We start from the raw sequence: 115,343 nt of genomic DNA, 5'->3' as shown, positions 1-115,343 counted from the left end.
TACAATTTGAATCAATAAAAATACTACTAAATAGTGTAACAAAAGAAAGTAGATTAGAAAGAGCAATTGAACACTTATACCTTTCCTATCATGAAATATTAGCTTGCTATCATGATGTAAAACAGGGTTATGCACAACACCGGTTTTTATATTCATATAAAGCTGATTCAAGGAAGGCGAATGAAACTTTTAAAAATATAAAGGATAACCTATCATTAACAATAGAAAGTACGGATAGAATTGTTGATATAGTATCAACAGAAGTGGAAAAATTAGATAAAAAATAAATTGAAACATATATTTTTCTTCAGCATTTGGGCTAGTTGTGGAGATTATAAGTCTAATATCTCTCTAAAAGTACGGGATTTGGCTGTTTTATTTCATTATTCTTAACTTTGTTAAAGCGATTTCATGACGTTACCTCTTGTCAAATATATTACGATAAGTGGTAAATCTACTGGCGATTGCTGGTGAAAAATATGACAGAAGTGGTTACATTCTTATGGTGGTAATCAGAAGTCAAAATTGGAAGAAAATATGCTTGCGATAATTTTCTATTACATTTGTATTATCGTGATTGGGTAAATAGATATTTATGGGAATTTTTTGTCAAAATTAGTTAGTATTATGGTAACATTGTATTAGGATATATAAGCATAATTAGTTTACTTTCTATTAATAAGAATTAATTTATTAAGGATAAATTAAAATACAAAGGTGATAAACCATGAGTAATGTTCAACAACAAAAGGCGAACATGTTGAGAAAAGAGGGTAAATTAAGAGAGGCATTGGATGTTTATCAAGATTTATGGAAAAACACTTCTAGAGATAAATATATAGCGGCAGGATATTTACATTGTTTGAGGAAGTTAAATATGCACGAAGTTGCTCTTTCATTAGTAAAAGAATATAAAAAAGATTACATGGAATTTGATTGGTTTCGAAACGAACTGATATGGACGTATATTAGTAACTTGAAAAATGAAAGTGAATCTTCTTCCTTAGGAAGTGTTTTGCAAGTAGCAAATAAAATAATGGATTTAAATCCAGATGATTTACCAAAAACTACTACTGTTCTTTTTGTTTTAAAAAAGGCCAAACAGTATAAAAAATGGGAAATTGCCTCTAGTTGGGTTGATAGAATTGATCCTGAGACCCTGGATAGAAAACCAATTTCTCTTGTCCAAGGTTCAACACCTTGGAGTAACTACTTAATTTGGCATCACCATAAAGTGAGATGCTTGATTCATCAAAAAAAATATCAAGAAGCAATAGATATGGTAAGATTTATTGTAAATGAAGCAAACCAAGTTAAAAAATTCTTTAAATGTCTTGAAGCCCATGCATATGAACAAATGGGTAATTTTGATGAGGCTATAAAAATCTTATCAGACCTTAACAAACATAGGAATGTTGATTGGTGGATTGTTCATCAATTAGCTAGAGTATTAAAGTATAAGGGTGATGAAGAAATAGCCCTAAAGAAAATGTATCATGCTGCTACACTTTCTCATAAACTTGAAAGTATTGTTACATTAATATATGATATTGCTCTTTTATGCAAAGAATTAAATAGAATGGAAGAATCATATTTTCATCTGCTCCTATTTAAACAAATACGTGAAAAAAGGGAATGGGTCGTAAAAGATGATATAGAACAACTGATAAAGGAAACCGGAATTTTATTGAATATTACAAACGCGATGACATTTAAAGAAGTCACACTTAAATGTCGTGAATATTGGAATGCCGAGGGTATACACATTAAACAAATAAAAAAAGGAAGTTTGAAAAGGAAAACTAGAACAGCATTAGTGGGAAGCCTTATAAAAGTAAAAGAAGATAAACCCTTCTGCTTTATTAAGACCTCTGAAGATACATTTTTTTGTAATAAGTCTAATATCAAGGGTGAAGTAAAAGAGGGGATGAAAGTACAGTTCGATGCCATTCCTTCCTTTGATAAAAAGAAACAGCAAGAGTCATGGAAAGCTATAAATATTGTACTAATATGATTATGTTTTTTGTTGCTGTTAATAAATAGACAATCACCATCTTTATTATTGAATATATTCATTCTATATATAATAGGATGTACTGTGGGGGAATCGGGTTGGCAAAAAAGAAATATTACGCTGTTAAAGTTGGTAGAGATACTGGAATTTATGAAACATGGGATGAATGTAAAAAGCAAGTAGAAGGATTTACTGGGGCAACATATAAAGGTTTTTCCACATTGGTAGAAGCAGAACATTTTCTACTAGATGTCTCGTCTAAAATTGATAAGCTGAAAGGAAATACTAATTTAGAAATAAATGAATTTATTAATCAACTTGATGATACAACTATAGTAGCTTTTGTAGACGGTAGCTATGATACCGAATCGAAGGTTTATGGTTATGGTGTTGTATTAGTTGATAAGGAAGGGATTAAAGAAGAAATAATAGGATCCGATAATAATAAGGATTACATAGATACTCGGAATGTAGCTGGAGAAATTGAAGGTGTTCAAAATGCTATAACACATGCAGTTGGTTACGGGTATAAAAAAATTGCTCTATTTTATGATTATGAAGGCATTGAGAAATGGGCAGTAGGTGATTGGAAAGCTAACTCTACAATTGCGAAGGATTATGTTATTTTTATTAATGATATGAAAAGATGTATAGATCTTGAATTTCATAAAGTTAAAGCTCATTCGGGGATAGTATATAATGAAAAAGCTGATGAGTTAGCAAAAAAATCTTTATTAAAAAAGGGTATAAAGAATAATTCAAATGGATGTGTAACAATTACAGGAATTGAAATAGAGGAGTTTACAACTATATTTGAAATTCTTTCTAGCAGTAATCAAGATATAAATACTTTTGAAGCTGGAAAAACAAATAAAAGTACAAACTTTATTTTGTCATTATCTAGCGACAAGATAGTAGTTACCTGTTATAAAAATGGGACGACTACGATACAAGGCAAGCAATCTAGTTTACTAGAAGAATTAATGAGACTTGTGGTAGAACTTCTCCCGAATAATGGAGAGGTTATTGAACTCCTAAATGATTATCATGAAATCAATATTCCTCAGGAGGAGATTACCCTTAAGTTTCATCATTACCTACCTAATTTTAATAAAATTAAGACGAATGATCAGAAACTAATAAATACACTAAATCAAGCCGTTTTTAATACAATGTTAAAGGGAGTTAGACCAGATTATACTGATTTAGCAGCTCCTTCTCTTAGAGCTATTGAATATTATTTGTATGAAATATTGATTAGTGTGGGTATAATAAAAGAAGATGATGATTCACATGGTTTTAGTTGTTTCGAACCTGTCCCAGGATTACCTGATGACCGTCAACTTCAAGTTGGGCATCAAAAACACTTTACTACTCAACAAACATTTTATATTAATGAACTTTATAACTTTTACCGAAATCATAGAAATACCTTGAACCACTGGGATAAGAGTGGAACTACAAGGGTTCTAAAAACCATGGAAGAAGCACGGGAGTTAATAATTAGTAATCTTGTATTACTTGATAAGTACTATACTGTATTTTAGGAGGTGTATTAATGAAGAATGTCGTGATTGAATTATTGAATGACTCTTCTTATTTTGCTCTTCTAACCACCTTAAGTTCAGATAGTCCTATTAACACAATCAAAAATTTTGAAAATGAAAATGGCTTTGAATGTTCTGGACGAGTACTTGTTGATAGCATTTTACATTCCGGAAATAATTCAGATCGTTTTATTGAGCTATTTTGTGAAAATGGGAAAATCAACTATAGTTCTTTTAGTTTTGTTCAAATAGAAAGAAAAAATGAGTTAAGGGTAAAAGCAAATGATACATTAAGGAAATACCCACAAATAATTAACAATTCTATTTTAAATAACAGCCAGAAAAAACTATTACTTCATGGTATATCTATTTAAGTCAAGAAAGAAACATTTTGCAAAGTTATTGTTTAATAGAGTTCCTTCAAAAAAACCACCTTTCTGGTGGTTTTTTTGTTAAGTGAAATTTGCCTAATTTGATTTTCGTTTATTTGTTTTTAAATAATTGGCTTTGTTAAATAGTATTGTTGTTTTTTTAGGCAAAAAATATGGGAACGTCTGATTTGGACGTTCCCGTTCTTATTCCGTTAAAGCACCCGTTAATGAAATAAGGTAATTGTTTACGGCCATAAGAATGTACCACTTCTGCCATCTTTTTTACCAAGTGACTGCCACAAGGCTTACCACCTGGTGCCACCACATTTATCAAAGGGGTTATATTAAAATTATGAATTAATTGAAAAAATGGGGTCTGAAAGGGAGAGTGAAAGTCAAAAGAAAAATGATAAGAGTTCTGAATAAGAATAAGCACTTGAAGGTAAAATGCTGTTTCTGTTGAATAATACATATATGATTATATTTAAAATAAAAATGAACAACCAACCTTATGAAATTTCCTATTAAGTTGAAGAAACAAGGGATGAATTTGTCCAATTTTGGCAAACAACAGAGAAGGGTAAGGAAAAATTAAGTAAAGGTCTTATATAGGCGAATTATGATTTTACCTGAAGCATAGATTGTTTTTTAGGAGAAGAAGTAGAACCACTGGATATAGTAAGGGTTAATGAATGGGGTATACTGCAATTAGCTTCGATGGATTAAATAAATATCAAAAGTATATATTCGTGTTTTTTAAAGGGAGTGGAGAGAAGTTGGAGTGGACACTAGGGATAATAAATATAGTATGTATATTTATTTTAGGACTTTTTATTAAAAAGTATCTGCCAGCTTATATGGATCAAAAGGGAAAAAATTTAGCTACCAAGGAAGATATACAGGAGATTACTAGAAGAACAGAAGAGGTAAAAATCCTGTTTCAGAAGGAGATGGAGATTTTCTCGAATGATTTAGTATTTACAAATGACTATACTTTTAATCGGTATAGCATACTTTACGCTAAAATTTATGGAATAGTTATACAGTCGGAATACGTTAGGTTTTTTTATAAGAAGCATGAAATTCAGAATTTGAGTTTTGAAGAATATCCTTTTATCGAAATCAAACACGAACAGGTTAAACAACAAATAGATGTTTTTACAGGTTCAAAAATATCGGAAAAAATAAATCCCATAGAAGATGAAATGACTTCATTCAATAAGAAAGAGATATGTGACTACATTATTAAATACAGTGAGTATGCTTCTCCAAGGTTATTAAAATTAGCAATAGCTTATAGATATGCGTGGAGTAATTATGAAGGAACTAGAAAACTTGAGGATAAAGATATTTTGAAAGCCTTCAATGATGCGGAATTTAATCTAATAACGGAAATCGTAAAAACTATAATCATAGAGTACAATGAAATGAGAAAAATAGTGAAACTTAGTTACAGTGATTATGAATTAAATAACGGAGAATTAGAGCATCTCGATTTTAAATAAGTTGAGTAAATCGGAATGGCGGTTGAAAAATCACTGGTCCTGCTTTTTTTGTATGCCTCATATAATAGAATAATAGGAAATTTAAGTGTGAATAAATAATATAAAATTTCTGTAATACAACATAAGATGACCATCCGGAATTAATTTAAAATTGTGCTAACGGGTGCTTTAACACAATAAGGAATAAAATTAAAGAGCCTAAAACATGCAAGATTTTATGCACCTCTTGTAAATTTAGGTTCTTTTTCAAATCATAAAACATACAGCCATAAACGGCAGTTTTTGATAGCCGAATACATGTGGGTATAATTAATGAGTATTCTCTTGTATGTGTGTGGCTTCTATGAAGAATGATTTAATGCCAGGAAAGGTTTCTAACTTTTTTTGTTCCCCAAAATACAGTTGTTTTAAGATGGTTTCCAACTTTATTTTTAAATTAATAATAAATGATATGTCTTTATTTCAATAAAATCAACTATTTAAGTTTCCAACTTTTTTTCCCCTTTACATGGATCCAATACGGATTCAGTCTTTTTATTTTTATAGATATACCTTCTATCCCTTACCCAGTGGGGATCAATCACTTTTTTCACACTTTTCTCCAAAACACTTTACTTTTTTAGGAGTTAAACATTTGCAAAAGTTGAAACCAAAAACAAAGTGCAAAAGCAAATTGATTTTTGGTTTCTTAAATCAATACCTTATAGATATTATGATTAATCGTAGATTACACCCTTTCCCTGTTCACGTAACGTTTTTAAAGATGTAAGCATATGATTTATCTCTTCATCGGAATGTCTTTCCCATGAACCCAATTCAGCTACTATTCTCAAAGGAGATTTAGACCTATAAGAACGTGTTGGGTTTCCCGGAAATCTTTTGTCTGTTAAGTTCGGATCATTTTCAAAATCACCTAATGGTTCTACAATATAAATTCTTTCTTTTGATTTAGATGTTGCTAATTCAGCACCCCATTTAGCAGCATCTAATGTTGCAGTAAAATAAATATAGTTAGATTTTTTATTTTGGTAATTTGATAAGTGTTGTGGTTCTAATGAATCTCCAATTTTTAGTTCCGCTTTAGTACCGTGAAAAAAAGGACCATTATCTAAGACATCTTTTTTGTCATTCATACTGATACCTCTCATCTTTTTTGGATTTTTTAATACAGTAGAGTAAGGAACTGCATAATGAGTATTCTAAAGGCTGGATCCAATACGGATTCAGTCTTTATTTTATTTACTTAATTTTTACTTTGATCCTACACAAAGTCAACTAAATATTTCCAATTACTATATTGACAAAGCTTATTTAATAAAGAGAAGTTCATTCTTTCACCTTATTTTGGTGAATTTCCAACAATTAACACTGTGTTTGGTTGAATTTTTGTTATTTCCCAAATCGTTGATTGTTACAGTGTTTGTAATCGCATTCGGGACTATAGGAGCATTACTAATATCGTAGTTTTTGTGGCTGTTTTGTAATTAAACATACATACTGACGTAATAGTTTTTCTCTATACTAACATACTAGTATATCAGCGAAGGGGGAAGATTTAGACGATAGAATAAACTATCAAAAAATAATAGACAATATAGAAAGTAAGGGAGAAATCAGATGATAAAACGCACTACTTTAATTTTTTTAACAGCAATGATTTACATGTCTTCTTTTGTAATTCCTGCTAATGCGGAGAACGGTGGAACGGAGGGGACCAAACCTTGGATGAACACAATGCTCTCTGCTGAGGAGCGCACCGAGTTGCTTCTCGATGCGATGACAATGGAACAGAAGATTCAGCAAATCGCTATTTCGCGCTTCAATGAGAACGACAAAGGTGAGACGGTCGTTATCAAAAGAGGTGGTACTAGCAAGTATATGAATGGTGAATTCGCGCCCCAAGGTACCCTGCCTGGATGTGAGTGGCAGGATACTGGCCGTCAGATCCGTGGGATTGAAGAGCTAGGTATCCCCACAATCCGTATGACTAACGGTGGTACGGGCGTAAAGGGCGGATCATGTGGTAATGACCCGCTAGCGACTGGCCTGCCATCTACCCTAGCTATGGCAGCGACCTTTAATCGCGAGTTGAACTATGAGGCTGGTCGAATCCTTGGCGAAGAGACTCGTGCCTTCGCGCATCACGTACTACTCGGACCTGGGATGAACCTTGTGCGTCACCCGTACAATGGTCGGAACTATGAGTATTTCAGTGAGGATCCGTACCTAACGGGTACCCTGGCAACTGAGCAGGTCAAGGGCATCCAGGACCAAGGTGTTCAGGCCCAACTCAAACACCTGGCTGGTAACGAGCAGGAGACCGAGCGTTGGACGATGGGAGTTCAGGTTCCATCACAGGCAATGAATGAATTGTACATGCTACCATTTGAGATGACTGTTAAGGATGCTGATCCGGCATCAGTGATGTGCTCATTCCCGGATGTCAACGGCACATATGCCTGTGATAGTTCTGAGTTGCTCCAAGATGCACTACGCGATAAATGGGGCTTTGATGGTTATGTAATGAGTGACCGTCGCGCTATTCATGACACTGTTTCTGCTATTAAGGCGGGCACAAATGTCGAGCTCGACTGGGCACCACAGTACTATACTGAAGAGAAAATCCAAGCTGCACTTGATTCTGGTGAAGTAACAGTGGATGATATCGACAATCTTCTTCGTCCGCGATATATCAAGATGATCGAGTACGGTCACATGGATGAGGCTTACGATAAGTTTTTACCTGAGATCGTTGATCCAATGATCAATGGCGCTAGCGCACGTAAGATGGCTGAGGAAGGGTCCGTACTGTTGAAGAACGATAACAGCTTCCTACCACTGAACGGTGAGCCGAAGACAATCGCGCTAATCGGCGTCGAGTGGTTTGCTGGTGAGGCTAAAATGTCACCGCGTTCTGTACGCGACAACAACGATAACGTTAATGCCCCTTACACGGTTACACCAAAAGAAGGACTAGAGAACGTAATCGAGGAACTAGGCTATGACACTGAAGTAACATACAATGATGGTCGTGACCCGAAGGCTGCTGCTAAGCTAGCCGCTGAGTCTGATGTCGTACTACTCATGGTTGGCGACAACCCACATGAGACTGCGGACCGCGATACCCTTGGCCTCCCGGCCATCGATCTTAACAAGAACCCAGATAAAGAGGACTGGGTGGAGCAAGAGCCGATGATTGATGCGGTTATGGAAGCCAACGCAGAGAACACTGTTGTAGTCCTAAAGACTTCCGGTACGGTGCTCATGCCGTGGTTAAATAAGGTACCTGCAGTACTTGCGGCTTGGTTCCCAGGTATGGAAGACGGTAATGCCGTTGCAAACTTGCTTTACGGTAAAGTTAATCCTTCCGGTAAGTTGCCTATGACGTTCGGTGCGACTGAGCATGAAGCTGCCTTTGCGACAGAAGAGCAATACCCTGGAACGCGTCAAGATACTGGGAAAGTAGGTGGGCCTGGTCCGTACGGTGATGGTTCTGACCAGTTGATCGCAAAGTATACTGAAGGACTTGAGATGGGCTACCGTTGGTATGAAGCCAACGACGTGAAGCCACTCTTCCCATTCGGGTATGGCTTGTCTTACACGACTTTCGAGTATGGCGATCTTAAAGTCAAAAACGTCAGTGGTGAAGGCAAAGGCAACAACGGTTTGTTGTCCGGTATTGACGTGTCCTTCACTGTAACGAATACAGGCGACGTTGCCGGTAAAGAAGCGGCACAAGTCTATCTGACACTTCCGGACGAGGCAGGTCAACCAACGAAACGTCTTGTCAACTTCGAGAAGGTTGATCTTAAGCCAGGTGAAAGTCAACGTGTGACTGTACGAATAAACCATGCCGACTCCAACCACCCATTCTCCTATTTCATTCCGGAAGAACCGGACAACTTGGCGAACTGGGCTGACGGCGAGTGGGCTACCGCTGATGGAAAATACCGCGTACATGTCGGTGGTTCATCGGCAGACACTCCGTTGGAAAAGGACATTCCTTTGAACTTCAAACTCAGCAAGGATGACAGTAAGGGCAAGGAGAACGAAAACCACGGAAACGACTGGAATAACGGAAATAACGGAAACAACGGAATCCACGAAAACAACGGAATCCACGGAAACAAAGGGAACCACGAAAACAAAGGAAACAAAGGGAACCACGAAAACAAAGGAAACAAAGGGAACTTCGAAAACAAAGGAAACAAAGGGAACTTCGAAAACGAAGGAAACAAAGGGAACTTCGAAAACAAAGGAAACAAAGGGAACCACGAAAACAAAGGAAACCACGAAAACAAAGGAAACAAAGGAAACTACGAAAACAAAGGAAACAAGGGAGACAACGGAAACAAAGAAAACAAAGGAGACAACGGAAACAACGGAAAATGGGAACAATGGAAACAACTCCCGTCAATAGTCCTCTGGCTATGGGGGTGGCTGATGACCCGATAGGGGGCGTCAGCTATAAGGTAGTGAGCCCGCAGGCTCGGCGAATCAAGCCGTGGCAAGCGGGCTCACTGCTTATCTCGTCGCCTCCATGTGCGACGAGAGGGAAGTAAAGAGTGCTGAAAGGAAGTGAGAAGTCTGATGAAGGAATCTGTTCAAAACAACCGGCGAAGTCCGGCACATCCGTGGTGGGTGGCCCTTGGTCTTGTGGTCCTTTTGACTGCATGCACCTTCGAGGAATCCAACAGGCAAGTCGAGAGAGATGACGCCATAGAACCAGCCACGTCTGAGCAAGGCGACTGGCAGCTCCCAGGCTTGGTGGATCGCTCAGGCGCGCCGATTGAGGTGCCGACGCCGGGTCCAGCCACGGGCAGAACCCTAGACGTCACGGACTTCGGGGCAGATCCGGCTCCGGACTCACAAGACGACGCAGCAGCCATCAGGAAGGCCCTGAACGCAGCCGAACCTGGTGACGAGGTCGTGCTGCCGGCCGGCACGTACGACCTGCGCTCCACCGACCCGGATGACAAGACGGCGAACATCGTGTTGCGCAGCGGTGTGGACCTACGCGGTGATGGCCAGGAGCGCACCGTGTTGCTGACCTCGCTCGACGGTAAGGATGACAGTCGTGTGATCCGCGGCTCTGGAGTTTACGATGTCATCATTGCTGACTTCACCATCAGCTCCCGTCATGAAGGTCCACTAGGCAACGACCCCAACGACGGCGACGCGGGTGGTGGACCGATGTACGGGATTTACCTTGGAGCCCATGAAGGGAAGGGAAGCTCCCGGATCCTTGTGGAGAACCTAGGCATACGCAGGTTCGAGCGCCACGGGATCTCCGTCAAGGCCAGCCGTGAAGTGACCCTATCTGGAAACCACATAAGTGAGGCAACTGCCGTCGGACCCGGCGGGCAGGGTTACGGCATCGCTATCGAGGGCTCAGTTGACCAACACGACCCTAATGCAGCAAACGATTCCCGGCATAACGTCGTAATCGGCAATACCATCGATGGCAGGCATTTGCGGCATGCCATTCTGTTGCAGTTCGCTACACACAACAATCTTGTGACGGAGAACACCATTATCGGTAGCCATCTCGACGCCATCGACCTGCACGGCGAGGGTGAATACCTGAACGAGATTAGGAATAACACGGTCATCGGGGGAAAACGAGCGGGTATCGCGCTAGGTAATTCCGGAGGGTCCAAGAACAAACACGACGCATCGGGGCGTGGAAACTGGGTGCACACCAACAACCTGTTTGGAAATCGTCAAGGAGTCCTCGTAATCCTGGGAACTCCTGACACCCTCATCGAGGACAACAAGATTACCGCCGGCAAGGATTCCAAGGTTGGTATTGAAATTCGAAATGCGCCGGGCACGAAGCTGAGCGGTAATCACATCACTGGAGGAACTGACGGGTTCTGGGCCATCAGGCTCAGTGAGGACCGCGGTGCTGACGGACGGGGTAAAGGAGTCCCCGCAGGCATCAGGATCGAGTATAACGTAATTCGTCAGACCGCCAACGGCATCAGGATTGATGCCGGTAAGGACCTAAGGATGGTTGAAAATGTCGTCGATGGAGCCGAGCTGAGAGTGGCCGAAGGGATCGAGGTAAGCAAGTAGGTCCAGCGGGCCAGTTCAAGATTGTAATCACAAAAGGCGAAGGTTTTGGAGATAAAGAAGGGGAAAATCCTCTTCTTTATTTTCAAAAATTTATCAGAATAGCATTATTTATCTCGTGCAAGACCTTTTTCAAATGCTGCAAGATGATTCAATGAGGCATTACGAAGTTGGGAAAAGACGGTTCGAACATCAATAGGAATTGTAAGTGATAGAAACCGATCATACATAGAAATATTGTCTATTTCCCCCTGAACACCAGCAGCATATGCTGCTTTAATACTTTCCGGAGTTGTAACGAATGACTGTGATATATCTTCAGGTAACGGTACATGATATCGTTCAAAAAGTGGTAATAAAGCATTTATATGTCTCTTTTCAGCTTCTTTGATTTGAGTAAATGTCCTTGTATATCCGAAATTTCCTAGTATATCATCGTATCTTGCTTGAGCTAGGTATTCATCTTGAAGGGCATATGTCAGCATTTGGGGTAAAGTTAATTGGGAGACACTTAATGCTCCTTTAGCCCCGTAATTGTTAATTTGCCGATTGATGTGTGTTCCCTTAGGATGATTAAAAAAAGACAAAAACCATACAGCATGATTTTGTTCGTCTGCAGCTGCACGTCGAAACCTTTCTTTAATACTTGGATCCTGCGCTTTATCTGATATCTCTAAATAAGAATCAACAGTTTCTTGTTCATCTTTAAAGGCAAACTCTATTCCAGCGTTAAAGTTATTAGGACATTTCTCAATGAGTTGATAAGATGGATTTTTTCCTGTTAAATTTGTATAAATTCTACTAAATTCTTCGAGATGACGTACTTCATCCTTTCGTATCTCCAAAATTCTGTCCCTTTCATCGTTTGATGGTGCCATCTTGGCTAATTTCTTATAACAAGCAATAGCACTATACTCTCCATTAATCGCTTTTTGAATATCATTTACAAGCTGAGTGTCATTTGGCATACGATAATAATCATAATCATGTGGACCAAATTGATTTAAATACATGTTTGTCCTCCTTTTATTAACCATCTACTTATCATATGTTTTATGTCTAGGTAGCCGTGCCAGTTCCATTCTTGTTATTTGATTAATTGCAGTTACATCTAAAAAGGGACTTTAACTGCTTTTCATTGTGTACTTAACAAAAAATTTTTTATGTATGTAACGTTATTCATTTATTTGTTGACAATATACCCATAAGGGTATAATATATGATAATCCCATTCAAAACAGGAGGAATAAGAACATGGAATATATCAATTACATCGTATTTGCACTCATTGTTATTTTTATCGTACAACGCTTTGTTCCTACAAAAGGAATTAAAAACATTACCACAGTTGAATTGAAAAATGAATTAAAGGACAAAAACAAGCAATTTATCGATGTTCGTACTCCTGGTGAGTTCAAAGGCTATCATATAAAGGGATTTAAAAACATGCCACTTCATCAGCTTGCACAAAAAGCGAATGAAATTTCAAAGAACAAAGAAGTAGTTGTGATTTGCCAAAGTGGTATGAGAAGTCAAAAAGCTAGCAAGCAATTAAAGAAATTAGGTTTTAAGCATATAACAAATGTTAAAGGTGGCGTAAGCTCCTGGAGATAAGGATCTCTATAACAGATTTTTAATAAATGGGAGGAAAATAAAATGAAACAACTAACAGCAAAAGAAGTTGAAACATTACTAAACGAAGGTAAAACATTAAATATAATTGATGTTCGTGAAGTGGATGAAGTTGCGGCAGGAAAAATTCCTGGGGCTGTGAATATCCCACTAGGATTAATTGAATTCCGTATGCATGAACTTGATAAGTCTAAAGAATATGTGATGGTTTGCCGTTCTGGTGGTAGAAGTGGAAGAGCATCACAATTTCTTGAAGGCCAAGGATTTAAAGTAATTAACATGGTAGGCGGCATGCTTGCATGGGAAGGCGACTTAGGATAATTTTTTTGTAAAATTTTATACCTGTATAGGTATAAAGGCGGTGGAGCGGGTGCTTTCTTACTAGTGCCATGGGTATAAAATGTATCTACAGTGTTTCCTTAATTTATTGTGTTAAGGGGGTTGCTACTCTATTGATTTTGTGTTTTCTTTTGATACTATTTATAGTATGGGAATTATATAAGGTATTTTCCTGTAGTCGGTATACACTGCGATGATGAGTTGAATGTTAATCTTACGGATATTGAGATCATAGATGTAAGAGACTACAATATATCATACAAAGATGCAATCGAGAAATCGATAAATATTCCTGTAGCTTATTTGGAAAGGTATTGTTATGAGATACCTGATAAAAAGGTTCATGTCGTGGCTTCAACAAGACTTGAGAAAAACGTCGCTATCCGTATTTTAAGACGTAAAGGATTTCAAGTGACAGGATATACAATGAGTGATTCTCGTAAACTTCTCGGAAATTTAGCAGTAAAGTAGGAGAAACCATCAACCCTACGATGAAAGGGGGCCATTTACATGGAATACGATGAGAAGGTAAAAAATCGCGTAAAACGCATCGAAGGGCAATTACGTGGTATATTACGGATGATGGAAGAAAATAAAGATTGTAAAGACGTTATTACTCAACTTTCCGCAGCCCGTACTGCTATTGATCGAACTATTGGAGTAGTGGTAAGCTCCAACCTCGTTGCATGTGTACGTAACGCTGATGAGAAAGGGGAAAGCACAGAAGAACTTGTAAAAGAAGCAGTTGAATTACTTGTGAAAAGTAGATAAAGGCCTATGAAGGTCTTTTTATTAATAAGAAAATATATATCTTCAATTCGAACTGGGCGTTATAGACAACTTTTAATGAAAAACTTGTCTATAACGCCTTTTCTTTTAGAAAAAAGTTTGGAATGGAATTTGTGGAAGTTTCCTACATATAAAGAGAGAAAGTATCACTTTTTTTAAAACAAACCATTTTGCTAAGGAGTTTGAATATGACGAATTTAGAAGAAATAAAAACAGAAATTCAATATTTTGTAAATGAAAATACAAGGAAAGCAGATTCAGAGAAAGTATCTGCAGTAATTTTGAATAGAGAAGTAGTTGAGAAGGTAAGAAGTTTTCATAAAAGTTTTCCGGAATATAACGTAACTCCCCTACATAGCTTAGATGCGTTATCTAAACAATTTGGGGTTCGTCATATTTGGGTTAAAGATGAATCCTATCGATTTGGACTTAATGCTTTTAAAGTATTAGGTGGATCCTATGCTGTGGGTAAATATCTAGCAAAAAGATTAAACGTCGATATTTCAGAACTATCTTTTGAAACATTAAGAAGTGATGAAATAAAAGAGAAATTGGGGGATATTATTTTTGTAACTGCAACGGATGGAAATCATGGAAGAGGAATCGCTTGGGCTGCAAACCAGCTTGGACAAAAATCGATCGTTTATATGCCGAAGGGTTCTTCGGAAATAAGATTAAACAATATTCGCAATGAAGGGTCAGAAGCTTCTATCACAGATTTAAATTATGATGATACGGTTAGGTTGGCAAGTCAGAAGGCTAAAGAAAATGGCTGGATTTTGGTACAGGATACGGCCTGGGATGGATATGAAGAGATTCCTGCTTGGATCATGCAGGGTTATCTCACAATCATAGATGAAGCAATAGAGCAGATTACTGAAACTGTTAATGATCGACCAACACATGTATTTTTACAAGCGGGAGTTGGTTCTTTTGCGGGGAGTGTGCTCGGATATTTAGTAGAGAAATTTGGTGATGAACTTCCTACTACAGTAATAATTGAACCAGATAAAGCTGATTGCTTTTACCAATCTATGAAAGTTGGCGATGGGAAGCCTCACGCAGTGACGGGGAGTTTGAATACGATTATGGCAGGTTTAGCATGTGGGGAACCAAGTAAAGCGTCTTGGGGAATTTTAAAAGATTATGCCGGGGTTTTTGTTTCTTGCCCAGACTACATGGCCGCACGAGGGATGCGAATTCTTGCAAACCCACTAGGTTGTGACCCCCATGTTGTCTCAGGTGAATCTGGCGCGGCAGTTGGTATAGGATTAGTTAGTCTATTATCTGAAAATAGAATGCTAAATGATATGAGAAATGCATTTAAAATAGATCAAAATTCGAAAATTCTTGTTATCAGCACAGAAGGTGACACGGATCCAGATCATTATCGAAAAGTTGTATGGGATGGGGCCTATCCATTAGTTTAACAACTATTTGCGCGCAGTATGGTAAAAATGTTTTTTATCGTTTTCGTCATTGGAAATGAAAGTATCTTGAATCCAAGATATATTTATTGCGTTATTATCAATTGAGTGGTAAAGTGACGGTGATGAAAGGGAGTGACACACAGCGTTATGCAAAAAAATACTCGCGGTTCATTAATCTGGTTGAGGCTGACTAGATTTACACACCAAAGTAATTTGTTATCAAATGATTTTTTAAAGAAGTTTGATTTAACGACTGCTCAATTTGATGTGTTAATGCAAATTTCAACATACGAGCCATTAACGCAAAGTGAGCTTGCCGAGAAAGTTACGGTGACGCAGGGTGGTATTTCGCGGATGCTGACTCGCCTTGAAAAAGAAGGGCTCATTGAACGAAAGCAAGATTGGAAGACGAAAACAATTTCGTTAACGAAAAAAGGCCGTAAAAAACTAGATCATGCGTTTGAAGCACAGCTTGAATTTCAGTCCTCTTTCTTTGATGAATGTTTAACAAAAGAAGAACAAAAAATCTTGTATACGCTAATGTCGCGCGTACAAAAAAATAGCGAAAAAAAGAAACTGCAGACGAGATAATTTTTTTACCATATCACTTGACTAGTAAAATGATAAGAGGAGAGAGTACCTATGTATACAATTCCAGGGCATCATCATATTTCAATGATTACAAAGGATGCAAAACAAAATAACCATTTTTATCGTGAGGTTCTCGGACTACGACGTGTGAAAATGACAGTAAATCAGGATGATCCATCGATGTATCACTTATTTTATGGAGATAAAACTGGAAGTCCTGGTACCGAGCTATCATTTTTTGAAATTCCTCCAGTGGGGAGGACGCATCGAGGCACAAATGCCATCACTCGAATTGGTCTGCTTGTGCCTACTGAAAGCAGCTTAACTTATTGGAAAGCACGTTTTCAAGAATATGGTGTAAAACACAGTGAAATCACAACATACGCCAATAAGCCAGCCTTACATTTTGAAGATGAAGAAGGTTTGCGTATGGTGTTACTGGTATCAAACGGTGAAAAAGTTGAACACTGGGATACATGGGAAAAGTCAAATGTTCCCGAAGAACACCAAATTCAGGGCATGGGTTCAGTGGAAATCACAGTACGCAGACTTGATAAATTAGCAAGAACCCTCACAGAGATGTTTGGTTATACGCAAATCTCACGTATGGAAGAGGAAGCCATTTTCCAATCCGTCCAAGGGGAAGTATTTGGAGAAATCGTTGTGAAATTTTTAGATGGCCCTACTGAACGACCTGGACGCGGCAGTATTCATCATTTAGCGATTCGTGTTAAAGATGAAACGGAGCTTGCCTACTGGGATGAACAGGTTCGAGCACGTGGCTTCCATACATCTGGCATTGTGGATCGCTTCTACTTTAAGAGCTTATACTTTCGTGAATCAAACGGTATTTTATTTGAAATTGCAACAGACGGACCTGGTTTCACAATTGACGGTGATATTGAAACACTAGGTGAAGCATTAGATCTTCCACCATTTTTAGAAGATCAACGTGTTGAAATCGAAGAAAATCTAAAACCAATTGAGGAGCCTATTGATTTCAGGTGACCTGTATCATAAGGGAGAAAATGCAGGTGTAACTTCTCATGTAAAGTAAGCCGAATATAAAAAAACATATAAAGAGATAGTAAATATTTTTAAAAAGAATAATGATTGTCCATTAATGAAACTCTCACTGTTTAAGCAGTGAGAGTTTCATTGAATTATATATCTTGAATTCAAGATGTTTTTTTCTTGACTAAAAATAATACGAAGGTTATTATTGGTTACATAAAGTACCTTTGGTTACTAATAGTGACTTGTTATAAAAAGATACACAAAATAAATATTTTTCAGATAGGAGTGAATTATATGGTTGAGGTTACCTTGAATCTTGAGTATAAAGGCAAAAAATATCTAACAAACGTCATTGTTAAGAAAGGGACACCTCAAAGTCAAATATTCCGTATCGCGGAAGAGCAAATTAAGAAGCAATGGCAAAATTAAAGTAAAAGTCGAATCTCCAAATAGGAAAGGAGAAAGTATCCTTTGAATGAGAAAAAAGAGGTTGGAGAAAAAGCTTTGGATTATATAAAAGATGGAATGGTAGTTGGTCTAGGGACTGGAACGACAGTGTTCTATACCATCACTAAACTTGGAGAACTCGTTCGGAATGGACTTTCGATTAAGGGAATTCCTACATCAAAAGAAACTGAAAAACTAGCTAAGGAAGTCGGAATCCCACTTGTTTCATTTAGCGAGGTTGAACAAATTGATGTGGCCATCGATGGCGCTGATGAGGTAGATCCAGAATTAAACCTCATCAAGGGGGGCGGAGGTGCCCTGTTACGGGAGAAAATCATCGCACATGCAGCTAACACTTTTATTGTAGTTGCTGACCCAGATAAAAACGTTGCAAAATTAGGATCTTTTCCATTACCTGTTGAAGTGCTGCCATTTGGCATTGAAATGACAAAGAAAAAGATACAAGAACTTGGGCTTATCCCCCATTTAAGACAAGTTCAGGGAGATCCATTTCGAACGGATAATGGTAATTATATTCTTGACTGTCGTTTACCAGATAAGATGAATCTTAAAGAATTAGAAAGAGCTCTTAACCTAATACCTGGCGTTATGGAAAATGGGTTATTTCTCGGAATGACTGATAAATACATTACGTTGGACAGAGAGAAAGATAACTCTGTTTTAGTTAGACATAGAAATAAAGGGTAGTGATTTACAACAACCTTCAATTATATTTACAAGGAGGATTTAAATTGGAATCAATGACTTTTGTATTATTCGGATCAACAGGTGATCTAGCCAAAAGAAAGATTTTCCCTGCATTGTACAACCTGTTTATTGATAAAAAATTACCACAACCAATATCGATAATTGGACTTGGAAGAGCTGATCTCTCTCATAGGGACTTTCAAGAAAAAGTGAAAGACTCTATCTTTTCTTTTTCACGACGTCTTGAACATGCTCCTGATGAAATGGGTGATTTTCTAGATTTATTTCGCTATAAGGCCCTTGATGTTACCAATAAAGAAGGGTATAAACCATTACTTGAGATGGTGAAGCAGCGAGAAGCAGAACTACATATCAATGAAAATCGAGTATTTTACCTTTCTGTGGCTCCTGAGTTCTTTGATGTTATTGCTTTAAACATCAAAGAAAGTGGTCTTGGGAATACCACGGGCTGGAAACGATTGATGATTGAAAAACCATTCGGACATGATCTGCAGTCAGCTCGTGAATTAAACGCTAAGCTCAGTGGTGCGTTTGAAGAAGAAGAAATTTACCGGATAGATCATTATCTAGGGAAATCAATGGTTCAAAATCTTGAAGCTCTTGAATTTGCAAATCCAATCTTACAATCTATATGGAACAAAGATTACATTGCAAATGTTCAAATAACAGCGAGTGAAACAGTGGGTGTTGAGACAAGAGCAGGCTATTACGACCAGGCAGGGGCCATCCGTGATATGGTTCAAAATCATATGCTTCAACTGTTAATGATGACTGCTATGTCCTTACCTAAGGAGATTAATGCAACGGAAATTCGGAATGAAAAGCGTAAGGTCATGGAAGCGGTTCGTCCACTGAATAAAGAAGAAGTTCGCTTTAATATTATTCGTGGGCAATACGGTGCAGGGGAGAGTAATGGTAATCAAGTTGCAGGCTATACAGAAGAACCTGGAGTAAATCCTTCTTCTAAAACAGATACATTTATTTCAGCTCGTATTTGGATCGATAATCCATTCTGGAAAGGTGTACCTTTTTATATACGAACTGGAAAAAGAATGAAGGAAAAATCAACACGAATCGTAATTGAATTTGAAAATATACTGAATTCACCTTATGAAAATACGAATCAAGAAATTGAGCCAAATTTATTAATTATTGAAATAGGTCCAGATGAAAATATCTCACTCCAATTGAATAGTAAAAATTCAACAAACAATAGCATAATTGAGCCTGTTCGAATTAACCTTTCGCGTGAAGTTACAGGAATAGGAGCGCCGGAAGCATACGAAAGAATCATTCATGATGCTTTCATTGGTGATTCAACATTCTTTGCACATTGGAAAGAAGTCGAGTTGTCATGGGAGTGGGTTCAGCCTATTCTTGAAGCATTTGAAGAAGACCTTGTTCCGCTACATGAATATCAGTCAGGTTCGAATGGTCCAAAGGCGTCCGATTCATTGTTAGAAGAGCAGGGATTTAAATGGTGGTTAGATGCAAGAACCCAAAGTCAAGAAGCTAAAGAATTAGTAGGAATGAAATAAGATATTCTGGGTCTTTTACAAAAATCCAGAACAAAAACTATAAGTCTATAACACTATTATTGGAGGAATACAACATGAAAGTCGGTTTAATAGGATTAGGAAAAATGGGTTTTAACTTAGGACAAAATCTTATCGATAATAATCACGAAGTAGTAGCATACGATGTGAACCCAAGTGCTGTTGATGAAATGAAGAAATACGGTGCTTCCGGGGTATCAAGCTATAAAGAACTAGTTGAGTCTTTAGAGAAGCCAAGAATTATCTGGATAATGGTCCCCCATTCTGTGGTAGATTCCGTCATTGATGAAGTTGCACCATTTCTAGATAAAGATGATATTGTGATCGAAGCTGGAAATTCTCACTATAAGGAATCTATCCAACGTTACAATGATTTAAAGAAAATTGGCGTACGATTCATGGATGCTGGTACTTCAGGTGGAATGGAAGGGGCACGAAATGGTGCTTGCTATATGATTGGCGGCGATCCAGAGGCATGGGAACAGGCTGAACCTATTTTTAAAGATACAGCCGTGGAGAATGGTTTCTTGTATGCAGGGAAAGCAGGAAGTGGGCACTTCTTAAAGATGGTTCATAATGGGATCGAGTATGCCATGATGGCCGCGATTGGAGAGGGCTTTGAAGTACTTGAAAAAAGCGAGTTTGATTATGATTATGAAAAAGTAGCTAGAGTGTGGAATAATGGGTCCGTTATTCGTTCTTGGCTAATGGAGTTAACAGAGAATGCATTTTCTAAGGATGCCAATTTGGATGAGATTCAAGGAATTATGCACTCCTCAGGTGAGGGAAAATGGACGGTTGAAACGGCGTTAGATCTACAAACAGCTACTCCAGTTATTGCGATGTCACTATTGATGCGTTACCGCTCATTAGAAAATGATACCTTCACAGGGAAAGTTGTAGCAGCATTACGAAATGAATTTGGTGGACATGCTGTCGTAAAAAAATAATAAAAATGAAATTCTTTATAAATACTGCTAACCTAGATGATATTAAAAAAGCGTATAAGATTTTCGTTTTATTAGGCGTTACAACAGTACAACTAGAATAAAGGGATTCCATTTATGGTAGTCCCTTTCTACATAAATTTAAGAAAGAATAGGAGAAATATATATGTCGATTACTTTTGATTATTCTAACGCACTATCATTCATGCAAGAGCATGAGGTTGACTATTTAAGTGAATTTGTAAAGGTAGCTCATGAAATGCTCCACGAGAAAAGAGGGCCAGGTTCTGATTATCTTGGATGGGTTGAATTGCCACATAACTACGACAAAGAAGAATTTGCTAGAATCAAAGCAGCTGCCGAGAGAATTCGTAACAATTCGGACGCTTTGGTCGTAATCGGAATTGGCGGTTCATACCTTGGTGCAAGAGCTGCAATCGAAGCCCTATCACATACATTTCATAACCAAATGAATGACAAAACGCAAGTTTATTATGTTGGACAAAATATCAGTGCCACATATGTTTCTCACTTATTTGACGTGCTGAAGGACAAAGATATTTCAGTAAACGTTATTTCAAAATCAGGAACAACAACAGAGCCTGCACTTGCATTTCGTATCTTCCGAGAGTATATGGAGAAAAAGTATGGAAAAGAAGAGGCGAAAAAACGTATTTACGCTACAACAGATCGCGCAAAAGGTGCATTAAAAACACTTGCAGATGAAGAAGGATATGAAACCTTTGTCATCCCTGATGATGTCGGCGGCCGATACTCCGTATTAACAGCGGTAGGATTATTGCCGATTGCTACAGCAGGGCTAGATATTGATAAAATGATGGCTGGTGCTGCAGCTGCAGCTGATAAATATAGTAATCCTAACTTAGCAGAAAACCAAAGCTATCAGTATGCAGCAGTTCGAAACGCACTTTATCGAAAAGGGAAGTCCATAGAACTATTGGTTAACTTTGAACCATCTTTACATTATGTATCTGAATGGTGGAAACAATTATTTGGGGAAAGTGAAGGAAAAGACCAAAAAGGACTCTATCCAGCTTCTGTTGACTTCTCTACTGACCTGCATTCGATGGGACAATATGTACAAGAAGGTCGAAGGGATCTTATTGAAACAGTTGTGACTGTAAAAGAACCTAAGCTCGATATTACAATCGGTGAGGAAGCATCTAATCTAGATGGCTTAAATTATCTAGCTGGAAAGACAATGGACTATGTGAATAAGAATGCAGCACAGGGTACGGTGTTGGCACATGTAGACGGCGGAGTTCCTAACCTATCTGTAGAGCTTGACAGACTAGACGAATTTACGTTTGGAGAAATGGTTTACTTCTTTGAAAAGGCTTGTGGTGTTAGCGGCTTACTAATGGGAGTAAATCCATTTGATCAACCTGGAGTAGAAGCATATAAAAAGAATATGTTTGCGTTATTAGGTAAACCTGGCTATGAAAAAGAAAGAGCTGAATTGTTAGAGCGTATTTCTAAGTAGGGTGACTATATAAAAGAGGATGCTATATGCGTGTATTGCATCCTCTTTTTATGTCAAAAAAATACTGCTTGTTCAAGCAAGCAGTAAGAGTTTAGAAATCATCATAACCAGTTATTAGCCCAATCCTCAACAGTTTTTAATGCCTTTCCCAATTCATGTCCCTTTTTGGTTAGTGAATATTCCGTTCGTACGGGACGATCTGTAATCACGTTTCGAAGGACCAATCCGCAATCTTCGAGTTCTTTTATCCGTTCGTTAAGCATTCTTTTACTTAAATCAGGAATCGAGGCATGTATTTCACTAAACCGTTTAGGTTCTTCCATTAAAGTGTGAACAATCAATCCCATCCATTTTTTTCCGATCATATGATATAATTCTTCAACCTTTGAGCATTCTCTCTCCATGACTATACACCTCCTATTTTAGTAATCATCTATATACACAAAAAGTAACAAGGTAATGTAATGTTTAATTAAATTATATCCTAAACAGACCATTATAAAAAGGGAATATTATGAATGAATTATGACAAAATTAAGGAATAGTAGTAACAATACTATAGAAAAATAATAAGTTGCTATTTATTTATACTAATTATTACTTGTTGACTAAAAGTAACCTTTGATGTACTATTGGTTACATAAAGTAACCTAAGGTTTCACCTAATAAATACGATAGAGGAGATAGAGAATGATGCAAATATTAGACGCAAAAGTGATTGATACCAAGTCAGGAATGGAAACATATTTAGATATTCAAAAAAATGTCCATGTTGCCGATCTACGCATTTCAACAGAATACAGTCCTTTTTTCGATATTAAGATAGGAATTGAATATTATCGTTTGATAGAACAGAACTATTATGATAGCCAGGTCAACTACTTTTGGATAAGAATACATCCCGAGATGAATACTATTGCTTTATTAGAACCTGAAATACAAAACATTTTTAGTATTAAAGATGTAAATGAAAGAGTGGCAACAAAAAAATTAATTGGGGAATGGTTAATTAACACAAATGCTTTTAAGTCTTCAATAAAAAATCTTATTAAAGAAAAGAATACTGAAAATGTGGTAACAGAAAAAGACATTCGAGAAACATTACGCACCATCGAATTATTAGAAAAGACACTCGAGCTGAAAACAGAGGATATATTAAAGGCTGAAGTCAAAAAAGCTAGTTAAGTTATTGACACATGATTTTTAATGTATTACTATTATCTTGAATTCAAGATATTTTAAATTGAGATTCTTTTGAGGAGGTGCAAATATGGCCCGAAAATGCACAAACCAACCATTTTTAATTTTGATGCAAACATCTAGAGCAATCCAAGATAGAATCAGAGACGATATGATGAAAAATAACTTGAGCATAACTGAATTTTCAGTTCTAGAAGTGCTTTTTCATAAAGGTAAACAAACCATTCATCAAATTGGTAAGAGCGTATTGATTACAAGCGGTTCAATGACATATGTAATCGATAAATTAGAACAAAAAGGATTACTAAAGCGAAGTGCTTGTCCAGATGATCGACGAGCGATACATGTATCGTTAACGACTGCTGGAAGTGAATTGATGAATAAAATTATGCCTGAACATGAGGATTGTGTTGATAGTATTTTTGATTCACTAAATTCTCAGGAGGTAGATACTCTGATAGATTTATTAAAAAGAGTAAAAGAAAAGGTAGAAAATTAAGGTCAATTTAGTATTGACATTTTTCAGAAGTAATATCTTGAAATAAAGATACTTAAATTAAAGATAAATTGTGAAGGTTGAATGGTTTTATTTAAATAAAAACCAAAAATAGGAGTGAAATAAAAATGAGTAAAAAGACAATGGGAATTCATCACATAACTGCAATAGTAGGTCATCCACAAGAAAATGTAGATTTCTATGCTGGTGTTTTAGGATTACGATTAGTTAAAAAGACTGTGAATTTTGATGATCCGGGAACGTATCATTTATATTTTGGGAATGAAGGTGGAAAACCAGGGACAATCATTACATTCTTCCCTTGGGCAGATGCCTATCAAGGAAGAATTGGAGATGGCCAAGTAGGTGTTACTTCTTATGTTGTTCCTAAAGGAGCATTGGATTTTTGGAAATCAAGATTAGAAAAATTTAATATTTCTTTCACTAAAATAAACCGTTTTGGAGAAGAATATTTGGAATTCGCTGATCCACATGGACTTCACCTAGAAATTGTCGAAAGAGAAGAAGGAGAAATCAATAATTGGACATTCGGAGAAGTAACCCCCGAAGTGGCAATAAAAGGTTTTGGTGGAGCGACATTATTTTCATCCCATCCAGATAAAACAGTAGAATTACTAGAAAAAGTGATGGGTCTTGAATATGTAGATAGGGAAGGGGATTTTGTCCGATATCGTTCTTCTGCTGATATTGGAAATATCATAGACCTAAAGGTGGTTCCAACTGGAAGAGGACAAATGGGGGTTGGAACAGTTCACCACATTGCATGGAGAGCGATTGACGACAAAGATCAATTGGATTGGCAAAAATACATTGCAGAAAATGGATATGGTGTAACCCCTGTGCAAGATAGAAATTATTTTAATGCGATTTACTTTAGAGAACACGGTGAAATTTTGTTTGAAATTGCAACAGATCCTCCTGGATTCGCACATGACGAATCACACGAAACAATGGGAGAACAATTAATGTTACCTGCACAGTATGAACAATATAGAGAGCAACTCGAACATCGTTTAATTCCTATTCAGGTGAAACAATTAGATTAATAAGCAAATTATGAATGAATGGAGAGAATGAGATGCAAAAAACATCTGGTATCCATCATATAACAGCAATGGTTAACGATGCCCAAAGGAATATTGATTTTTATGCAGGTGTACTTGGACTTAGACTTGTTAAAAAAACCATAAATTTTGATCGACCAGAGGTGTATCATCTGTACTTTGGAAATGAAACTGGGGATCCAGGAACCGTTATTACCTTTTTTCCATGGCTCAAACAGCTAAAAGGTCGAATTGGAATGGGGCAAGTCGGGGTAACGAGCTATTCTATACCACTCGGTTCTTTAGAGTTTTGGAAGAATCGCTTGAGTAAGTTCAGTATTGATTTCACATCATCCATTCGCTTTGGAGAAAGATATGTAACATTTAAAGATCCAGACGGTCTTAAATTGGAACTAATAGAAAGAAGTGAAGGTCTCAACAATACTTGGAGTTTCGGTGGAATAAAAGCCGAGAATGCAATAAAAGGTTTTGTTGGAGCAACTTTAATTTCCGCACAACCCAATAAAACGGCTGATGTCCTTGAGAATGTATTAGGTCTAACATGTATTGGTGATGAAGAGGGTATTCTACGATACAGGTCCGATGGCTTACATGGAAATGTCATTGATATTAAGTTAACCCCTTCAGTTAGAGGTCTTATGGGAGCAGGAACTGTTCACCATATCGCATGGAGAGCAAAGGATGAAGAGGATCTTCTCAGATGGAGAAATCTCCTTCAAGAAAAAGGCTATTATCCAACAGAAGTACGGGATCGACAATATTTCAAAGCTGTTTATTTTCACGAAGAGGGCGGCATTCTTTTTGAAATAGCAACAGACCCACCTGGGTTTTCGGTAGATGAGTCAAATGTTGAACTAGGTGAAAAACTTATGCTTCCTACATGGCTTGAGTCAAAACGAGAAGAATTAGAAGCAATCTTACCAGCTGTTAAGGTTCGCGTATTGGAAGGAGACAAATAATGAAACACATATTTAACAAGGGTAAAAATCCTGAAAAACCTACATTGTTATTACTACACGGTACGGGAGGTAACGAATTAGATTTGTTACCTCTTGCAGGAAGAATAGATGATGAGGCATCCGTATTAAGTGTTCGTGGAAATGTCCTGGAAAATGGCATGCCTCGATTCTTCAGAAGGTTAGCAGAGGGTGTTTTTGATATAGAAGACCTTATTTTCAGAACAAAAGAATTGAATGAGTTTCTTGATGAAGCTGCGGTGAAATATGAATTTGATCGAAATAACATCTTAGCAATTGGATATTCAAATGGAGCAAATATTGCAGCTAGTCTTTTGTTCCACTATCAGGATGCATTAAAAGGAGCGATTCTTCATCACCCAATGGTTCCTCGTAAAGGGATTGATCTTCCTGATTTAACAGGGAAGTCCGTATTTATTGCTGCTGGAACAAATGATCCAATCTGTTCTCCGATGGAATCGGCTGAGTTGCAGTCTTTATTAGAAAAGGCAAATGCAAATGTAGAAATTCATTGGGAAGATAGAGGCCATCAGTTGACAGCGACAGAAGTTGAAGCTGCTGCACAATGGTATAAAAATTTATAACTATTTAGATTAATGGAAGTAAGCTGTTATCAATAAGTCGTTTGCTATTCAACGAGAATGCAAATGAGATAAAAAGAGCCGCTTAAATGTAGAAGCACCTGTTAACCTAGTATAATAGGTGGAAATTGACAATTTCAGGTTTTTACTATATATTTATCTTGAATTCAAGATATCTAGAGGTGAGATAAATGATTCAAAGGTATCCTGCGGGATCTCGGTACTCTGTTAAAAATGATTGGTTAGAGAGCAATCTTAGTTTTTCATTTGGTGAGTACTATGATGAGGAAAATATCCATTTTGGTCCACTTCGTGTGTTTAATGATGACACCGTACAAGCCGGAAAAGGATTTGGTATTCATCCGCACAGGGAAGCGGAAATTGTTTCGATTGTATTGCGTGGTCAGCTAAAGCATGAGGATAGTCTAGGGAATAGTGGGATCTTACAATTTGGAAATGTACAGCGTATGAGTGCTGGAACTGGTCTACTCCATTCTGAAATGAATCCTTCTCCTGATGAGGAAGCAAGCTTTTTACAGCTATGGTTTAAATCTTCCCAAAAGCAATTACCTCCTTCCTATGAGGATATTTCTTATAATGTTGATTCAATGAGGAATAAGTTGTTACCTATCGTTTCCGCAGCTCCAACCAATGGAGCAGCGAAAATTCATAGTGATGTTACATTATACTTATCTAAATTAGATGCGGGAGAAGAGATCTTCTATCAACAAGAACAAGGAAGAAAGATGTATGTTTTTGTGATTGATGGGGAGCTTGTTTTAAACAATGACGTTGTTGTTGGACAAAGAGATAGTGCACGTATAACTGAACTAACTGAACTTACGTTAAAATCAACAAAAGAAACCTTCTTTTTATTGATAGATTTGGGTGGTGCCTAATATGTTATTGATTCGTCATTCGATTGGAAGCCGACTCTTTTATCAAACAGATGAATATGAGATTCATCCAGAGCAAGACAAGTGGGTCATATCTCTTAAAATATCCGATGAAGGTGCCAAAGAGGTCATTAAATTTAAAGAGGAATTGAATCTGTTTGATGTCGAGGAGAACCAAAAGACTTGGTATTATTCATCAGATGGTAATGTTGAATATAATCAGGAAAAGTGCACAATTACGATTACTGCAGATCATAAAACAATCTATCCAGTTTAATAAAAGGTATATCACGTGATCGAAAAACGATAAACGATATACCGCAACTGGGCTCAACGGTATATCACGTGATCAAAAAACGATAAACGATATACCGCAACTGAGCTAAACGGTATACCAGGTGATCGAAAAACGATAAACGATATACCGCAACTGAGCTCAACGGTATATCAGGTGATCGAAAAACGATAAATGATATACCGCAACTGGGCTTAACGGTATATCACGTGATTGAAAAACGATAAATGATATATCGCAAACGAGATAAACGGTATACCACGTGGCTGAAAAACGATAAATGATATATCGCAAACGAGCTAAACGGTATAACACGTGGCTGAAAACGATAAATGATATACCGCAAGCGAGCCTAACGGTATATCACGTGATCGAAAAACGATAAACGATATACCGCAACTGGGCTCAACGGTATATCACGTGATCAAAAAACGATAAACGATATACCGCAACTGGGCTTAACGGTATATCACGTGATTGAAAAACGATAAATGATATATCGCAAACGAGCTAAACGGTATACCACGTGGCTGAAAACGATAAATGATATACCGCAAGCGAGCCTAACGGTATATCACGTGATCGAAAAACGATAAACGATATACCACAACTGAGCTAAACGGTATACATCAAGCTATAAAACGATAAATATCATCACTTGAAAGGGTGCTTTGTAATGGCAAAAATAGGTATCATATTAGGTAGTCTTCGAAAAGAATCTTTTTCAAAAAAAATCGCAAATAATGTAGCTTCATTGTTCCCAGAAGGATATGAAGCTGAAATTGTAGAGATTGGAAATCTAGCTTTGTATAATCAGGATTTCGATGATGAGAACAATGCACCAGCAGAGTATACTACATTTCGTAACAAAATGAAGGAAATTGATGCTGTCTTGTTTATAACTCCAGAATATAACCGCTCAGTACCAGCTGTCTTAAAGAACGCTTTAGATGTGGGGTCTCGTCCATATGGAGCAAGCGTATGGGATGGAAAACCGGCAGCAATTATTAGCCAATCTCCAGGGAATTTAAGTGCTTTTGGTGCAAACCATCATTTACGCCAATCCCTTGTATTTTTAAATATGCCTATAGTTCAACAACCTGAGGCATATATTGGGAATGTTATTGGTTTATTGGATGATGAAGGTAAAATCAAGGATGAAGGAACAGTTGAATTTTTACAATCCTTTGTGAATGCATTTGTTGATTTAATAAGAAGATATCAAAACTAATATTTAAAAAAGATAACTCAACTCAACCTGAGGGTTTTCCGGTACTTCTCTGGAGCCTTCGGGTTTTTTTGTGTGTCCAGTAAATCTTAAATAAATCAATTTTTTTTGATTTATGTATTGCGTTTAATCAGGAATTAAAATATGATTCAAATATCAAAAAAATTTGATGAAAGGAGGATATCGATGGAAGCAGTAAAACCAACTTTCCAACTATTTGAAAAAAAGTTTAAAGCTCTCGCTGATCAAAAGAGGCTAGAAATCATGTATGAGCTTTGTCAACGGGGTCAAACGTGTGTGTGTGATTTAACAGAATCCTTTGGTATTTCACAATCAAAACTTTCGTACCATCTAAAAATTTTATTAGAGGCAGATTTAATTGTTAAACAAACAAAGGGAACGTGGAGTTATTACGATATAAATGAGAAAGAAGTAAACAACCTACTCTCTGAAGAACTTTGTTGTATATTTAGAAAAACAGGAATTAAAGCAGCAAATAATAGTTGTTGTTGCTAATTTTTAACTCTTAAATCAAATATTTTTGATTTAGTGTGAATAATACACTTATCAAATATCTTAGTAATATTAACCGTTTATTGGAGGTTCAACTGTTGTCAACAACATTGGTATTAGCACTCATTATTTTTATTGCAACATTAATTTTAGTTATTTGGCAGCCTAAAGGTTTAAATATTGGTTGGTCTGCATGTGGTGGAGCAATCATTGCTCTGTTAGTAGGGGTTGTCGGATTTAGTGATGTTATGGAAGTAATAGACATTACTTGGAACGCAACATTATCATTTGTTGCCATTATCCTCATTTCACTACTATTAGATCAGATTGGTTTGTTTGAATGGGCTGCACTACATATGGCGAGGATTGCACAGGGAAATGGAATTAGAATGTTCGTCTATGTCAGTATTTTAGGTGCTATAGTTGCCGCTCTATTCGCTAATGACGGAGCTGCATTGATATTAACACCCATTGTCCTTGCTATGGTTCGAAATTTGAACTTCAAAGAAAAAATGGTGTTTCCGTTTATTATGGCAAGTGGCTTTATTGCCGATACCACTTCACTACCATTTATCGTAAGTAACCTAGTGAATATCGTATCTGCTGATTTCTTTGGAATAGGATTTCTTGAATATGCTACGAGAATGATTATTCCTAACATTTTTTCACTAGTCGCAACAATTGCAGTTCTACTTATTTACTTCAGAAAAAGTATACCTAAAACATACGATCTATCTAAATTAAGGAAGCCGGATGAAGCCATTAAAGACCAAAAATTGTTCCGCCTCTCATGGTTTGTTCTTGCGGTGTTACTAATTGGTTACTTTACTAGCGAATTCATAAATGTTCCTGTTTCCATCGTAGCGGGAATGATTGCCATCCTTTTTATTCTCATGGCTATAAGAAGTGAAGCTGTTGATACGAAGGCGGCAATTAAAGGAGCCCCTTGGAATATTGTGTTTTTTTCGATTGGCATGTATGTAGTTGTTTATGGATTAGGAAATGCAGGACTTACTTCTGTCTTGGCAGGTATGATTCAAAATGTGGCAGAGGAAGGATTGTTTGTGGCTACTGTTTCAATGGGCTTTATCGCAGCAATATTATCTGCGGTTATGAATAATATGCCAACAGTTATGGTTGATGCCTTAGCCATTGCAGAAACGAACACGTCAGGATTAATCCGAGAAGGTCTCGTTTATGCAAATGTGATTGGATCGGATTTAGGTCCTAAAATCACTCCAATTGGTTCACTTGCCACTTTAGTATGGCTTCACGTTTTATCCCAAAAAGGGGTGAAAATATCGTGGGGAACGTATTTTAAAACAGGGATTGTCTTAACGATACCTATTCTATTTATAACGTTAATTGGACTCTATATTTCACTACTATTTTTCTAAAGGAGAATGAGTTATGGCAAAAAAAACGATCTACTTTCTATGCACAGGGAATTCTTGTCGAAGCCAAATGGCAGAGGGTTGGGCAAAAAAATACCTAAATCATGTTGAATGGGAAGTAAAAAGTGCGGGAATTGAAGCACATGGACTCAACCCGAATGCAGTTAAAGCAATGCGGGAAGTTGGAATTGATATATCAAACCAAAAGTCGGATATCATCGATCCTGAAATACTAAATAATGCAGAATTAGCTGTTACCCTTTGTGGGGATGCCAATGATAAATGCCCTGTTACACCGCCTAAAGTCAAACGAGAACACTGGGGATTTGATGATCCAGCAAAAGCAGAAGGAACGGTAGAAGAAAAATGGGCTGTTTTCCAGCAGGTCCGTGATGAAATTGGTGAAAGAATCAAACGCTTTGCTGAAACTGGAGAATAGTCTAAATTCGATAGGTATAATATGGTCTTACAAACTATAAAATTCAGGGGGAGTTTGCATTGGATTTAAAAGTTGGAGATATCATTCGATTTGAACGGACATTTACAAAGGAAGATGTGGATCTGTTTACAAAAGTATCTATGGATGAAGGGGACCACCATACTAATCCTGATGAACTGGGGAGAGTTGTCGTTCAAGGGTTGTTAACTGCGACTTTGCCAACAAAAGTCGGTGGGGATTACAATGTATTGGCACGTACAATGAATTTTGAGTTTTTTAGACCGGTCTTTACTGGGGATACCATTCGTTGTGAAGTAACAATCGAAAAATTGGAATGGAAGGATAATAATAGAATATCTATTATGGCAACTTTTCTTTGCATGAATCAAAAAGAGAAACAAGTATTGAGCGGGAACTTTGCGGGAGTGATAGTAGCTTAACTTATACTTGATACGATTCCATAAATAATAAAGGAGCTATCTTTCAAAATGACGGTAAAAATGAAAAAATGCAATCTTGAAGATTTACAAACACTCCAACAAATAAGTATTGTAACTTTTAATGAAACATTTAAGGAGCAGAATACACCCGAAAATATGGAAGCCTATTTGGAAAGGGCATTTAATAGAAAACAATTAGAAAAAGAATTATCCAATCCAAAGTCGCAGTTCTTTTTTGTCTATGTTTATAATGAAATCGCTGGATACTTGAAAGTCAATATCGATGATTCTCAGTCAGAAGAAATGGGGAATGAATCCCTTGAAATTGAGAGGATATACATAAAGAACAAATTTCAAAAACATGGGCTTGGTAAAGTTTTGTTAAATAAAGCCAAGGAAATTGCGGCAGAATGTAATAAAAGGAAAATTTGGCTAGGTGTCTGGGAAAAAAATAAAAATGCTATTGCCTTTTATAAGAAAATGGGGTTTGTTCAAACGGGAGCCCATTCCTTTAATATGGGGGACGAAGAACAAACGGATTTCATCATGATGAAAGGACTCTAATTAACAATCCGAAAGAAATAAATAAACATAGAAATAGTTAAAAATCAGGTTGGACCCGTTTAGGGGCCAATCTTTTTTAATTGGCAATAGAAAACCAGGGAGTTTTATCCTTGTCCTTGGGTTGCTTCCTCAAATTTAATTTGATATATTGTCATTATTATAGGGCTTATTAAAGATATTTAAAAAGTCTCGGCATACACTTATTAAACATCTTTAAAAAGTTTGTTAGAAAGAGGGAATTCATGATGGATACCAGTCCGAAAACAATAAAGAAGGCCATTCTCTATGGTATTCGTAAAACTCTTTTAGAACTAGGAAGTGCAACAAAGGTTGAACTAAGGGATAAGTTAGACATTAGTTTTCCAACAATAAGTAAGTTTCTAGCGCAGATGGAGAAGGATGGCGAAATTACTTCGGTGGGTTTGGATGAATCTAGTGGTGGGAGAAGGGCCAAAAGATATTCATACAACCCAGAGCATATGCTCGGACTCGCCATTTTCTTAGAGAAAACAGAGACCATTTATACAATTTTTAATTGTGTCGGAGAAGTGAGAGAACAAGGAAAAGCTCCCAGTGTACTAGTGGACAATGGGTTGGATTTATTAATTACATACATTAGTTCCATCATAACGGAGAATCCAAAAATCAGTTCTTTGGCTATTGGTGTTCCTGGTTCCGTTGATAATGGTCGGATTTTTTATATACCAGATTATGAGCATCTTCAAAACTTTGATCTAAAAGAATACTTGGAAAACCGTTTCTCTATACCAGTTGTAGTAGAGAACGATATGAATGCGGCAGTGCTTGGTTACCAACATAGCATGGGAAATAAGGAAAATAAATCACTAGTCTATTTATATAGCGGTCATAATGGTCCTGGTGCTGGAATTATGATAAATGGAGATGTGGTACGGGGAAGTACCTTTTTCTCAGGAGAGGTTTCATTCGTCCCACAGTATGATGATCGGAATTTTGGGCAGGCGCTAAAAATGAAAAATGGGTCAAAGAAGTCACTTATAAATGATAACCAGATTGATGCATTTAGTAGATTAATAGCATCCTTTGTAGCGATCATCAATCCACATACCATTATTTTTTGTATAGATGAAATCGAAAAAGACATCATAGATAAAATGGCAAAGGGTAGTTCAAAATATATCCCTTCAGAACATCTTCCAAAGCTGACAATTAGCGATTGGAAACAGGATTATTTGTCTGGATTACAAGGTCTTGGAATTGACCTTATGATGAATGAATTACATATTCGTAAAGGCGAGGTTTAAAAATGACATTACTCCTTTTAATTATTATTTATTTAGCTTTTATCAGCCTAGGTTTGCCAGATTCATTGTTAGGCGCAGCATGGCCAGTCATGCAACTGGATTTGGGTGCTCCACTAGAAACAGCTGGATTCCTTTTTATGACGATTGCGGGTGGTACCATTATCTCCAGTTTGATTAGCGGAAAGGTTTTAAAAAGGTATGGAACTGGAAAAGTCACATTTGTCAGCGTCTTAATGACTGCTTGTGCTTTGCTAGGCTTCCATTTTGCTCCTTCAATTGGTTGGTTAGTTGTATGTGCGATCCCACTAGGATTAGGGGCAGGAGCGGTTGATGCAGGATTAAACGATTATGTGGCTACCCATTATAAGGCGCATCATATGAGTTGGTTACATTGTTTTTGGGGAGTTGGAGCTACTTTAGGTCCTATCATTATGGCTCAGTTTATTGCAGAGGGAAACTTTTGGAGAAATGGATATTTCGTTATTTCTAGCATTCAGTTTGCGTTAGTGATCATCCTGCTATTTACTTTGCCTTTATGGAGCAAAGTAAACAATAACAGGAATATTGCTTTTAACGAAGATCTGGAACCTACGAAAGATGCATCTAGTGATGTCGTGCTTAATGATGTAAAACCTTTGCGAATTAAAGGAGTGAAGCTGGCACTTGCCTCTTTCTTATTCTATTGTGGGGTTGAAGCAACAGTAGGGCTTTGGGGAAGTAGTTTCTTGGTAAATGTAAAAGAATTAAGTCCAGCAATAGCTGCAAAATGGGTTTCTTTATATTACGTTGGAATCACAGTTGGAAGATTAATCACAGGCTTTGTTACCTTTAAAATGACAAACCGTACCCTGATTCGAGCGGGACAAATCATTGCTTTAACAGGTGCGATTATCTTATTCTTACCATTACCAACTATTTTCTCGCTTGTCGGTTTTATTGTTATTGGACTAGGATTAGCACCAATATTTCCATGTATGTTGCATGAAACGCCAGCGCGATTTGGGAAAAAACATTCTCAGACAATCATGGGTTATCAAATGGCGGTCGCTTATACGGGCACTACCTTCATGCCACCACTTCTAGGGTTCATTGCATCTCACTCAACAATTGGTATCTTACCAATTTGTGTCGTTCTTTATGTTGCTGCAATGCTACTAAGTTCGGAAAAATTAAATGGCATACTAAAGCAACAGGCTCTACGAAAGTCGCTTCGGGTTCCGTTGTAACAAAAGACGTTCCTGATAATGTGGTGGTGGTGGGTGGGAACCCGGCGAAAATAATAAAAATGATTGAAGAATGAAAGTAGATCGGACCTTAATCAGGTCCGGTTTTTCAGGTGATTTCCGAAAAGATAAAATAAAACCACTCTTGACATAAATGTTTTAAAAATAGTAAAATATATTACACAAATTAATGCTTGCCTCTGTTTCTATAAATTAATTGATTGCTTTAGCATAGAGTTAATAATTTTTTATTGATTATATGAAAAAGTGAATCTAACAAAATAGCAAATTAGAGCAAGTTGAACGGTTCAAATAGAATAAAGACGGTAGACTGTAAAAAAACCAATAGGTTCGTTTAAAGTAAACCGACAATTTTCAGCGCTTAATGGTCGTGGTGCCATTGAACATTGAAATTTGTCGGTTTTTTTATGTTTCTTAAAAAGTCGAAAGGGGGAGAGGCGAGATGCATTCATTAAATCTTTTTACACTTCAGTCGGGATTTTTTATTTTACTAGCACTCTCGTTGCTAAGTGCATTTATTTTTTTACATCCAAAGGTTCCTTTGAATTATGTTCGGACCCACATTGCCATCATCGCACTGCCTCCAATAATGGCGATAACTTTGCTTTTATTTGAAAGTGGGAGCGTGATTGTTGGACCTTGGCACATGGATTCCCTGTCTTGGTTATTGGCAGCATTTGTCCTAACAGTTGGCCTGATTGTCCAACGTTTTTCCGTTCGATATTTACTAGGGGATCGTTCATATCGTAAATATTTTGCATTATTAACACTTACTACAGTTGCTAACTCAATCGCATGGTGTAGTGATGATCTTCGTTTATTACTTATTTTCTGGGGTGTCACCCTTCTGGGATTGACGCTTCTAATTGGATTAAGAAAAGAGTGGCAAGTGGCTAAAAATGCTGCAAGAATGTCTAGTCAGCAATTTGCCATTAGCTGGTTAATCTTAGTCGTTGCAGGTGTTTGGGTTGCTCAAACTACGGGTTACTGGCAATTGTCACTCGCTTTAGATGCTGACAGCATTAATCAACTCGATGCATGGGAGAAAACCTGTATTGACCTACTTCTCATAATTGCTGTCGTGATTCCTGCTGCACAATGGCCATTCCAGCGTTGGTTGATCGATTCAGTTGTTGCTCCAACGCCAATTTCGGCTGTCATGCATGCAGGTATTGTGAATGGCGGGGGAATGATTTTATCACGCTTTTCCCCTCTTTTTAATGGCGATCCGGCACAGATTGTGCTCCTAATCTTAGCTAGTTTTTCCGTATTGATCGGAACCGGGATGATGTTGGTTCAGGTTGATTACAAACGACAGCTTGTAGGTTCTACGATTGCCCAGATGGCTTTTATGCTTATCCAGTGTGCACTAGGGGCTTATTGGGCAGCCATTATTCACGCTGTCTTACATGGGTTATTTAAAGCTACTCTTTTCTTGCAGGCTGGTAGTGCAGTTGATCAAAATCGGTCGATTTCCCGTTCGGCCCAACAACCTTCCATTGTATGGAGCGTTACCGGAGGCGCATTAGGTTTGTTCGTTGGGACCAGTTTTTGGTTGACCTCTCAAGGGGAGACGTATCAGCTTATAAGTTCAGTCATTATTGGGTGGTCCGTGTTCTACGCTTGGAAGCAGCTTATTGCCACAGGGTACGGACGAATCGGGCATGTCGTTGGATTTTCTCTGCTTCTAATATTTGGTGCAGTGTTTGTCCTCATCCACTCAGCTTTTGTTCAACTGTTGGATGAAATGGTTCCATCCGGGGGACAGCCGCCAATGTTTGTGGCCATTTTACTTCTTGTGCTCTTGTTAGCTGGAAGTGTGATAGGTGCATGGGCGGTTCGTCACCGATCATCAAAAGTATATGCCTTTATTTATCTTTGGCTTGTAAAATGGAGCGAACCTCGGAGTGAATCGATTGATAGTCATCCGAAATATTTAACTAAGCTACATGTTAAGGGGAGAATGCATGATGAATACCACATTAGCTAAAAATCTTTACTTGGAAAAAGAACTCGATGCCTTTCATCTTGATCTGGTTGATGTAGTGGAAGCGGCTAGTAAAGTGATTTCACCGCTTGGCCCAATTCAAACGTTTGCAGCTCGCAGTCCTTGGGCAGGATTAGAACAACAATCATTTGAACAAGTTGCTCGCCGACTTGAAAATGTGTGTGATGTAAATATTTATCCAAGTGACACTATGTTTCAAACGGCATGGAATCAAGGCGAGATTAACGTTGTTTTTTTAGAACAAGGGCTTAAAAGATGGCTAGATACACAGTCTTTAGAACTGTCGCGTGAGGTAGCTGAACAATACTGCAAAGCCGTACTCTTAGATCATGCATCTTCTTATAAACTGGAGGATGCCGAATTAAAGAGGTTAGTAAAGAAAGTAAGTCAATTGAAACTTCAAATTAGAAAAAATCAGGCTGTCCGTACTTATAGTCAATACTTGGAACAATTAGGTGATGGGATGGTTGGTAAAGAACTTAACCACCATATCATTAAGTGGTGTAAATTGTATGTAGACGATTCACTGGGTGGTTGGTCTATGCCGAATCGAGAGGAAGGCTTTTATCATGCGTGGCGAAAACTCGTTACATTGGATCCGGCACTTAAGACTAACGTTCGCAAGCAGTTAGATGAATTGCCTAATGATGCAGATTTAGCATTAGCGGAAGTTTTGAATAAACTAGAAATCCCTTATTTAGATATACAAGAGTATCTAGAAGCCCATCTACTTGCATTGCCTGGCTGGGCTGGTATGATGCTTTGGCGTTCTCAGCAATCCGAAATGGATGCGAAACTGTTAATCGACTATTTAGCCGTCCGAATTTCTATGGAGTGGGTCATCATCCAACCCTTATTGCCATTAAAAGAGCAAAAGATTGAGAATAGAGCACGATTGGAATCATTGATTTCAACTTGTGTTCGGTATAGCAATCTATCTGTTCAAGAGTGGAACAGGATGCCTTTACCAGAACTGAAAGCACGCATAACACTAGGGCATCACTTTGATCAAATGACCCGTCAGCGACTTTGGCTGGAAGCATGGGAAAAAACCTATGAGCATCAATTAATGAACATGGTGAAAATAAAATCAAAGCATTCCGATAGTCACGAAGATCAGATACAGGCACAATTCGCTTTTTGTATTGATGTGCGATCTGAACCTTTTCGTCGTAAACTAGAAGAAATTGGTCCTTTTCAGACATTTGGCACAGCCGGTTTTTTTGGATTACCGATTGAAACTCAGAAGCTTTGTAGTACCCATAGTCATCAATCCTTGCCGGTTATGAATAAGCCACAATTTAAAGTAGTAGAAACTTTGCCTAAGTTAGAATTAGAACAATATGAACAACGTATGCATGCGGGTCATTCCCTTGAGTCTACATTTAAGACGATGAAACACAACTTGTTTTCAAGCCTTGTGTTACCTGAAATAAGCGGACCATGGCTTGGTTTGCAAACGGTGGTCCGAAGTTTTATCCCTAGGAGCACGGATTCGGTGATTCGCAAAGTACGTAAAAAATGGCTACGTAAGCCTTCAGCTAAACTCTCACTAGACCATGTGCACGATTCTGAGTCAGAGCTACAAGTTGGATTTTCAGAAGAAGAGAAAGTACATTATGTTGAACAATCTTTAAGGACGATGGGGTTAACCGAGAATTTCGCTCCTTTAGTCGCCATTTGCGGTCATGGAAGCCGTAGCATGAATAATCCATATGCATCATCGCTAGATTGCGGAGCATGTGGAGGAGCGTCAGGTGAATTTAACGCGAGGGTGCTTGCGACTTTATGTAATCTTCCAAGTGTAAGAAAAAGCCTTGCAACGAGAGGGATTATCATTCCGAATGATACCGTTTTTGCAGCTTGTGAACATATTACATCAACTGATGAACTTCATTGGGTTTATGTTCCTGAACTCTCAGATGCAGCAAAAGAATCGCTTGAACAGATTAAAAGCGTACTTCCAAGGGTTAGTCATGAGGCGAATGCTGAGCGAATGAAGCAATTGCCAAATATCACCTCAAAGTATAAAAATCCAAGTGCAGAGGCAAGGCGTTTTGCAGATGATTGGAGTGAGGTTCGCCCTGAGTGGGGACTTGCACGTAATGCGGCGTTTATTATTGGGGAACGTGAGCTTACGAAGGAGTGTAATTTGGGTGGAGAGGTTTTTCTTCATAACTATTCTTGGAACAAAGATCAAAATGGTGAGTTGCTTGCAAGCATTATTACAGGTCCGGCAACTGTCAGTCAGTGGATTAACTTGCAATACTATGCGTCCACAGTAGCTCCACATTATTATGGTAGCGGGAATAAAGCGACCCAAACAGTCACTTCTGGAATTGGTGTCATGCAGGGAAACGGAAGTGACCTACTAACTGGTCTTCCTTGGCAGTCAGTGATGAGTTCAGATAATGAGAATTATCACAGGCCATTACGATTATTAGTTGTCATTCAAGCTCCGCAGGAACATGTGGAAAGGCTGCTTAAGGACAATTCGAATTTTCGTCAAAAGGTTCGTAACGGATGGGTTCGTCTTGCATCCATTGATCCAGAAGGTCAATGGAAGAGTTGGTCATAACTAAATCATTAGTAGATGAATTTCACTATGAAAGAAGGAACGTATCATGATGGAGAAGTCAAAAGGAGCAATTGAAGCAGAAATTAGCAAAGAATTAACACAATGGGAAAAAAGTTATCTCGGACGCGGTTCAGTTTCGGTTAAATCAGATATTTTAAGGGATATGATTATTGTTGTCTTGCGTGGTATTTTAACTCCTGCTGAATATTCCCTCTGTGAGGATCAACGAGGTCTCCTAGCCGTCAAACAAAACCGAAATAGCTTGGTAGAGTCTGGTGTTGAAGAATTAAAAAACATCATTTATACAATCACTGGACAGGAAGTCATTAGTTTTTACACAGATATTAGTACACATACTGGAGAACGGGTTATTGTCTTTAAACTTTCAACTGACTTGGAAAGCCAATTAAATTAATGGGGTGAATGCAATGAATTCAGACGAAAGAACGAAAGTGTTATTTTTAACTGAAGCAGAATACCAGCCAGAATGTTTATCCAACTATGTGAACAATATCAACCCAAAGGATATCATCATCTTGAATAGCAATGGTCGGGAAGTGTTACATCCTTTCGGCGAGATCATCAGGGATATCATCATTACTATTTACCAAGAAAAAATTAAAGAAGTTTATATTGTTGGGGACAAGGGGATTGATACATCGCGCTTGGACCAATGTACCTGTCCCTCTGTCCCTCAGGATAAACTTGAAACACTTGAGTATCTTTTCAAGAATTGTAAGCCAGAATTCCTTGGTATGAATTTGCAAGAGTGGCTAAAAGGGAACAAGTCAGCAACCGATTATGTGCAAAAAAATGCCGATACAATCCGGAACCATCCACTCGTGCCAGATGATGTAATTGTTCGTGGATTATTTATTAACACGGGAACTGAAGAAATGATTGAAGAGATGGTGTTTTAAAGGAAGAAAGAGGCACGCACCTGGAATAAATTAGGATATTACGAACCAGAAAGGGCAAGAAAGAGGTAGCTAACTGGAATAAATTAGGAAAAATTAAACCGGCGCAGGAAATAAAAGAAACAAAAGAAGCAAGGGGTAACACCACCCCTTGCTTCCTTTTTTATCTTAAATCACTCGTGCTGAAACAATTCCAGTAATTTGCTTGATTTTTTCTAGTAAACTAGGAACGATATCTCCATTTACTTTATTGTCAATGTCGATCATTGTATATGCATATTCTCCGCGGCTTCTGTTTACCATGTCAGCAATGTTCAATTCATAGTTTGAGATAGCTGATGTGATTTGACCAACCATATGAGGCACATTTTTATGGAAAGCCGTTACACGTGTTTTGCCTGTGTATGGGAGAGATGCGTTTGGAAAGTTTACTGAGTTTTTAATATTACCTGTCTCCAAGAATTCCTTAGTCTGACGAGCTGCCATAATTGCACAATTTTCCTCAGACTCATTTGTTGAAGCGCCAAGATGTGGTGTGCAAATGGTATTCTTCATTTTTAAAACATTTTCATTAGGGAAATCTGTCATATACTTTCCAACGATTCCATCTTCAAGCGCAACTGCCATATCGATTTCGTTCACAAGTTCTCCTCGTGAGAAGTTGATAATGTGAACACCTGGCTTCATGATGCTGAATGTTTCTTTATTAAACATTCCTTTTGTATCGTTCGTTAATGGAACGTGTACGGTAATATAGTCAGACTCTGCAAACAGCTGTTCAAGTGACATTGCGCGCTGAACATTACGTGATAAGTTCCAGGCGGTATCAACAGAGATAAATGGATCGAATCCGATTACGTCCATATCTAGATCAAGCGCATCGTTTGCAACTAACGCACCGATTGCACCTAAACCAATCACACCTAAAGTTTTCCCTTTGATTTCTTTTCCGACAAATTGTTTTTTTCCTTTTTCAACGAGTGCCGGTATCTGGTCGCCTTTGTCTTCTAATGTTTTTGTCCAAGAGATGCCCGCAAAGACATTACGGGATGTAGCCATTAAAGCCGTTAAAACCATTTCTTTTACAGCGTTTGCGTTGGCACCCGGTGTATTAAATACAACAATCCCTTTCTCCGTGCATTTTTGGATGGGAATATTGTTTACACCAACACCTGCGCGTGCAATTGCTTTTACATTATCGCCAAGCTCGAGGTCATGCATATTGAAACTTCGAACAACAATCGCATCAGGGTTTTCACTTTGATCATCGATTGTAAATGAACCTTTCTCGAATACCTTTAGTCCGCTTTCTGCAATATTATTTAACGTTTTAATCGTTTTTACCTGGTTTTTAAGAAGTGTGCTCATCTCGTCTACCTCTTTCCTGAACATAGATTTTAAGTATAGAAAACTATTAATATACAAATTAATGAGGTCTGGATCTGTTTACGGATGGTAAAAATTACAACTTCCCATGGATAACAGAAAGAGGCAAGGGGGCTTTCCCTTACCTCTGCCCAGGCGAACGGCTCCGATACTATATGCTCCCTCGCGGTTTTCCGCGTGCGCCAGTCACATATATCCTTTTTGATTTGTTAGTATGATACCAAGTTTTTTGATATATTTCAAGTTTTAATTAATTTAAATTTTGAGACGATGAACCTGTCCAATTTACCCACAAAAAAATCTCCTCAAGAAAAATTCCTAAGGAGATTTTGCTTACTTCGCTTCTTCTGCTGCTTTTCTTTGTTGGAATTCGTCTTTGATTTCTTCAAGCAGTTGTGGTTCTATAATCAGGCGTAATGCGGTGAGGCCAAGTGCTTTCGCGCCAGTGATTAATGCGTGATCGCCTCGTTCAGATGCTGCAGCCTCTCTAAATGGCACGGTATGAGGGACAAGGTTATCTGCTCCAATTTTAATATATGGATGAATGGTCGGCACGACTTGGCTGATGTTGCCGGCATCTGTGGAACCAATTCCTTCTCTTTCGTCCGCTACGTATTCTCCCAACTCTTCAATGACTTCTTTGAATACGACGTTGAACGCATCGTTTAACAACAAATTATCGACTTCATTCTGAAAGGCAATGACATTGAGCTTTGCACCTGTTGCTAGAGCTGCGCCTTCAGCAATTGCTTTTACTCGCTGGGTAACTTCGTTTAGCCCCGATCTTGTAGCCGCTCGGATAAAGAATCGAGCCTTCGCATAATCAGGAACGATGTTTGGCGCGTCACCGCCATGTGTGATGATGCCGTGAATGCGGACATCGTCTGTGACATGCTGGCGAAGAGCATTGATACCGTTGAATAGCTGAATGACTGCATCCAAGGCATTAATTCCTTTATGAGGAGCGGCAGCCGCGTGAGCTGATTTTCCGATGAATTCAAAATCAAGCGGGTCAACAGCTAGGGAAGGAGAGGTAAGACTCGTTTTTCCTTGAGGGTGGATCATCATAGCTGCATCGATTCCCTCAACCAATCCGTGTTTAACAAAGCTTCCTTTTGCACTTCCGTTTGGACCACCTTCTTCAGCAGGCGTTCCAAAAACAACTGCCTCGCCGCCAGTCTCCGTAAGTATCTTGCTTAATCCAACCGCCGCAGCGACACTCAATGTTCCAATGATATTATGTCCGCAAGCATGACCTAAACCAGGAAGAGCGTCATATTCAGCTAAAAAGGCAATGGATGGACCCGGCTTTTCTGATTTGAAACGGGCAACAAAGGCGGTTTCGTGACCGGCTACACCTTTTTCAACAGAAAATCCTTCGTCTTCAAGAATCTTCGTTAATTGTTCAGAGGCGAAAAATTCCTCATTGCCAATCTCTGGGTTTGCATGGATATTGTGACTTGTTTCAATATAGCGTTCTTTATTCGTATCAATATTTGCAGTGATTGCTTCTGTTAAATGAGTGATTACCTGGGTCATGAGTATTTCCTCCTTTATTATGTAAAAGAGGGAAACTAAGTTTCCCTCTAGGTTTGGTAGTTACCAGCCAATATTCTCAAGTGGAACAAAGGTTGGGATTAGTGTACCGCCATGTTCTTTGTTAATAAAATCAGCTGTATCTTCCTCTTGGAAAAGTTCAGCAATTCGATTTAAGGTCTTGTCGTCTTTATCTTCCTTGTTTACCGCAATAATGTTGAGATAGTCAATCGCTGTTTCACTTTCATGGAAAATAGAGTCTTCAATTGGATTTAACCCAGCATCTCTTGCAAATCCGTTATTGATAATACCTGCATCTACATCAGGTAGAGCTCTTGGAATTTGGGCAGGAGCTGTTGGAATTAATTCAATATTTTTAGGGTTTTCAACAACTGCTTCTTCGATTGAACCTAGACCATCATAATTATCAACTAGTTTAAGTAACCCAGCTTCTTGTAGTAATAAAAGGGCTCTTCCTTGGTTAGATACATCATTTGGTAAAGCGATTTTCGCACCGTCTTTGATCTCTTTTACATCCTTCAATTTTTCAGAGTAAATAGCCATTGGGGCAAGATAAGTTGTTGCAATTGGCACAAGGTCTAGATTATGTTCTTCAATAAATTGGTCAAAGTAAGCAACCGTCTGGAATGAGTTCGCGTCTATTTCGTTATCAGCAAGTGCTGTGTTTGGTAGAACATAGTCACTAAATGAGACAAGCTCAATTTCGATACCTTCTTTAGCGGCTTTTTCAGCTACATAATCCCATGTACGTGTGTCAGTACCTGTGATGCCAATTTTAACTTTTTTTGTTTCTGATTCTTTATCGCTAGCGCTGTTGTTAGAGCATGCAGCCGTAAAGATGACTAATGTAAGTAAAAGAATGGATAAGAATAATTTTTTCATGATACGTTTCCTCCTAGATTATCTTCTTCGTATTTTTTTCGATAAGACGTTGCCGAATGATTGTAGACCTTGAACCATCACAATCAGAATGACAACGGTAATGATCATTGTAGTAGTATCAAAGCGTTGGTACCCGTAGGTAATCGCAAGGTCCCCGATTCCTCCACCACCGACAGTACCTGCCATGGCAGATGCACCAATCAGCCCGATTGTCGCAATTGTAAAGTTTACGACTAATGAACTGAGCGCTTCGGGAAGTAAGAATCGAAAAATCGTTTGGAAGGGAGTTGCTCCCATCGCATTAGCTGCTTCAAGCACACCTTCGTCCACTTCAAGTAATGAGCTTTCTACTAATCTGGCAATATATGGTCCGGCATAAAATACGAGCGGAACAATTGCAGCAGCTGTTCCAATTGATGTTCCAACGATCAACCGGGTAACCGGAATGATTGCTACCAGTAAAATAATGAATGGAATGGAACGGAAAATATTAATGATTGCATTTACAACGGTAAAAACCGGCTGATTCTCAAGTATCTGACCTTTGCGGGTTACAAATAGTAGAATGCCGAGTGGCAACCCGAGAATAATTGAAAAGATAAAGGAGAAGGCCACCATTTGTATCGTTTCAATGAGCGCTTCGATGATTTGTTCCGTATTAACTAGCATGGGATGTCACTTCCTTGAAGCTTATTTGTTGTGATTGCATATACGTTAAAGCGCGTTTTACCTCTGCGTCAGGCCCCTGAATTTCCACAATCAAGTTACCGAATGGGATACCTTGAAGCTCTGTGATGCTACCGAACAGCACGTTGATATCGATATCCAACTTCTTTGCGAGTTGTGATAAAAACGGCTTTCCTGTTGATTGACCGACAAAGCTTATTCGGAAGATGTTCAGTGATCCCTGGTTGTTATTAATCATGCTTAAAATGGACTCAGGAATTTGATCGTGCATGACAGTGCTGACAAAGTTTTGGGCGGTTTGTGTCTTAGGTGCGGAAAAGACATCAAAGACAGTTCCTTCTTCAATCACTTGTCCTGCTTCCATGACAGCTACACGATCACAAATTTCACGAATCACAGACATTTCATGAGTAATCATTAAGATCGTAATGTTGTATTCTTGATTGATTTTTTTCAACAATTGCAGGATGGAGCTTGTTGTCTGCGGATCGAGCGCAGAGGTAGCTTCATCGCAAAGAAGAATCGAAGGCTGTGTTGCTAATGCTCTAGCAATTCCAACTCGTTGCTTTTGCCCTCCAGAAAGTTGGTCGGGATAAACATCAGCCTTATCACCTAAGCCGACGAAATCAAGCAGTTCTATAACACGTTTTTTAATTTGTTCCTTTGGTGTTTTGCTTAAAATAAGTGGCATTGCGACATTCGCGTATACTGTTTTTGAATTTAAAAGGTTAAAGTGTTGGAATACCATCCCAATATTTTTCTTTACTTCGCGAATTTGCTTTTCGGAAAGAGTTGTTAGGTCGTGACCGTCAACAATGACCTTTCCTGAGGTAGGACGTTCAAGGAAATTCACACAGCGAATTAATGAACTTTTGCCGGCACCGCTGAATCCGACCACCCCGTAGATTTCTCCTTTGTTAATTTTTAAATTGACGTTATTTAAAGCGTGCACTTTCTTTCCGCCGCTGTCATATACCTTAATCAGATCTTGAAACTCTATCATTTTTGATCTCCTTTCGTTTGTCCCTTAAAAAAGTTTCCTCAACATTTCCGAATAGCAAATTATTATTCTTAAAATCAGAAAATATTATTTTATGAAAATATAAAAAGCCCTCTTCAGACAGAAGAGGGCAGAAAGTCAATTCCAGTATCCTCTTCTTATCTCTCAAGTAACTTGCTGGAATTGGCACGGTACGAATTGTCCGCTGCCGAGGCTTCAAAGGGCCAGTCCCTCCACCTCTCTTGATAAGAAGTATTTTTAATATAAATCACACTATACATCCGTAGAATATAATTGTCAATATATTTGATATCTTTTTGTTATTTTTTAATATGAAAAAATATATACTGGAATAATTTTGATATTTTTAGATGAGGCAATTTAGTTAAATCAGATAATCCTATATACCAAAAGAACCATTTCTAATTACCGCGAATGGGGACATTCGAACCCGTACACTCTTGTCCATTCTTCAAATATTATCCTAAGCGACGGTTTGAGCGCGTATCAGATGGTTAGATGTGATTAGCTTTTCGTGGTAGCGTTTACACTAACTAATTGAATCATATGCATATGACTTTCCGGGAATCCCTTGTTTATGATTTTAAAGATGTTACGATAGGTACTATGTTTTAAAATTTACCACAAGGGAGACATTTGATGTTACATGAAAAAACGATTGCTTTTATAGGGGCAGGATCCATGGCAGAAGCAATGATTTCAGGAATTGTCGCAGCTGGAAAAGTCCCAACTAAACAGATTTTTGTAACCAACAGAACAAATACGGAAAGACTACAACAGTTAGAAGCTATTTATAACATTAATGGGATAGCAAGCCAAGATCTAGCCCTAAAAAATATCGATATTATTGTCCTCGCAATGAAACCTAAAGATGCAGAAACTGCATTACAGTCCATCAAAGATTCACTTCAACCAAACCAACTTGTTTTATCCGTGTTAGCGGGTATTACTACAACCTATATGGAGCAATATCTACCAGTGGGGCAACAGGTGATCCGGGTAATGCCGAATACATCTAGCATGATTGGAGAGTCTACAACGGCTATATCAGCCGGTTCTTATACGACAAATGAAAATATGATTCTAGCAGAAGAATTACTCAAATCCATTGGTGAAGTGTATGAAATTCCCGAAGAGCAAATGGATGTTTTTACAGGAGTAGCAGGCAGTGGGCCAGCCTATATTTATTACCTTATGGAACATATGGAAGCAACCGCAAAAAAGTTAGGCTTACAAGAAAACCTATCAAGGGATATTATTGCGCAAATGATTGTTGGCGCAGCCAAAATGGTCCAGCAACAGGGTGAAACGCCATCAACATTACGGGAAAATGTAACTTCACCGAACGGAACGACTGCCGCTGGTTTAGCAGCATTAGAAAAGAATGGCGGTGGCAAGGCGATTTCACAAGCTATTAAACATGCAGCAAAGCGTTCACATGAGATAAGTTCGCAGCTTGAGGGCAAGACTGCCAAAAAGGTTCAGGCTGTTTAACATTATAATTTTACCGGCGATAAACGCTTCGTCCGGCAATCAAAACAAAAAAAGATAAGGATTGATCGGATGTCCATAGAAAAGAGAGTCGTTATCAAAATAGGAAGTAGCTCATTAACAAGCCGTCATGGAGAAATTAGTAAGAGAAAGCTAGAAAAAATAGCGAATGAAATAGCTCAGCTAAAAGATGCAGGGCATGAGGTTGTCCTTGTTTCATCAGGGGCAGTTGCTGCGGGGTATCGAAAACTCGGCTGTCTTAAGCGCCCTGATTCATTGCCGGAAAAACAGGCAGCAGCTTCGATTGGTCAGGGGCTATTAATCGAAACCTATTCCCATCTTTTTTTATCACATGGATATGTGGCATCACAGATTTTGATTTTAAGAAGCGATTTTTTAGATGAGTCACGTTACCAAAACGTTCATAACACCTTAAATGTTTTATTAGAAAGAGGAATAATTCCAATCGTCAATGAAAATGACACGCTTTCAACTGAGCGTTTGAACTTTGGCGATAATGACACGTTGGCGGCTAAGGTTGCTGGATTAGTAGATGCCGACCAGCTAGTGATTTTATCTGACATAGATGGTTTGTATGATAAAAACCCGACAACAAATGAGGATGCAAAACTAATTGAGCGCGTACCTGAAATTACCGCTGACATCGAAAATGCTGCAGGTGGGTCCGGGAGTTCGGTTGGTACAGGAGGCATGAAGTCAAAAATTGAAGCCGTTAAGATTGCAATGGCATCGGGCATTTCTACCTTTTTAGGAAATGCAAACAAGGAGAATATCATTATGGATGCAGTAGGAGAAACAGCAACCGGTACGTATTTTACTTGTAAAGGGTCCGTGAGCACACTTAATCAAAAGAAAAAGTGGATTGCTTTTCACTCAGGTGCTAAAGGTGAAATTATTCTAAATCCTTATGCGACAGATCGAATGGTGAAAAAGAGAAAAAGCTTGCGTCTTAAAGAAATTAAACAGGTCGATGGTAGGTTTGATAAAGGTGCTGTTGTCCGTGTAATGGATCCCGATGATGAAGAAATAGCACGTGGGGTTGTGAAGGTTTCTTCTGCTGATTTGAGAAGGATGCTGGAGGCCCAAAAAGATCAATCAACTGATTATACTGTCATCATGGAGATGGGAGATTTTGTTTGTCATATTGACGCCCCAATAACGGTCGGGGTATAAAAGGAGGAATTTCGTGACGTTAGTTAAAGAAAATGTCGATATTGTATCACAAGCACGTTTAGCAAAAAAAGCTTCAAAAAAAGTAGGTATTTTATCAACAGAGGATAAAAATAGAGCTTTATATATTTTAGCCGAACATTTGGAAGCGGGATATGAGTCCATTTTAGAAGCGAATAAAGTGGACCTTCAAAAAGGCAAAGAAGCTGGTTACACACCAGCTTTTATGGACCGACTAACTTTAACGAAGGAACGTATCTTTGATTTTGCGGAGGGGCTTCGTCAGGTTGCTGGTCTAGAGGATCCCACAGACCAAGTCATCTCAGACTGGACTTTGGAAAATGGCTTACAAGTGAAAAAGGTAACTGTGCCATTGGGTGTCATTGGGATGATTTATGAGGCACGTCCGAATGTAACGGTTGATGCTACTGGACTTGCGTTGAAATCAGGGAATGCCATTATTTTAAAAGGTGGCTCATCTGCCATTTACACAAATAAAGCCATTGTTGACGTTATTCAAAATGCGCTTGAACACACGAAAATACCAAAAGAAGCTGTTCAATTTATTGCAAGTTCAGACAGAGAAGCGACTCAGCCATTATTTACGATGAAAAAATACATTGACGTGCTTATTCCCCGTGGCGGCGCTTCTTTAATTCAAACGGTTGTGAAACAAGCAACAGTCCCTGTACTTGAAACAGGCGTTGGGAACTGTCATGTGTATTTCGATTCCGAAGCGGACGTAAATAAGGCATTACCAATTCTTGTGAACGCAAAAACGGATCGACCAGCGGTTTGTAATGCTGCAGAAACAGTCCTTATACAGAAGGATTGGTTGCTAGAGCATAAGGATGCGCTTGTGAAGACATTACAGGAACATTCAATCACGGTACATGGGGATGAACAGACACTTTCGGTTATCCCAAATGCAGTCCTTGCAGGGGAAGAAGATTGGGCAAATGAATACTTAAGCCTACACATCGCAATGAAGATAGTAGATCATGTACATGAAGCAATTGAGCATATTGAACAGTACGGAACTAAACACTCGGAAGCGATCATCACAGAAAATCAAGAAACCGCAGATTTGTTCATGAAGCTTGTCGATGCATCATCCCTCTACCATAACGCTTCTACAAGGTTTACAGACGGTGGCGCCCTTGGATTTGGCACGGAGATTGGCATTTCTACTCAAAAACTTCATGCGCGCGGACCCATGGGGTTACAAGCCCTAACAACAGTAAAATTCTTAATGACCGGAAATGGCCAAATACGATAACAAAAAACACGGCAGAACTGTAAGAGGTCTGCCGTGCTTTTTTTGGGACGAAGGGACAGGTCCGTTGTCCCAGCGTGGATCTTGATCTGTCCCTTAAAGATTAAAATATCTATCTAATGAGTAGGCGATCCACTTGCAATGTGGATGGTTACGGATATTTTCCAGGAGTCCTTTAATAATAGCAGGGTTAAACGTTTGTTTTTGAATCTGTTCTTGTAAAAGCAGTAATGATTCCTTCTCAATGGAACCCTCCAATTCTTTTACCTTCTCGTCTACCATTGAAACCATTTGTTCCTTTGTTACATCCCCCTGTAGTTGAAAGGTCGACAAGTCCATATGCTCTTTTTGTAAGAACGGAAGGGTCATTCCTTTTGCCAAGAGATCTGTTTTTTCCACAAGGGACCTACAAAGGGCTTCCACATCTAGTGGAAAACCTTGATGCAAAAAAAGCTCAGAATACATTCGCATAAAGCCTTTAATGCAAAAGAGTAAATCATATTTCGTATGCTCTACTTTTTCGCCATAGACGCGGTCAATCATCAAAAGAATCGTGGAATTAATAAGCTTGTCATAGTTGTGCATTTTTAGAATAAGCTGTTCGTTTAGAGACTGCGTGTATTCCTTCATTAGGATATTGGCAAAGTCCGTATGCTGTCCGAATGATTGAAAGCTCACATAATAAAAATCAAAAAGAAGATTTTCTTCATTTTTTTTATTTCTGACTAGATGGTCAATGTCAGCGAGAATTTCTTCCATAAATTGATCGATTAAGGCAATAATTAATTCATCCTTGGATTTAAAAGAAAGATAAAATGCACCTTTTGAAATTCCGCATTGATCCGTTATTTGTTGAACGGAAGTTGCTTCAAAACCTTGCTTTGCGAACAGTTCTAGCGCTTTTTCCATGATTAGTTGCTTTTTTACCATTATTTGTTTCGCTCCCACTGTATTTCATTGACAAATGACTGAATGGTCATTATTATAAATAAATGGGTTAAACAAGTCAATCTAGGGTAGGTGTAAGTGTGAGAGGTATAGCCAATTTTGTACTAAAAAACAAACTAGCGGTATGGTTATTAACAATTATTATAACGGTATCTGGAATCTACTCAGGTACACAAATGAAGACAGAAACGATTCCAGATATATCAATTCCGTTCCTAATGGTCATGGATGTGTATCCTGGAGCAACTCCTGAACAGGTAATGGAAGATGTTTCGATGCCGATTGAAAAAGCGGTCGAAGGACTAGATGGAGTAAAATCTGTCTATTCGAATTCCTATTCAAACATGGCCAATATTCAAGTTGAATATGACTATGGTGAGGATATGGAAGAGGCTAAACGTGCCTTGCAGTCTGCGTTAGACGCAGTAAGTTTACCTGAAAGTGCACAAGAGCCTGTTATTACAGCGATTAGCATGAACATGATGCCAGTCGTGGCACTTAGCGTAAGTAGTACAACTGAAGATATTGTGGAATTAACATCAACAGTAGAAGATGTTTTGCTTCCGAAAATTGAAAAACTTGATGGGGTTGGTTCCGCAACAATCACAGGTCAGCATATTGAGGAAGTACAACTTACCTATAATAAAGAGAAAATGGCTAAGTTCGACTTAACAGAAGATACAGCTAAGCAAATGATTCAAGCTAGTGATATGGCTGTATCATTAGGTTTGTTTGAGTTTGAAGAAGGTGAACAAGCTGTTGCGATTGACGGAAAGTTCATGACAGCCGATGAATTAAAGGAAATGGTAATTCCTGTTACACCGTCTGAAGATAATCCTGTACCATTTGTGAAGCTTGGTGATATCGCAACAATCGAAGAGGTTGGTCGCGTTCAATCTGTTTCTCGTACGAATGGAAAAGACGCGATTGCGATCCAAATTGTCAAAGAGCAACAAGCAAACACAGTGGATGTTGTAAATGAAGTCAAAGACCTAATTAAAGATGAGCAGGAAAGAATTGAAGGTCTTACTATAGATGTATCACTCGACCAAGGTGAGCCAATTGAACAATCTGTTTCAACGATGGTCGAAAAGGCACTCTTTGGTGGCTTGATTGCGGTATTAATCATTTTACTTTTCTTACGTAATTTTAGATCAACGATTATTTCGATTGTATCGATCCCAGTCTCCATTTTTATGGCATTATTGCTGTTAAAATGGATGGATATTACATTAAACTTAATGACGTTAGGAGCGGTTACCGTTGCGATCGGACGGGTAATTGATGACTCCATTGTAGTTGTTGAAAACATTTATCGACGACTCCATTTAAAAGAAGAGAAATTAAATGGACGCGCATTAATTCGCGAAGCAACAATTGAAATGTTCAAACCAATCCTTTCCTCAACATTAGTTACGGTTGCTGTATTTGCACCACTAGTGTTTGTAGGTGGAATGGTTGGAGAATTGTTCATGCCATTCGCATTAACAATGACCTTTGCTTTAGGTGCTTCCTTACTAGTGGCCATCACCATTGTTCCTGCTTTATCACATACCTTGTTTAAAAAGCAGCTTTATATGGAAAAAACAGAAGCGAAACATAAGGAAGCAGGTAAGCTTGCGAACGGGTACAAAGGCATTTTAAATTGGTCACTGAACCATAAAATTATTGTGTCTGTGATTTCGATCTTACTATTATTCGGAAGTTTAGCATTAACACCTTTAATCGGTTTTAGTTTTATGGGTAGTGAAGAAGAAAAGGTTATGTATTTAACCTACACACCAGGAACTGGTGAGTTAAAGGATGAAACGCTTGAAAATGTGGCGGCCGTTGAAGATGAGTTATTAAAACGCGAAGATATTGATATTCTTCAAGTTTCTGTAACGGAAAGTGGAGATCCGACGGCTGCGATGATGGGAGGCGGCGGTGATGGTGCACTTATGTACCTCATCTTTGACCCGGAAATGAAGAACTTCCCTGAAGTCCGTGAAGAAATTGAAGAGTATGTGTTCAATATTGGCCAATCCGGTGAGTGGAAGAGCCAAAACTTCTCTTCCATGTCCATGAATTCAAATGAAGTTAGCTATACATTATATAGTGAAGATTTAAATAAACTTTATGATGCAGTTGATATGGTTGAAGGTGTCATGAAGGAAGCAGACGGCTTGGAGGATGTTTCTTCAAGTGCGGAGGATGCGTACGTAGAGTACACGTTCCATGTTGAGCAAGATAATTTATTACAATATGGCCTAACAACAGGTCAGATTATCATGATGTTAAATCCAGATCGTTCACAAGAGGTACTAACAACTGTTGAAAAAGATGGAAATACGATAGAGGTTGTTGTTCAGCAGGAAAAAGTCGCTGCACCTAAATCAATTGATGACCTTCTTGCAACACAAGTTCCAACGGCAACAGGCACTGCATTACCGCTTTCTGAGTTGGTAGAGGTTAAGGAAGGAACAACCTTAAATACACTTTCACGGAGTAAAGGCGAGTACTATGCTTCTGTTTCAGGAAACATTATCGGCGACGACATTTCAAAGGCAACATCGAAGGTTGGAAAAGAAATTGATGAACTTGACCTTCCTAAAGGTGTAACACTTGGAGTTGCGGGTGTACAAGCGGACATGGTTGAAACATTTACTCAGCTAGGTCTTGCAATGCTTGCAGCGATTGCGATTGTGTACTTTATTCTTGTTGTGACATTTGGTGAGGGAGTTGCCCCATTTGCGATTCTGTTCTCCCTTCCATTTGCGATTATTGGTTCGTTTGTTGGATTATTGATTGCAGGTGAAACCATTTCCGTTTCGGTCATGATGGGTCTCTTAATGTTGATAGGTATCGTCGTAACGAACGCAATCGTTCTAGTCGACCGTATTATCCATATGGAACGTGATGGTATGACGATGCGTGAAGCAGTTCTTGAAGCTGGCTCAACTCGTTTACGTCCTATTCTAATGACAGCAATTGCGACAATCGGTGCGTTAATTCCGTTATTATTTGGCGAAGGCGGCGGTGGCTTAATCTCGAAAGGGCTTGGAATTACCGTTATCGGTGGTCTAGCAAGTTCAACTTTATTAACACTACTAGTCGTTCCAATTGTCTATGAAATTTTATCCAAGATGTTTAAGAAAGACCGCAAAAACATTCAAGAAAACTAATTGTTTACGCCCTACAAGGTTATATCTATCTTGTAGGGTTTTTTTATTTTTTTATAAAAAGAAGTGTTGACCTTAACGTAACGTAAAGGTGTAAAGTAAACATATCAGGGGGTGATGAGATGGAATACACGGTTCAAAAGTTAGCGAAACTAGCGGGAGTAAGCACAAGGACACTTCGATATTATGATGAAATTGAGATTCTTAAGCCGGCAAGAATCAATTCATCAGGATATCGAATCTATGGGCCAGATGAAGTCAATCGTCTGCAGCAAATTCTTTTTTACCGTGAGCTCGGAGTCAATCTAACTGATATTAAGCAAATCATGACAAACCCTGCTTTCGATGAATCCAAAGCACTAGAAGAACATCGAGAGCAGCTCCTTGATAAACGAAAACAAATTGATCAATTAATTGCCAATGTCGAGAAAACCATTGCGCAAAAAGAAGGGAGAATAACGATGTCCGATCAAGAAAAATTTGAAGGTTTTAAAAAGAAAGCCGTTGAAGAGAATGAGAAACAATACGGAAAAGAAATCCGAGAAAAATATGGCGAAGAAACGGTTAAACAATCAAATGAGAAGTTTATGAACATGTCCAAAGCCGATCATGATAAGGCGACCCAACTTTCAGAGGAATTAATGAAGACATTAAGGGAAGCGATGAAGACGGGCGACCCAGCTGGAGAACTTGCCCAGAAAGCCGCAGAAATGCATAAGCAATGGCTCATGTTTTACTGGCCAAGTTATAGTGAAGAAGCGCATGCGGGGTTAGCGCAAATGTATGTGGATGACGAGAGATTCACGGCATATTACGATAAAGAACAGCCAGGAACGGCAACATTCCTAAGAGACGCCATTCATGTGTATACGGGACAAAAGAGTGAATAAGGTTTTTAAGGTAATGATGGGGTGGGATCATAATGGTCTTGCCCTTTTTTAGTGGAGGGATTTGGTTAGGATTAAAGTCGAAGCCTCACATCCAATCTCCATTATCCTCAAACTAAATCCCAATATCCGGAATACATCCCGCCTAAGCAACATAGGGTGTAGTGAATACAGAAGACTTCTAGTCTACTAGAAAGCTTTCAACTAGGGGGGATTGGGTGGCATATGTAATTACGTCTCCATGTGGGGCGGAGAAAGCAGCAGAGTGTGTCGAGGTGTGTCCTGTCGAATGTATAGAGCCTGGGGATGATCAGTATTATATCAATCCCGACATTTGCATTGACTGTGGGGCTTGTGTTTCGGTTTGCCCAGTGGATGCTATTTATCATGAGGACGAAGTACCGGATGATGAACTTGGATTTGCTGACCTCGCAAGAAAGTTTTTTGAAATCTAACTAACCCACATACATAAAGAACACCTAAACTATTTAGTAACTACACCTGTGGTTACTTTTATTTTTTGTCGAAAACGTGGCAATCCAAAATGTTCAATCATTGGAAAAAGTAATTACTACCACAATTTTACTTGAATATATTAAAATGGAATGTAAGGGATTACTTTATATAAAACACGGGCTCGGAACATAGGGCAGGTCCCTCGTTCCAAAAGGGGAGGAAGAAATGGAGAAAGTAAAGCAAATTCCAGGTGCACTTATGGATTGGATTATTAAAACTCTAAACAGTGGCGTGAATCCTGAAGCAATTGTAGATGCAATGATTCGGAAAGGCTATGACCCTAAACTCTCTTATACAACTCTGTTTCGAATTGTCGGAAATAAACCGATTGACACACCAGGTGTACAAGCTCCATACGAATATGAACAGCCCGAAATCGCCAAGAAGGGGAGTATTTTACGCACAAAAGACCGAGAAATAAAGGTCTTATCAAAGGTAGAGAAACCATTTATTTTGCATTTAGATCATTTCTTAAGCGATGAGGAATGTGAACAGTTGATAGAATTGTCAAGAAGCCGCCTTAAGCCGTCAACTGTTATTGACCCGAAGACTGGTGAAGAAAAAGCAGCAACTGGTCGAACAAGTAAAGGAATGTCTTTTTATTTACGAGAAAATGAATTTATTAAAGATATAGAAACGAGAATCTCAGAATTAACGGAGTTCCCTGTTGAAAATGGGGAAGGGCTCCAGGTATTGAATTATGGCATCGGTGAGGAATATAAAAGTCATTTTGATTATTTTCCACCGGGTAAGGTAGACCCCGAAAAAGGAGGTCAACGGGTGGGTACATTCCTTATTTATTTAAGTGATGTACTTGCTGGAGGAGAAACGGTTTTTCCAAAAGCGGGCGTTTCGATTGTTCCGAAGAGAGGCTCTGCTGTGTATTTTCAGTATGGAAACAGTAGAGGTGAGGTAGATCGTCTGTCGTTGCATTCGAGTATGCCTGTATCTGAGGGAGAAAAATGGGTCGCAACGAAATGGATTCGCCAAGGGAATATTTATACGTCTGCCCGTTAGGCAAACGATTAGAATTGTCAAAGTAATCATGATATAGTAATATTAACGATTTTTGTAAGTTGAAAATATAGAATGATAGTAAATAAGTATGTCATCGTGTAGAAAGGTGTGTGAGCTTTGGATAAAGTACAGACTTTTAAAGACGTCATGGGAAATTATCCGACGGGTGTAACAGTTGTGACAACGACTGACGAAAATGGAGTTCCACTTGGGCTTACGGTAAACTCATTTGCCTCTGTTTCATTGGATCCATTATTGATTTTATGGTCAATTGATAAAAGAGTATCCACTTATGATATTTTCACAAAAACAGATAAATTTGCAGTACATGTACTAGCAGGTGACCAAGGGGATATTTGCGCCCTTTTCGCAAGCAAGGGAACAGATCGATTTGCGAACTGTGAATGGGAGATGTCTAATAACAATCTTCCAATCTTGAAAGGGTCATCAGGAGTTTTACACTGTAAAACGTTCAAAACGGTTGAAGCGGGCGACCATACGATTCTAATTGGTGAAGTGGTTGAGATTGAAAACTATAGCAAGCCACCACTACTTTATCACAACCGTAAATTCGGGAATATTCCTGACGAATTTTATAAGTAATATGAATGGATACCTTTCTTCTTACGGAAAGGTATCTTTATGTCCGATTATTTTTAAACGAAACGAGTGCTTTATGTGAAACTCATGTCGACATTTATGGATAGTTTGCGATTGCCAAATAAGGCAGCGATGAAGCGGTTGAATAAGCTGGAAATGAGACATACGATTCTTTTCCTGTTGTTATTATTGTTTATCATCGCACTTCCAATTGAAATCAATTTGCTTTTGGATGACTCTTATAAGGAAAGTGACATTCCACAAAATATATATATCATCCAGGTCCTTTTATTTTATCCATTTTTAATGCTGTTTTTAGGAATCGCGGGGATTTCGGTATTAGCAGGATTAGGAGTAGGAATCAGCAAGCTTACACATCGCCAGTTGAAATTTCAATTTCTATGGAAAATGTGCGCGTTTGTGTTAACAAAGCCAATTATCCTATTTGTGGTAGCTAACATTCTGATTGGCACCCATTGGATTGTCAATACAATTGTATTTATTTTGCTATTTTACACGATACTAAGGATGATTTTTCATTATCCAAAACGTGTAAAAAAACATAACTAAGGGAACCGGTGCGCGCTGGTTCCTTTTCGTTTATGTGAAACTTTTTAAAAGAATCAACGTAATACATAATATAGAGGTTTATTATAATGAAGTGGGTGGAAAAATGGATTTATTTATCGGGATTGGAATTGCCGCTGCCGGTTATTTCATAGGAGACGGCTTGAAAAATTTTAAAAATCCTGAAGCTAAGGGTGTTATGGATAAACTTGATGAAGAGGATTTATATGAGTTAATAAAGGAAAAGGATATCCATTATCATATTGGGGTTTCCAAAGAGGATGCTAAGGCATTAATAAAGGAGCACCCAGAGATTCCCCATATCGTATTAAACGGGAATGTTTATTATCCAAAAAATAAACTAAAGCAGTGGTTGTCAAACTTAGGTGACTAGGGTGTGTGTCTTCTCCATAAATAAATTACTACTTCCGTGAAACACTATCAATATGTAGATCTGTAAGGAGGATTTTAATGGAGAAGGACATGCAATATGGAAGTGACTACAAATATATTCCTGCAACTTCTATTGCTAGTGGAATGGGGCTGCAGGTACTGCCAGATCTTTATTGTCATACCATCCAAATTGTGAATTTTTCGCTGGTCGGCGAGTCGGGAACATCGGATTTTGTAATTGTTGACGCGGGCATGCCAGGTTCTGCAGATGAAATAATTGCAGTATGTGAGGAACGATTTGGTACGGATAGTCGTCCGAAGGCGATTCTGTTAACACATGGCCATTTCGATCACGTGGGGGCAATCGTTGAATTAGTTGAACACTGGGATGTACCTGTTTACGCGCATGAACTTGAAATGCCATTCTTAACAGGGCAACAAAGCTATCCTGAACCAGACCCGACGGTAGAAGGTGGAATGGTTGCAAAGATGTCGCCGATGTTTCCGAATGAGCCCATACAGCTAGGGGATCATGTGGAAAAATTACCTGCAGATGGAACAGTACCACATTTGTCCGATTTCCGTTGGATCCATACACCGGGACATGCACCTGGGCATGTATCCTTTTTCCGTGAAAAAGATCGTGCCCTTATTGTTGGAGATGCATTTGTGACTGTGAAACAGGAGTTTTTGTACAAGGTGATTACGCAAAATCAGGAAATTAGTGGTCCACCAAGGTACTTAACAACAGATTGGCAAGCTGCAAAAAGGTCCGTTGAAACCTTGGCGGCGCTTAAACCGAGTGTTGCCATCACGGGACATGGTTTACCAATGACAGGTGCTTTCTTGGAAGAATCCTTAGGTAGATTAGTAAGGGACTTTGATCAGATAGCGATTCCGGACTATGGAAGGTATGTTGATAAAAACATTCATTAGTGTATGGAACCTGGCTGAAGAAAAAGCCAGGTTTCTTGCTCTCTAATAAAAAACTCAGAATGGAAATAAATACGATAGAAAGACAATAAAATTTCAAAGAGCGGATATGAAAAACATAGAAGCATATGAAAGCGCCATATAGCTAATTGTTTTATAAACATTCTGAAATATAGTATATTGGAGTGTAGAATGAAACGGTGAGAGAGGAGAAATATGGTAAATATAACATCGGTATTATTAGGATTGGTTATGGTCTTAAACATTGTATTTGCCGTGGTTGTCATCTTTCGCGAAAGAAGAGATGCGAGTTCGACCTGGGCGTGGTTATTAGTCCTTTTTTTCATTCCTGTAGCTGGCTTTCTTTTATATTTAATTCTGGGAAGAAATTTAACCCGTGACCATCTATTTCAATGGGATGATTTAAAAAAGAGCGGGATAGAAGATGTACTTGAGAAGCAAAAAGAATTATTACGAACCCAAAAGTTCCTATTTAACAACCCGATTACACAAGATAATCAAGACCTTATTTATATGAACCTTGTCAATGCGAATGCCTTGTTTACGAAAAATAATGCAGTAGAAGTATTTACTGATGGGCAAGAGAAATATCGCCGTTTATTCGAAGATATTGAAGCTGCAAAAGAATCGATTCATTTGCAATATTATATTATTAAAAATGATAATCTAGGCCGAAAATTAATGGAGCATTTAACGAGGAAGGTAAAAGAAGGTGTAACAGTCCGTGTCCTTTATGATGAGCTAGGTTCTAGGACATTGACAAAAAGGTTTTTTAAAGAATTTCGTGAAGCTGGCGGGCTGGTCGAGGTATTTTTTCCTTCGAAACTACGTTTTATCAATTTGCGGATGAACTTCCGAAATCATCGAAAATTGGTCATTATTGATGGAAAGGTAGGATATGTCGGTGGATTTAATGTAGGGGATGAGTACCTTGGGTTAAATACGAGGTTTGGATATTGGCGAGATACTCATTTGCGCATAAGGGGAACCGCTGTTGATACGATGCAGGTTCGCTTCATTTTGGACTGGAACCAAGCATCTCGTGATTTTGATATCATGTATGATCCAGAGTTATTTCCAATTGAGAATGTCAGACTTGGTAATGTTGGGATTCAGATTGTGACAAGTGGTCCTGATACGGACTTTGAGCAGATTAAAAATGCTTATATCAAAATGCTCTACTCAGCTAAAAAGTCGATTTATATGCAGACACCTTATTTTATACCTGATAAAAGCTTATTGGATGCGATACGTGTAGCTTGTCTTTCAGGGGTAGAAGTGAATATCATGATTCCGGATAAACCTGACCACCCATTCGTTTACTGGGCAACCCTATCACATATTGGGGAACTGCTACCTGTTGGAGCAAATGTTTATATTTATAGTAATGGCTTTATTCATTCAAAAACACTTGTGGTCGATGAGGAGATTTCTTCGGTCGGTACAGCGAATATCGATGTGAGGAGCTTCCGACTTAATTTTGAAGTGAATGCCTTTTTATATGATGAGAATATATCAAAAGAGTTAACAGCCATTTTTAAAGAGGATATCAAACGTTCTAAGCTATTAACATTTGAAGAATACGAAAAAAGAGGCGGGAACATCAAGTTCAAAGAATCGATTTCAAGACTGTTATCCCCGATTTTATAGTTGACAGCCGGATATTTTACAGGCATTAAGGGAAATATAACACGATTAAAATTTAAAAAATCCCAATTGCAATATAAGATGAACCTGGTTATAATAACTAGTTAATAATAACCTTACGTAAAGACGATGAAGAGAAAAAGTAGGATTTAGCTATTTTACACAGAGAGCTTCGGTAGCTGAAAAGAAGCAAAAATACGAATCTGAACAATGGCCTCTGAGTTTCGTGCTGAAAGTGACAACTGTTATGAGTAGGTTCCGACGAGATTTGGTACTCGTTATCAATACCACAGTATACAGGCTAAGTATTGACCTGCGTACTTGCAGAGACTGTTTGTGTGAGCAAGCAGTGAATTAAGGTGGTACCACGTGAATTCAACCACGTCCTTATCGTATTTGATAATGACGTGGTTTTTTTATACCTAAAAACGGGTTTGCCCGTAAAATTACAGACAAAATGGAGGAATTATTGTGACGAAAAATCATCTAGTAGTACAATCTGATTTTGGTTTAAGTGATGGTGCAGTAAGTGCAATGTATGGGGTAGCAATCTCAGTGGACCCAACACTTCGAATTTTTGACCTAACTCACGACATTCCAAAATTTAATATATGGGAAGGGTCTTACCGATTATATCAGACAATTTCCTACTGGCCAGAAGGCACTGTTTTTGTTTCGGTTGTTGACCCGGGTGTCGGTTCCGACAGGCGCAGTATTGTGGTAAAGACCGAAACAAATCAATACATTGTAACACCGGACAATGGTACGGTTACGCATATTCTGAAAAAACTAGGTATTAAAGAGGTGAGGATTATAGATGAAAGCATTAATCGTTTACCGTTTTCAGGAGAGTCCTATACATTCCATGGAAGAGATGTCTATGCCTATACGGGAGCAAGGCTTGCATCCGGTGTGATTACTTACGAAGAGGTTGGACCCCTTGTTCCCGTTGAGTCATTAGTCCAATTACCCATTTCTGAAGCGATCATTGATAATGAGACGGTGTTTGGAAATATTGATATTTTAGATGTTCGTTTCGGTAATCTTTGGACTAATATCGACCGAACACTTTTTAATCAGCTCGGAAATGAGTATGGTGATGGCATCGAAGTGACGATTGATTATGATGGAAGTAATGTATATAAGAGTACGATGAGATATGGACGTTCCTTTGCTGATTGTGGGATTGGCGAACCAATTTTGTATATAAACTCATTAGATAAAATTGCGATTGCCCTTAATCAGGAGTCCATAGCTGAAAAATATAAGATTGGAACAGGAATAGAATGGAAAATAAAAATACGGAAAATCCGATGAAATAAAAAACACCGTTCAAATTCCGGACGGTGTTTTCACTTCTTAGGTTAATGGTTTATTTTGTTTTAAAAGATTTGAAGCGGGAAGTGTAATGATTTTACCTCCGATTTGCACATGGATGGAATCATTAAATATTGCTTTTACGATTCCCTTTAACTGTACAGTTGAATTAACCGTGATCTCTTTTTTTGGTTCATTATTGGCAGTCATGGCAATTCTCCTCTCAGGATTTTAGTTATAGAGGCTCAAATAAAAAACATTATATACTGATTTTATGAAAATTATACGTGTGGAAAAATCATTTATTTTATTATTTTACATTGATTCTTCTATCTTGTGCAAGTTTCAAGAACTAGTTATTTTCCCTGGTTTGGAGCACCACGGTAAACGGCTTCACGAAGCTCCGCTGCATATTTGTCAAAATAGGGTAGCCCCATGTTGGCTGCAATCATTAATTCTTTTTCGACATCATATGGAAGGCGAACAATTTCGATTGAGAATGGTGCAACTTCTTTTGATTGGTACACACCATGTAAAATGGCAAAGGTTGCTTGTGTTGTATCAAGTGGGTTGCCGACACTTCCGACATTTAAAAGGGTCTGCTCTGTATCCATTGGTTCAATTAAGGCAGCGTGAATATCTCCGAATCCGATGATGTCAGGTGTTCTGTCTTCTAAAGGTGAAATCCATTCAGAGTGTTCAAACATGGCTCTTTTTTCATCATCAGAATGAATCATGGGGACAACACGGTGGTGGACACTTTTTGCTGAGGCGTGGTATAGCCGAATGTATTTACCACTCATATAAAAATCATAATGAAAGGGAAGTGTTCCTATGTATGAAAGGCGTTCATTTCCAAGTTGATTTCGATGCCACGTGATACCCTCATCAGGATGTTCATTCTGAATAAAGTCATCCCAATTCCCCAAAAGCACAACCTCACATACCTCTTGTATCCGGTCAACCACTAAAGCTGAATTTGGTCCTTTTCCAACAAGGTCGCCAAGACAAAGAATCGTCTCGATCCCACGTGCTTTAATATGTTCTAGTACAGTTTCAAGTGCAGTCATATTTCCGTGAATATCGGAAATGAGCGCAATACTCATCAAAAGGACCCCCTAGTTATAGTGTATAATAATAATAAAATAGATTGAAAATTTTGTCAGTACATTTTTTATCAATTAATAGTATTAATTAATCTTTCCATAAATATGTTCTATGTTGTGTTTAGAATGAAGGAGGGGGGGCGCTTTTATGGTCCAAAAGGTGATTATATTTTTTATCATTTGCTCGATAAGTTTGTTAACTTCTTGTGAGTCAAAGGAAGTGAAGGAAGTGGGGGGAGTAGCCCAAGGGAACCACAATATAGAGCCGAAGGGAAATACCATTCCTGAGGCTAGATTTCCTGCAGATACTTCATGGAAAAATGAATACCTTCTTGAAATAAAGGGGGAATCTCCATTTCTAGAAAAAAAGACTGTAGCGTCTATGCAAAAATGGCGGGACGAGATCATTGAATTCTCAAAAACTCAGGATCATCTATTTATCAATGGTCCCAATAAAAAACAGGTAGCCTTAACCTTTGATGATGGACCCGATAGTACGGTGACTTCAGCGGTGATTGGAGTTTTGGACCAATATGGGGTAAAGGGGAATTTTTTCTTTTTGGGAAGCGAAGCAGAGAAGCATCCAGAGGTTGTAAAAGAAGCCTATGAAAAAGGCCATCTCGTGCTAAGTCATAGCCACAATCATATCCAACTAGATCAGTTGGGAGAAGCAGAAATACAGAACGAAATGGAGCGGGCGGGAAATGTGATTGAATCAATCATTGGCAAAGAGCCTGCATTTATAAGGACACCTTATGGGGCAACGAATGAATTAGTTGCTGGCGTGGCAAAAGAAAATAAGTATTCCTTTATTCTTTGGTCGATTGATTCACTCGATTGGGCACAAAAAAGTCCAGATGTGATTTATTCAAATGTTGAAGCTAACATACGTAATGGCGATATCATCCTCATGCATACGGATTCCGACGAATACGATACATACGAAGCATTGCCAGGTATCATTGAAGTATTGCAGGAGCGGGGCTATGAAATCGTGGATTTAGAAACGATGTTAGGAATTCCAGCATATCAGTGATAATAGGAATAAACAGCAAAAGCGCCCGAGTTTCGAGCGCTTTTTTCATTACCTAATAGTTGCTTTTCCGCTATTTACTTCAATAGTTACTTCATGGGTACCCGCACCGTGTTTTCCTTCAATATTTCCTTTATCTCGTGTTGAATCAACTAAAGCGAAATCATTGGAAATGTAACCACTATTTGATTCACCTTTTAGTGTAAAGTCGGCATCATCAGGGAGGTCGATATCAAGTAGACCTGATTTTACGCTTGCATCAATTGAATCTGTGAGCTTTGCAATTGTTGTTTTTAACCGACCTGAGGAGACGTCTGCTTCTAGTTTTCCTGTATAATCGTCCACTGTCACATTACCAGAGTGAACCTCAATTTCTCCGTTTTTGGTAGTAAGCTTCTCGATTCTAGAGTTTCCAGATGCTACATTATGTGTAAAGGTTTTAGCTGAAAGGTTTTGCAATCTCATATTTCCGGAATGGACATCTGCAGAAAGCTCGTTAAACTCCATTGAAGCGCCATCAAACTCTAAATGCCCCGAACCAACTTTAAGTGCTAGATCTTGGTCATAATCTTCTGGGATATACACCGTTAGTTTCGATTTATTAAAGAAGGGGAACCATCCAAGGTTGAAAAATCCACGTTCATAAGTGACCTCTATTGTGTCGCCACTTTTAGACACATGTGCTTTGCCTTTTCCGTTCAATTCAACTTCCACGTCATCACGGTTTTCAGGAATGACAGTGGTGCTAATCGATGTTATATCAATATCAATCTCATCAATTTTGTCGGTAACGACAACGGAGTCTCCAGATTTCCCGCCAAAAGGAAGTCCAGGAATGCGGTATAGATTTGTGATTAATAGATAAGCCCCAATAAGAACGAAAAATATAATTAATATTTTCTTCATTTTTTTAACCTGCCTTTATTTTTTATTCTATCCCTATCATAAATGGTGAGTGGTGTTCATGTAACGCACTACCGATATATTTCCAAATAAGACCTGAGGCTTATGAAAGAAAAAAGCAGATTGCATTCAACACAATCTGCTTAAACTTGATGATTTATGAATCTATTTTTACCCAGTCCTGCGACCATTTCTGGATTTCATCCATTAAAGGTTTAAGGGCCATCCCTTTTTCCGTTAAGGAGTATTCGATACGTACAGGGGTTTCCGGGTATACATGACGTTTAACAATACCTTGACTTTCTAGGTCTTTAAGTCTTTCTGAAAGAACTCTTCCACTGATTCCAATTGAAGATTCAATCGTGCAAAAACGTTGTGGACCGGAGAGAAGTTGGAAGATGACAAGTCCTGTCCACCTTTGCCCAATTAAACTCATAGCTTTTTCGAATTTAGGACAAATTACATTTGTATCCATATTTCCATCACCCCTATGAATATATTATAGCTCATTGTAACAAATAATAAACTTACTTGACATAATTAAATTATAAAAATATAATTACTTACATAAAGTAAGTGACTAATTAAATTTAGGAGGCACGTGAAAATGAAATATCAACGCCCACCATATACATTTGTTGGCCTTGTAGAACTAAAGGTAACTGATCTACAACGTTCATTAACATTTTATCAAAATATCATTGGATTTAAAGTATTAAAACAGTCCGAAAGAAAGGTATTATTAACAGCGGATGGCAAGACGCCATTGTTATCCATTGAACAGCTTGAAAACATTACTCCAAAAGAGCCGCGCCGAACAGGGCTTTACCATTTTGCATTGCTTTTACCAACACGTGAGGACTTAGGAAAAGTATTATATCACTTGGTCCAAAATAATGTACGAATTGGCGCATCTGACCACGCGGTAAGTGAAGCTCTCTATTTAGATGATCCAGATGGAAATGGCATTGAAATTTACAGAGACCGTCCTGATACAGAATGGGATTGGATTAATGGCGAAGTGAAAATGGTAACAGAACCAATGGACGGCCAAGGTGTACTTGCTGCGGCAAATGGTGAAAAATGGACTGGACTTCCAGAAGAAACCGTAATGGGACATATTCACATGCATGTATCTGAGTTGGCAAAAACCGAGGAATACTATACAAAAGGACTTGGTTTTGATGTTGTTTGCCGTTATGGTGGCATGGCATTATTCATCTCAACAGGTGGCTACCATCACCACATTGGACTTAACACATGGAATGGCGTAGGAGCACCTGCACCATCTGAAAATAGTGCTGGCATTAAGTTGTTCACGCTTGTATTACCAAACGAAGATGCCTTACAAACAACCGTCGGAAACTTAAAGCAAATCGGCGCATATGTTCAAGAAGAGGATGGAGTCGTGGTTACAAAGGATCCTTCTGACAATAAAATTAGACTTGTTGTTGCATAGGTAATATTGAATTTGGCAGCTATCTTTGGTAGCTGCTTTTTTATACGGTAAATGATATACCGTGGCAAACAAGATTACCGGTATATCGCCTAACCTTAAAAAGATAAATGATATACCGCAAACAGGATAATCGGTATATCGCTCTACCGTAAAACGATAAGTGGTATACCGCAAAAGGGATTACCGGTATATCACCTAACCGTAAAACGATAAATGGTATACCGCAAAAGGGATAATCGGTATATCGCTCAATCGTAAAACGATAAATGATATACCGCAAACACGATTATCGGTATATCGCTCAGCCGCAAAACGATAACTGGTATACCGCAAAAGGGATTATCGGTATATCGCCTAACCGCAAAACGATAAATGGTATACCGCAAACGGGATAATCGGTATATCGCTCAGCCAAAAAACAATACATGATATACCGCAAATCAAATCGGCAGTTTACGAGATAGCTAGATTTTGCTGGTATAACTATGATATAATTGGAAATGTATGGTAGGCCTTTCTCGATTTGAGGGAGGTCTACATTTTTATATTCAAAAATGGGAAGGGGAAATAAAAATGAAGGTTACATTGAATTTTTGCAAGGTGTTTGATCCTAGCAAGGAGGATATCTACTATGAGCCATAAAAATTACTTTAAGGAGCAGCTCCAATTTATCGATACAAATTTTCAGGAATTAAAAAGTCTTTATTTATCCTCCACACCGCTTAAAGAAAGGAATGAGAGCTTTTTAAGTTCATATATTCATGAACTCAAGAGGTATTTGAATCATGAAGGGGCTGGACCAATACCTAAGGTTTTTATCGGTACAAAGGTGACTGTCATGTTTGATGGTGATGACGATACCGAGGATTATTATATATGTATGCCAAAGCAATCTGACCCCGATGTAGGATGTATTTCCTTTTTATCACCAGTTGGAAGACAATTGTTGCTGCGAAAAGTGGATGATAACGTATTACTGAATACACCAGCAGGCAGTCTTCCAGTTACAATAAAGAGCATAACATTTGCCGAAAATTTAATTTTACAGCGATAATTATTAAAGCGCTTACAATCCGCTTCTGTTTTTATGTCGAAAAAAGGAAGTGGATTTTTACTTGTTAATTCTGGAACGATTCGATACAATAGCCAATATAAATATATAATTAAGTGATGATAGGAATCAGTAGCAGCTTATCTCCCTGTAGCAGAGAGCCGGTGGTTGGTGAAAACCGGAACAAAGATAAATGCGAATTACCTCCTTGAGCTTTCTTTGTGAACACGAATCGGAAATTAGCAAAGAACGGACGAACCGTTATTCGAATGAAGCGGAAGATAGATATCTTCAAACAAGGGTGGTACCGCGTGCAACCACGTCCCTTTTTTTAGGGGCGTGGTTTTTTATGTGGTTTTTGGGTTGAGGAAGTGACTCAAGGACAAAAGCAGGTTGAGCGCAGGCTGAATTGTCTCTGACGGGTTATCTCGGAGACAAAAGTGATTTGGACAAAGGTAGTAGTGTCTTTGAGAGGCGGCCTCGCGGACAAAGCGGGTTGGGCACAGATTGAAATGTCTCTGATAGGTTATCTCGGAGACAAAAATGAGTTGAGCGAGGTAAGAAGTGTCTTTGAGAGGTGGTCTCGCGGACAAAAGCGGGCAAAGCTTAGGCTGAAATGTCTACAATCAGTTGTCTCAAAGAACAAAGTCCATCTTGACCGATATTTCCTAAATCGAAAATCCTTATAAGAAAGCCATTTTTAAAAATCACAAACTAGGAGGAAAACCAAATGGAGAATTTTATCGAACAATTAACAGATGAACAAAAAATAGAACTAGAAAGACAGTTTGCCATTTATTCAAATGGGGTACAGGAAATAGTCCCTGCACATGAACTAAAACAAAAAATCGCCAAATCGATTGTGACCAACCAACCGCTAAAAGTAAAACTAGGTCTTGATCCATCTGCGCCAGATGTACACTTAGGACATACCGTGGTGTTAAACAAATTAAAACAATTCCAAGAAAACGGACATGTCGTCCAGCTTCTAATCGGTGACTTTACAGGAAAAATTGGAGACCCAACTGGTAAATCCGTTGCTCGTAAACAGCTCACAGATGAAGAAGTGAAGCATAATGCAAAAACATACTTTGAGCAGTTTGGAAAAGTCTTAGACATGGAGAAAGTTGAGCTTCACTATAATTCCAAATGGCTATCTACCTTGAACTTCGAGGATATTATAAATTTAGCAGCAAGTATAACAGTTGCTCGTTTGCTTGAAAGAAATGATTTCTCTGAACGTTTAGCGACAGGCAAGCCCATTTCGCTTCATGAATTTTTCTACCCATTAATGCAGGGCTATGATTCTGTTGCACTCGAAAGTGATATTGAATTAGGTGGAAATGACCAGCACTTCAACGTGTTAATGGGAAGACATTTACAAGAACATTTTGGTAAAGAAAAACAAGTTGTTATTCTTCTTCCATTATTAGAGGGACTTGATGGCGTTGAAAAAATGTCTAAGTCAAAAGGGAACTACATTGGCGTAGATGAGGCACCAAATGATATGTACGGAAAAACGATGTCCATCCAGGATGAAATGATGGCAAAATACTTTGATTTAGTAACGGACTTATCTCTTGAAGAAAAGAATGAAATCAAAGTGAACATCGAAAATAGTACGCTTCACCCACGTGATGCAAAAATGTTTCTTGGTAGAACGATTGTAAGAATGTATCATGGTGAAGAAGCGGCCCAGCAGGCTGAAAATCATTTTAAAACAGTCTTTCAAAAAGGAGTAATTCCAGAAGACATTCCAGAAGTTACTTGGTCAGGAGAAAATACAATTTCCATTATTGATTTACTTGTTCAGTTGGATTTACAAAAATCCAAAGGGGAAGCAAGAAAAATGATTCAAAACGGTGGCGTCAAACTAAATGGCGAAAAAGTGGAAGATATTCATTTAGATGTGGAAATAATAGACGACATGATCGTTCAAGTCGGAAAGCGCAAATTTGTAAAAATTAAGAAGTAATAAATAATGGGGCGACATTTTATAATGTCTGCCCCACTTTTTTATTTTCCAATAAACATTTGTGACCAGTAGTTGCCACTTGCTTGGTGGCCAACTCCTATATGTGTGAAGTTTGGATTCAAGATGTTTTTACGATGTCCTTCACTATTCATCCAAGCGTTTACAACAGCCTCAGGAGATGCTTGTCCTTTGGCAATATTTTCACCAGCCGTCTTGTACGAAACCCCAAAGTCCCTCATCATATCAAACGGAGATCCGTAAGTAGGACTCGTATGGGAAAAATAATTTTTTTGCTGCATGTCATTTGCTTTGGTCTTTGCGACTTTGCTTAATGCTGTATCCGTCTGAAGGGCAGGTAAACCGTTTTTCTTACGCTGTGCATTTGTAAGGTCAATTACCTGTCTTTCAAAATTACTAACTCCGCCCGTAGCAGGTGCTGGTGCAGGAGTAGCAGGCTGCTGAGTGGCAGGCTGACGATTTTGTTCAACAGGTGGTGTTTGCCCTGTTGGATAATTTGGTGCCGGTGCTACGTTATTCGGTGCTGGTACCGCATTATTTGGACCACCTGTAAATTGATTGTACCCATTCGGAACTACGTTCGTTCCGTTTGGCGTTACTACGATTTTTTTGTTAATGAAACGAAAATATTTTTGTTCGCCTTGTGTGTTCTGAACACTTGTAGTATGTGGATACTTATCGCTTGACGTTGTCGTGCGATAAGGATGGTCTTGTTTTATGAGATAGCCGTTATTCACATTTTCTACATTTGCTGAACGGTTCGTATCAGTATCATCTGCCGCATTGTTGTTATTACACGCGGATAATAAAAGCATCGCAGACCCCAGAATCGCTATACCTGTTTTTGTAAATCTTTGCAATCTAAATTCCTCCTTTGCATGATTCGATTTACTTTTATATTTTGCTACTTCCTTTAAGAAAGTATGGATGGTAATTAAAGAGAGAGGCAGAAAAACCGTTATGACAAATGAAAAATGCTAAAATTACCATAGAAAAAGGCAGCTCCGTATTGGATCTGCCTTTCAAAGAATCTTTAGCATCCCTCAGCTTTATTGATATGAAGCGGAGGAGGAACAAGCCACCCTTTTTCTTTGTTTAAACGTAACATTCTTAGACCAAACTGAGCTTTCTTCATATGGAATTGCCCATACATTGCAGCAATATCCTCACGAATGGACTGTCCCATGATGGTACTACATGCAACTAATCCTGCAGCAATATCGACAGAAACCTTAGCTGCAATTTCAGGGTCTAGAAAACGAGCGCCAGGAGGGATGTTCTCAAGACATGCATTAGGTCGCTCTGGAGGTGCAGGAGGTAGTCCTACTCCATTTTCCTTTAACAACGTTTCAACTTCTTCAATCTCTAGTTTGATTCCATTTTCAATAATGTCTTCCAAAAGTTTCTTTAAATCATCGTCACCGGTATGACTTAGTAACGTTTGGTAGGCAGAAACCATCCCTTTCGCTGCTAATAAGTGAGACCATACGGCAAAGACTTCACCATAATGCATCGGTTCTTCTTTCGGATTTCCACTTAATATTCCCATAATAAACCTCCTTAAGGGTTGCTTTTTTATACATATCACCTTCTTTTTGAGATGACATTTCTAGAATCTCCGCAAGATATCGTTTTATGTTAAGAATAAAATGACAGATTTGTTAGACCAAAATCGTATACTAAATAGGAGAGAAAATATAGGTAGAGGTGAATAATATGAAAGTTATTGATATTTCGCAGCCGTTAAGTCATGCAACACAAGAATGGCCGAATGACACGCCGTTTGAATACAAACTATCTTGGTCCATTAAGGAAGCTTCAACAGTTAATGTAGGAAAAATCACAACAAGCACCCATATTGGTACACATATTGATGCACCTTTCCACTTTGATAACGATGGAAAAAAAGTGCATGAACTAGAACTTGATCTATATGTGGGGAAAGCACGAGTAATTGAGGTAACGGGAATAAAGGAGATTGGAATAGAGGACATTAACAGATTTGATTTAAAGGGTGTAAGACGATTATTAATCCGCACCAATTCTTGGGAAAATCGAAGCCAATTCCCGACAACGATTACAAGCATAAAACCAGAGATTGCTGCATTTCTAGCTGAAAATGGAATTCAATTAATTGGGGTAGACACGCCATCTGTTGATCAGGTGGATAGCAAAGATTTACAAGCCCATCATCAACTACAAAAGCATGGCATATATATTCTTGAGGGGATTGTTTTAGATGATGTGGAATCAGGTGATTACGAATTAATTGCCCTCCCACTTCAATCGAAGGGGCGGATGGGAGTCCAGTACGTGCCGTACTAAGAAGCATATAGGGGAAACACAGTAAAATCCATTGTTTCGAAACAATGGATTTTTTTAACCTTTAGGAAAGGAGGGATATGTAATTAAGAAGCAAATGGTATGAGATCATTCTGATTTACAAGTTCTACCTTAAAGAGAAATTCCATTTGTTTAATTTCATACATTCCATTTTCATAAACATATAGAACTTCGTACAAATCGTTATTATAAACAACCTTATCGCCTTGTTTCATGGAATACCTCCTAATCAATTGCTTATCCATAGTGTAATATAATGAAATCCCATCATCTATACGCCTTTAGTAATATTGTAGTAGATAAAAATGCTGATTTTTTGTCATAAATACCTTAAAACTGGTATAGACAACTAAACCCCCTGGTGTTAAAATGAGTTGCGGTAAGTATTCTGCCTATTTTTTGGTTACACTAACGTGTAAGCGTTGCCTGTAGTTGCATTCATGATTTTATTTTTGAAGTTAGAGGACCAAAGAATAGAAGGAAACTACAAAATAGAGGAGGAATTATCATCATGATGAAGTATCTTCAAAAACTTGGTCGTTCATTGATGTTACCAGTTGCTGTATTACCAGCAGCGGCGATTTTGATGGGTATCGGGTATTGGATTGACCCATCGGGCTGGGGCGGCGGAAGCCCAATTGCAGCTTTCTTAATAAAAGCTGGAGGAGCCATTATTGACAATATGTCAATTCTATTTGCGGTTGGTGTCGCTTTAGGAATGTCGAAAGATAAAGATGGATCTGCGGCATTAGCTGGTTTGGTTGGATACCTAACTGTTACAACTTTACTTGCAACAAACACAGTAGCAATGCTTCAAGGGGTGGACCCAACTGAAGTAAATGCAGCATTTGGAAAAATTGAAAACCAATTTATAGGTATTATCTCTGGTATCATCGCTTCGGTCATGTATAATCGCTTCAGCGAGGTACAATTACCAGATGCATTGGCTTTCTTTAGTGGAAAAAGACTTGTTCCAATTATGACATCTGTAGCAATGCTGGTTGCATCTTTAGTCCTATTATTTGTATGGCCAGTTATCTATTCAGGATTAGTTGCATTTGGTAAGGGTATTATTGATTTAGGTGCAGTTGGTGCTGGTTTATATGGATTCTTTAATAGACTATTAATTCCAACTGGTCTTCACCACGCGTTAAACTCTGTATTCTGGTTTGATGTAGCGGGTATTAATGATATCAATAATTTCTTAAGTGGTTCAGGTGAAAAAGGTGTTACTGGTAGATACCAAGCTGGTTTCTTCCCAGTGATGATGTTTGGTTTACCAGCAGCAGCACTTGCCATGTATCACACAGCTAAAACAGCAAGAAAGAAACAAGCTGCATCTTTATTAATGGCAGCGGCTTTCGCAGCATTTTTCACAGGAGTTACAGAGCCACTTGAATTTGCGTTCATGTTCTTAGCTCCAGCATTATATGTTGTACACGCTGCATTAACTGGTATTTCATTATTTATTGCAGCAACATTCCATTGGACTGCAGGATTTGCGTTTAGTGCTGGTTTTGTTGACTTTTTCTTAAGTCTACGAAATCCTATCGCAAATCAACCTTGGATGTTATTAGTACAAGGACTTGTAATCGGGGTCATTTATTATGTTCTATTCCGTTTCTTAATCGTTAAGTTTAATCTTAAAACACCTGGTCGTGAAGATGATGAAGTTGTCGAAACAACTACTCAAGCAGACGGAAAGACAAAATTCGCAGCTATGGCGTCTCAAATTTATGAGGGCTTAGGCGGAGACGAGAACGTAACATCAGTTGATAACTGTGTAACTCGTTTACGTTTAGAAGTAAAAGATATGGATAAAGTCGATCAGCAAAAAATTAAAGCAACTGGAGTTCCAGGAATCAACGTTGTTGGTAAAAATAGCATTCAAGTTATTGTAGGAACAAACGTACAATTCGTTGCAGACGAAGTCCATAAAATTCGTAAAGAAAAATAAAAATAAGGGACTGTTCCACATAGGGACGGTCCTTCCTTCTTTAAAAGGAACACAATAATTTTATGATAAGATGGGAAAAGTATAGAAAAATAACAAATAATATAGTGGTATAGACAACTAGTCAAGACTAACGATATACTTAAGTAAGAAACGTAAAAGGAGTCCTTAACATGTATATATCAAATCTAACTATATATTCTGAAGATGGTATCCTTGAAAAAGGATTTATTGAAATTGATGGAGAAAAGATTAAGAGGGTTGGCCCGATGGCCGAATTCCAACCAAGTGATAAAGATGAAGTCATGACTTTTGATGATTCATATTCACTCATTCCAGGCATGATTGATTTACATATACATGGGGCTGGTGGTGCCGATGTGATGGATGCAACCCCTGATACATTAGAAACCATGACAAATATGTTGCCAAAGGAAGGTACAACAAGCTTTCTTGCGACAACAATGACGAAGACAAAAGCCGATATTGAAGCTGCAATTGCAAATATTGCTGATTTTATGCCAAAACAACATTCAGGACATGCTGAAGTATTAGGTGCGCATTTAGAGGGGCCATTTTTATCTCCGAAAAGAGCGGGAGCACAGCATCCGGATAATATCATTAACCCAGATGTAGAGCTGTTCAAAAAATGGCAATCCTTATCAGGTAACAATATTCGACTTGTGACATTAGCACCAGAGGAACCAGGAGGACTTGAGTTAACATCACATTTGAAAAACACAGGAGTTGTTGCCTCTATTGGTCACTCAGATGCGGTGTATGATGAAGTTGAAGCAGCGATAGAAGCTGGAGTTACCCATGCTACACATTTATTTAATGGCATGCGAGGTATTCATCATCGGGAGCCAGGTGTAGCAGGTGCTGTACTTTTACATGATGAGGTAAAATGCGAAATGATTGTCGATGGTATTCATATCGCACCAAAAATGGTGAAGTTTGCATATAAGAATAAAGGGAGTGAAGGCTCCATTCTTGTAACCGATGCAATGCGAGCAAAATGTCTAGGTGCAGGAACGTATGACTTAGGCGGTCAAGAAGTAATTGTGAATGAGGAAAGAGCTGTATTAAAAGATGGAACCTTGGCGGGAAGTATTTTAAAATTAAATGATGCAGTTCGAAACATGATGAAATTCGCTGATTGCTCTCTTGAGGACATAACCGTCATGACAGCTGTTAACCCAGCAAAGCAAATCAATGTGTTTGACCGAAAAGGAAGCATCAAAGCTGGTAAAGATGCAGATATCGTCATAGTGAATGAACAATTAGAGGTAATCATGACATTTTGTCGTGGAAAACTTGCGTATTCAAATAGGGAGGGATAATAATGAAGGTTGTAGCTGTAAAGAATTTTGAAGAAATGAGCCAATTGGCAGCAGCCATGATTTCACATCAAGTAAAAGAAAAACCAAACTCGGTACTAGGTCTTGCGACTGGTGGTACTGTAGTGGGAACATATAAGGAGTTAATTAAGGACCACGAGCAAAATAAGACGTCCTATGAAAACATTCATACCGTTAATCTGGATGAATATTTAGGGATCGATAGGAACCATGAAAATAGTTATTATCATTTCATGATGGAAAACCTTTTTTCACATATCAATATTAATCAAGAGAATACCCATATTCCAAACGGGTTGGCAACTAATTATGAAGAGGAAAGCCAAAAATATGAACAGACTATTTCAGATTTAGGTGGAGTCGACCTTCAGTTACTTGGTATTGGCGTAAATGGACATATTGGCTTTAACGAGCCTGGTACACCTTTCGATTCTGCAACTCATGTAGTCGAACTCGAAGAATCAACGAGACAAGCAAATAAGCGTTTTTTCAATAGCATCGAAGAAGTTCCAACACATGCTGTTACAATGGGCATTGCAACCATTATGAAAAGTAAAAAAATCCTATTGCTTGTATCAGGAAAAACAAAGGCTGAAATCCTTGAAAAAGTAATTAATGAAGGCATCACTGAAACGATTCCGGCTACTGTTTTAAAGAATCATCCTGACGTTACGATTATTGCAGATGAAGAGGCACTTTCATTAGTGGATGATGCAAAAAAGAGGGAATTTGACCGTGATAAAGAAGAGTTCACCCGTACCTATTTACTTTCAAATTGAACAGCGAATTCGCGAGAAAATTGAAAAAAAAGAGCTGAATCCAGGTGAGATGATCCCTTCTGAAAGAGAATTTGCCGAAAAGTTTCAAATCAGTCGAATGACCGTTAGACAGGCCATCAATAATCTCGTCAATGAAGGTTATTTACAACGTGTACGAGGAAAAGGGACCTTTGTGACTGTCAAAAAATTCGAAAAGAATACCCAGAGATTAACAAGCTTCTCAGAGGACATGCGCTCAAGAGGACTCGAACCAGGTACAGAGGTTCTTAGCTTTAGCAGTATAGAAGCAGACTCTTTAATCGCCTCCCAACTTAAGGTAGACAAAGGAGCCGAGGTTTACCAAATTGAACGATTGCGACTTGCGGACCAGCAGCCGATCGCCTTTGAAGTTTTTTATATGTCACAAGAACTTGTGCCAGGTTTAACCAGGGAAGTAGCTGAACATTCCATATTTAAATATGTTGAGGAAAAGGGACTACATATTACGTCTGGAGTTCAGGAACTGGAAGCAACAACTGCCCACAAACGCGAGGCTTCTGCGTTAGGGATCAAGGTAGGAGCGCCAGTCCTGTATATCCAACAAATTTCATACCTTGAGGACCAGCAACCCCTTGAGTTTGTTAAATCCTATTACCGAGCTGACAGATATAAATATAAAGTAGAAATGATTCGAACATAATAGGAGGTTTCATCATGAAACGACTTTTAGATTGTACAGCCTCAGATTTCAGAAAAATGAACGGACAAGATCTCAAACAATCCATTAAGGCCTCAGAGGGAAGGGTTATTTTATCAGAAGTAATTGGTTCCTTTCAGCCTATCTATCCGGCCGTTACAAATGCGGAAATGGCGTCAGCATTTGGTGCCGATCTCTTGATTTTTAATTATTTTGATATCTTTTCACCTTTTGTTGAAGGCTTTGAAGCCGGGGAAGGTGAATCCATCGTTGAAAAGCTTAAGGAGCTTACCGGCAGACCAATCGGCTTAAATTTAGAGCCTGTGGACCCGAACGCACAGCAGCTTGAAAAATTAAGTCAACTTCCCAAAGGACGTTTGGCGACAGAGGAATCCTTACGTGAAGCGAAGAAACTAGGCTTTGACTTTGTTTGTTTAACTGGAAACCCGAAAACGGGTGTTACAAATAATGAAATTGTCGTCGCGATTAAGAAGGCGCGTGAAGTATTCGGTAGTGAAGGTCTTATTATTGCGGGAAAAATGCATGGTGCAGGGGTTGCCAATGAGTCTGGAAGTGGAATCATTTCCGATACAGCATTAGAAAGCTTTGTGGATGCAGGAGCAGATGTGATTTTAATGCCTGCACCTGGAACCGTTCCAGGAATCACGCTTGAAACAACGGAAAAAAATGTCCGTCTTGTTCATTCCAAAGGGGCATTGGTGATGCTAACAATTGGTACAAGCCAAGAAGGTGCCGATGAAGCAACCATTCGTCAAATTGCGTTAACAAGTAAAATGGCAGGTGCGGACATCTATCATATTGGGGATGCTGGTTTTCATGGCATCGCAATCCCTGAAAACATTATGACGTATTCAATCGCGATTCGTGGAAAACGCCATACTTATGTACGAATGGCAGCATCCGTCAATCGATAAAAGGAGATGAGGTACTTGACCTCATCTCCTTTTTTTACGTCGCCTCAAGAGCTTCAATAAAATAAAGCCTATCACAGCCCCTATTGTATTCAAAATAATATCATCCACATCAAAGCTTCCTAGTTTGCTAAAAAGCTGAAGAACTTCAAGAGAAAAAATGCCTAGGATAAAAGCAATAAGAAATAGCAAGAAATTTGAAAGCTTCGGGAAAAGAATCGGAAGCACAATCCCAAATGGTACAAAAACGCCAATATTTCCTGCGATATTAATGATCCAGATGTGAAAAGGAAAATGATCATAATACGTAAAATAATTTTTAATCGTTGAAAAAGGCGATAGGTTATACCGGAATTCTCCGCCCTTTGTCCGAAAATATGCAAAAAACATCCAATAGATAAGAAATAGTGTATAAGTGATAAACACCGTACCAGCAAAAAAACGTTTTAAAGCCTGCCCCAATTTGTAGATTCCCCAATCCCTATAACATTTTTCTAGTCTACTCTACCGCAAATAGGAGGCATTGTCACATGAGATTTTTCGTTTCCTCCATATTTCGATTATAATAGGAAAATAACGTGTGTGAAAAGGGATGTTGAAAAATGGATACAATTACTTGGCTACAAATTGGATTAGGGGTTATTTTTGTTATTTTAATTTACGACTCTTTTAGACCTGTAAAAAACCTAGAACACTTATCGGAAGCGGATTTTAAAGAGAAAGTGAAAAAACCAAAAGAGATTACGCTTATCGATGTGCGTAACCCTTATGAATACCAAACAAGCCATATTAAAGGGGCCGTTAATTTTCCTTTATCTAAAATTAAACGAAACAAGGTAGAAATTCCCACAGATAAGGACATTATTATATATTGTCAAACAGGGATACGAAGCAAGCAGGCTGCAAAAGTGTTAAGAAGAAGGCATAAAGATTTACCATTATCCCATTTGAAGGGCGGCCTCTATAGTCTAAAAGCACAGGCTACGCCTGGACAAAAGTAAAAGTAAAATAAACAAACCGTACAGAAAAAACCATCACGTTTGACTGTACGGTTTATTATACATATAATAGAAGAATAGAAGTCTGATAGAAGAGTGAGTTCAAAGGAGGATGAAAAGGACCGAGAAGTTCGAGGCGGCGCAGTTTTGAGTAGCGGAACGTATGTAGTGAATACGTGAGCAACGAAAAAACAAGCCAACGAGCTTCCACAGGATGTGGTGACTTCGACGTTCGACACAGGACGTGTCGGTAGTTAGTCGAAGTTCCTCTACCGATGTGTCATTTTCACCGGACATTTGAACATCCTTTAGAAGGGGTGATGTCGTTGGGAAGTTATACCGTATTGGAGAACTAGCAAAAGAAGCAAATGTATCAAAGCGTACAATTGATTATTACACACAGCTTGGTATTCTAACTCCTGAACGATCTGACTCGAACTATCGGTTCTATAGTGATGAGGCTGTGGAAACTCTTCATCTCGTGGCACAGTATAAGGAGTTAAACATCCCTTTACTTGAAATCAAGGAAAAGGTAGAGCTTATCCACACAAGTCGTGTGGAGCAAGAGAAGGTCTTGAAGTACACACAGACTCTTTCGAAGCGAATGGAGTATTTAGAAACAGAACTAAAAGAAATGAAGCCCATGCTCGATTCTCTTTCAGAAGAGCAACAAAAATCTGTGTTGAGTAAGATGTCCACACAAAGCGCGACACTTGCAAAATTACTCATGGTTCTGTTCACTTGAATGTAAACTATGAAACTTACAGAATGAAAATTCATTCTTAAAGAATAAAAAATCATTGTCATAAATACTTTGTATAAACAACATTAATGTAATATGAAAAACTTACCTATTTAGGAGGTGTAATCCTTACTCGCCTCTCGCGTGTAAGGAAACTATTTGGAGATATTTAATTTGGTCATGGTTGCAATTTTGATTGCGTTAACTGCCTTTTTTGTGGCGTCGGAGTTTGCGATTGTAAAGATTAGAAGTACTCGGATCGACCAACTCGTACAAGAAGGGAACAGGAGCGCAATTGCTGCTAAGACTGTCATCTCAAACCTGGATGAATACCTGTCTGCATGTCAGTTAGGTATTACAGTAACAGCTTTAGGACTCGGTTTTCTTGGAGAAACAACCGTTGAGGCTATACTTCATCCAATATTCGGTATGTTAAACATACCAACTTCATTTTCAAGTGTATTATCAATTGCTTTAGCGTTCCTGATCATTACGTTTCTACATGTAGTAGTCGGGGAGCTTGCACCAAAAACAATCGCAATTCAAAAGGCAGAAAGAATTACCCTATTCTTTGCTAGACCATTAATCTTTTTTTATAGATTGATGTATCCATTCATTTGGGTATTAAACGGTTCTGCTCGCTTGTTAACTGGATTATTCGGTTATAAGCGAATATCAGAACACGACATTGCCCATACAGAAGAAGAATTGCGCCTGATTTTATCTGAAAGCTATAAAAATGGTGAAATTAACCAGTCTGAATATAAATATGTAAATAATATCTTTGAATTTGATGATCGCGTAGCAAAGGAAGTCATGGTACCTCGGACCGAAATTATTGCCCTTGATAAGGAAAAATCAGTCCAGGAGATTTTAGAGATTATGACGAGTGAGAAGTATACTCGTTACCCAGTCGTTGATGGTGATAAGGACCATATTATCGGTCTGGTTAACTTAAAGGAACTCCTTACTGATGTGGTTACAGGCAAGGGTGCAAATGGAAAGACAATTGAGGATTATACGAGACCCATTATCCATGTGATTGAATCAATTCCTATCCAGGAATTATTGGCAAAAATGCAAAGAGAACGCGTCCACATGGCGATCTTAATTGATGAATATGGTGGAACCTCTGGATTGGTGACGGTTGAGGATATTATTGAAGAAATCGTTGGGGAAATCCGCGATGAATTCGATACGGATGAAAAACCGGCCATCCAAAAAATTAACGATACGACTACCATCTTAGATGGTAAGGTCTTGATCGGCGAAGTCAACGACTTGTTTGGGTTGAAAATAGATGATACGGATGTGGATACGATTAGTGGCTGGATTTTAACAGAACAAATTGACATCCACCCTGGTGACAAAGTACCATATGGAGACTATGAATTTAGAATCATCGAGATGGACGGTCACCATATCAAATCACTTGAAATCAAAAAAATCATCCAACAAGAACATATCTACACCATTGGCCAAAGCGCCAGTGCCCTAGAATAATCATGCAAAAGCCTTGACGGTTCCGCCGTTAAGGCTTTTTTGGTGATTGGAAAATTAGGAACGCGCAATTCTTGCTGTTTTAAGCGCAATTATTTAAAATAAGACGCAATTATCTCAAGTAACGCGCAATTATGGATTGTTAAAACGCAATTCACTGATTTAAAGTATAGCCATCCTACCATTTCTACTTGGAAATTTAGATACAAGCCTAGACAGACACTTTTCTAAACATATGTAATAAATTATAGAAATGTTATGTAATTGTTATATAATATAAACGCGTTAATGTTAAAATAAAGGGTATATTGATTTTTTAGGAGGAAGCTTATGAAAGTCAAACTAGGCTTGCTATACGGAGGGAAATCAGCTGAGCATAAGGTTTCCTTGCAAACCGCATTAGCTGTAATCAAAGCGTTAGATCACTCAAAATATGATATTCATCCCATTTATATAACGGAAGAAGGCGAATGGATTCGCGGAGGCCAATTAACTGGTCCTGTCGATGACGTAAAGAAATTAGTTCTAAAAGAAGCCGGAACTCCAATTTCACCTGTTTCTTTAAATGCTGAGCTTTTCCCAGCGCAGAAATCAAATCAAGATGAAACCATTGATGTGGTGTTTCCATTATTACATGGACCAAACGGTGAGGATGGAACCGTTCAAGGACTGCTTGAGCTAGTAAACATTCCGTATGTTGGTAACGGTGTACTTGCTTCGTCTGCAGGTATGGATAAAGTTATTATGAAAAACATCTTTGGCCAAGCCGGGCTGCTTCAAGCAAAATATGTTTCCTATATTCGAAGTGAATGGAAGCAAAAGCCGGAAGAAGCTTATGCGAAGGTTGAAGAAGAAATAGGATATCCGTGCTTTGTAAAGCCTGCAAACCTTGGTTCAAGCGTCGGCATTAGCAAAGCGACAAACCGTGAAAGTCTTGAAAAAGCGTTCGAGGAAGCATTTGTGTTTGACCGAAAAATCATCATTGAAGAGGCGATTATAGGTCGTGAAATCGAAATAGGCGTCCTTGGAAATGACGATCCAAGCTGTTCGGTTGTTGGTGAAATCGTACCGAAGAAGGATTTTTATGACTACAAAGCGAAATATGAAGATGGCGATACAGCACTTATTATTCCAGCCGATATTACAGATGAGGAATATGAAGCCGTTAAAACAGAAGCGATTAAGGCATTCAAAGCCCTCGATTGCTCAGGATTAGTAAGAGCAGATTTCTTCTTAACGAAAGAAGGAAAAGTCATCATTAATGAGGTTAACACAATGCCTGGATTTACACCATTTAGTATGTTCCCTTTACTATGGCAAGAGGCTGGAGTTAGCTATCCAGAGCTTATTGAAAAATTAGTAGAACTTGCAATCGAGCGTCACACTGAAAAACAGACGATCAAATACACGATTTAAACAACTAGAAACACTATTCTTCCTTCTGAATAGTGTTTCTTTCTGAAAAGGGGAGATCCTCGTGATAAAAAAGACTTTAGCCCAAATTGAACAGATGGCAAAAGGTGAAAAGCTTGACCCACAACACCAGAATGTCGTGATAGAAGGTGTATCCATTGATACAAGAACCATCGCACCAGGTAATCTATACATACCCATCATCGGTGAAACTTTTAATGGTCATCAATTTGTGAATGCAGCCATTGAAAATGGGGCAGCAGCTGTGCTATGGGGGAGTGATCAGCCAAATCCGCCACAGCAAATCCCGGTTATCTTTGTAGAGGACACGTTAGTAGCTCTTCAAACGCTCGCAAAAAGCTACCGTGATGAGCTTACAATGCAAGTCGTTGGGATTACAGGGAGTAATGGGAAAACAACTACAAAAGACATGGTTACAGCGGTATTATCAACTTCCATGCGTGTTCAAAAAACAGAAGGTAATCTTAACAACCAAATTGGTTTACCTTTAACGATTTTACGACTTAAAGAAGATACAGAGGTTGCGGTGCTTGAAATGGGGATGAGTGCTTTCGGTGAAATTGAATTCCTTACCCGGTTAGCACGTCCTGATGTGGCAGTGATTACGAATATTGGCGAATCACATATGATGGAACTAGGATCCCGTGAAGGAATCGCCAAGGCTAAGCTTGAAATCGTTGAAGGATTATCAAAAAAAGGCTTGCTCATTTACCATGGGGACGAACCTCTTTTAAAAGAGCGAGTTAAATCAATGGATATTGTGACAAGAACCTTTGGTGAGTCGCAGCAAAATGATCTATATCCACTTGAAATCAAGCAGGAAAACGAGGGAACCTATTTTTCAATTAATGAACAGGAGAAGAAGGAGTTTTACGTGCCAGTCCTCGGAAAGCATAATGTGAACAATGCGATGGCAGCGATTGCTGTGGCACGTCATTTCGGTCTATCCTGGGATAAAATCGAAAGTGGACTAAAACAAATCAAAATTACGAATATGAGACTTGAATTAATTGAAGGTATTAACGGAACGAAATTAATCAATGATGCCTATAATGCAAGCCCGTTATCGATGAAGGCAGCGATTAGCTTAGTCCATGATTTACAAACAACAGGTAAAAAAATCGTTGTGTTAGGTGATATGCTAGAGCTAGGAGACAACGAAATTGAATACCACGAAGAAGTGGGTCGATTCATTCAACGTGACAAGGTTGACTATGTATTTACTTATGGCAGGTTAGGTGAGCATATTGCTAGTGGTGCAAAGGAGCAGTTTCCACAAGACCGAGTATTTGCGTATCAAGATAAAGGCCAACTCATTGAAGCCTTGCGTAAACAATTATCAGAAGGGGACATTGTTTTGGTCAAAGGTTCAAGGGGGATGAAGCTTGAAGAAGTCATCCTTGCCTTCAAGAAGTAAAAAAAGCTCGGTGCTAGTTACCGAGCTTTTTTCTAGTTAATAAATGGAAGTATAATTAAAATAGTAAGTAAGATTCCTAAGGAGTATGAGAATAGTTCTTTCATAAAGTCAGATTTTTCATTGAATAGCTTGTCCATTTTAAAACCTCCTTAAATGCTTCTTACTTAATTAGTACGTTTGAAAACAGAAAATGTTACAAAAATATTACAATTATTTCAAAAATATTTTAATTTGTATTGAAAGGTGGTCTTATTTCATGATTGGATGTTTGTTCATACATGGTTTTACAGGGGCTCCATATGAAATTGAGCCCCTTGCAAAGTATATCCGCGATTCAACCGATTGGGTCGTCCGTACGCCAACCTTACCCGGACATGGCGAGACCTTAGATTTAAAAGGAACCCATTACTCCGAATGGGTTGAACATGCTGAAAATGAGCTTATCGATCTTCTTCGAACATGTGACAAAGTTTTTATCATTGGCTTTTCTATGGGGGGACTTATAGCTGGGTATTTAGCAACACGCTATCCAATTCAAAAGCTCGTTTTACTAAGTGCGGCAGCTTACTATATCAATCCAAAGCAGCTAGTCGCAGATATTAAAATCATGCTTCGCGATGGATTGAACAAAACTCTTCATAAAAATGAACTTTATTTGCGCTATAAAAAGAAAATTGTGGATACACCTTTATCTGCAACCATTGAATTTCGAAAGCTAGTACGAAAAATAAGGCCAGAACTTCACCATATCAAAGTTCCGACTTTAATTGTCCAAGGAGAATGCGATGGGATTGTGCCGGTAAAAAGTGCGAATTACCTCCATCAAGTCATCTCATCAACTGAAAAAAGGCTCCTTTTTTTGCCATGTGCAAAGCACCATGTTTGTTATGGTGAGGACCAGGAAAGACTATTTGAAGAGGTGGATACTTTCTTACATGAATCAACAAAAGAATATATATACTAATCATTGGAAGTTTCACTTTATTGCATTTCTAATGGGGTAGTGGTAAGATTACAACTACAGTGTTAAAAAGGGCATTGCTCGTATACCCATTAGTGGAGCCCTTTTATTAACTTTTTGGACGTGAACCCTAAGGGCATTACTTCCGTTACAATCACGGAGAATGTCCTTTTTTTAAGCAGAATTCGATTCTGGTCTATTATAAATACTAGGCAGATGCCTACCTACAGTTGCATATATCATCATGTGTAGGTTTTGCGATCATAATACAATCTTCATTTGTATCCAGCTTAAACGAGGCGAAAGCCCAGTGTCTATACAGATTTCCCGTCTAAAAGTCAATTTTGTCATTGTACAAATAGATTAGCAAAAGGAGTATGAAAAAATTGGCAGCATTTAACGAACTAGGGATTAGTCAGGATTTAATGAAATCGATTAGTAAAATGGGGTTTGAAGAAGCAACTCCCATTCAATCACAAACGATTCCATTAGCATTAGAAGGGCATGATGTAATTGGTCAAGCTCAAACAGGAACAGGAAAAACAGCCGCATTTGGTATTCCTCTTATTGAAAATGTCGATGTGAAAGACGACAATATTCAAGGAATTGTCATTGCACCAACTCGTGAGCTTGCAATCCAAGTTTCAGAAGAACTTCACAAAATCGGTCACTTTAACCGCGTCCGTATTTTACCAATCTACGGTGGACAGGATATCACTCGCCAAATCCGTTCACTAAAAAAACACCCACATATCATTGTTGGTACGCCAGGTCGTGTAATTGACCACATTAACCGCAAAACTCTTAAGCTTCAAAATGTTAAAACAGTGGTACTTGATGAAGCGGATGAAATGTTAAACATGGGCTTTATTGAAGATATTGAGGCAATCTTAAAAGGCGTTCCCGACGAACGACAAACATTGCTTTTCTCTGCAACAATGCCTGGTCCGATCCAACGCATTGCTGAGCGTTTCATGAAAGAACCGAAAGTTGTAAAAGTAAAAACAAAAGAAATGACTGTACCAAATATTCAACAGTACTACTTAGAAGTACAAGAAAAGAAAAAGTTTGATGTGTTAACTCGTCTTTTAGATATTCAATCACCAGAATTGGCGATTATCTTTGGTCGTACTAAGCGTCGTGTTGATGAACTTTCAGAAGCATTAACTTTAAGAGGCTATGCTGCAGAAGGAATTCATGGTGACCTAAGTCAGGCAAAACGAATATCTGTCTTACGTAAATTTAAAGAAGGATCTATCGAAGTATTAGTAGCGACAGACGTAGCAGCACGTGGTCTGGACATTTCCGGTGTTACACATGTGTACAACTTTGATATTCCTCAGGACCCAGAAAGCTATGTTCACCGTATTGGACGTACAGGTCGTGCAGGTAAAACAGGTATGGCTATGACTTTCGTTACACCACGTGAAATTGGTCAACTTAAAAATGTTGAAAATACAACAAAACGTAAAATGGACAAAATGAAGCCACCAACATTAGATGAGGCTTTAGAAGGTCAGCAAAAAATCACGATGGAAAAAATCGTGTCTATGATTGAGTCTAATAATTTATCGTATTATACTCGTATCGCTGAAGAGCTTTTAGAGGAGCATGATTCAGTTTCTGTTGTTGCAGCTGCGATTAAGTTAATGACAAAAGAGCCAGACGCAACACCAGTTAGACTCACTGAAGAAGCACCTGTTCGTGTGAAACGAGACAATCGAGATAACAACAACCGTGGTGGACGTGACCGCGGACGATATAAAGGTGGAAATCGTGATCGTGGACGTGGAAATGGTGGACGTCAAGGCTCAGGCGGAAACCGTTATTCTTCAAGTGGCGGTAATAACCGACGCGGCAACTTCCGTAAAAACGATAATTAATAGCAAAAACAGTGCACATTTGGTATGTGCGCTGTTTTTTTATGTGTAATTATTCGACAATATCATTTATACTGAAAAGGTTGATATGAAAAATATTCCAACGGGAGAAAGGTTGGTTGGATGATGAGAGATATCCCCAAAAATCGGATAAGTGAACGTGCCTTAACTGTATGGAAAACATCTGCAATTATTACTTCTGTGATTGGTTGGATTGCAACAATTGCGGTTTTAGTCCTTACCATTATTTTCGATTGGACGTTTTGGATTTTTGCAATCTTACTGATTCTATCATTTCTCGAATCAATTTTAACCATTTTTATCTTACCAAAGCTCAAATGGAAGCGATGGAGATATGAGGTACACGAACATGAAATTGACCTTCAACGTGGAGTGTTAATTGTCAAAAGAACGATTATCCCGATGAACCGTGTCCAACACGTAGATACACAACAGGGGCCATTGCTTCGCAAACATCATTTGGCAACCGTTACGATTTCAACTGCTGCAACCGTTCATGAAATACCTGCGCTTGATTTAGAAGAAGCGGACCAATTACGTGATTCCATCTCAAGATTAGCGAGGGTGGACGAAGATGATATTTGAACCACGCCGAATGCACCCGGTTGCGGGCTTTTTAACCTTTTTAAAGCAACTAAAAGAATTGATTCTTCCGCTGATTTTTCTTTTTTTTGTCGGACCTGGGGATGATTTTGAAAAGTATTATTTATTAGGTGCGTGTGTTGTCATTTTTTTAATGTTAGTATTCGGAATTTTTCACTGGTATCGGTACACGTACAGGGTTGAAAATGGGGAATTGCGAATTGAATATGGTGTGTTTATCCGTAAAAAACGGTTTATCCCAATAGAGCGAATTCAAACAATCGATGTTTCTGCAGGTATCATTCAACGGATGTTTGGATTGGTGAAACTACAGGTGGAAACAGCGGGTGGTGGTATGCAGGCTGAAGCCGTTTTAACCGCCATTAAAGAAGATGAGGCTAATCAATTACGTGAAATCTTGTCTCGCTCAAAAAATCATCAGGAAGAAGAAATCGAAACGCAGCATACGAGGGTTACCTATCAAATTACACCAAAAGAGTTACTTGTTCTAGCATCCACGTCAGGTGGAATAGGAATTGTGATTTCAGGTGTCCTGGCATTCCTGAGCCAGTTTGCTGAATACTTACCATTTGAAAAATTATATAATACGATCGAAAAATATGTGAGTCTATCCATATTAATTTATATCATTGTCTTAATTGCATTGTTCTTGTTTATCGCATGGTTTGTCGGCATTTTAATCATGACATTGCGCTATGCCAATTTTACAGCTGTAAAACGGGAAGATGAACTGTTCATTACAAGAGGATTGATTGAAAAAAAGCAGACGACTATTCCGTTAACTCGAATTCAAGCTATACGCATTGGTGAGAATTTAATTAGACAGCCATTTGGATATGCAACGGTCTATATTGAAAGCGCGGGTGGCTCGCTTGATAAGGGAGAAGACTTTTCAACAGTGCTTTTTCCTTTAGTCAAAAAGTCAGCCATTAATGATTTATTACAGCATTTTGTCCCGGATTATCAGATGCAAGAAGTTGAAAACTTTGTACCACCGAAGGCAAAGTGGAGATATATGTTTAGGGGAATGCTCTTTTTTATCCTATTCGTTCCAGCAATTGTTACTCTGTCCTATGTCTTCAGTGCATGGGGATACCTAGGTCTACTCCTTTTACCAATAGGGGCAATCTTAGGCTATAGTCGCTATAAAGTAGCGGGCTGGAGTATCGTTGATGATCAGTTAACCCTCCAATTTCGCTTTTTTAGTAAAATTACTGTTCTTCATCATAAAAAGCGAATTCAGTCGATGGACAAGAAACAATCGTTTTTACAAAGGAAAAAAGAACTTGGTTCAGTTCGAACCTTTATTAAATCGGCAGTGACAGGCAAGGGATTTGAGGTTAAGGATTTGAATGAACCAGATTGTTGGGCTATTTGGGATTGGTACACAAAACGCAACAAAATCATAAAAGAAGATATAACGGTAGAATAAAAAGAGGAGCTAAAGTCACTTTAGCTCCTTGTTACTATTAAAGGAAAATCCCAAGAATCACTAAGATAATAATAATCAGCCATAATAAATGTTTTATGGAAAATTGTTTAGGAATCCTCATGCGTGGTCGATATGAGGTATCACCTGCCATAATAATCTGGGGCTGGCCGGAGGTTTTCGGTAAAACAAGTGGTGCAACGATTGCCCCAGCTATAAAACCAAAGATATGGGCGATAATATTCACATTTGAATTAATAAAAGTCATGACGAGACCAATCACTAAAATGGTGATGATTAGCTGTGAGTTCATTTGATTGATTAAGTCTTTGCGGAACACAACCATATATAAGTAAATTCCAAACAACCCGAAAATGGCACCCGATGAACCGACATGGGCAAATTCCAATGGCTCAATGTAGAATGTTGCTAGATTGGCGAGAACCCCAGTTAAAAGATAGGCAATGACAAATTTGACTTTACCCAACATATTTTCTAATGCAGGGCCAAACAAGACCAGTGAGAACGAATTGAATAACATATGTCCAAACCCACTATGTACAAAAATCGGCGTAACAAGTCTCCAGTACTCTCCTTCGGAAATCAAGAAGTTAAACCCAATCATATGCTGCAAAAGTGTCGTCCCAAATGGAAGGGACAAAAAGATGAGTAGCCAAAGAAGGATATGAATCGCGATTATTATTGATATAATAGGATATAATCGTAAAAATTGACGAAAGCTTTCAGTCCGTATAAACATTTTAATTCTCCTTTTAGTAGTTCTTTTTATCGTACTATATTCTGTAAAGAGTTTGTACCATCTTATGATTGAAAGTTTTTATATAGAAGAGAGGATTTTATGAAATGATCATTGGTACAGGTATCGATATTGTCGAGCTTGAACGTATTAAAAAGATTTTACATAGACAAAAAAAGTTTGTAGATCGTATTTTAACCGATGGGGAAAAAGAAAAATTTTTTCGTTTATCTGAGTCCCGTCAAATTGAGTTTCTTGCTGGACGTTTCGCGGTCAAGGAGGCCTATTCAAAGGCAGTTGGGACGGGGATTGGTGAGAATGTAAGCTTCTTAGACATCGAGGTTTTATCAGATGCGAATGGTAAGCCAGTCCTTACGAAGCCATTGAACCATAAGGCTCATTTATCCATTACTCACAGTAAAGAGTATGCGGTTGCACAAGTAATTTTAGAAAGCTTGTCAAGCTAGTCTGCATATTACACAACTTTGTCTCATATATTTTTATTGCGGTAGATGAGACAAGGTATACGAGTATGGTGAACAGTGTGATTTTTTCTTAGGTTTACACGTAATAGTACGTAAACTAGAAATGGAGTTTAGAAAAACTCACTTAAAAATTTTGGGGGTCCTAATAAGCACGGAAATGATTCCTTACTGTTCATCTAGTAGTAGACTTTGTCTCAACCAATAGTCGATAAGAGGCAAAGGGGTTGAAGAAGAAATGAAGAAAAAAGTATTTTTGTTGTTATTAGGGCTACTCATTGCCCTTGTACTCGCGGCATGTGGGGAAAAATCACAGGAAGATGTGGTTAGCGCACTAGATGAAAAGGTGCAAAAGATGACTGGTTATAAAGCAGATGCAAAGATGACGCTTCAAACTGGCAATAATCCACAGGTGTACGAAGTGGAAATTTGGCACAAGGATCCAACTTTCTATCGTGTAAACTTAAAAAATGCAGAAAAAGATCAAAGTCAAATGATTTTACGTAATGAAGAGGGTGTGTTCGTATTAACACCTGCTCTTAATAAGAGCTTCCGCTTCCAAAGTGAATGGCCAGAAAACAGCAGCCAGGCCTATTTATTTGAGTCTTTGGTGCATGATGTGAAGGAAGATCCTGAGGCGAAATTCACGGCTACAAAGGATCATTATGTTTTCGAAACAAAAACAAACTATAAAAATAATAATATGCTACCAAAGCAAGAAATTACCTTCAGCAAGAAGGACTTAAAACCTGTATCTGTTAAGGTGATGGATCCGGATCGTAAAGTCCTACTACTTGTAGAATTTACAAAAGTAGAATTTGATGCAAGCTTTGATAAATCAGCATTTGATGTAGATAAGAATATGTCTTCTGCTACTTTAGATGAAATTCCAGTTATGGGCGAAGTTAATAAACAGCCACTTGAAGTTCTTTATCCATCAGAGGACGCACTTGCTGGTGTGGAATTAAAAGAAGAAAAGAAAATGGAAACTGAAAATGGTACACGAGTAATCATGACATTCGGTGGAGAGAAAACCTTCACATTGATACAAGAAAGAGCACGTGTTGCAGAAGTTGCTACTACGATTTCGTTAAGTGGTGAACCTGTTGACCTTGGATTCACAGTGGGTACACTTTCAGATAAATCTATTTCCTGGACATACAACGGTGCCGAATTCATGATTGCCTCTGATGATTTAACTCAAGAAGAGTTAATCTCCGTCGCACGTACAGTACAAAGCAAGTCAGTAAAATAAATATTTGATCACAGGTCCGAATGATCGGGCCTGTTTTTAATTTTAAAATCTCGACAAGCTGATGGTACAGTTGGGAAGGTGCTAATTTTTAAATAATAATTTTTAGACCCCTTTGACCACCCAAAGGGGTCTTTGTCATGCTTTCGAAATTTCTCTTTCATATTTTACTTATTCCATCATATGTTAAGATGGGTATATCAAAAGGGTATAACAAAAAACACCATTGACATGGACAAAATGAGGTTTAAAATCGAACTTATATATCGTAATAGCAATTAATCTAAGAAGGTGTTTACTCATGGATTCTACCCATTTTTATCGCGATACCTGGGTTGAAGTTGATTTAGACTGCATTTTTGAAAATGTAAAAAACATGAAAAGTTTTTTATCAGAACAAGTGGACATTATGGCAGTCGTTAAGGCAAATGCATATGGTCACGGAGATGCTGAGGTTGCAAAAACGGCACTTGAAGCGGGTGCAACCTATCTTGCGGTAGCTTTTATCGACGAAGGTATCTCCTTACGTCATAGAGGAATTGATGCACCCATACTTGTTCTCGGAGCATCACGTCCAACTGACGCCATGATTGCTGCACAACATAATATAGCACTCACTATCTATAGTCAAGAATGTCTAGAACATATAATTGAAAACTATCATGGCAGTACTCCACTTAACCTGCACTTGAAACTTGATACAGGAATGGGGCGTCTTGGAGTAAGAAAAAAAGACGAACTAGAAACAATCTTAGCGACAATTGAGCAACATCCTCAAGTTCAACTTGAAGGCGTTTTTACTCATTTCGCAACAGCAGACGAAATAGATACCTCCTATTTTGACCAGCAGTATCAGAATTTCCTTAAAATGCTTGATTGGATTCCAAACAAACCGAAAATGATCCATTGCGGAAACAGTGCAACTGGTTATCGTTTTCCAGAAAGGGTATTTAATACAGTAAGGCTTGGCATAGGAATGTATGGATTGACACCATCTCTAGAAATAAAAGACCAGCTTCCATATGAGCTTCAACAAGCTATCTCTTTTCACAGTAAGCTTGTCCATGTAAAACAACTTGCAAAAGGGGAAAAAGTTAGTTACGGTGCTACATTCACAGCTGATGAAGATATGTGGGTTGGAACCGTTCCAGTCGGCTATGCGGATGGGTGGATCCGAAAGCTACAAAATACGCATGTCTTAGTTGACGGTGAACTCTGTCAAATCATCGGTCGCGTCTGTATGGACCAATTTATGGTCCGTCTTCCAAAGAAACTTCCGGTTGGGACAAAAGTAACCTTAATCGGAAGACAAAATGACAAGTTCATTAGTGTTGACGATGTAGCAAATGCCCTAGAAACAATTAACTACGAGGTCACTTGTTCTATAAGTTTTCGGGTTCCGCGTATTTTTTTAAGAAATAAGAGAATAATTGAAGTGAGAAATCCGTTATTAAGACATTACTAGTAGAAAAAAGTAATACATTAGTTGTAGAAATGGGGTACATTCTTTTTTTATGCGTGTAGTCGAATGTAGATAATGGAAACGTTGTAAAAGATGTGCATAAAAACCAATTCTAAATGTCGATAATAAATAAGAATTGTTGGATTAAGCTTTGCATCTAATCGTAATAATGGTATTATTAAGATTGGAGTAGAATAATGGTGGCAAGTTGGTGGAGGTGTATGTTTGTGTCTGAATCCAGCGCAACAACAGAAATTCTAGTACGATTACCACAAAACTTAATTAGTGAGTTGGATGGCCTAGTGAAACAAGAGAACGGTAACCGAAATGAACTGATTTATCAGGCTACAAAAATGTATTTACGTGAGAGAAAGAAACGCCAGATTACAGAATCAATGAGACGCGGTTACATGGAAATGGCGAAAATTAATCTTACTATTGCATCGGAGGCTTTTTTGGCTGAATCTGAGGCTGACCACACCGTAGAACGCTTAGTTAGCGGGGGGTAATCATTTGATTGTAAAACGTGGCGACGTTTATTTTGCAGACCTCTCCCCAGTTGTTGGCTCAGAGCAAGGAGGCGTTCGTCCTGTTCTTGTCATCCAAAACGATATCGGGAATCGGTTTAGTCCCACAGTCATTGTCGCAGCGATAACTGCCCAAATTCAAAAAGCAAAGCTTCCAACACATGTTGAAATTGATGCGGAGCGCTATGGATTTGAGCGCGATTCAGTTATTCTGTTAGAACAAATTCGTACAATCGATAAGCAGCGTCTAACCGATAAGATTACACATCTCGATGAAGAGATGATGGACAGAGTGGATGATGCCTTACAAATTAGTTTAGGACTCATCGATTTTTAATTCATTTTTTTATATGATACGTTTATGAGAAGTTACCCCGTGGTAGCTTCTTTTATTTTGCTTTATGCTATATTACAAAAATATTTTACTTATGTAACAAATCTTAGAATGTGGAGGGAATCACATCATTTTTATCGAAATACATAATAGGGGATGATCCCAAACAACCTTTCATGACAAATAAAAAAGAGAGCGGTGGAAAAAAATGAGAAAGCAATCTACAAGTCCGAAACGTGAGGAAGTAGAAAAGCTGATACAGAACTTCCAAAAAACAGGCTCAAAACAATCAGAAAGGGAAATCGTTGAAAAATACGAAAAAGTGATCCATTCTATAGCCTGGAAATATTCAAAGGGCCAATCGTTTCACGAGGACATCGTTCAAGTAGGCAGAATGGGACTTTTAGGTGCGATAAGAAGGTATGACCAAACAATCGGAAAAAGCTTTCACAGTTTCGCGATCCCAACCATTGTTGGTGAAATCAAACACTATTTACGCGATAAAACCTGGAGTGTTCATTTGCCAAGAAGGGCAAAAGAACTCGGAATTAAGATTATAAAGGCTGAAGAGGAGCTTACAAAGCACTTACAAAGGAAGCCAGAAATACATGAAATCGCAAATCATCTACATGTTGATGAAAAGGAAGTTCTGGAAGCATTAGAGTTAAGACAAGCCTATCGTACACAGCCAATCGATACGCCAACTGATCCGGATTCAGAAGGAAAAACCATTTTAGAAACAGTAGGTAAAAAGGATAAAGGCTACGAACAGGTGTTGAAAAAATTAGATGTAAAGAAAGCCCTCCGTGTTCTGTCCACACGAGAAAAAAGGATTCTATATTATACGTATATAAAAGAGAAAAGTCAGCGAGATATAGGAAAAATCGTGGGTGTTTCCCAAATGCATGTTTCTCGCATTCAGCGAAGTGCCATTAAAAAGCTTCGTCAAGCCGTACTTGGATGAGGTAATTTTGGTAAAATAGAGGTAGAAGTGAAAGTAGGAGGAAACAGTTTTGAGTCAGACATTGCAAACAAATGACATGATGGTAAAAACCATCGCCAAAGAGATTGGAATCACAACTAAGCAAGTGCATAGTGTAATCAACCTCTTAGATGAAGGGAATACTGTACCTTTTATCGCGCGTTACCGAAAAGAACTAACTGGGTCTTTAGACGAAGTACAAATTAAAGATGTTCAAGAAAAATGGACCTATTTGCAAAACCTCGAATCTCGAAAAGAAGAAGTGATTCGCCTCATTTCTGAACAAGGGAAGCTTACCGATGAACTTCAATCGGAAATCTTGAAGTCCACAAAGCTTCAACAGGTCGAGGACTTATACAGACCCTATAAACAAAAGCGCCGTACAAAAGCGACTGTCGCAAAAGAAAAAGGACTTGAGCCATTAGCAGAATGGTTATATACCTTCCCGATGAATGTGGATGTTGAACAATATGCAACCCAATTCATTTCAGAGGAAAAAGAAGTCCTAAGCACTGAAGATGCGATTAGTGGTGCGAAGGATATTATTGCAGAATGGATTTCCGATGACGCCGCTTTTCGTCAATGGATTCGCAATGAAACCTTCAAACAAGGAACCATTGAAACAGCGGTGAAAGACCAAGAAAAAGACGAAAAAAATGTTTATGAAATGTACTATGAGTACAAGGAGCCGATTCACAAGGTCGTTCCACACCGTGTCCTAGCGATGAACCGTGGAGAAAAAGAGGAAATCTTACGTGTAACAATTGAACCGCCTCTCGACCGAATTGTAACCTTTTTAAATCGAAAGATCGTAAAAACGGAAAATTCTCCGGCGACTCAATATATTGTTGAAACAATCGAGGATAGTTACAAACGTCTTATTCAGCCGTCGATTGAAAGGGAAATTCGAAAAGAGCTAACAGAGAAAGCGGAAGATCGAGCGATTCATATTTTTTCAGAAAACCTTCGAAATTTACTTTTACAACCACCACTTAAAGGGAAGATTGTTCTTGGAGTGGACCCTGCCTACCGTACGGGATGTAAGCTTGCGGTAGTCGATGAAACCGGAAAGGTTCTTAATATAGGTGTAATTTATCCGCATCCACCAGTGAATAAAAGGGATGAAGCTATTAAGAAAATAAAATCCGTTTTACAAGACTTTAAGGTAGAAATGGTGGCTATCGGTAATGGTACGGCTTCAAGAGAAACGGAAAGCTTTGTTGCGGATGTTCTAAAAGAAGTGAATCAAGAAATCTTTTATATCATCGTAAATGAAGCGGGAGCGAGTGTGTATTCTGCATCTGAGATTGCACGTGAAGAATTCCCTGATTTACATGTTGAAGAAAGAAGCGCTGTATCGATTGCAAGAAGACTTCAGGACCCATTAGCTGAACTTGTGAAAATCGATCCGAAGTCAGTAGGCGTCGGGCAATACCAACATGACGTCTCCCAGAAAAAGCTAAATGAACAGCTAACATTTGTTGTTGAAACAGTTGTTAACAAGGTTGGTGTAAATGTTAATACAGCATCTCCATCCTTGCTTCAATATGTAGCAGGTCTCTCAAAAGCGGTTGCTAACAATATCGTTAAAAAGCGTGAGGAGCAAGGTAAATTTAAGAATAGAAGTGAATTAAAGGGTATTCCACGTCTAGGTGCAAAAACCTATGAGCAATGTATTGGATTCCTCCGTATTATCGATGGAAACGAGCCATTAGATCGCACAGGGATACACCCAGAGAACTATAAAGAGGTTAAAAAACTACTTGGGAAATTCGGTCTAACAAGCAATGACTTAGGAACGGAAAAATTAAAAGAAGCCATTTCGTCCATTGTCCCAGAAGAAATAGCTGCAGAATTAGGAATCGGTGAAATTACCATTCACGACATTACTGAAGCTTTAGTCAGCCCAGAACGCGACCCTCGTGATGAGTTGTCAAAGCCATTACTAAAAAAAGACATCCTTAAGCTTGAAGACCTTGCAAAAGGAATGGAGCTCGAAGGTACTGTCCGTAATGTTGTAGATTTTGGAGCTTTTGTAGATATCGGGGTTAAGCAGGATGGCTTAGTTCATATCTCTAAACTAAGTAAAAACTTCGTAAAACACCCACTTGACGTTGTTTCAGTTGGCGACGTTGTAACCGTCTGGATTGACGATGTCGATGTGAAAAAGGGCAGAGTCGCATTAACAATGCTGCCGCCACAAAGCTAAGAACGAAAACACTGCTTTTAAGAGCAGTGTTTTTTTCTATAAAAATACCAGCATTGATTCAACACTTTAATTTGGTATCGATTTTTTTCGTAAAAGGCACGTTTTATTTGATTCTGAAACCAAGTAGGCATAGCCTAGACCTCCTCGTAAATAACTTTTATCCTCAATAATACAAAAAGAATGATACTATAGTGATACAGTTGCCAAATTAAACGTTTGAGTATATATAGTGTATGCACACACAGTACGTCCTGTTCGAAAAGGATGGAGAGGAAGAAGAAAATGGAACAGTTTGAGTTGCAAAAAATTGTGGAAGAAATTTCCCTTGAGTTCTTTGGAAAACCATTCCTTCATAAAGCCATATTCAACAATCGTTTGCAAACAACTGGCGGAAGGTATTTATTGAAATCCCACAATATCGAATTAAATCCTAAATACTATCAAGAGCGCGGAATCGATGAGTTGGTGGGAATCATTAAACACGAACTTTGTCATTACCATTTACATCTTGAAGGCAAGGGATACCAGCACCGCGATCGTGACTTTCGAAATCTCTTAAAAGCAGTCGATGCACCAAGATTTTGTAAACCATTAGAATCCGTAAAAAAAAGAAAAACTTCAAAACAATATTTGTATACCTGTAACAGCTGTGGGTTAGGATATGTAAGAAAACGAAGAATCGATACAAGTCGATATGTTTGTGGAAAATGTGCAGGGAAATTAATTGAAGCAAAAAAATATTGACTCGTGTTTATTCCTGTGATAAATTATATAAGTCGCCGCAAAAACGGACAGGCAAACAATATAGATAAATAATAGATGCTCTTGACAACAAGCAGGTCTGTTTTTATAATAAATAATGTCGCTACATTATTCCGCAGTAGCTCAGTGGTAGAGCTATCGGCTGTTAACCGATCGGTCGTAGGTTCGAATCCTACCTGCGGAGCCAATGGAGAAGTACTCAAGTGGCTGAAGAGGCGCCCCTGCTAAGGGTGTAGGTCGCGTAAGCGGCGCGAGGGTTCAAATCCCTCCTTCTCCGCCAGTTTAAAATGGCCCGTTGGTCAAGCGGTTAAGACACCGCCCTTTCACGGCGGTAACACGGGTTCGAATCCCGTACGGGTCATACAATCATGGGATGTAGGATTCAAAATTCCTACCTCCCATTTCTATCTCTATAAATGGAGGATTAGCTCAGCTGGGAGAGCACCTGCCTTACAAGCAGGGGGTCGGCGGTTCGATCCCGTCATCCTCCACCATGAAAACTGTATAAACTTGCAACTGCTTTATTATATAAGATTTCAAAGGATAGCTGGGGATGTCGACGATATTCCGCAAAATTTCCTGCTGAAATTTTTCAGAATATCCTCTTGCGGAGAAGCTCATGTAGCATATTCGATGAAGATATTCGTGAAGTTAACTCAATGGGCTATAGCCAAGCGGTAAGGCAACGGACTTTGACTCCGTCATTCGTAGGTTCGAATCCTGCTAGCCCAGCCATTTTCTTACGAGCCATTAGCTCAGTCGGTAGAGCATCTGACTTTTAATCAGAGGGTCGAAGGTTCGAGTCCTTCATGGCTCACCATTTTAATTGTATATGCGGGTGTGGCGGAATTGGCAGACGCGCTAGACTTAGGATCTAGTGTCTTTGACGTGGGGGTTCGAGTCCCTTCACCCGCACTGTACTTGATTTATTAGCGGTCGTGGCGGAATGGCAGACGCGCTAGGTTGAGGGCCTAGTGGGAGTTGATCCCGTGGAAGTTCGAGTCTTCTCGACCGCACCAAAAAACTTTTTTAAAAAAGTACTTGCAATTAAGTTTGTGAGGTGCTATTATAGAAAAGTCGCTGATTTCCAATCACGTTTTAATATGCGCCCGTAGCTCAATTGGATAGAGCGTCTGACTACGGATCAGAAGGCTATGGGTTCGACTCCTTTCGGGCGCGCCATATTATATCGGGAAGTAGCTCAGCTTGGTAGAGCACTTGGTTTGGGACCAAGGGGTCGCAGGTTCGAATCCTGTCTTCCCGACCAGACGAAATTTAATATTTGCGGGTGTAGTTTAATGGTAAAACCTCAGCCTTCCAAGCTGATGTCGTGAGTTCGATTCTCATCACCCGCTCCAAATTAGTTCTTTGAAAACTAAACATAATACAAGCGTCAACGTTAATTCTAAGTAACAAAACTTATTGAGCAATCAATACTCTTATTGGAGAGTTTGATCCTGGCTCAGGATGAACGCTGGCGGCGTGCCTAATACATGCAAGTCGAGCGAACCTGAGGGAGCTTGCTCCCAAAGGTTAGCGGCGGACGGGTGAGTAACACGTGGGCAACCTGCCTGTAAGACTGGGATAACTTCGGGAAACCGGAGCTAATACCGGATAACATATGAGACCACATGGTCTCATATTAAAAGATGGCTTTTAGCTATCACTTACAGATGGGCCCGCGGCGCATTAGCTAGTTGGTGAGGTAACGGCTCACCAAGGCAACGATGCGTAGCCGACCTGAGAGGGTGATCGGCCACACTGGGACTGAGACACGGCCCAGACTCCTACGGGAGGCAGCAGTAGGGAATCTTCCGCAATGGACGAAAGTCTGACGGAGCAACGCCGCGTGAGCGAAGAAGGTCTTCGGATCGTAAAGCTCTGTTGTTAGGGAAGAACAAGTATCGTTCGAATAGGGCGGTACCTTGACGGTACCTAACCAGAAAGCCACGGCTAACTACGTGCCAGCAGCCGCGGTAATACGTAGGTGGCAAGCGTTATCCGGAATTATTGGGCGTAAAGCGCGCGCAGGCGGTCCTTTAAGTCTGATGTGAAAGCCCACGGCTCAACCGTGGAGGGTCATTGGAAACTGGGGGACTTGAGTGCAGAAGAGGAGAGCGGAATTCCACGTGTAGCGGTGAAATGCGTAGAGATGTGGAGGAACACCAGTGGCGAAGGCGGCTCTCTGGTCTGTAACTGACGCTGAGGCGCGAAAGCGTGGGGAGCGAACAGGATTAGATACCCTGGTAGTCCACGCCGTAAACGATGAGTGCTAAGTGTTAGAGGGTTTCCGCCCTTTAGTGCTGCAGCAAACGCATTAAGCACTCCGCCTGGGGAGTACGGTCGCAAGACTGAAACTCAAAGGAATTGACGGGGGCCCGCACAAGCGGTGGAGCATGTGGTTTAATTCGAAGCAACGCGAAGAACCTTACCAGGTCTTGACATCCTCTGACACTCCTAGAGATAGGATTTTCCCTTCGGGGACAGAGTGACAGGTGGTGCATGGTTGTCGTCAGCTCGTGTCGTGAGATGTTGGGTTAAGTCCCGCAACGAGCGCAACCCTTGATCTTAGTTGCCAGCATTAAGTTGGGCACTCTAAGGTGACTGCCGGTGACAAACCGGAGGAAGGTGGGGATGACGTCAAATCATCATGCCCCTTATGACCTGGGCTACACACGTGCTACAATGGATGGTACAAAGGGCAGCAAAACCGCGAGGTTAAGCCAATCCCATAAAACCATTCTCAGTTCGGATTGCAGGCTGCAACTCGCCTGCATGAAGCCGGAATCGCTAGTAATCGCGGATCAGCATGCCGCGGTGAATACGTTCCCGGGCCTTGTACACACCGCCCGTCACACCACGAGAGTTTGTAACACCCGAAGTCGGTGGGGTAACCGTAAGGAGCCAGCCGCCTAAGGTGGGACAGATGATTGGGGTGAAGTCGTAACAAGGTAGCCGTATCGGAAGGTGCGGCTGGATCACCTCCTTTCTAAGGAAACTGAAGTTCTACGAACTTCATAAAAAGACGCTTTGTATTATGTTTAGTTTTGAGAGAACTGATTGTTCTTGAATTAAATACTTGAATGGGCCTATAGCTCAGCTGGTTAGAGCGCACGCCTGATAAGCGTGAGGTCGATGGTTCGAGTCCATTTAGGCCCACCATTCAATTAAATATCTTACGGGGCCTTAGCTCAGCTGGGAGAGCGCCTGCTTTGCACGCAGGAGGTCAGCGGTTCGATCCCGCTAGGCTCCACCAATCTCACTGATGAAATCTTATTTGATTGAAATCAGTTATTTTGTTCCTTGAAAACTAGATAACGTAACAAAACATTCATTGAAGTAGTAAAAGTTCTTTTATAATTAATTAACTTAGGTTAAGTTATGAAGGGCGCACGGTGGATGCCTTGGCACTAGGAGCCGATGAAGGACGGTACTAACACCGATATGCTTCGGGGAGCTGTAAGTAAGCATTGATCCGAAGATTTCCGAATGGGGAAACCCACTGCTCGTAATGGGGCAGTATCCTTACCTGAATACATAGGGTGAGAGAAGGTAGACCCGGGGAACTGAAACATCTTAGTACCCGGAGGAAGAGAAAGCAAACGCGATTTCCTGAGTAGCGGCGAGCGAAACGGAAGATAGCCCAAACCAAGAGGCTTGCCTCTTGGGGTTGTAGGACACTCTATACGGAGTTACAAAAGAGCGAAGTAGACGAAGTGACCTGGAAAGGTCCGTCAGAGAAGGTAACAACCCTGTAGTTGAAACTTCGTTCTCTCTTGAGTGGATCCTGAGTACGGCGGGACACGTGAAATCCCGTCGGAAGCTGGGAGGACCATCTCCCAAGGCTAAATACTCCCTAGTGACCGATAGTGAACCAGTACCGTGAGGGAAAGGTGAAAAGCACCCCGGGAGGGGAGTGAAAGAGAACCTGAAACCGTGTGCCTACAAGTAGTCAAAGCACATTTATGTGTGATGGCGTGCCTTTTGTAGAATGAACCGGCGAGTTACGATCCCGTGCAAGGTTAAGTTGAAGAGACGGAGCCGCAGCGAAAGCGAGTCTGAATAGGGCGAGATAGTACGTGGTCGTAGACCCGAAACCAGGTGATCTACCCATGTCCAGGGTGAAGTTCAGGTAACACTGAATGGAGGCCCGAACCCACGCACGTTGAAAAGTGCGGGGATGAGGTGTGGGTAGCGGAGAAATTCCAATCGAACTTGGAGATAGCTGGTTCTCTCCGAAATAGCTTTAGGGCTAGCCTCGAGTTAGAGTCTTGGAGGTAGAGCACTGATTGGACTAGGGGCCCTCATCGGGTTACCGAATTCAGTCAAACTCCGAATGCCAAAGACTTGATTCTCGGGAGTCAGACTGCGAGTGATAAGATCCGTAGTCAAGAGGGAAACAGCCCAGACCACCAGCTAAGGTCCCAAAGTATACGTTAAGTGGAAAAGGATGTGGAGTTGCTTAGACAACCAGGATGTTGGCTTAGAAGCAGCCACCATTTAAAGAGTGCGTAATAGCTCACTGGTCGAGTGACTCTGCGCCGAAAATGTACCGGGGCTAAACGTATCACCGAAGCTGTGGATTGTTCTTACGAACAATGGTAGGAGAGCGTTCTAAGTGCAGCGAAGTCAGACCGAGAGGACTGGTGGAGCGCTTAGAAGTGAGAATGCCGGTATGAGTAGCGAAAGAGGGGTGAGAATCCCCTCCACCGAATGCCTAAGGTTTCCTGAGGAAGGCTCGTCCGCTCAGGGTTAGTCGGGACCTAAGCCGAGGCTGAAAAGCGTAGGCGATGGACAACAGGTTGAAATTCCTGTACCACCTCATTACCGTTTGAGCAATGGAGGGACGCAGGAGGATAGGGTAAGCGCGCTGTTGGATATGCGCGTCCAAGCAGTTAGACTGGTAAGTAGGCAAATCCGCTTACCGTAAGGTTGAGCTGTGATGGCGAGGGAAATAAAGTACCGAAGTTCCTGATTCCACACTGCCAAGAAAAGCTTCTAGCGAGGTAGAAGGTGCCCGTACCGCAAACCGACACAGGTAGGCGAGGAGAGAATCCTAAGGTGATCGAGAGAACTCTCGTTAAGGAACTCGGCAAAATGACCCCGTAACTTCGGGAGAAGGGGTGCTTTTTAGGGTGAATAGCCCTGAAAAGCCGCAGTGAATAGGCCCAGGCGACTGTTTAGCAAAAACACAGGTCTCTGCGAAGCCGCAAGGCGAAGTATAGGGGCTGACACCTGCCCGGTGCTGGAAGGTTAAGAGGAGGGGTTAGCGTAAGCGAAGCTCTGAATCGAAGCCCCAGTAAACGGCGGCCGTAACTATAACGGTCCTAAGGTAGCGAAATTCCTTGTCAGGTAAGTTCTGACCCGCACGAAAGGTGTAACGATCTGGGCACTGTCTCAACGAGAGACTCGGTGAAATTATAGTACCTGTGAAGATGCAGGTTACCCGCGACAGGACGGAAAGACCCCGTGGAGCTTTACTGCAACCTGATATTGAATTTTGGTACAGCTTGTACAGGATAGGTAGGAGCCTTGGAAGCCGGAGCGCCAGCTTCGGTGGAGGCGTCGGTGGGATACTACCCTGGCTGTATTGAAATTCTAACCCGAAGGCCTTATCGGCCTTGGAGACAGTGTCAGGTGGGCAGTTTGACTGGGGCGGTCGCCTCCTAAAGAGTAACGGAGGCGCCCAAAGGTTCCCTCAGAATGGTTGGAAATCATTCGTAGAGTGTAAAGGCACAAGGGAGCTTGACTGCGAGACCTACAAGTCGAGCAGGGACGAAAGTCGGGCTTAGTGATCCGGTGGTTCCGCATGGAAGGGCCATCGCTCAACGGATAAAAGCTACCCCGGGGATAACAGGCTTATCTCCCCCAAGAGTCCACATCGACGGGGAGGTTTGGCACCTCGATGTCGGCTCATCGCATCCTGGGGCTGTAGTCGGTCCCAAGGGTTGGGCTGTTCGCCCATTAAAGCGGTACGCGAGCTGGGTTCAGAACGTCGTGAGACAGTTCGGTCCCTATCCGTCGTGGGCGTAGGAAATTTGAGAGGAGCTGTCCTTAGTACGAGAGGACCGGGATGGACACACCGCTGGTGTACCAGTTGTCCTGCCAAGGGCATAGCTGGGTAGCTATGTGTGGAAGGGATAAGTGCTGAAAGCATCTAAGCATGAAGCCCCCCTCAAGATGAGATTTCCCATAGTGTTAAACTAGTAAGATCCCTCGAAGATGACGAGGTTGATAGGTCAGAGGTGGAAGCATGGTGACATGTGCAGCTGACTGATACTAATCGATCGAGGACTTAACCAAAATGATGAATGTTGGAGCGTTATCTAGTTTTGAGGGAATGAATCCTTCAACATAGTCTAGTGGCGATAGCGAAGAGGTCACACCCGTTCCCATACCGAACACGGAAGTTAAGCTCTTCAGCGCCGATGGTAGTTGGGACTTTGTCCCTGTGAGAGTAGGACGTCGCTAGGCTTACAATTTTATTATCGCGGGGTGGAGCAACGAGCGTTGCATCATCGAAAAAACTGCGAGTTGTCCTGACGGACTTAGCTTCTAGCGTTAGCTAGCAGAGGAAGGGACAGTCTTGTGCAAAACATGCGCATGACAAAAACTGTATATATTTTTATTATCGCGGGGTGGAGCAGTCTGGTAGCTCGTCGGGCTCATAACCCGAAGGTCGTAGGTTCAAATCCTGCCCCCGCAACCAATTGGTCCCGTGGTGTAGCGGTTAACATGCCTGCCTGTCACGCAGGAGATCGCCGGTTCGATCCCGGTCGGGACCGCCATATTTTACTAACACACGAAACTTTAGGTTTCGTTTTTTATTTTGATGGAATAAAATTAGTATCTGCCACAACATTAAATGTTGTGGTTTTTTCTTTTAATGGGAATAATATTTATTTAGTAAGAGTCAACAAGAAGAAACCGTAAATATAGATGGATATTCAAAGAGTATTTTTTAAATAAAATGAAGGGGAAATTGGTGGAAATGCTCCACTCAAACCCTCTTCATCGGAGTTATGCAGGGGAAAAGAAGCGATGAATTCGACTCAAAACCTCTTCATCGAGCTTATGAAGGGGAAAGGAAGCATTGAGCCCGACTCCGAAAAGGTCTTCATGAGCTAATGAAGACCCGAACGCACCAATTACATCACCAAAAAGGTCTTCATCAAGCTTATGAAGTCCCGAACGTAGCCAGTGCCCGCGCGGAAAGTCCTTCATCAAGCTAATGAAGACCCGAACGCAGCCAGATCCCACGCTGAAAGTCCTTCATGGCAGCGATGAAGTCCCGAACGCGGCCAGCGCCCTACCGAAAAGTCCTTCATCAACAAAATGAAGACCCAACGCAACCATCACCACATCCAAAAGTCCTTCATACACCTTATATGACTCCACCACACCCAAAACTCAGTTATTTTACATCTTTTTTTGCTGATTTGATTGAAATACGGTAAACTAATAATATTGTATAAAGGTCCTTAGGCGATGTCCTAGGGCTTTTTTTCACTACCGTATTCACATATTTATTGACATACATATTGGGAGTGACCGTAGATGGCTTTGCAGGATGAATTTCACTTTATTGAACAAATCAAACCGAAGCGTGTATCTCAATCTGGCTTAGTGGCAGGGATTGGGGATGATGCTGCCCTTTTTCGACCAACTCCACATATGGAACAAATCATATGTATGGATACAATGGTAGAGGGTGTTCATTTTAATTCTCACACAATGAATCCTTACCAAATTGGATATAAGGCATTGGCTGTCAATATTAGTGATATTGCAGCAATGGGTGGAATCCCTACCTATTATTTAGTGTCTATTGCCATTCCGAAAGATCGGAATGAATCGGATTTGTTATCGATTTACGAAGGGATGGCAATGCTAGCAGATAAGTATGCGATGGATTTAATTGGTGGTGACACTGTTTCGATTGCTGAAAACTTAGTGATAACCGTTACGGTTCTTGGTGAGGTAGAGACTGGAAAGCACTTTTTACGAAGTCAAGCAAAGCCAGGAGATATCGTTTTTGTGACCGGAACGATTGGTGACTCAGCTGCTGGGTTGGACGTATTATTACATAGCGGAAACGATCATTCTTTTTCTGACCTTGAGGAAACGCTAATCCGTAAGCATCAATATCCGTCACCGCGAGTTGAGATTGGAAGACTCTTATCAACCTTTGAACGAGTCTCTTTAAATGATATAAGTGATGGTTTGGCTAGTGAAGCAAATGAGATTGCAAAGGCAAGCGGTGTTATTTTACAAATAGATGAAGATCAGATCCCATTCAGTGAAGCCATACTAACGAAGTATAAAGATCGTGCTCTAGAATATGCATTATACGGTGGAGAGGACTTTGAACTAGTTGGAACAATGGCTCCTTCTGATTGGGACATACTACAGAAAAAGGCAAGTGAACATGATTATATTCTTTCGAAAATAGGGACTGTTTCTGAAGGTGGTCCAGCTGTATTTTTAAAGCGAGACGGGGAATTACAAAAGCTTGAGATGAAGGGGTATAATCATTTTACTAAATAAGGTGGAATATATGGAGAAATATGAGTTTATATCGAATACAGCCGAAGCGACGGAGAATTTTTCAGATAGCCTGGCTGAGAAGCTTGGACCTGGTGATGTCATAACGCTTGAAGGTGATTTAGGTGCAGGGAAGACTACTTTTACAAAAGGCTTGGCAAAAGGACTTGGAATTACGAGAACGGTGAATAGTCCGACGTTTACAATTATTAAGGAATACCATGGGAGAGTTCCTTTGTATCATATGGATGTGTATCGTTTAGAACATAGTGATGAGGATCTCGGATTTGATGAATATTTTGAGGGTGATGGTGTGACTGTTGTTGAGTGGGCACATCTTATCGAAGATCGGCTCCCAAAGGATCGGATCACCATCAGAATTGAACATCAAGGAGATACAAAGCGTAAGATTACGGTGATACCAATCGGGGAAAGGTATCAACTTTTATGTGAGGAGTTATTTGGCGAATGAAGGTTTTAGCAATAGATACGTCCAATTATGTATTAGGAGTCGCGATTATTGATGAAGAAAAAGTGATTGGCGAGGTCATTACAAATCTACCAAAAAACCATTCTGTCCGGGTAATGCCAACTATTGAACAGTTAATGAAGGAATGTGACATAAAGCCTAAGGAGCTCGATAAAGTTGTAGTGGCGATGGGACCTGGTTCATACACAGGGGTGAGAATTGGAGTCACAATTGCCAAAACATTGGCATGGTCCTTACGAATTCCGTTGGTAGGAGTATCAAGTTTAGAAGTGGTAGCAGCCAACGGCAGGTATTTTAATGGCTTTATTTCTCCTCTATTTGATGCAAGAAGGGGCCAAGTATATACAGGTCTTTATCAATATGAAGGCAAGACGCTGACTTGTGTGGAAGAAGATAAAATTATTTTATTATCAGATTGGCTTGAGGAGCTTAAAAAGAAAGAAACACCGGTTCTTTTTATTGGCAATGATTTGGTTATCCACAAGGAACAGATGGAAACAGATTTAGGTCAACTTGCATATGTTGCACCATACACGGATTGGAACCCAAGACCAAGTGAGTTAGCAGAGTTAGGGTTGAAGAAAGAGCCAGTGGATGTTCATACATTTGTGCCAAATTATATTCGCTTAGCTGAAGCCGAGGCGAATTGGTTAGGGAAGAGGCAGGGGTAAGCATGGAAGATACCATTAATCAACAGATACTGTTTCGTTTCATGACGTTAAATGATATTGATGATGTCATGAAGGTTGAGACATCAGCATTTACCGTCCCTTGGAAGAGAGAAGCATTTTATAATGAATTAGTTCATAATCAGTTTGCCAAGTATATTGTGATGACTGATAACGGCCAAGTTATTGGGTATTGTGGGATGTGGCTTATTTTAGATGAATGTCATATTACCAATATTGCAGTGCTGCCAGAATATCGTGGAAAAAAGCTTGGGGAAGCATTATTAATGCAGGCTAAGCTTTTAGCGATGCAGCATCAGGCAGTTTCGATGACGCTTGAGGTGAGAGTGTCCAATCATATTGCCCAAAATCTCTATAAAAAGCTAGGCTTTAAGCCTGGTGGAATTCGAAAAAATTACTATACGGACAATAATGAAGATGCACTAGTAATGTGGGTGAATTTAAATGAGTGATAATCAATTAATTATGGGAATTGAAACAAGCTGTGATGAAACGGCTGTTTCGATTGTCAAAAACGGGCGGGAAATTTTATCAAATGTGGTAGCATCTCAAATTGAAAGCCATAAACGCTTCGGTGGGGTTGTGCCAGAAATAGCATCAAGACATCATGTTGAGGCGATCACACTTGTGATTGAAGAAGCGTTGAAGCAGGCTGATGTGGCTTTTGAGGATATTGATGGAATTGCTGTAACAGAAGGACCTGGCTTAGTAGGTGCTTTACTAATAGGGGTTAATGCGGCAAAAGCAGTAGCATTTGCCCACGATATTCCCCTTCTAGGAGTTCATCATATTGCGGGTCATATTTACGCAAACCGCTTAGTGGAGGAGCTCGAGTTTCCATTATTAGCGTTGGTTGTGTCTGGTGGACATACGGAGCTTGTATATATGGAGGAGCATGCATCCTTTAAGGTCATCGGGGAAACAAGGGATGATGCTGCTGGAGAGGCGTATGATAAGGTGGCAAGAACACTTAGTCTTCCTTATCCAGGTGGGCCTCATATTGATCGTCTTGCGCATGAGGGAACAGCGACGATTGATTTACCAAGAGCATGGCTAGAAGAGGATTCATACGATTTTAGTTTTAGTGGGTTAAAATCAGCTGTCATAAATGCTCTCCACAATGCGGAGCAGCGTGGGGAAAAGATTGATCCAAAGAATCTAGCAGCAAGCTTCCAGGAAAGTGTCATTGATGTATTAGTGACAAAAACAGTAAAGGCAGCGAAACAGTATCAAGTTAAACAAGTTTTATTAGCTGGGGGAGTTGCGGCAAACAAAGGATTGCGAGCAGCTTTAGAGGAAGCATTTTTGGAAAAGCCAGAAGTGAAGCTCATTATTCCGCCACTTTCGCTTTGTACAGACAATGCGGCAATGATTGCGGCAGTTGGCAGTGTCTTGTATGAAAAAGGGAAACGTTCATCATATGCATTAAATGCAAATCCTGGGTTAGATATTGAAAAGTAGTCAAAAAGTCCTCTTTAGATAAGAGGATTTTTTGTTGATAAATTATCCACAAACTCACAGGTTATGTGGAAAACTAGAAAAATACACTGAAATAACTAATATGCAATTGTGGACATTTTATGTGGATAACCCTGTTGATGGATGTGAATAATGTGGATAAGTCGGTGTATAACTTGATTATTGTGGAAAAAGAATTAAAAAATCCCCATCCAAACTCTTCGTTTAGATGGGGATAACTTATTTTTTGCAGATAGGTGAAAAGGTCTAACCACTTATTTCGTGAAGGGATTCCCATTCTTCCATTAGGGCTTCAAGCTTAGCTGAGATTATCTCGTTCTCTTCATTAATGCGTTGAACTTCCTCATGATTTTGGTAAACTTCAGGATCACAAAGAAGCTGTTCATTTTCTTCCGTTTTTTCTTCAAGAGAGGATATCTCCAATTCAATTTCTTCAATTCTCCGCTTACGTTGGCGTTCTAGCTTCTTTAATTCCTTTTCTTGTTCATAGGACGTTTTTTCTTGAACCACTTCTCGTTTATCCGCTTTTTTCTCTTGCGTTTCAAGTTTCGCCAATTCTTCCATTTCGAATTTTTTTTCAAGGTAATAGTCATAATCACCGAGGTACTCTGTGAGTCCTTCTGGCGATAACTCAAAAACCTTCGTTGCAATCCGGTTAATAAAGTATCGGTCATGAGAGACAAAAAGGATGGTCCCAGGATAATCAATTAGCGCATTTTCAAGTACTTCCTTACTATCAAGATCAAGATGGTTTGTTGGCTCGTCAAGAATAAGGAAGTTCGACTTTTCCATCATCAGCTTTGCAAGAGCGAGTCTCGCTTTTTCGCCACCACTTAGTGTAGACACGGTTTTTAACACATCATCCCCTGAAAATAGGAAATTTCCAAGAACTGTACGGATTTCTTTTTCAGGTTTAAGCGGATATTCATCCCATAATTCGTTTAACACCCGTTTATTTGAGGTGAGGTCTGCTTGTTGTTGGTCATAGTAGCCAATCGTTACATGTGAACCGAAACGAATCGTTCCATCGACATGCTCAAGCTTATCGATAACGGCTTTTAGCAGGGTCGATTTCCCGATCCCGTTAGGTCCCACTAACGCAATACTATCTTCACGATAAATATTGAAATTGATATTTTTGATAATAGGCTTGTCTTTTTCATAGGAAACAGAGATGTCTTTTGCACTTAACACATCATTTCCACTTTGTCTTTCAATTTCGAAACGGAAGGAAGCAGATTTTTCATCACCCGATGGTCTGTCCATAAGCTCCATTCGATCAAGCTGTTTTCGTCTACTTTGAGCGCGTTTCGTTGTTGAAGCTCTGACTAGGTTTTTCGCGATGAAGTCTTTTAGTTTTTCGACTTCTTCCTGTTGTTTTTCATATCTTTTCAAATCAAGTTCATAGTTTTCAGCCTTTAATTTTAAATAGTTGCTGTAGTTTCCGACATATTTCGTGCTTGTGTGTCTTGAAATTTCATAGACCTGGTTGACTACTTTATCAAGGAAGTAACGGTCATGGGATACGATTAAGAGCGCTCCTGGATAGCCTTGGAGATATTGTTCAAGCCAGGTAAGCGTGCTGATATCGAGGTGGTTTGTCGGCTCGTCCAGAATCAATAAATCAGGCTTGGAAAGTAATAATTTACAAAGGGCTAGGCGTGTCTTTTGACCACCGCTCAAGCTAGATATTTTTGTTTCGTAGTATTCTTCTGTAAAATGAAACCCGTGTAGAATGGAACGAATATCAGCTTCATATTGATAGCCACCCTGTTCTTTAAAGTCGACCTGGAGCTGATCGTATTCTTCAAGGAGTTTTTGATAGTCAGCTGGATTTTCAAAAACGGAGGGGTCCCCCATTTTTACTTCAAGGTTTCGTAAGTCTTTTTCTAGTTTCTGTAAGGGTGCAAAGACGGTAAGCATTTCTTGCCAAATGGTAAGCGTTGATTCAAGTCCAGTGTCCTGTGCGAGATAATCGATTGTGACACTTTTCGGCTTAATGATTTCACCGCCATCATGTGACATCTGTCCTGCAATAATTTTTAATAGAGTCGATTTTCCGGCACCATTTCGACCAACAATGGCAATGCGGTCGCGAGTTTGTACTTCTAATTTTATATTGGATAAAATAAGATCAGCAGCAAAATATTTTTTGAGCTGATTTACTTGTAGTAAAATCATGCTATTTCACCTCTTGTTTCTAACAACAGTGTATCTTATATTATCTTAATAGAGCAACTGCAATGATAATGTTCACAGATGTTACAAAGACAGATGTGGTAAAATAGTGTATAGTTTATGGGAGGGTTCGATATATGTCATCATTTACCCATTTTAATGAGCAGGGTCGTGCAAGAATGGTCGACATTACAGAGAAATCTGATACTGTTCGTACAGCGATTGCAAAATCAAGTATTACTGTAAATAAATTGATTTATGAGCAAATCATAAATAATGAGGTTAGCAAGGGAGATGTTCTTGCTGTTTCTCAGGTTGCCGGTATTATGGCAGCTAAAAAAACATCAGAGTTAATTCCGATGTGCCATCCGTTAGCATTAAAGGGCGTCGATATCAGCTTTAATTGGACGACCCAAGATGATTATATTTTACATATTACCGTATCAGTTAAAACAAAGGGTAGTACCGGCGTAGAGATGGAAGCCCTTACGGCCGCATCGGTTTGTGCGTTAACTGTATATGATATGTGTAAAGCAGTTGATAAAGGGATGGTGATTGGGCCAACCTATTTAGCTGAAAAAACAGGTGGAAAAAACGGTGATTTTAAAAGGCCAGTAGCGGGGGAATAAACATGAATTTGGAACAGTCAAAAATACCACAAGCAACTGCCAAAAGGCTGCCACTTTATTATCGGTTTTTAAAAAACCTGCATGCCTCGGGGAAGCAGAGGGTATCGTCTGCAGAGCTAAGTGATGCGGTCAAGGTTGATTCCGCCACGATTAGGCGAGATTTTTCCTATTTTGGGGCATTGGGAAAAAAAGGGTATGGCTATAATGTGAATTATTTATTATCCTTTTTTAGTAAGACCCTTGATCAGGATGAATTAACAAAGGTTACGTTAATAGGTGTCGGTAATTTAGGTACCGCATTTTTACATTATAATTTCTCAAAAAATAATAATACAAAAATTGAGCTTGCGTTTGATGTGGATTATAATAAGGTAGGTAGTAGTATTGGTGGAGTCAAGGTATACCATTTAGATGATCTTGAAAAAGAATTGCCTGATGATGTCACGGTTGCTATTTTAACAGTTCCCGTTGGCGCAGCACAGGCGATTACGGATCGCCTCGTAAATAAGGGGATCAAAGGTATCCTTAATTTCACACCAGCAAGAATCAATGTGCCTGAACATATACGTGTTCACCATATTGACTTAGCTGTTGAATTACAAGCACTTGTTTACTTTTTAAAGCATTATTCGAATGAAGAATAGAAATATATTTTACACTTGTTGGGAGGTGACTTACTGTGGGAAGTCTTGGATTTGGTAGTATCCTATTGATTGTATTTGCAGCGTTACTTATTTTTGGACCGAAGAAGTTACCTCAATTAGGAAGAGCAGCAGGTAATACTTTGCGTGAATTCAAAAACGCAACAAAAGGTTTAGCAGATGATGACGATGATGATGTAAAAAAGAATGAAACTCCTGATGTGAAGTAATGATAGGATGAGTCATATGAACGAAAAAGAAATGTCCGTCTACGATCATATTGGTGAGCTACGAAAACGACTGATTTATGTAGTCGTTTTCTTCTTCATTGTTGCATTAGGAAGCTTTTTTCTCGCAGAGCCGGTCATTCTTTACTTGCAAAATGCGGAGGAAGCAAAAGAACTGACAATGAATGCTTTCCGTATGACAGATCCAATTAAAATTTATATGCAATTTGCTTTTATCATTGCGCTCGTTATCTCCTCTCCTTTTTTACTCTATCAGCTATGGGCGTTCATCAGTCCAGGTTTGTATGAAAAGGAAAGAAAGGTAACCTTGAGTTATATTCCGATTTCAGTAGTCTTATTTTTAGTAGGGGTGTCATTTTCCTACTTTATTCTATTCCCATTTGTTGTGAATTTTATGACGAGGTTAGCAGCCCGCCTTGATATTAACCAGGTAATCGGGATTAATGAGTATTTTCAATTCCTGTTACAGTTGACCTTACCGTTTGGCTTTTTGTTTCAATTGCCGGTAGTCGTCATGTTTCTCACAAGACTCGGTATTGTCACACCGATGTTCTTATCGAAAATACGAAAATATGCGTATTTTATTCTATTAGTAATTGGAGGGCTAATTACGCCTCCTGAAATAATCTCTCATTTAATGGTTACTGTGCCGTTATTCGGATTATATGAAATCAGTATTCTTGTATCAAGAAGTGCCTACAGAAAGGTACTCAAAGCGGAAATGATGGCAGCAAATAGTATGGAATAAACAAAAGTCCAGAAAATAGAAATAACCTCCGGATGGAGGTTATTTTTTTTCCTTTGTCACTTTTTTTATTTTGAAGTGCAGGGTAAACATTCTGATTGCCACACCAAAGTCGAAGGTTGCGACAACGGCTAGAAGGATTGTGGAAAAGTTCCAGACTGTCTCCGTTGCACTATTAATTGCAATATAAGTAAATAAAATTCCCATTAATGCGTAAATGATGCCCAAGGCAAAAGGTGAAGTTCTTCGCATAAAATTAAAAGCCTCCAATAAATGTCTGTTGCAGCTTCTCGGCTTGCTTCATGATCCTTTCTATATCATCTGCAAAAACTGTCTGTACCACTACAACAAAAGTATTCATCGCCACATGTGCAAAAATTGGTACAATAATTCGTTTTGTTTGTACATAGAGGAATGCAAAGGTAAAGCCCATTGCCGTATAGATAAGGATATGAGTGAAATCCATATGTACAACCGCAAAAATTAATGAACTAATTAAGCCAGAGATGAAAAAGTTGAATTTTTTATATAAAGAACCAAAGATAATTTGGCGGAAAATAATCTCTTCAAGAATTGGACCAATCACCGAAACAACAATGACTAGCAATGGCAAAGATTTTACCAGTGTCAAAATTTCTTGGGTGTTCTCAGAGCCTGGCTCAATGCCAAATAAATGAATTTCAATATTTGCCGCAACCACCTGGGCTGTCATGGCCATAAAAATACCTGCAATCGCCCATCCAATTGCCTCACCTTTAGAGGAACGTCGTAAGTTCTGATGTCTCTCTCTCATATCTTGCCTTAATAAAAATAAAACAATCGGAAGTGCAGCGACAAAACTAATAACAGTCCAAAGTGCAATAATTGTATTTGTAGCAGTGGCTGGATCTAAGTTTTTTCCAACACCTAAAGATAGTAAAAGCGGAATCCCTAAAATCCCAGAGAACTGCATGACGATGTACGTTAATATGACATACCAATATCTAGCTTTCATGAAAATCTCCTTTTTATAGACGGAATGATTGAAAATTGTCCACCTTTTGTATTGTAACATATATTCATTTCTTTCCTTTAGTATAATGCAAATTCGAAATTTCATTGAAAGAAAATAAATTGTTGGTTTATTTTTCCTGTTTGTAACATAGGATAGGTAGGGTGGACAAATTATGCATGTGAAAATGAATCTTTTTTCCAAATTTCTATATCAAATGACTTGCAAAATGGCTAGAGATTATTTAATATAATAATTGTGTTAGCACTCAGGTGGTTTGAGTGCTAATAAGAAGACGAAACTAATATTTAAATTATTTGAGGAGGTCGTTTCACTTGTTAAAGCCATTAGGTGATCGCGTTGTTATTGAACTAGTTGAATCAGAGGAAAAAACTGCAAGCGGAATCGTATTACCAGATTCTGCAAAGGAAAAGCCTCAAGAAGGTAAAGTAGTTGCTGTTGGTACAGGTCGTGTTCTAGACAGTGGTGAAAAGGTAGCTTTAGAGGTTGCGGTTGGTGATCGCATTATCTTCTCAAAATATGCTGGTACTGAAGTGAAATACGAAGGTACTGAATACTTAATTTTACGTGAAAGTGACATTTTAGCTGTTATTGGTTAATAAAAAGCAGCATTTTATATCATAAGATTCATTAACTTTATTCAGAAAAAGCCTGGATAAAGTTAAATGCCTCCGGCGGATGCCACGATTTTTCAAAGGAAACTTTTCGAGCTTGCTCGAAAAAAATCGGGCGCAAATACGCCAAGGCGCATTTGATTATATTGAGGAGGGCTTAATTATGGCAAAAGAAATTAAATTTAGTGAAGATGCTCGTCGCGCAATGCTACGTGGTGTTGATGCATTAGCAAATGCTGTAAAAGTAACATTAGGACCAAAAGGTCGTAACGTGGTTCTTGAGAAAAAATTTGGTTCACCACTTATCACAAATGATGGTGTAACAATTGCAAAAGAAATCGAACTAGAAGATGCATTCGAAAACATGGGTGCTAAACTAGTAGCTGAAGTTGCTAGCAAAACAAATGATGTTGCTGGTGACGGTACAACTACTGCAACTGTTCTAGCTCAAGCAATGATTCGCGAAGGGTTAAAGAACGTTACAGCTGGTGCAAACCCAATGGTAGTGCGTAGAGGTATTGAAAAAGCTGTAACTACAGCTGTTGAAGAATTAAAAGCTATCTCTAAACCAATTGAAGGTAAAGAGTCTATCGCACAAGTTGC

At 39.1% G+C, this 115,343-nt stretch carries 111 protein-coding genes, 15 tRNA genes, 3 rRNA genes, 4 pseudogenes, 2 riboswitches and 2 other annotated features (2 of these 137 only partly in view); of the genes and pseudogenes, 110 read left to right on the top strand and 23 right to left on the bottom strand.

Translation table 11 applies throughout. The annotated features are described in order from the left end of the window. From ABC371_RS04395 to ABC371_RS04375, 5 genes are all read left to right on the top strand, one after another. Positions 1 to 287 carry the 3' end of a hypothetical protein gene (locus ABC371_RS04395; RefSeq protein ID WP_412895734.1) on the top strand. 319 nt of this gene lie to the left of the window's left edge, so the window shows 287 of its 606 coding nt (coding positions 320-606); its start codon lies beyond the left edge, outside the window; it ends in the stop codon at positions 285 to 287. A 440-nt stretch (positions 288 to 727) separates the two neighbouring features. Continuing rightward, the gene (locus ABC371_RS04390; protein WP_412895733.1) at positions 728 to 2,014 is read left to right on the top strand and encodes a tetratricopeptide repeat protein; all 1,287 of its coding nucleotides are present in this window, start codon (positions 728 to 730) and stop codon (positions 2,012 to 2,014) included. A gap of 98 nt (positions 2,015 to 2,112) precedes the next feature. Continuing rightward, a complete protein-coding gene (locus tag ABC371_RS04385; RefSeq protein ID WP_412895732.1) occupies positions 2,113 to 3,561 on the top strand; it encodes a ribonuclease H1 domain-containing protein in 1,449 nt (482 codons plus the stop codon). Between the two features lie 11 nt (positions 3,562 to 3,572). Continuing rightward, positions 3,573 to 3,935: a type II toxin-antitoxin system RnlB family antitoxin gene (locus ABC371_RS04380; protein WP_412895731.1), complete on the top strand. Its 363-nt coding sequence runs from the start codon at positions 3,573 to 3,575 to the stop codon at positions 3,933 to 3,935. A gap of 689 nt (positions 3,936 to 4,624) precedes the next feature. Beyond that, entirely contained in the window at positions 4,625 to 5,437 is an 813-nt protein-coding gene (locus tag ABC371_RS04375) for a hypothetical protein (RefSeq protein WP_412895730.1), read from the top strand. Between the two features lie 716 nt (positions 5,438 to 6,153). Here ABC371_RS04375 and arr read toward each other — a convergent pair. Next, positions 6,154 to 6,570, bottom strand: a complete 417-nt coding sequence (gene arr / locus ABC371_RS04370) for an NAD(+)--rifampin ADP-ribosyltransferase (protein ID WP_412895729.1) — start codon at positions 6,568 to 6,570, stop codon at positions 6,154 to 6,156. Between the two features lie 484 nt (positions 6,571 to 7,054). Here arr and ABC371_RS04365 point away from each other — a divergent pair, with 484 nt between their 5' ends. Together ABC371_RS04365 and ABC371_RS04360 are read left to right on the top strand one after the other, a co-directional pair. Then, complete coding sequence (locus ABC371_RS04365; protein WP_412895728.1) at positions 7,055 to 9,892, top strand: beta-glucosidase family protein; 2,838 nt, start codon at positions 7,055 to 7,057, stop codon at positions 9,890 to 9,892. A gap of 135 nt (positions 9,893 to 10,027) precedes the next feature. Further along, positions 10,028 to 11,515 carry a right-handed parallel beta-helix repeat-containing protein gene (locus ABC371_RS04360; protein ID WP_412895727.1) on the top strand — a complete coding sequence of 496 codons (1,488 nt, stop codon included), beginning with the start codon at positions 10,028 to 10,030 and terminating at the stop codon, positions 11,513 to 11,515. 104 nt (positions 11,516 to 11,619) lie between these two features. Here the strand turns inward: ABC371_RS04360 and ABC371_RS04355 are convergent, their stop codons facing one another. Further along, positions 11,620 to 12,525 carry a ferritin family protein gene (locus tag ABC371_RS04355; RefSeq protein ID WP_412895726.1) on the bottom strand — a complete coding sequence of 302 codons (906 nt, stop codon included), beginning with the start codon at positions 12,523 to 12,525 and terminating at the stop codon, positions 11,620 to 11,622. A gap of 241 nt (positions 12,526 to 12,766) precedes the next feature. Between ABC371_RS04355 and ABC371_RS04350 the strand changes: the two genes are divergently transcribed. The 13 genes and pseudogenes from ABC371_RS04350 to ABC371_RS04290 all read left to right on the top strand — a co-directional run bounded on the left by ABC371_RS04350 (position 12,767) and on the right by ABC371_RS04290 (position 22,493). Further along, the gene (locus ABC371_RS04350) at positions 12,767 to 13,126 is read left to right on the top strand and encodes a rhodanese-like domain-containing protein (RefSeq protein ID WP_412895725.1); all 360 of its coding nucleotides are present in this window, start codon (positions 12,767 to 12,769) and stop codon (positions 13,124 to 13,126) included. A gap of 42 nt (positions 13,127 to 13,168) precedes the next feature. Further along, the gene (locus tag ABC371_RS04345) at positions 13,169 to 13,465 is read left to right on the top strand and encodes a rhodanese-like domain-containing protein (protein ID WP_412895724.1); all 297 of its coding nucleotides are present in this window, start codon (positions 13,169 to 13,171) and stop codon (positions 13,463 to 13,465) included. 219 nt (positions 13,466 to 13,684) lie between these two features. Next, entirely contained in the window at positions 13,685 to 13,954 is a 270-nt protein-coding gene (locus ABC371_RS04340; protein ID WP_412895723.1) for a rhodanese-like domain-containing protein, read from the top strand. 39 nt (positions 13,955 to 13,993) lie between these two features. Continuing rightward, positions 13,994 to 14,254 (top strand): metal-sensitive transcriptional regulator, encoded by a 261-nt coding sequence (locus tag ABC371_RS04335; RefSeq protein ID WP_136379216.1) that lies wholly within the window; start codon positions 13,994 to 13,996, stop codon positions 14,252 to 14,254. A gap of 206 nt (positions 14,255 to 14,460) precedes the next feature. After that, positions 14,461 to 15,702 (top strand): diaminopropionate ammonia-lyase, encoded by a 1,242-nt coding sequence (gene dpaL / locus ABC371_RS04330; RefSeq protein WP_412895722.1) that lies wholly within the window; start codon positions 14,461 to 14,463, stop codon positions 15,700 to 15,702. Positions 15,703 to 15,849: 147 nt separating this feature from the next. Continuing rightward, positions 15,850 to 16,293: a MarR family winged helix-turn-helix transcriptional regulator gene (locus ABC371_RS04325; protein WP_412895721.1), complete on the top strand. Its 444-nt coding sequence runs from the start codon at positions 15,850 to 15,852 to the stop codon at positions 16,291 to 16,293. Between the two features lie 51 nt (positions 16,294 to 16,344). Continuing rightward, positions 16,345 to 17,301, top strand: a complete 957-nt coding sequence (locus ABC371_RS04320; RefSeq protein WP_412895720.1) for a ring-cleaving dioxygenase — start codon at positions 16,345 to 16,347, stop codon at positions 17,299 to 17,301. Between the two features lie 303 nt (positions 17,302 to 17,604). Further along, on the top strand, positions 17,605 to 17,739 hold the full coding sequence (locus ABC371_RS04315; protein ID WP_116353964.1) for a BA3454 family stress response protein: 135 nt from the start codon (positions 17,605 to 17,607) through the stop codon (positions 17,737 to 17,739). A gap of 42 nt (positions 17,740 to 17,781) precedes the next feature. Continuing rightward, positions 17,782 to 18,465 carry a ribose-5-phosphate isomerase RpiA gene (rpiA, locus tag ABC371_RS04310; RefSeq protein WP_412895719.1) on the top strand — a complete coding sequence of 228 codons (684 nt, stop codon included), beginning with the start codon at positions 17,782 to 17,784 and terminating at the stop codon, positions 18,463 to 18,465. Positions 18,466 to 18,509: 44 nt separating this feature from the next. Beyond that, on the top strand, positions 18,510 to 20,024 hold the full coding sequence (zwf, locus tag ABC371_RS04305; RefSeq protein WP_412895718.1) for a glucose-6-phosphate dehydrogenase: 1,515 nt from the start codon (positions 18,510 to 18,512) through the stop codon (positions 20,022 to 20,024). A gap of 74 nt (positions 20,025 to 20,098) precedes the next feature. Beyond that, on the top strand, positions 20,099 to 20,992 hold the full coding sequence (gnd, locus tag ABC371_RS04300; RefSeq protein ID WP_412895717.1) for a phosphogluconate dehydrogenase (NAD(+)-dependent, decarboxylating): 894 nt from the start codon (positions 20,099 to 20,101) through the stop codon (positions 20,990 to 20,992). Between the two features lie 5 nt (positions 20,993 to 20,997). Continuing rightward, positions 20,998 to 21,078 (top strand): annotated as a pseudogene (locus tag ABC371_RS04295) (fructose-6-phosphate aldolase); the annotation flags it as partial. A 77-nt stretch (positions 21,079 to 21,155) separates the two neighbouring features. Further along, positions 21,156 to 22,493, top strand: coding sequence for a glucose-6-phosphate isomerase (locus tag ABC371_RS04290; RefSeq protein ID WP_412895716.1), 1,338 nt, complete (start codon positions 21,156 to 21,158; stop codon positions 22,491 to 22,493). A gap of 101 nt (positions 22,494 to 22,594) precedes the next feature. Here the strand turns inward: ABC371_RS04290 and ABC371_RS04285 are convergent, their stop codons facing one another. Next, positions 22,595 to 22,897 carry a winged helix-turn-helix transcriptional regulator gene (locus ABC371_RS04285; protein WP_412895715.1) on the bottom strand — a complete coding sequence of 101 codons (303 nt, stop codon included), beginning with the start codon at positions 22,895 to 22,897 and terminating at the stop codon, positions 22,595 to 22,597. Positions 22,898 to 23,183: 286 nt separating this feature from the next. On the opposite strand from ABC371_RS04285, the gene ABC371_RS04280 reads away from it, so the two are divergent. The 20 genes and pseudogenes from ABC371_RS04280 to ABC371_RS04185 all read left to right on the top strand — a co-directional run bounded on the left by ABC371_RS04280 (position 23,184) and on the right by ABC371_RS04185 (position 40,634). Continuing rightward, entirely contained in the window at positions 23,184 to 23,678 is a 495-nt protein-coding gene (locus tag ABC371_RS04280; protein WP_412895714.1) for a hypothetical protein, read from the top strand. A gap of 85 nt (positions 23,679 to 23,763) precedes the next feature. Further along, positions 23,764 to 24,192, top strand: coding sequence for a MarR family winged helix-turn-helix transcriptional regulator (locus ABC371_RS04275; protein WP_412895713.1), 429 nt, complete (start codon positions 23,764 to 23,766; stop codon positions 24,190 to 24,192). 125 nt (positions 24,193 to 24,317) lie between these two features. Further along, positions 24,318 to 25,256: a ring-cleaving dioxygenase gene (locus ABC371_RS04270; protein ID WP_412895712.1), complete on the top strand. Its 939-nt coding sequence runs from the start codon at positions 24,318 to 24,320 to the stop codon at positions 25,254 to 25,256. A 32-nt stretch (positions 25,257 to 25,288) separates the two neighbouring features. Beyond that, positions 25,289 to 26,233, top strand: a complete 945-nt coding sequence (locus ABC371_RS04265; RefSeq protein ID WP_412895711.1) for a ring-cleaving dioxygenase — start codon at positions 25,289 to 25,291, stop codon at positions 26,231 to 26,233. After that, entirely contained in the window at positions 26,230 to 26,835 is a 606-nt protein-coding gene (locus ABC371_RS04260; protein ID WP_412899278.1) for an alpha/beta hydrolase, read from the top strand. Before ABC371_RS04265 ends, ABC371_RS04260 begins: the two co-directional genes overlap by 4 nt. A gap of 188 nt (positions 26,836 to 27,023) precedes the next feature. Further along, positions 27,024 to 27,731, top strand: a complete 708-nt coding sequence (locus ABC371_RS04255) for a pirin family protein (RefSeq protein WP_412895710.1) — start codon at positions 27,024 to 27,026, stop codon at positions 27,729 to 27,731. A gap of 1 nt (position 27,732) precedes the next feature. Beyond that, positions 27,733 to 28,005, top strand: a complete 273-nt coding sequence (locus ABC371_RS04250; protein ID WP_412895709.1) for a hypothetical protein — start codon at positions 27,733 to 27,735, stop codon at positions 28,003 to 28,005. Positions 28,006 to 28,699: 694 nt separating this feature from the next. Beyond that, positions 28,700 to 29,254, top strand: a complete 555-nt coding sequence (locus tag ABC371_RS04245) for an NADPH-dependent FMN reductase (RefSeq protein WP_412895708.1) — start codon at positions 28,700 to 28,702, stop codon at positions 29,252 to 29,254. Between the two features lie 183 nt (positions 29,255 to 29,437). Next, positions 29,438 to 29,767, top strand: a complete 330-nt coding sequence (locus tag ABC371_RS04240) for an ArsR/SmtB family transcription factor (protein WP_412895707.1) — start codon at positions 29,438 to 29,440, stop codon at positions 29,765 to 29,767. A 95-nt stretch (positions 29,768 to 29,862) separates the two neighbouring features. Continuing rightward, positions 29,863 to 31,161: an arsenic transporter gene (locus ABC371_RS04235; protein WP_412895706.1), complete on the top strand. Its 1,299-nt coding sequence runs from the start codon at positions 29,863 to 29,865 to the stop codon at positions 31,159 to 31,161. Between the two features lie 13 nt (positions 31,162 to 31,174). Then, the gene (gene arsC, locus ABC371_RS04230; RefSeq protein ID WP_412895705.1) at positions 31,175 to 31,597 is read left to right on the top strand and encodes an arsenate reductase (thioredoxin); all 423 of its coding nucleotides are present in this window, start codon (positions 31,175 to 31,177) and stop codon (positions 31,595 to 31,597) included. A 59-nt stretch (positions 31,598 to 31,656) separates the two neighbouring features. Beyond that, positions 31,657 to 32,037, top strand: coding sequence for a hotdog domain-containing protein (locus ABC371_RS04225; RefSeq protein ID WP_412895704.1), 381 nt, complete (start codon positions 31,657 to 31,659; stop codon positions 32,035 to 32,037). 48 nt (positions 32,038 to 32,085) lie between these two features. Further along, positions 32,086 to 32,601, top strand: coding sequence for a spermidine/spermine N(1)-acetyltransferase (gene paiA / locus ABC371_RS04220; protein WP_412895703.1), 516 nt, complete (start codon positions 32,086 to 32,088; stop codon positions 32,599 to 32,601). Between the two features lie 245 nt (positions 32,602 to 32,846). Next, positions 32,847 to 33,884, top strand: coding sequence for an ROK family transcriptional regulator (locus ABC371_RS04215; RefSeq protein WP_412899277.1), 1,038 nt, complete (start codon positions 32,847 to 32,849; stop codon positions 33,882 to 33,884). A 2-nt stretch (positions 33,885 to 33,886) separates the two neighbouring features. Further along, on the top strand, positions 33,887 to 35,110 hold the full coding sequence (locus ABC371_RS04210) for an MFS transporter (protein WP_412895702.1): 1,224 nt from the start codon (positions 33,887 to 33,889) through the stop codon (positions 35,108 to 35,110). Next, a pseudogene (locus ABC371_RS04205) lies at positions 35,089 to 35,184 on the top strand (acetyltransferase); the annotation flags it as partial. The gene ABC371_RS04210 and the pseudogene ABC371_RS04205, both read left to right, overlap by 22 nt. Positions 35,185 to 35,570: 386 nt before the next feature. Further along, a complete protein-coding gene (locus ABC371_RS04200; protein WP_412895701.1) occupies positions 35,571 to 37,118 on the top strand; it encodes an NADH dehydrogenase subunit 5 in 1,548 nt (515 codons plus the stop codon). Beyond that, positions 37,099 to 39,714, top strand: coding sequence for a DUF2309 domain-containing protein (locus ABC371_RS04195; RefSeq protein ID WP_412899276.1), 2,616 nt, complete (start codon positions 37,099 to 37,101; stop codon positions 39,712 to 39,714). Before ABC371_RS04200 ends, ABC371_RS04195 begins: the two co-directional genes overlap by 20 nt. Before the next feature lie 49 nt (positions 39,715 to 39,763). Beyond that, entirely contained in the window at positions 39,764 to 40,129 is a 366-nt protein-coding gene (locus ABC371_RS04190; protein WP_412899275.1) for a Na-translocating system protein MpsC family protein, read from the top strand. Positions 40,130 to 40,142: 13 nt separating this feature from the next. Beyond that, positions 40,143 to 40,634 carry a carbonic anhydrase gene (locus ABC371_RS04185; protein WP_412895700.1) on the top strand — a complete coding sequence of 164 codons (492 nt, stop codon included), beginning with the start codon at positions 40,143 to 40,145 and terminating at the stop codon, positions 40,632 to 40,634. Between the two features lie 165 nt (positions 40,635 to 40,799). Here ABC371_RS04185 and ABC371_RS04180 read toward each other — a convergent pair whose 3' ends face one another. The 5 genes from ABC371_RS04180 to ABC371_RS04160 all read right to left on the bottom strand — a co-directional run bounded on the left by ABC371_RS04180 (position 40,800) and on the right by ABC371_RS04160 (position 46,146). Continuing rightward, a complete protein-coding gene (locus ABC371_RS04180; protein WP_412895699.1) occupies positions 40,800 to 41,999 on the bottom strand; it encodes a phosphoglycerate dehydrogenase in 1,200 nt (399 codons plus the stop codon). Positions 42,000 to 42,139: 140 nt separating this feature from the next. Next, a riboswitch (ZMP/ZTP riboswitch) is annotated at positions 42,140 to 42,217 on the bottom strand. Positions 42,218 to 42,350: 133 nt separating this feature from the next. Next, complete coding sequence (locus ABC371_RS04175; RefSeq protein ID WP_412895698.1) at positions 42,351 to 43,556, bottom strand: M20 family metallopeptidase; 1,206 nt, start codon at positions 43,554 to 43,556, stop codon at positions 42,351 to 42,353. Between the two features lie 60 nt (positions 43,557 to 43,616). Then, the gene (locus ABC371_RS04170; RefSeq protein WP_412895697.1) at positions 43,617 to 44,456 is read right to left on the bottom strand and encodes a MetQ/NlpA family ABC transporter substrate-binding protein; all 840 of its coding nucleotides are present in this window, start codon (positions 44,454 to 44,456) and stop codon (positions 43,617 to 43,619) included. An 18-nt stretch (positions 44,457 to 44,474) separates the two neighbouring features. Further along, on the bottom strand, positions 44,475 to 45,125 hold the full coding sequence (locus ABC371_RS04165; protein ID WP_412895696.1) for a methionine ABC transporter permease: 651 nt from the start codon (positions 45,123 to 45,125) through the stop codon (positions 44,475 to 44,477). Continuing rightward, on the bottom strand, positions 45,115 to 46,146 hold the full coding sequence (locus ABC371_RS04160) for a methionine ABC transporter ATP-binding protein (RefSeq protein WP_412895695.1): 1,032 nt from the start codon (positions 46,144 to 46,146) through the stop codon (positions 45,115 to 45,117). Before ABC371_RS04160 ends, ABC371_RS04165 begins: the two co-directional genes overlap by 11 nt. A gap of 152 nt (positions 46,147 to 46,298) precedes the next feature. After that, a riboswitch (SAM riboswitch) is annotated at positions 46,299 to 46,395 on the bottom strand. A gap of 408 nt (positions 46,396 to 46,803) precedes the next feature. Between ABC371_RS04160 and proC the strand changes: the two genes are divergently transcribed. The 3 genes from proC (at position 46,804) to ABC371_RS04145 (ending at position 50,125) form a co-directional block, all read left to right on the top strand. Continuing rightward, positions 46,804 to 47,658 (top strand): pyrroline-5-carboxylate reductase, encoded by an 855-nt coding sequence (proC, locus tag ABC371_RS04155; protein WP_412895694.1) that lies wholly within the window; start codon positions 46,804 to 46,806, stop codon positions 47,656 to 47,658. 69 nt (positions 47,659 to 47,727) lie between these two features. Then, positions 47,728 to 48,849 carry a glutamate 5-kinase gene (gene proB, locus ABC371_RS04150; protein WP_412895693.1) on the top strand — a complete coding sequence of 374 codons (1,122 nt, stop codon included), beginning with the start codon at positions 47,728 to 47,730 and terminating at the stop codon, positions 48,847 to 48,849. A gap of 13 nt (positions 48,850 to 48,862) precedes the next feature. After that, complete coding sequence (locus ABC371_RS04145; protein WP_412895692.1) at positions 48,863 to 50,125, top strand: glutamate-5-semialdehyde dehydrogenase; 1,263 nt, start codon at positions 48,863 to 48,865, stop codon at positions 50,123 to 50,125. Positions 50,126 to 50,218: 93 nt separating this feature from the next. Here the strand turns inward: ABC371_RS04145 and ABC371_RS04140 are convergent, their stop codons facing one another. Next, positions 50,219 to 51,052 (bottom strand): TetR/AcrR family transcriptional regulator, encoded by an 834-nt coding sequence (locus tag ABC371_RS04140; protein ID WP_412895691.1) that lies wholly within the window; start codon positions 51,050 to 51,052, stop codon positions 50,219 to 50,221. A 98-nt stretch (positions 51,053 to 51,150) separates the two neighbouring features. Between ABC371_RS04140 and ABC371_RS04135 the strand changes: the two genes are divergently transcribed. From ABC371_RS04135 to ABC371_RS04090, 10 genes are all read left to right on the top strand, one after another. Next, entirely contained in the window at positions 51,151 to 54,234 is a 3,084-nt protein-coding gene (locus tag ABC371_RS04135) for an efflux RND transporter permease subunit (protein WP_412895690.1), read from the top strand. Between the two features lie 119 nt (positions 54,235 to 54,353). Continuing rightward, positions 54,354 to 55,121: a MerR family transcriptional regulator gene (locus ABC371_RS04130; RefSeq protein ID WP_412895689.1), complete on the top strand. Its 768-nt coding sequence runs from the start codon at positions 54,354 to 54,356 to the stop codon at positions 55,119 to 55,121. Between the two features lie 215 nt (positions 55,122 to 55,336). Then, a complete protein-coding gene (locus ABC371_RS04125; RefSeq protein WP_412895688.1) occupies positions 55,337 to 55,573 on the top strand; it encodes a ferredoxin family protein in 237 nt (78 codons plus the stop codon). Between the two features lie 226 nt (positions 55,574 to 55,799). Further along, positions 55,800 to 56,651, top strand: a complete 852-nt coding sequence (locus ABC371_RS04120; RefSeq protein ID WP_412895687.1) for a 2OG-Fe(II) oxygenase — start codon at positions 55,800 to 55,802, stop codon at positions 56,649 to 56,651. A gap of 147 nt (positions 56,652 to 56,798) precedes the next feature. Beyond that, positions 56,799 to 57,254, top strand: coding sequence for a flavin reductase family protein (locus ABC371_RS04115; protein WP_412899274.1), 456 nt, complete (start codon positions 56,799 to 56,801; stop codon positions 57,252 to 57,254). A gap of 84 nt (positions 57,255 to 57,338) precedes the next feature. After that, positions 57,339 to 57,821, top strand: a complete 483-nt coding sequence (locus tag ABC371_RS04110; RefSeq protein ID WP_412899273.1) for a DUF1189 family protein — start codon at positions 57,339 to 57,341, stop codon at positions 57,819 to 57,821. Between the two features lie 103 nt (positions 57,822 to 57,924). Beyond that, complete coding sequence (locus ABC371_RS04105; RefSeq protein ID WP_412895686.1) at positions 57,925 to 58,212, top strand: DNA-binding protein; 288 nt, start codon at positions 57,925 to 57,927, stop codon at positions 58,210 to 58,212. Between the two features lie 77 nt (positions 58,213 to 58,289). Continuing rightward, positions 58,290 to 59,147, top strand: a complete 858-nt coding sequence (locus ABC371_RS04100) for an MBL fold metallo-hydrolase (RefSeq protein WP_412895685.1) — start codon at positions 58,290 to 58,292, stop codon at positions 59,145 to 59,147. Between the two features lie 213 nt (positions 59,148 to 59,360). Beyond that, the gene (cls, locus tag ABC371_RS04095; protein ID WP_412895684.1) at positions 59,361 to 60,815 is read left to right on the top strand and encodes a cardiolipin synthase; all 1,455 of its coding nucleotides are present in this window, start codon (positions 59,361 to 59,363) and stop codon (positions 60,813 to 60,815) included. A gap of 117 nt (positions 60,816 to 60,932) precedes the next feature. Beyond that, positions 60,933 to 61,204 (top strand) — a binding site (T-box leader). A gap of 79 nt (positions 61,205 to 61,283) precedes the next feature. Beyond that, a complete protein-coding gene (locus ABC371_RS04090) occupies positions 61,284 to 62,129 on the top strand; it encodes an SAM hydrolase/SAM-dependent halogenase family protein (RefSeq protein WP_412895683.1) in 846 nt (281 codons plus the stop codon). A gap of 42 nt (positions 62,130 to 62,171) precedes the next feature. Here ABC371_RS04090 and ABC371_RS04085 read toward each other — a convergent pair whose 3' ends face one another. After that, the gene (locus ABC371_RS04085; protein ID WP_165439152.1) at positions 62,172 to 62,339 is read right to left on the bottom strand and encodes a hypothetical protein; all 168 of its coding nucleotides are present in this window, start codon (positions 62,337 to 62,339) and stop codon (positions 62,172 to 62,174) included. Positions 62,340 to 62,485: 146 nt separating this feature from the next. Continuing rightward, complete coding sequence (locus tag ABC371_RS04080) at positions 62,486 to 63,235, bottom strand: metallophosphoesterase family protein (protein ID WP_412895682.1); 750 nt, start codon at positions 63,233 to 63,235, stop codon at positions 62,486 to 62,488. Positions 63,236 to 63,383: 148 nt separating this feature from the next. Here ABC371_RS04080 and ABC371_RS04075 point away from each other — a divergent pair, with 148 nt between their 5' ends. After that, positions 63,384 to 64,271 (top strand): polysaccharide deacetylase family protein, encoded by an 888-nt coding sequence (locus tag ABC371_RS04075; protein WP_412895681.1) that lies wholly within the window; start codon positions 63,384 to 63,386, stop codon positions 64,269 to 64,271. Between the two features lie 48 nt (positions 64,272 to 64,319). Here the strand turns inward: ABC371_RS04075 and liaG are convergent, their stop codons facing one another. Together liaG and ABC371_RS04065 are read right to left on the bottom strand one after the other, a co-directional pair. After that, the gene (gene liaG / locus ABC371_RS04070; protein WP_412895680.1) at positions 64,320 to 65,174 is read right to left on the bottom strand and encodes a LiaG family protein; all 855 of its coding nucleotides are present in this window, start codon (positions 65,172 to 65,174) and stop codon (positions 64,320 to 64,322) included. A gap of 154 nt (positions 65,175 to 65,328) precedes the next feature. Next, complete coding sequence (locus tag ABC371_RS04065; protein WP_412895679.1) at positions 65,329 to 65,646, bottom strand: winged helix-turn-helix transcriptional regulator; 318 nt, start codon at positions 65,644 to 65,646, stop codon at positions 65,329 to 65,331. A 132-nt stretch (positions 65,647 to 65,778) separates the two neighbouring features. Here ABC371_RS04065 and ABC371_RS04060 point away from each other — a divergent pair, with 132 nt between their 5' ends. The 3 genes from ABC371_RS04060 to tyrS all read left to right on the top strand — a co-directional run bounded on the left by ABC371_RS04060 (position 65,779) and on the right by tyrS (position 69,656). After that, entirely contained in the window at positions 65,779 to 66,630 is an 852-nt protein-coding gene (locus ABC371_RS04060) for a VOC family protein (protein WP_412895678.1), read from the top strand. A 631-nt stretch (positions 66,631 to 67,261) separates the two neighbouring features. Beyond that, positions 67,262 to 67,684, top strand: coding sequence for a GreA/GreB family elongation factor (locus tag ABC371_RS04055; RefSeq protein WP_412895677.1), 423 nt, complete (start codon positions 67,262 to 67,264; stop codon positions 67,682 to 67,684). Positions 67,685 to 67,791: 107 nt separating this feature from the next. Then, positions 67,792 to 68,011, top strand: a binding site (T-box leader). A gap of 400 nt (positions 68,012 to 68,411) precedes the next feature. Next, a complete protein-coding gene (tyrS, locus tag ABC371_RS04050) occupies positions 68,412 to 69,656 on the top strand; it encodes a tyrosine--tRNA ligase (RefSeq protein ID WP_412895676.1) in 1,245 nt (414 codons plus the stop codon). Positions 69,657 to 69,697: 41 nt separating this feature from the next. Here tyrS and ABC371_RS04045 read toward each other — a convergent pair whose 3' ends face one another. Together ABC371_RS04045 and ABC371_RS04040 are read right to left on the bottom strand one after the other, a co-directional pair. Then, on the bottom strand, positions 69,698 to 70,534 hold the full coding sequence (locus tag ABC371_RS04045) for a CAP domain-containing protein (RefSeq protein ID WP_412895675.1): 837 nt from the start codon (positions 70,532 to 70,534) through the stop codon (positions 69,698 to 69,700). Positions 70,535 to 70,707: 173 nt separating this feature from the next. Next, positions 70,708 to 71,223 carry a DUF3231 family protein gene (locus ABC371_RS04040; RefSeq protein WP_412895674.1) on the bottom strand — a complete coding sequence of 172 codons (516 nt, stop codon included), beginning with the start codon at positions 71,221 to 71,223 and terminating at the stop codon, positions 70,708 to 70,710. 167 nt (positions 71,224 to 71,390) lie between these two features. On the opposite strand from ABC371_RS04040, the pseudogene kynB reads away from it, so the two are divergent. Beyond that, positions 71,391 to 72,010 (top strand): annotated as a pseudogene (gene kynB / locus ABC371_RS04035) (arylformamidase). A gap of 72 nt (positions 72,011 to 72,082) precedes the next feature. On the opposite strand, the gene ABC371_RS04030 reads toward kynB, so the two are convergent. After that, on the bottom strand, positions 72,083 to 72,232 hold the full coding sequence (locus tag ABC371_RS04030; protein ID WP_189655342.1) for a hypothetical protein: 150 nt from the start codon (positions 72,230 to 72,232) through the stop codon (positions 72,083 to 72,085). A 296-nt stretch (positions 72,233 to 72,528) separates the two neighbouring features. On the opposite strand from ABC371_RS04030, the gene nagE reads away from it, so the two are divergent. The 5 genes from nagE to ABC371_RS04005 all read left to right on the top strand — a co-directional run bounded on the left by nagE (position 72,529) and on the right by ABC371_RS04005 (position 77,722). Continuing rightward, a complete protein-coding gene (nagE, locus tag ABC371_RS04025) occupies positions 72,529 to 73,974 on the top strand; it encodes an N-acetylglucosamine-specific PTS transporter subunit IIBC (protein WP_412895673.1) in 1,446 nt (481 codons plus the stop codon). A 170-nt stretch (positions 73,975 to 74,144) separates the two neighbouring features. Then, complete coding sequence (gene nagA, locus ABC371_RS04020; RefSeq protein WP_412895672.1) at positions 74,145 to 75,314, top strand: N-acetylglucosamine-6-phosphate deacetylase; 1,170 nt, start codon at positions 74,145 to 74,147, stop codon at positions 75,312 to 75,314. A gap of 2 nt (positions 75,315 to 75,316) precedes the next feature. Continuing rightward, a complete protein-coding gene (gene nagB, locus ABC371_RS04015) occupies positions 75,317 to 76,111 on the top strand; it encodes a glucosamine-6-phosphate deaminase (RefSeq protein ID WP_412895671.1) in 795 nt (264 codons plus the stop codon). After that, positions 76,068 to 76,790: a GntR family transcriptional regulator gene (locus ABC371_RS04010; protein ID WP_412895670.1), complete on the top strand. Its 723-nt coding sequence runs from the start codon at positions 76,068 to 76,070 to the stop codon at positions 76,788 to 76,790. The genes nagB and ABC371_RS04010 overlap by 44 nt, the downstream gene beginning before the upstream one ends. A gap of 14 nt (positions 76,791 to 76,804) precedes the next feature. Further along, positions 76,805 to 77,722 carry a DUF7916 family protein gene (locus ABC371_RS04005; RefSeq protein ID WP_412895669.1) on the top strand — a complete coding sequence of 306 codons (918 nt, stop codon included), beginning with the start codon at positions 76,805 to 76,807 and terminating at the stop codon, positions 77,720 to 77,722. Positions 77,723 to 77,743: 21 nt separating this feature from the next. Here the strand turns inward: ABC371_RS04005 and ABC371_RS04000 are convergent, their stop codons facing one another. Beyond that, positions 77,744 to 78,181, bottom strand: a complete 438-nt coding sequence (locus ABC371_RS04000) for a VanZ family protein (RefSeq protein ID WP_412895668.1) — start codon at positions 78,179 to 78,181, stop codon at positions 77,744 to 77,746. 140 nt (positions 78,182 to 78,321) lie between these two features. On the opposite strand from ABC371_RS04000, the gene ABC371_RS03995 reads away from it, so the two are divergent. The 10 genes and pseudogenes from ABC371_RS03995 (at position 78,322) to ABC371_RS03950 (ending at position 88,707) form a co-directional block, all read left to right on the top strand. Further along, complete coding sequence (locus ABC371_RS03995; protein ID WP_412895667.1) at positions 78,322 to 78,720, top strand: rhodanese-like domain-containing protein; 399 nt, start codon at positions 78,322 to 78,324, stop codon at positions 78,718 to 78,720. Between the two features lie 340 nt (positions 78,721 to 79,060). Further along, positions 79,061 to 79,192: pseudogene (locus ABC371_RS03990) on the top strand (MerR family DNA-binding transcriptional regulator); the annotation flags it as partial. A 6-nt stretch (positions 79,193 to 79,198) separates the two neighbouring features. Next, positions 79,199 to 79,462 carry a MerR family transcriptional regulator gene (locus ABC371_RS03985; protein ID WP_412895666.1) on the top strand — a complete coding sequence of 88 codons (264 nt, stop codon included), beginning with the start codon at positions 79,199 to 79,201 and terminating at the stop codon, positions 79,460 to 79,462. 177 nt (positions 79,463 to 79,639) lie between these two features. Beyond that, entirely contained in the window at positions 79,640 to 80,962 is a 1,323-nt protein-coding gene (locus tag ABC371_RS03980; RefSeq protein ID WP_412899272.1) for a hemolysin family protein, read from the top strand. Positions 80,963 to 81,289: 327 nt separating this feature from the next. Beyond that, complete coding sequence (locus ABC371_RS03975; protein ID WP_412895665.1) at positions 81,290 to 82,375, top strand: D-alanine--D-alanine ligase; 1,086 nt, start codon at positions 81,290 to 81,292, stop codon at positions 82,373 to 82,375. Between the two features lie 61 nt (positions 82,376 to 82,436). Beyond that, positions 82,437 to 83,810 (top strand): UDP-N-acetylmuramoyl-tripeptide--D-alanyl-D-alanine ligase, encoded by a 1,374-nt coding sequence (locus ABC371_RS03970; RefSeq protein WP_412895664.1) that lies wholly within the window; start codon positions 82,437 to 82,439, stop codon positions 83,808 to 83,810. A 256-nt stretch (positions 83,811 to 84,066) separates the two neighbouring features. Continuing rightward, on the top strand, positions 84,067 to 84,774 hold the full coding sequence (locus ABC371_RS03965) for an alpha/beta hydrolase (protein ID WP_412895663.1): 708 nt from the start codon (positions 84,067 to 84,069) through the stop codon (positions 84,772 to 84,774). 383 nt (positions 84,775 to 85,157) lie between these two features. Further along, complete coding sequence (gene cshA, locus ABC371_RS03960; RefSeq protein WP_488192740.1) at positions 85,158 to 86,654, top strand: degradosome RNA helicase CshA; 1,497 nt, start codon at positions 85,158 to 85,160, stop codon at positions 86,652 to 86,654. A 123-nt stretch (positions 86,655 to 86,777) separates the two neighbouring features. Continuing rightward, positions 86,778 to 87,257: a PH domain-containing protein gene (locus tag ABC371_RS03955; protein WP_412899271.1), complete on the top strand. Its 480-nt coding sequence runs from the start codon at positions 86,778 to 86,780 to the stop codon at positions 87,255 to 87,257. Next, a complete protein-coding gene (locus ABC371_RS03950) occupies positions 87,247 to 88,707 on the top strand; it encodes a PH domain-containing protein (RefSeq protein ID WP_412895661.1) in 1,461 nt (486 codons plus the stop codon). The genes ABC371_RS03955 and ABC371_RS03950 overlap by 11 nt, the downstream gene beginning before the upstream one ends. A gap of 37 nt (positions 88,708 to 88,744) precedes the next feature. Here ABC371_RS03950 and ABC371_RS03945 read toward each other — a convergent pair whose 3' ends face one another. Then, positions 88,745 to 89,464 (bottom strand): rhomboid family intramembrane serine protease, encoded by a 720-nt coding sequence (locus ABC371_RS03945; protein WP_412895660.1) that lies wholly within the window; start codon positions 89,462 to 89,464, stop codon positions 88,745 to 88,747. A 104-nt stretch (positions 89,465 to 89,568) separates the two neighbouring features. Between ABC371_RS03945 and acpS the strand changes: the two genes are divergently transcribed. The 7 genes from acpS to ABC371_RS03910 all read left to right on the top strand — a co-directional run bounded on the left by acpS (position 89,569) and on the right by ABC371_RS03910 (position 96,709). Then, positions 89,569 to 89,928, top strand: a complete 360-nt coding sequence (acpS, locus tag ABC371_RS03940; protein WP_412895659.1) for a holo-ACP synthase — start codon at positions 89,569 to 89,571, stop codon at positions 89,926 to 89,928. Between the two features lie 253 nt (positions 89,929 to 90,181). Further along, positions 90,182 to 91,198: a LolA family protein gene (locus tag ABC371_RS03935; RefSeq protein ID WP_412895658.1), complete on the top strand. Its 1,017-nt coding sequence runs from the start codon at positions 90,182 to 90,184 to the stop codon at positions 91,196 to 91,198. 298 nt (positions 91,199 to 91,496) lie between these two features. Then, on the top strand, positions 91,497 to 92,660 hold the full coding sequence (gene alr / locus ABC371_RS03930; protein WP_412895657.1) for an alanine racemase: 1,164 nt from the start codon (positions 91,497 to 91,499) through the stop codon (positions 92,658 to 92,660). A gap of 224 nt (positions 92,661 to 92,884) precedes the next feature. Next, positions 92,885 to 93,166 carry a CopG family ribbon-helix-helix protein gene (locus ABC371_RS03925; protein ID WP_010284645.1) on the top strand — a complete coding sequence of 94 codons (282 nt, stop codon included), beginning with the start codon at positions 92,885 to 92,887 and terminating at the stop codon, positions 93,164 to 93,166. 4 nt (positions 93,167 to 93,170) lie between these two features. After that, positions 93,171 to 93,521 carry a type II toxin-antitoxin system endoribonuclease NdoA gene (gene ndoA, locus ABC371_RS03920; RefSeq protein WP_010284636.1) on the top strand — a complete coding sequence of 117 codons (351 nt, stop codon included), beginning with the start codon at positions 93,171 to 93,173 and terminating at the stop codon, positions 93,519 to 93,521. Positions 93,522 to 93,726: 205 nt separating this feature from the next. Continuing rightward, on the top strand, positions 93,727 to 94,482 hold the full coding sequence (sigB, locus tag ABC371_RS03915) for an RNA polymerase sigma factor SigB (RefSeq protein WP_412895656.1): 756 nt from the start codon (positions 93,727 to 93,729) through the stop codon (positions 94,480 to 94,482). A 76-nt stretch (positions 94,483 to 94,558) separates the two neighbouring features. After that, complete coding sequence (locus ABC371_RS03910) at positions 94,559 to 96,709, top strand: Tex family protein (RefSeq protein WP_412899270.1); 2,151 nt, start codon at positions 94,559 to 94,561, stop codon at positions 96,707 to 96,709. 17 nt (positions 96,710 to 96,726) lie between these two features. Here ABC371_RS03910 and cmpA read toward each other — a convergent pair whose 3' ends face one another. Beyond that, positions 96,727 to 96,840 (bottom strand): cortex morphogenetic protein CmpA, encoded by a 114-nt coding sequence (gene cmpA, locus ABC371_RS03905; RefSeq protein ID WP_116354596.1) that lies wholly within the window; start codon positions 96,838 to 96,840, stop codon positions 96,727 to 96,729. A gap of 151 nt (positions 96,841 to 96,991) precedes the next feature. Between cmpA and ABC371_RS03900 the strand changes: the two genes are divergently transcribed. The 19 genes from ABC371_RS03900 to ABC371_RS03810 all read left to right on the top strand — a co-directional run bounded on the left by ABC371_RS03900 (position 96,992) and on the right by ABC371_RS03810 (position 104,259). After that, complete coding sequence (locus ABC371_RS03900; RefSeq protein ID WP_412895655.1) at positions 96,992 to 97,453, top strand: SprT family protein; 462 nt, start codon at positions 96,992 to 96,994, stop codon at positions 97,451 to 97,453. Between the two features lie 130 nt (positions 97,454 to 97,583). Continuing rightward, positions 97,584 to 97,658, top strand: a tRNA-Asn gene (locus tag ABC371_RS03895). Between the two features lie 2 nt (positions 97,659 to 97,660). Beyond that, a tRNA-Ser gene (locus ABC371_RS03890) sits at positions 97,661 to 97,751 on the top strand. Between the two features lie 9 nt (positions 97,752 to 97,760). Then, positions 97,761 to 97,832, top strand: a tRNA-Glu gene (locus ABC371_RS03885). Positions 97,833 to 97,889: 57 nt separating this feature from the next. Beyond that, positions 97,890 to 97,965: transfer RNA gene (locus tag ABC371_RS03880), tRNA-Val, on the top strand. Positions 97,966 to 98,131: 166 nt separating this feature from the next. After that, positions 98,132 to 98,206 (top strand) — tRNA-Gln (locus ABC371_RS03875). Between the two features lie 9 nt (positions 98,207 to 98,215). After that, positions 98,216 to 98,291, top strand: a tRNA-Lys gene (locus ABC371_RS03870). A gap of 14 nt (positions 98,292 to 98,305) precedes the next feature. Continuing rightward, positions 98,306 to 98,386: transfer RNA gene (locus ABC371_RS03865), tRNA-Leu, on the top strand. A gap of 17 nt (positions 98,387 to 98,403) precedes the next feature. Continuing rightward, positions 98,404 to 98,490: transfer RNA gene (locus tag ABC371_RS03860), tRNA-Leu, on the top strand. An 86-nt stretch (positions 98,491 to 98,576) separates the two neighbouring features. Further along, positions 98,577 to 98,653, top strand: a tRNA-Arg gene (locus ABC371_RS03855). 8 nt (positions 98,654 to 98,661) lie between these two features. Continuing rightward, positions 98,662 to 98,738 (top strand) — tRNA-Pro (locus ABC371_RS03850). Between the two features lie 17 nt (positions 98,739 to 98,755). Next, positions 98,756 to 98,829, top strand: a tRNA-Gly gene (locus ABC371_RS03845). 81 nt (positions 98,830 to 98,910) lie between these two features. Then, positions 98,911 to 100,460, top strand: a 16S ribosomal RNA gene (locus ABC371_RS03840). A gap of 96 nt (positions 100,461 to 100,556) precedes the next feature. Then, a tRNA-Ile gene (locus ABC371_RS03835) sits at positions 100,557 to 100,633 on the top strand. 18 nt (positions 100,634 to 100,651) lie between these two features. Beyond that, a tRNA-Ala gene (locus ABC371_RS03830) sits at positions 100,652 to 100,727 on the top strand. A gap of 116 nt (positions 100,728 to 100,843) precedes the next feature. Continuing rightward, positions 100,844 to 103,774 (top strand): 23S ribosomal RNA (locus tag ABC371_RS03825). A gap of 55 nt (positions 103,775 to 103,829) precedes the next feature. Further along, a 5S ribosomal RNA gene (gene rrf / locus ABC371_RS03820) occupies positions 103,830 to 103,945 on the top strand. Together the 16S, 23S and 5S rRNA genes with 15 tRNA genes alongside form the textbook arrangement of a ribosomal RNA operon. A 158-nt stretch (positions 103,946 to 104,103) precedes the next feature. Then, positions 104,104 to 104,180 (top strand) — tRNA-Met (locus ABC371_RS03815). Between the two features lie 3 nt (positions 104,181 to 104,183). Next, positions 104,184 to 104,259 (top strand) — tRNA-Asp (locus ABC371_RS03810). Positions 104,260 to 104,491: 232 nt separating this feature from the next. Here ABC371_RS03810 and ABC371_RS03805 read toward each other — a convergent pair. Then, complete coding sequence (locus tag ABC371_RS03805) at positions 104,492 to 104,731, bottom strand: hypothetical protein (RefSeq protein WP_412895654.1); 240 nt, start codon at positions 104,729 to 104,731, stop codon at positions 104,492 to 104,494. Between the two features lie 297 nt (positions 104,732 to 105,028). Between ABC371_RS03805 and thiL the strand changes: the two genes are divergently transcribed. Genes thiL through tsaD form a run of 5 tightly spaced genes read left to right on the top strand, consistent with a single transcriptional unit; the run spans position 105,029 to position 108,655 of the window. Then, positions 105,029 to 106,018, top strand: coding sequence for a thiamine-phosphate kinase (gene thiL, locus ABC371_RS03800; RefSeq protein WP_412895653.1), 990 nt, complete (start codon positions 105,029 to 105,031; stop codon positions 106,016 to 106,018). 10 nt (positions 106,019 to 106,028) lie between these two features. Further along, positions 106,029 to 106,487, top strand: coding sequence for a tRNA (adenosine(37)-N6)-threonylcarbamoyltransferase complex ATPase subunit type 1 TsaE (gene tsaE, locus ABC371_RS03795; RefSeq protein WP_412895652.1), 459 nt, complete (start codon positions 106,029 to 106,031; stop codon positions 106,485 to 106,487). After that, positions 106,484 to 107,176 (top strand): tRNA (adenosine(37)-N6)-threonylcarbamoyltransferase complex dimerization subunit type 1 TsaB, encoded by a 693-nt coding sequence (gene tsaB, locus ABC371_RS03790; RefSeq protein WP_412895651.1) that lies wholly within the window; start codon positions 106,484 to 106,486, stop codon positions 107,174 to 107,176. The genes tsaE and tsaB overlap by 4 nt, the downstream gene beginning before the upstream one ends. 2 nt (positions 107,177 to 107,178) lie before the next feature. Beyond that, positions 107,179 to 107,646: a ribosomal protein S18-alanine N-acetyltransferase gene (gene rimI / locus ABC371_RS03785; protein ID WP_412895650.1), complete on the top strand. Its 468-nt coding sequence runs from the start codon at positions 107,179 to 107,181 to the stop codon at positions 107,644 to 107,646. Next, positions 107,639 to 108,655, top strand: coding sequence for a tRNA (adenosine(37)-N6)-threonylcarbamoyltransferase complex transferase subunit TsaD (tsaD, locus tag ABC371_RS03780; protein WP_412895649.1), 1,017 nt, complete (start codon positions 107,639 to 107,641; stop codon positions 108,653 to 108,655). The genes rimI and tsaD overlap by 8 nt, the downstream gene beginning before the upstream one ends. A gap of 264 nt (positions 108,656 to 108,919) precedes the next feature. Here the strand turns inward: tsaD and ABC371_RS03775 are convergent, their stop codons facing one another. Then, complete coding sequence (locus ABC371_RS03775; RefSeq protein ID WP_412895648.1) at positions 108,920 to 110,854, bottom strand: ABC transporter ATP-binding protein; 1,935 nt, start codon at positions 110,852 to 110,854, stop codon at positions 108,920 to 108,922. Between the two features lie 134 nt (positions 110,855 to 110,988). On the opposite strand from ABC371_RS03775, the gene moaC reads away from it, so the two are divergent. The 4 genes from moaC to tatC are packed head-to-tail and all read left to right on the top strand — an operon-like array spanning position 110,989 to position 113,117. Continuing rightward, positions 110,989 to 111,480 carry a cyclic pyranopterin monophosphate synthase MoaC gene (gene moaC, locus ABC371_RS03770; RefSeq protein ID WP_412895647.1) on the top strand — a complete coding sequence of 164 codons (492 nt, stop codon included), beginning with the start codon at positions 110,989 to 110,991 and terminating at the stop codon, positions 111,478 to 111,480. Positions 111,481 to 111,482: 2 nt separating this feature from the next. Continuing rightward, positions 111,483 to 112,124 carry a redox-sensing transcriptional repressor Rex gene (locus ABC371_RS03765; RefSeq protein ID WP_412895646.1) on the top strand — a complete coding sequence of 214 codons (642 nt, stop codon included), beginning with the start codon at positions 111,483 to 111,485 and terminating at the stop codon, positions 112,122 to 112,124. Positions 112,125 to 112,159: 35 nt separating this feature from the next. After that, positions 112,160 to 112,351: a twin-arginine translocase TatA/TatE family subunit gene (locus ABC371_RS03760; RefSeq protein ID WP_136381625.1), complete on the top strand. Its 192-nt coding sequence runs from the start codon at positions 112,160 to 112,162 to the stop codon at positions 112,349 to 112,351. Positions 112,352 to 112,367: 16 nt separating this feature from the next. After that, a complete protein-coding gene (gene tatC / locus ABC371_RS03755) occupies positions 112,368 to 113,117 on the top strand; it encodes a twin-arginine translocase subunit TatC (protein WP_412895645.1) in 750 nt (249 codons plus the stop codon). 39 nt (positions 113,118 to 113,156) lie between these two features. Here tatC and ABC371_RS03750 read toward each other — a convergent pair whose 3' ends face one another. Together ABC371_RS03750 and ABC371_RS03745 are read right to left on the bottom strand one after the other, a co-directional pair. Next, positions 113,157 to 113,366, bottom strand: coding sequence for a YdiK family protein (locus ABC371_RS03750; RefSeq protein WP_412895644.1), 210 nt, complete (start codon positions 113,364 to 113,366; stop codon positions 113,157 to 113,159). Between the two features lie 4 nt (positions 113,367 to 113,370). Further along, positions 113,371 to 114,108, bottom strand: a complete 738-nt coding sequence (locus ABC371_RS03745) for a CPBP family intramembrane glutamic endopeptidase (RefSeq protein ID WP_116354373.1) — start codon at positions 114,106 to 114,108, stop codon at positions 113,371 to 113,373. A 332-nt stretch (positions 114,109 to 114,440) separates the two neighbouring features. Between ABC371_RS03745 and groES the strand changes: the two genes are divergently transcribed. After that, entirely contained in the window at positions 114,441 to 114,725 is a 285-nt protein-coding gene (groES, locus tag ABC371_RS03740; RefSeq protein WP_010285540.1) for a co-chaperone GroES, read from the top strand. 178 nt (positions 114,726 to 114,903) lie between these two features. Beyond that, positions 114,904 to 115,343, top strand: partial view of a chaperonin GroEL gene (gene groL, locus ABC371_RS03735; protein WP_116354372.1) — the 5' portion only. It continues 1,189 nt past the right edge of the window; 440 of the gene's 1,629 nt are visible here — the first part of the coding sequence; its start codon is at positions 114,904 to 114,906; its stop codon lies beyond the right edge, outside the window.

The sequence above is a fragment of the Bacillus jepli genome (assembly GCF_047238305.1).
Classification (GTDB): Bacteria; Bacillota; Bacilli; order Bacillales; family Bacillaceae_L; genus Ferdinandcohnia.
Note: the sequence above shows the minus strand (reverse complement) of the source record. Positions and strands in the feature narration are given on the sequence as shown.

Coding starts and splice junctions, on each gene's coding strand:
- ABC371_RS04390 (WP_412895733.1), top strand. CDS start 728: ATGAGTAATGTTCAACAACAAAAGGCGAACATGTTGAGAAAAGAGGGT.
- ABC371_RS04380 (WP_412895731.1), top strand. CDS start 3,573: ATGAAGAATGTCGTGATTGAATTATTGAATGACTCTTCTTATTTTGCT.
- ABC371_RS04375 (WP_412895730.1), top strand. CDS start 4,625: ATGGGGTATACTGCAATTAGCTTCGATGGATTAAATAAATATCAAAAG.
- arr (WP_412895729.1), bottom strand. CDS start 6,570: ATGAATGACAAAAAAGATGTCTTAGATAATGGTCCTTTTTTTCACGGT.
- ABC371_RS04365 (WP_412895728.1), top strand. CDS start 7,055: ATGATAAAACGCACTACTTTAATTTTTTTAACAGCAATGATTTACATG.
- ABC371_RS04360 (WP_412895727.1), top strand. CDS start 10,028: ATGAAGGAATCTGTTCAAAACAACCGGCGAAGTCCGGCACATCCGTGG.
- ABC371_RS04355 (WP_412895726.1), bottom strand. CDS start 12,525: ATGTATTTAAATCAATTTGGTCCACATGATTATGATTATTATCGTATG.
- ABC371_RS04350 (WP_412895725.1), top strand. CDS start 12,767: ATGGAATATATCAATTACATCGTATTTGCACTCATTGTTATTTTTATC.
- ABC371_RS04345 (WP_412895724.1), top strand. CDS start 13,169: ATGAAACAACTAACAGCAAAAGAAGTTGAAACATTACTAAACGAAGGT.
- ABC371_RS04335 (WP_136379216.1), top strand. CDS start 13,994: ATGGAATACGATGAGAAGGTAAAAAATCGCGTAAAACGCATCGAAGGG.
- dpaL (WP_412895722.1), top strand. CDS start 14,461: ATGACGAATTTAGAAGAAATAAAAACAGAAATTCAATATTTTGTAAAT.
- ABC371_RS04325 (WP_412895721.1), top strand. CDS start 15,850: ATGCAAAAAAATACTCGCGGTTCATTAATCTGGTTGAGGCTGACTAGA.
- ABC371_RS04320 (WP_412895720.1), top strand. CDS start 16,345: ATGTATACAATTCCAGGGCATCATCATATTTCAATGATTACAAAGGAT.
- ABC371_RS04315 (WP_116353964.1), top strand. CDS start 17,605: ATGGTTGAGGTTACCTTGAATCTTGAGTATAAAGGCAAAAAATATCTA.
- gnd (WP_412895717.1), top strand. CDS start 20,099: ATGAAAGTCGGTTTAATAGGATTAGGAAAAATGGGTTTTAACTTAGGA.
- ABC371_RS04290 (WP_412895716.1), top strand. CDS start 21,156: ATGTCGATTACTTTTGATTATTCTAACGCACTATCATTCATGCAAGAG.
- ABC371_RS04285 (WP_412895715.1), bottom strand. CDS start 22,897: ATGGAGAGAGAATGCTCAAAGGTTGAAGAATTATATCATATGATCGGA.
- ABC371_RS04280 (WP_412895714.1), top strand. CDS start 23,184: ATGATGCAAATATTAGACGCAAAAGTGATTGATACCAAGTCAGGAATG.
- ABC371_RS04275 (WP_412895713.1), top strand. CDS start 23,764: ATGGCCCGAAAATGCACAAACCAACCATTTTTAATTTTGATGCAAACA.
- ABC371_RS04270 (WP_412895712.1), top strand. CDS start 24,318: ATGAGTAAAAAGACAATGGGAATTCATCACATAACTGCAATAGTAGGT.
- ABC371_RS04265 (WP_412895711.1), top strand. CDS start 25,289: ATGCAAAAAACATCTGGTATCCATCATATAACAGCAATGGTTAACGAT.
- ABC371_RS04255 (WP_412895710.1), top strand. CDS start 27,024: ATGATTCAAAGGTATCCTGCGGGATCTCGGTACTCTGTTAAAAATGAT.
- ABC371_RS04250 (WP_412895709.1), top strand. CDS start 27,733: ATGTTATTGATTCGTCATTCGATTGGAAGCCGACTCTTTTATCAAACA.
- ABC371_RS04245 (WP_412895708.1), top strand. CDS start 28,700: ATGGCAAAAATAGGTATCATATTAGGTAGTCTTCGAAAAGAATCTTTT.
- ABC371_RS04240 (WP_412895707.1), top strand. CDS start 29,438: ATGGAAGCAGTAAAACCAACTTTCCAACTATTTGAAAAAAAGTTTAAA.
- arsC (WP_412895705.1), top strand. CDS start 31,175: ATGGCAAAAAAAACGATCTACTTTCTATGCACAGGGAATTCTTGTCGA.
- paiA (WP_412895703.1), top strand. CDS start 32,086: ATGACGGTAAAAATGAAAAAATGCAATCTTGAAGATTTACAAACACTC.
- ABC371_RS04215 (WP_412899277.1), top strand. CDS start 32,847: ATGGATACCAGTCCGAAAACAATAAAGAAGGCCATTCTCTATGGTATT.
- ABC371_RS04210 (WP_412895702.1), top strand. CDS start 33,887: ATGACATTACTCCTTTTAATTATTATTTATTTAGCTTTTATCAGCCTA.
- ABC371_RS04200 (WP_412895701.1), top strand. CDS start 35,571: ATGCATTCATTAAATCTTTTTACACTTCAGTCGGGATTTTTTATTTTA.
- ABC371_RS04195 (WP_412899276.1), top strand. CDS start 37,099: ATGAATACCACATTAGCTAAAAATCTTTACTTGGAAAAAGAACTCGAT.
- ABC371_RS04190 (WP_412899275.1), top strand. CDS start 39,764: ATGGAGAAGTCAAAAGGAGCAATTGAAGCAGAAATTAGCAAAGAATTA.
- ABC371_RS04185 (WP_412895700.1), top strand. CDS start 40,143: ATGAATTCAGACGAAAGAACGAAAGTGTTATTTTTAACTGAAGCAGAA.
- ABC371_RS04180 (WP_412895699.1), bottom strand. CDS start 41,999: ATGAGCACACTTCTTAAAAACCAGGTAAAAACGATTAAAACGTTAAAT.
- ABC371_RS04175 (WP_412895698.1), bottom strand. CDS start 43,556: ATGACCCAGGTAATCACTCATTTAACAGAAGCAATCACTGCAAATATT.
- ABC371_RS04170 (WP_412895697.1), bottom strand. CDS start 44,456: ATGAAAAAATTATTCTTATCCATTCTTTTACTTACATTAGTCATCTTT.
- ABC371_RS04165 (WP_412895696.1), bottom strand. CDS start 45,125: ATGCTAGTTAATACGGAACAAATCATCGAAGCGCTCATTGAAACGATA.
- ABC371_RS04160 (WP_412895695.1), bottom strand. CDS start 46,146: ATGATAGAGTTTCAAGATCTGATTAAGGTATATGACAGCGGCGGAAAG.
- proC (WP_412895694.1), top strand. CDS start 46,804: ATGTTACATGAAAAAACGATTGCTTTTATAGGGGCAGGATCCATGGCA.
- proB (WP_412895693.1), top strand. CDS start 47,728: ATGTCCATAGAAAAGAGAGTCGTTATCAAAATAGGAAGTAGCTCATTA.
- ABC371_RS04140 (WP_412895691.1), bottom strand. CDS start 51,052: ATGGTAAAAAAGCAACTAATCATGGAAAAAGCGCTAGAACTGTTCGCA.
- ABC371_RS04130 (WP_412895689.1), top strand. CDS start 54,354: ATGGAATACACGGTTCAAAAGTTAGCGAAACTAGCGGGAGTAAGCACA.
- ABC371_RS04120 (WP_412895687.1), top strand. CDS start 55,800: ATGGAGAAAGTAAAGCAAATTCCAGGTGCACTTATGGATTGGATTATT.
- ABC371_RS04115 (WP_412899274.1), top strand. CDS start 56,799: ATGGGAAATTATCCGACGGGTGTAACAGTTGTGACAACGACTGACGAA.
- ABC371_RS04110 (WP_412899273.1), top strand. CDS start 57,339: ATGTCGACATTTATGGATAGTTTGCGATTGCCAAATAAGGCAGCGATG.
- ABC371_RS04105 (WP_412895686.1), top strand. CDS start 57,925: ATGGATTTATTTATCGGGATTGGAATTGCCGCTGCCGGTTATTTCATA.
- ABC371_RS04100 (WP_412895685.1), top strand. CDS start 58,290: ATGGAGAAGGACATGCAATATGGAAGTGACTACAAATATATTCCTGCA.
- cls (WP_412895684.1), top strand. CDS start 59,361: ATGGTAAATATAACATCGGTATTATTAGGATTGGTTATGGTCTTAAAC.
- ABC371_RS04085 (WP_165439152.1), bottom strand. CDS start 62,339: ATGACTGCCAATAATGAACCAAAAAAAGAGATCACGGTTAATTCAACT.
- ABC371_RS04080 (WP_412895682.1), bottom strand. CDS start 63,235: ATGAGTATTGCGCTCATTTCCGATATTCACGGAAATATGACTGCACTT.
- ABC371_RS04075 (WP_412895681.1), top strand. CDS start 63,384: ATGGTCCAAAAGGTGATTATATTTTTTATCATTTGCTCGATAAGTTTG.
- liaG (WP_412895680.1), bottom strand. CDS start 65,174: ATGAAGAAAATATTAATTATATTTTTCGTTCTTATTGGGGCTTATCTA.
- ABC371_RS04065 (WP_412895679.1), bottom strand. CDS start 65,646: ATGGATACAAATGTAATTTGTCCTAAATTCGAAAAAGCTATGAGTTTA.
- ABC371_RS04060 (WP_412895678.1), top strand. CDS start 65,779: ATGAAATATCAACGCCCACCATATACATTTGTTGGCCTTGTAGAACTA.
- ABC371_RS04055 (WP_412895677.1), top strand. CDS start 67,262: ATGAGCCATAAAAATTACTTTAAGGAGCAGCTCCAATTTATCGATACA.
- tyrS (WP_412895676.1), top strand. CDS start 68,412: ATGGAGAATTTTATCGAACAATTAACAGATGAACAAAAAATAGAACTA.
- ABC371_RS04040 (WP_412895674.1), bottom strand. CDS start 71,223: ATGGGAATATTAAGTGGAAATCCGAAAGAAGAACCGATGCATTATGGT.
- ABC371_RS04030 (WP_189655342.1), bottom strand. CDS start 72,232: ATGAAACAAGGCGATAAGGTTGTTTATAATAACGATTTGTACGAAGTT.
- nagE (WP_412895673.1), top strand. CDS start 72,529: ATGATGAAGTATCTTCAAAAACTTGGTCGTTCATTGATGTTACCAGTT.
- nagA (WP_412895672.1), top strand. CDS start 74,145: ATGTATATATCAAATCTAACTATATATTCTGAAGATGGTATCCTTGAA.
- nagB (WP_412895671.1), top strand. CDS start 75,317: ATGAAGGTTGTAGCTGTAAAGAATTTTGAAGAAATGAGCCAATTGGCA.
- ABC371_RS04005 (WP_412895669.1), top strand. CDS start 76,805: ATGAAACGACTTTTAGATTGTACAGCCTCAGATTTCAGAAAAATGAAC.
- ABC371_RS03995 (WP_412895667.1), top strand. CDS start 78,322: ATGGATACAATTACTTGGCTACAAATTGGATTAGGGGTTATTTTTGTT.
- ABC371_RS03980 (WP_412899272.1), top strand. CDS start 79,640: ATGGTTGCAATTTTGATTGCGTTAACTGCCTTTTTTGTGGCGTCGGAG.
- ABC371_RS03975 (WP_412895665.1), top strand. CDS start 81,290: ATGAAAGTCAAACTAGGCTTGCTATACGGAGGGAAATCAGCTGAGCAT.
- ABC371_RS03965 (WP_412895663.1), top strand. CDS start 84,067: ATGATTGGATGTTTGTTCATACATGGTTTTACAGGGGCTCCATATGAA.
- ABC371_RS03955 (WP_412899271.1), top strand. CDS start 86,778: ATGAGAGATATCCCCAAAAATCGGATAAGTGAACGTGCCTTAACTGTA.
- ABC371_RS03950 (WP_412895661.1), top strand. CDS start 87,247: ATGATATTTGAACCACGCCGAATGCACCCGGTTGCGGGCTTTTTAACC.
- ABC371_RS03945 (WP_412895660.1), bottom strand. CDS start 89,464: ATGTTTATACGGACTGAAAGCTTTCGTCAATTTTTACGATTATATCCT.
- acpS (WP_412895659.1), top strand. CDS start 89,569: ATGATCATTGGTACAGGTATCGATATTGTCGAGCTTGAACGTATTAAA.
- ABC371_RS03935 (WP_412895658.1), top strand. CDS start 90,182: ATGAAGAAAAAAGTATTTTTGTTGTTATTAGGGCTACTCATTGCCCTT.
- alr (WP_412895657.1), top strand. CDS start 91,497: ATGGATTCTACCCATTTTTATCGCGATACCTGGGTTGAAGTTGATTTA.
- sigB (WP_412895656.1), top strand. CDS start 93,727: ATGAGAAAGCAATCTACAAGTCCGAAACGTGAGGAAGTAGAAAAGCTG.
- ABC371_RS03910 (WP_412899270.1), top strand. CDS start 94,559: ATGATGGTAAAAACCATCGCCAAAGAGATTGGAATCACAACTAAGCAA.
- cmpA (WP_116354596.1), bottom strand. CDS start 96,840: ATGCCTACTTGGTTTCAGAATCAAATAAAACGTGCCTTTTACGAAAAA.
- ABC371_RS03900 (WP_412895655.1), top strand. CDS start 96,992: ATGGAACAGTTTGAGTTGCAAAAAATTGTGGAAGAAATTTCCCTTGAG.
- thiL (WP_412895653.1), top strand. CDS start 105,029: ATGGCTTTGCAGGATGAATTTCACTTTATTGAACAAATCAAACCGAAG.
- tsaE (WP_412895652.1), top strand. CDS start 106,029: ATGGAGAAATATGAGTTTATATCGAATACAGCCGAAGCGACGGAGAAT.
- tsaB (WP_412895651.1), top strand. CDS start 106,484: ATGAAGGTTTTAGCAATAGATACGTCCAATTATGTATTAGGAGTCGCG.
- rimI (WP_412895650.1), top strand. CDS start 107,179: ATGGAAGATACCATTAATCAACAGATACTGTTTCGTTTCATGACGTTA.
- tsaD (WP_412895649.1), top strand. CDS start 107,639: ATGAGTGATAATCAATTAATTATGGGAATTGAAACAAGCTGTGATGAA.
- ABC371_RS03775 (WP_412895648.1), bottom strand. CDS start 110,854: ATGATTTTACTACAAGTAAATCAGCTCAAAAAATATTTTGCTGCTGAT.
- moaC (WP_412895647.1), top strand. CDS start 110,989: ATGTCATCATTTACCCATTTTAATGAGCAGGGTCGTGCAAGAATGGTC.
- ABC371_RS03765 (WP_412895646.1), top strand. CDS start 111,483: ATGAATTTGGAACAGTCAAAAATACCACAAGCAACTGCCAAAAGGCTG.
- tatC (WP_412895645.1), top strand. CDS start 112,368: ATGAACGAAAAAGAAATGTCCGTCTACGATCATATTGGTGAGCTACGA.
- ABC371_RS03750 (WP_412895644.1), bottom strand. CDS start 113,366: ATGCGAAGAACTTCACCTTTTGCCTTGGGCATCATTTACGCATTAATG.
- ABC371_RS03745 (WP_116354373.1), bottom strand. CDS start 114,108: ATGAAAGCTAGATATTGGTATGTCATATTAACGTACATCGTCATGCAG.